This window comes from Tenacibaculum skagerrakense, assembly GCF_004345825.1.
Classification (GTDB): Bacteria; Bacteroidota; Bacteroidia; order Flavobacteriales; family Flavobacteriaceae; genus Polaribacter; species Polaribacter skagerrakensis.
In genome coordinates, this window is sequence record NZ_SLXM01000002.1 from 57,672 (window position 1) to 173,014 (window position 115,343).

114 protein-coding genes, 3 tRNA genes, 1 pseudogene and 1 riboswitch (1 of these 119 only partly in view) are annotated in these 115,343 nt (G+C 31.3%); of the genes and pseudogenes, 74 read left to right on the top strand and 44 right to left on the bottom strand.

What is annotated here, in order from left to right:
* Positions 1-178 precede the first annotated feature (178 nt).
* From rpsH to EV195_RS04590, 18 genes are all read left to right on the top strand, one after another.
* Positions 179-577 carry a 30S ribosomal protein S8 gene (gene rpsH / locus EV195_RS04505; RefSeq protein WP_132793422.1) on the top strand — a complete coding sequence of 133 codons (399 nt, stop codon included), beginning with the start codon at positions 179-181 and terminating at the stop codon, positions 575-577.
* Between the two features lie 15 nt (positions 578-592).
* Entirely contained in the window at positions 593-1,138 is a 546-nt protein-coding gene (gene rplF / locus EV195_RS04510) for a 50S ribosomal protein L6 (RefSeq protein WP_132793424.1), read from the top strand.
* A gap of 11 nt (positions 1,139-1,149) precedes the next feature.
* On the top strand, positions 1,150-1,500 hold the full coding sequence (gene rplR / locus EV195_RS04515) for a 50S ribosomal protein L18 (RefSeq protein ID WP_132793425.1): 351 nt from the start codon (positions 1,150-1,152) through the stop codon (positions 1,498-1,500).
* Between the two features lie 11 nt (positions 1,501-1,511).
* Entirely contained in the window at positions 1,512-2,033 is a 522-nt protein-coding gene (gene rpsE, locus EV195_RS04520; RefSeq protein ID WP_394851308.1) for a 30S ribosomal protein S5, read from the top strand.
* Positions 2,034-2,044: 11 nt separating this feature from the next.
* Positions 2,045-2,227, top strand: coding sequence for a 50S ribosomal protein L30 (gene rpmD / locus EV195_RS04525; protein WP_132793429.1), 183 nt, complete (start codon positions 2,045-2,047; stop codon positions 2,225-2,227).
* 13 nt (positions 2,228-2,240) lie between these two features.
* Positions 2,241-2,690, top strand: coding sequence for a 50S ribosomal protein L15 (gene rplO / locus EV195_RS04530; protein ID WP_132793431.1), 450 nt, complete (start codon positions 2,241-2,243; stop codon positions 2,688-2,690).
* A 10-nt stretch (positions 2,691-2,700) separates the two neighbouring features.
* Complete coding sequence (secY, locus tag EV195_RS04535; protein WP_132793961.1) at positions 2,701-4,023, top strand: preprotein translocase subunit SecY; 1,323 nt, start codon at positions 2,701-2,703, stop codon at positions 4,021-4,023.
* A 1-nt stretch (position 4,024) separates the two neighbouring features.
* Complete coding sequence (gene infA / locus EV195_RS04540; protein ID WP_015482241.1) at positions 4,025-4,240, top strand: translation initiation factor IF-1; 216 nt, start codon at positions 4,025-4,027, stop codon at positions 4,238-4,240.
* An 11-nt stretch (positions 4,241-4,251) separates the two neighbouring features.
* Positions 4,252-4,368: a type B 50S ribosomal protein L36 gene (ykgO, locus tag EV195_RS04545; RefSeq protein ID WP_010181906.1), complete on the top strand. Its 117-nt coding sequence runs from the start codon at positions 4,252-4,254 to the stop codon at positions 4,366-4,368.
* A 2-nt stretch (positions 4,369-4,370) separates the two neighbouring features.
* A complete protein-coding gene (gene rpsM / locus EV195_RS04550; RefSeq protein ID WP_132793433.1) occupies positions 4,371-4,736 on the top strand; it encodes a 30S ribosomal protein S13 in 366 nt (121 codons plus the stop codon).
* A 33-nt stretch (positions 4,737-4,769) separates the two neighbouring features.
* The gene (rpsK, locus tag EV195_RS04555; protein WP_132793435.1) at positions 4,770-5,156 is read left to right on the top strand and encodes a 30S ribosomal protein S11; all 387 of its coding nucleotides are present in this window, start codon (positions 4,770-4,772) and stop codon (positions 5,154-5,156) included.
* Positions 5,157-5,235: 79 nt separating this feature from the next.
* Positions 5,236-5,841 carry a 30S ribosomal protein S4 gene (gene rpsD / locus EV195_RS04560; protein WP_132793437.1) on the top strand — a complete coding sequence of 202 codons (606 nt, stop codon included), beginning with the start codon at positions 5,236-5,238 and terminating at the stop codon, positions 5,839-5,841.
* A gap of 100 nt (positions 5,842-5,941) precedes the next feature.
* A complete protein-coding gene (locus tag EV195_RS04565; protein WP_132793439.1) occupies positions 5,942-6,934 on the top strand; it encodes a DNA-directed RNA polymerase subunit alpha in 993 nt (330 codons plus the stop codon).
* A gap of 76 nt (positions 6,935-7,010) precedes the next feature.
* Positions 7,011-7,508: a 50S ribosomal protein L17 gene (rplQ, locus tag EV195_RS04570; protein WP_132793441.1), complete on the top strand. Its 498-nt coding sequence runs from the start codon at positions 7,011-7,013 to the stop codon at positions 7,506-7,508.
* Between the two features lie 171 nt (positions 7,509-7,679).
* Positions 7,680-8,786 (top strand): glutamine-hydrolyzing carbamoyl-phosphate synthase small subunit, encoded by a 1,107-nt coding sequence (gene carA / locus EV195_RS04575; RefSeq protein ID WP_132793443.1) that lies wholly within the window; start codon positions 7,680-7,682, stop codon positions 8,784-8,786.
* A 100-nt stretch (positions 8,787-8,886) separates the two neighbouring features.
* Positions 8,887-10,176 (top strand): phosphopyruvate hydratase, encoded by a 1,290-nt coding sequence (gene eno / locus EV195_RS04580; RefSeq protein WP_132793445.1) that lies wholly within the window; start codon positions 8,887-8,889, stop codon positions 10,174-10,176.
* 202 nt (positions 10,177-10,378) lie between these two features.
* A complete protein-coding gene (locus tag EV195_RS04585) occupies positions 10,379-11,665 on the top strand; it encodes a citrate synthase (RefSeq protein ID WP_132793447.1) in 1,287 nt (428 codons plus the stop codon).
* Positions 11,666-11,727: 62 nt separating this feature from the next.
* Entirely contained in the window at positions 11,728-12,642 is a 915-nt protein-coding gene (locus EV195_RS04590; protein ID WP_132793448.1) for a dimethylarginine dimethylaminohydrolase family protein, read from the top strand.
* 146 nt (positions 12,643-12,788) lie between these two features.
* Here EV195_RS04590 and EV195_RS04595 read toward each other — a convergent pair whose 3' ends face one another.
* Together EV195_RS04595 and EV195_RS04600 are read right to left on the bottom strand one after the other, a co-directional pair.
* The gene (locus EV195_RS04595; RefSeq protein ID WP_132793450.1) at positions 12,789-13,196 is read right to left on the bottom strand and encodes a hypothetical protein; all 408 of its coding nucleotides are present in this window, start codon (positions 13,194-13,196) and stop codon (positions 12,789-12,791) included.
* A 42-nt stretch (positions 13,197-13,238) separates the two neighbouring features.
* A complete protein-coding gene (locus EV195_RS04600) occupies positions 13,239-13,859 on the bottom strand; it encodes a hypothetical protein (RefSeq protein ID WP_132793452.1) in 621 nt (206 codons plus the stop codon).
* A 164-nt stretch (positions 13,860-14,023) separates the two neighbouring features.
* A riboswitch (TPP riboswitch) is annotated at positions 14,024-14,118 on the top strand.
* A gap of 67 nt (positions 14,119-14,185) precedes the next feature.
* Here EV195_RS04600 and thiS point away from each other — a divergent pair.
* The 9 genes from thiS (at position 14,186) to EV195_RS04645 (ending at position 22,485) form a co-directional block, all read left to right on the top strand.
* Complete coding sequence (gene thiS, locus EV195_RS04605; RefSeq protein ID WP_132793454.1) at positions 14,186-14,389, top strand: sulfur carrier protein ThiS; 204 nt, start codon at positions 14,186-14,188, stop codon at positions 14,387-14,389.
* 101 nt (positions 14,390-14,490) lie between these two features.
* Positions 14,491-16,350 (top strand): phosphomethylpyrimidine synthase ThiC, encoded by a 1,860-nt coding sequence (gene thiC / locus EV195_RS04610; RefSeq protein ID WP_132793456.1) that lies wholly within the window; start codon positions 14,491-14,493, stop codon positions 16,348-16,350.
* A gap of 102 nt (positions 16,351-16,452) precedes the next feature.
* Complete coding sequence (locus EV195_RS04615; RefSeq protein WP_132793458.1) at positions 16,453-17,055, top strand: thiamine phosphate synthase; 603 nt, start codon at positions 16,453-16,455, stop codon at positions 17,053-17,055.
* A 54-nt stretch (positions 17,056-17,109) separates the two neighbouring features.
* Complete coding sequence (locus EV195_RS04620) at positions 17,110-17,859, top strand: hydroxymethylpyrimidine/phosphomethylpyrimidine kinase (RefSeq protein ID WP_132793460.1); 750 nt, start codon at positions 17,110-17,112, stop codon at positions 17,857-17,859.
* A gap of 64 nt (positions 17,860-17,923) precedes the next feature.
* The gene (locus EV195_RS04625) at positions 17,924-18,532 is read left to right on the top strand and encodes a thiamine phosphate synthase (RefSeq protein WP_132793462.1); all 609 of its coding nucleotides are present in this window, start codon (positions 17,924-17,926) and stop codon (positions 18,530-18,532) included.
* 10 nt (positions 18,533-18,542) lie between these two features.
* A complete protein-coding gene (locus tag EV195_RS04630) occupies positions 18,543-19,307 on the top strand; it encodes a thiazole synthase (RefSeq protein ID WP_132793464.1) in 765 nt (254 codons plus the stop codon).
* A 114-nt stretch (positions 19,308-19,421) separates the two neighbouring features.
* On the top strand, positions 19,422-20,540 hold the full coding sequence (gene thiH / locus EV195_RS04635; protein WP_132793465.1) for a 2-iminoacetate synthase ThiH: 1,119 nt from the start codon (positions 19,422-19,424) through the stop codon (positions 20,538-20,540).
* Positions 20,541-20,551: 11 nt separating this feature from the next.
* Positions 20,552-21,433, top strand: coding sequence for an alpha/beta hydrolase (locus tag EV195_RS04640; protein WP_132793467.1), 882 nt, complete (start codon positions 20,552-20,554; stop codon positions 21,431-21,433).
* A complete protein-coding gene (locus EV195_RS04645; protein WP_132793469.1) occupies positions 21,430-22,485 on the top strand; it encodes a ThiF family adenylyltransferase in 1,056 nt (351 codons plus the stop codon). Before EV195_RS04640 ends, EV195_RS04645 begins: the two co-directional genes overlap by 4 nt.
* 10 nt (positions 22,486-22,495) lie before the next feature.
* On the opposite strand, the gene EV195_RS04650 is transcribed toward EV195_RS04645, so the two are convergent.
* Positions 22,496-22,852, bottom strand: coding sequence for a hypothetical protein (locus EV195_RS04650; RefSeq protein WP_132793963.1), 357 nt, complete (start codon positions 22,850-22,852; stop codon positions 22,496-22,498).
* 84 nt (positions 22,853-22,936) lie between these two features.
* Between EV195_RS04650 and ctlX the strand changes: the two genes are divergently transcribed.
* From ctlX to EV195_RS04680, 6 genes are all read left to right on the top strand, one after another.
* A complete protein-coding gene (gene ctlX / locus EV195_RS04655) occupies positions 22,937-23,872 on the top strand; it encodes a citrulline utilization hydrolase CtlX (RefSeq protein ID WP_132793471.1) in 936 nt (311 codons plus the stop codon).
* 170 nt (positions 23,873-24,042) lie between these two features.
* On the top strand, positions 24,043-24,240 hold the full coding sequence (locus tag EV195_RS04660; RefSeq protein WP_132793473.1) for a hypothetical protein: 198 nt from the start codon (positions 24,043-24,045) through the stop codon (positions 24,238-24,240).
* A 12-nt stretch (positions 24,241-24,252) separates the two neighbouring features.
* Positions 24,253-24,945 (top strand): hypothetical protein, encoded by a 693-nt coding sequence (locus EV195_RS04665; protein ID WP_132793475.1) that lies wholly within the window; start codon positions 24,253-24,255, stop codon positions 24,943-24,945.
* Between the two features lie 222 nt (positions 24,946-25,167).
* Positions 25,168-25,476, top strand: coding sequence for a hypothetical protein (locus EV195_RS04670; protein WP_132793477.1), 309 nt, complete (start codon positions 25,168-25,170; stop codon positions 25,474-25,476).
* Between the two features lie 139 nt (positions 25,477-25,615).
* Positions 25,616-25,969, top strand: coding sequence for a hypothetical protein (locus EV195_RS04675; RefSeq protein ID WP_132793479.1), 354 nt, complete (start codon positions 25,616-25,618; stop codon positions 25,967-25,969).
* Positions 25,970-26,118: 149 nt separating this feature from the next.
* Positions 26,119-26,466 carry a hypothetical protein gene (locus EV195_RS04680; RefSeq protein ID WP_132793481.1) on the top strand — a complete coding sequence of 116 codons (348 nt, stop codon included), beginning with the start codon at positions 26,119-26,121 and terminating at the stop codon, positions 26,464-26,466.
* A gap of 45 nt (positions 26,467-26,511) precedes the next feature.
* On the opposite strand, the gene pafA is transcribed toward EV195_RS04680, so the two are convergent.
* Positions 26,512-28,161 carry an alkaline phosphatase PafA gene (gene pafA, locus EV195_RS04685; protein WP_132793483.1) on the bottom strand — a complete coding sequence of 550 codons (1,650 nt, stop codon included), beginning with the start codon at positions 28,159-28,161 and terminating at the stop codon, positions 26,512-26,514.
* Between the two features lie 144 nt (positions 28,162-28,305).
* Here pafA and EV195_RS04690 point away from each other — a divergent pair, with 144 nt between their 5' ends.
* The 4 genes from EV195_RS04690 to EV195_RS04705 all read left to right on the top strand — a co-directional run bounded on the left by EV195_RS04690 (position 28,306) and on the right by EV195_RS04705 (position 30,124).
* Complete coding sequence (locus EV195_RS04690) at positions 28,306-29,046, top strand: MlaE family ABC transporter permease (RefSeq protein WP_132793485.1); 741 nt, start codon at positions 28,306-28,308, stop codon at positions 29,044-29,046.
* 1 nt (position 29,047) lies between these two features.
* Entirely contained in the window at positions 29,048-29,809 is a 762-nt protein-coding gene (locus EV195_RS04695; RefSeq protein ID WP_132793487.1) for an ABC transporter ATP-binding protein, read from the top strand.
* 115 nt (positions 29,810-29,924) lie between these two features.
* Positions 29,925-29,997: transfer RNA gene (locus EV195_RS04700), tRNA-Lys, on the top strand.
* 44 nt (positions 29,998-30,041) lie between these two features.
* Positions 30,042-30,124, top strand: a tRNA-Tyr gene (locus EV195_RS04705).
* Between the two features lie 183 nt (positions 30,125-30,307).
* Here EV195_RS04705 and EV195_RS04710 read toward each other — a convergent pair.
* Positions 30,308-31,510: a sensor histidine kinase gene (locus EV195_RS04710; protein ID WP_243693070.1), complete on the bottom strand. Its 1,203-nt coding sequence runs from the start codon at positions 31,508-31,510 to the stop codon at positions 30,308-30,310.
* A gap of 132 nt (positions 31,511-31,642) precedes the next feature.
* A complete protein-coding gene (locus EV195_RS04715) occupies positions 31,643-32,047 on the bottom strand; it encodes a response regulator (protein ID WP_132793489.1) in 405 nt (134 codons plus the stop codon).
* Between the two features lie 111 nt (positions 32,048-32,158).
* Between EV195_RS04715 and EV195_RS04720 the strand changes: the two genes are divergently transcribed.
* The gene (locus EV195_RS04720; protein WP_243693071.1) at positions 32,159-33,655 is read left to right on the top strand and encodes a DUF389 domain-containing protein; all 1,497 of its coding nucleotides are present in this window, start codon (positions 32,159-32,161) and stop codon (positions 33,653-33,655) included.
* A gap of 37 nt (positions 33,656-33,692) precedes the next feature.
* Here the strand turns inward: EV195_RS04720 and EV195_RS04725 are convergent, their stop codons facing one another.
* The 4 genes from EV195_RS04725 to EV195_RS04740 form a co-directional block, all read right to left on the bottom strand.
* Positions 33,693-34,316 carry a tetratricopeptide repeat protein gene (locus EV195_RS04725; protein WP_132793491.1) on the bottom strand — a complete coding sequence of 208 codons (624 nt, stop codon included), beginning with the start codon at positions 34,314-34,316 and terminating at the stop codon, positions 33,693-33,695.
* 20 nt (positions 34,317-34,336) lie between these two features.
* Positions 34,337-34,759 (bottom strand): DUF2141 domain-containing protein, encoded by a 423-nt coding sequence (locus EV195_RS04730; protein WP_132793493.1) that lies wholly within the window; start codon positions 34,757-34,759, stop codon positions 34,337-34,339.
* 136 nt (positions 34,760-34,895) lie between these two features.
* Complete coding sequence (locus EV195_RS04735; protein WP_132793494.1) at positions 34,896-37,055, bottom strand: TonB-dependent receptor; 2,160 nt, start codon at positions 37,053-37,055, stop codon at positions 34,896-34,898.
* 93 nt (positions 37,056-37,148) lie between these two features.
* Positions 37,149-38,072, bottom strand: coding sequence for an AraC family transcriptional regulator (locus EV195_RS04740; RefSeq protein ID WP_132793495.1), 924 nt, complete (start codon positions 38,070-38,072; stop codon positions 37,149-37,151).
* Positions 38,073-38,143: 71 nt separating this feature from the next.
* Here EV195_RS04740 and pdxH point away from each other — a divergent pair, with 71 nt between their 5' ends.
* From pdxH to EV195_RS04755, 3 genes are read left to right on the top strand one after another with little or no spacing between them, the layout of a single operon-like run.
* Positions 38,144-38,791 carry a pyridoxamine 5'-phosphate oxidase gene (gene pdxH / locus EV195_RS04745; RefSeq protein ID WP_132793497.1) on the top strand — a complete coding sequence of 216 codons (648 nt, stop codon included), beginning with the start codon at positions 38,144-38,146 and terminating at the stop codon, positions 38,789-38,791.
* A 30-nt stretch (positions 38,792-38,821) separates the two neighbouring features.
* The gene (locus EV195_RS04750; protein WP_132793498.1) at positions 38,822-39,310 is read left to right on the top strand and encodes a SixA phosphatase family protein; all 489 of its coding nucleotides are present in this window, start codon (positions 38,822-38,824) and stop codon (positions 39,308-39,310) included.
* A 12-nt stretch (positions 39,311-39,322) separates the two neighbouring features.
* Complete coding sequence (locus tag EV195_RS04755; protein WP_132793500.1) at positions 39,323-40,216, top strand: Ppx/GppA phosphatase family protein; 894 nt, start codon at positions 39,323-39,325, stop codon at positions 40,214-40,216.
* 401 nt (positions 40,217-40,617) lie between these two features.
* Here EV195_RS04755 and EV195_RS04760 read toward each other — a convergent pair.
* Positions 40,618-41,358: pseudogene (locus EV195_RS04760) on the bottom strand (ParA family protein); the annotation flags it as partial.
* A 615-nt stretch (positions 41,359-41,973) separates the two neighbouring features.
* A tRNA-Ser gene (locus tag EV195_RS04765) sits at positions 41,974-42,058 on the bottom strand.
* Between the two features lie 285 nt (positions 42,059-42,343).
* Here EV195_RS04765 and aroC point away from each other — a divergent pair.
* Positions 42,344-43,405 (top strand): chorismate synthase, encoded by a 1,062-nt coding sequence (aroC, locus tag EV195_RS04770; RefSeq protein ID WP_132793503.1) that lies wholly within the window; start codon positions 42,344-42,346, stop codon positions 43,403-43,405.
* 73 nt (positions 43,406-43,478) lie between these two features.
* On the opposite strand, the gene EV195_RS04775 is transcribed toward aroC, so the two are convergent.
* Positions 43,479-44,309, bottom strand: a complete 831-nt coding sequence (locus EV195_RS04775; RefSeq protein ID WP_132793505.1) for a M57 family metalloprotease — start codon at positions 44,307-44,309, stop codon at positions 43,479-43,481.
* 283 nt (positions 44,310-44,592) lie between these two features.
* Here EV195_RS04775 and EV195_RS04780 point away from each other — a divergent pair, with 283 nt between their 5' ends.
* The 5 genes from EV195_RS04780 to EV195_RS04800 all read left to right on the top strand — a co-directional run bounded on the left by EV195_RS04780 (position 44,593) and on the right by EV195_RS04800 (position 52,343).
* A complete protein-coding gene (locus EV195_RS04780) occupies positions 44,593-47,223 on the top strand; it encodes a S8 family peptidase (RefSeq protein WP_165915685.1) in 2,631 nt (876 codons plus the stop codon).
* 88 nt (positions 47,224-47,311) lie between these two features.
* Entirely contained in the window at positions 47,312-48,382 is a 1,071-nt protein-coding gene (locus EV195_RS04785) for a PA0069 family radical SAM protein (RefSeq protein WP_132793508.1), read from the top strand.
* Between the two features lie 378 nt (positions 48,383-48,760).
* Positions 48,761-49,666, top strand: coding sequence for a helix-turn-helix domain-containing protein (locus EV195_RS04790; RefSeq protein ID WP_165915686.1), 906 nt, complete (start codon positions 48,761-48,763; stop codon positions 49,664-49,666).
* 94 nt (positions 49,667-49,760) lie between these two features.
* Positions 49,761-50,132: a nuclear transport factor 2 family protein gene (locus tag EV195_RS04795; protein ID WP_132793511.1), complete on the top strand. Its 372-nt coding sequence runs from the start codon at positions 49,761-49,763 to the stop codon at positions 50,130-50,132.
* Positions 50,133-50,189: 57 nt separating this feature from the next.
* On the top strand, positions 50,190-52,343 hold the full coding sequence (locus tag EV195_RS04800) for a DUF5916 domain-containing protein (protein WP_165915687.1): 2,154 nt from the start codon (positions 50,190-50,192) through the stop codon (positions 52,341-52,343).
* A 63-nt stretch (positions 52,344-52,406) separates the two neighbouring features.
* On the opposite strand, the gene EV195_RS04805 is transcribed toward EV195_RS04800, so the two are convergent.
* The 8 genes from EV195_RS04805 to EV195_RS04840 form a co-directional block, all read right to left on the bottom strand.
* Entirely contained in the window at positions 52,407-54,059 is a 1,653-nt protein-coding gene (locus EV195_RS04805; protein WP_132793514.1) for a pyruvate dehydrogenase complex dihydrolipoamide acetyltransferase, read from the bottom strand.
* A 24-nt stretch (positions 54,060-54,083) separates the two neighbouring features.
* Complete coding sequence (gene pdhA, locus EV195_RS04810) at positions 54,084-55,073, bottom strand: pyruvate dehydrogenase (acetyl-transferring) E1 component subunit alpha (protein ID WP_132793515.1); 990 nt, start codon at positions 55,071-55,073, stop codon at positions 54,084-54,086.
* Positions 55,074-55,188: 115 nt separating this feature from the next.
* Complete coding sequence (locus EV195_RS04815) at positions 55,189-55,860, bottom strand: hypothetical protein (RefSeq protein WP_132793517.1); 672 nt, start codon at positions 55,858-55,860, stop codon at positions 55,189-55,191.
* 63 nt (positions 55,861-55,923) lie between these two features.
* Positions 55,924-56,595: a M15 family metallopeptidase gene (locus tag EV195_RS04820; protein ID WP_132793518.1), complete on the bottom strand. Its 672-nt coding sequence runs from the start codon at positions 56,593-56,595 to the stop codon at positions 55,924-55,926.
* 116 nt (positions 56,596-56,711) lie between these two features.
* Complete coding sequence (locus EV195_RS04825) at positions 56,712-57,242, bottom strand: nuclear transport factor 2 family protein (protein ID WP_132793520.1); 531 nt, start codon at positions 57,240-57,242, stop codon at positions 56,712-56,714.
* A gap of 44 nt (positions 57,243-57,286) precedes the next feature.
* A complete protein-coding gene (locus EV195_RS04830) occupies positions 57,287-59,308 on the bottom strand; it encodes a PspC domain-containing protein (protein ID WP_132793521.1) in 2,022 nt (673 codons plus the stop codon).
* Complete coding sequence (locus tag EV195_RS04835) at positions 59,301-59,645, bottom strand: PadR family transcriptional regulator (protein WP_132793523.1); 345 nt, start codon at positions 59,643-59,645, stop codon at positions 59,301-59,303. The genes EV195_RS04830 and EV195_RS04835 overlap by 8 nt, the downstream gene beginning before the upstream one ends.
* A gap of 14 nt (positions 59,646-59,659) precedes the next feature.
* Positions 59,660-60,094, bottom strand: coding sequence for a DUF4870 domain-containing protein (locus tag EV195_RS04840; RefSeq protein ID WP_132793524.1), 435 nt, complete (start codon positions 60,092-60,094; stop codon positions 59,660-59,662).
* Between the two features lie 165 nt (positions 60,095-60,259).
* On the opposite strand from EV195_RS04840, the gene EV195_RS04845 reads away from it, so the two are divergent.
* Both EV195_RS04845 and EV195_RS04850 read left to right on the top strand, forming a co-directional pair.
* Positions 60,260-60,715, top strand: a complete 456-nt coding sequence (locus EV195_RS04845; protein WP_132793526.1) for a DUF4442 domain-containing protein — start codon at positions 60,260-60,262, stop codon at positions 60,713-60,715.
* 43 nt (positions 60,716-60,758) lie between these two features.
* Positions 60,759-61,568, top strand: a complete 810-nt coding sequence (locus EV195_RS04850; protein WP_132793527.1) for a TIGR00266 family protein — start codon at positions 60,759-60,761, stop codon at positions 61,566-61,568.
* A gap of 77 nt (positions 61,569-61,645) precedes the next feature.
* Here EV195_RS04850 and EV195_RS04855 read toward each other — a convergent pair whose 3' ends face one another.
* Positions 61,646-63,037, bottom strand: a complete 1,392-nt coding sequence (locus tag EV195_RS04855) for a TlpA family protein disulfide reductase (RefSeq protein WP_132793529.1) — start codon at positions 63,035-63,037, stop codon at positions 61,646-61,648.
* Between the two features lie 218 nt (positions 63,038-63,255).
* Here EV195_RS04855 and EV195_RS04860 point away from each other — a divergent pair, with 218 nt between their 5' ends.
* A complete protein-coding gene (locus tag EV195_RS04860) occupies positions 63,256-64,059 on the top strand; it encodes an SDR family oxidoreductase (RefSeq protein WP_132793531.1) in 804 nt (267 codons plus the stop codon).
* Between the two features lie 7 nt (positions 64,060-64,066).
* Here the strand turns inward: EV195_RS04860 and EV195_RS04865 are convergent, their stop codons facing one another.
* On the bottom strand, positions 64,067-64,870 hold the full coding sequence (locus EV195_RS04865) for an HAD family hydrolase (RefSeq protein WP_132793533.1): 804 nt from the start codon (positions 64,868-64,870) through the stop codon (positions 64,067-64,069).
* Positions 64,871-65,238: 368 nt separating this feature from the next.
* Here EV195_RS04865 and fsa point away from each other — a divergent pair, with 368 nt between their 5' ends.
* The 3 genes from fsa (at position 65,239) to EV195_RS04880 (ending at position 68,039) form a co-directional block, all read left to right on the top strand.
* Positions 65,239-65,892 carry a fructose-6-phosphate aldolase gene (fsa, locus tag EV195_RS04870; RefSeq protein ID WP_132793534.1) on the top strand — a complete coding sequence of 218 codons (654 nt, stop codon included), beginning with the start codon at positions 65,239-65,241 and terminating at the stop codon, positions 65,890-65,892.
* A gap of 78 nt (positions 65,893-65,970) precedes the next feature.
* On the top strand, positions 65,971-67,623 hold the full coding sequence (menD, locus tag EV195_RS04875; RefSeq protein ID WP_132793536.1) for a 2-succinyl-5-enolpyruvyl-6-hydroxy-3-cyclohexene-1-carboxylic-acid synthase: 1,653 nt from the start codon (positions 65,971-65,973) through the stop codon (positions 67,621-67,623).
* Between the two features lie 2 nt (positions 67,624-67,625).
* On the top strand, positions 67,626-68,039 hold the full coding sequence (locus tag EV195_RS04880; RefSeq protein ID WP_132793537.1) for a S1 RNA-binding domain-containing protein: 414 nt from the start codon (positions 67,626-67,628) through the stop codon (positions 68,037-68,039).
* An 11-nt stretch (positions 68,040-68,050) separates the two neighbouring features.
* Here EV195_RS04880 and EV195_RS04885 read toward each other — a convergent pair whose 3' ends face one another.
* On the bottom strand, positions 68,051-69,313 hold the full coding sequence (locus EV195_RS04885; protein ID WP_132793539.1) for an alpha/beta hydrolase-fold protein: 1,263 nt from the start codon (positions 69,311-69,313) through the stop codon (positions 68,051-68,053).
* Between the two features lie 92 nt (positions 69,314-69,405).
* On the opposite strand from EV195_RS04885, the gene EV195_RS04890 reads away from it, so the two are divergent.
* The 11 genes from EV195_RS04890 to EV195_RS04940 all read left to right on the top strand — a co-directional run bounded on the left by EV195_RS04890 (position 69,406) and on the right by EV195_RS04940 (position 77,210).
* Entirely contained in the window at positions 69,406-70,245 is an 840-nt protein-coding gene (locus EV195_RS04890) for a 1,4-dihydroxy-2-naphthoyl-CoA synthase (RefSeq protein WP_132793541.1), read from the top strand.
* 49 nt (positions 70,246-70,294) lie between these two features.
* On the top strand, positions 70,295-71,164 hold the full coding sequence (gene purU / locus EV195_RS04895; protein ID WP_132793543.1) for a formyltetrahydrofolate deformylase: 870 nt from the start codon (positions 70,295-70,297) through the stop codon (positions 71,162-71,164).
* A gap of 131 nt (positions 71,165-71,295) precedes the next feature.
* Positions 71,296-71,904, top strand: a complete 609-nt coding sequence (locus EV195_RS04900; protein WP_132793545.1) for a fumarylacetoacetate hydrolase family protein — start codon at positions 71,296-71,298, stop codon at positions 71,902-71,904.
* The gene (locus EV195_RS04905) at positions 71,901-72,227 is read left to right on the top strand and encodes a hypothetical protein (protein ID WP_132793547.1); all 327 of its coding nucleotides are present in this window, start codon (positions 71,901-71,903) and stop codon (positions 72,225-72,227) included. Before EV195_RS04900 ends, EV195_RS04905 begins: the two co-directional genes overlap by 4 nt.
* 11 nt (positions 72,228-72,238) lie before the next feature.
* On the top strand, positions 72,239-72,565 hold the full coding sequence (locus EV195_RS04910; RefSeq protein ID WP_132793549.1) for a hypothetical protein: 327 nt from the start codon (positions 72,239-72,241) through the stop codon (positions 72,563-72,565).
* 3 nt (positions 72,566-72,568) lie between these two features.
* Positions 72,569-73,816, top strand: a complete 1,248-nt coding sequence (locus EV195_RS04915; protein WP_132793551.1) for a competence/damage-inducible protein A — start codon at positions 72,569-72,571, stop codon at positions 73,814-73,816.
* An 82-nt stretch (positions 73,817-73,898) separates the two neighbouring features.
* Positions 73,899-74,138, top strand: a complete 240-nt coding sequence (gene rpmB, locus EV195_RS04920) for a 50S ribosomal protein L28 (protein ID WP_132793553.1) — start codon at positions 73,899-73,901, stop codon at positions 74,136-74,138.
* A 26-nt stretch (positions 74,139-74,164) separates the two neighbouring features.
* Positions 74,165-74,347, top strand: coding sequence for a 50S ribosomal protein L33 (rpmG, locus tag EV195_RS04925; RefSeq protein ID WP_069675060.1), 183 nt, complete (start codon positions 74,165-74,167; stop codon positions 74,345-74,347).
* Positions 74,348-74,374: 27 nt separating this feature from the next.
* Positions 74,375-74,527, top strand: coding sequence for a DUF4295 domain-containing protein (locus tag EV195_RS04930; RefSeq protein ID WP_132793555.1), 153 nt, complete (start codon positions 74,375-74,377; stop codon positions 74,525-74,527).
* 180 nt (positions 74,528-74,707) lie between these two features.
* Positions 74,708-75,661 carry a signal recognition particle-docking protein FtsY gene (ftsY, locus tag EV195_RS04935; RefSeq protein ID WP_132793557.1) on the top strand — a complete coding sequence of 318 codons (954 nt, stop codon included), beginning with the start codon at positions 74,708-74,710 and terminating at the stop codon, positions 75,659-75,661.
* A gap of 37 nt (positions 75,662-75,698) precedes the next feature.
* Positions 75,699-77,210 (top strand): hypothetical protein, encoded by a 1,512-nt coding sequence (locus EV195_RS04940; RefSeq protein WP_132793559.1) that lies wholly within the window; start codon positions 75,699-75,701, stop codon positions 77,208-77,210.
* A 5-nt stretch (positions 77,211-77,215) separates the two neighbouring features.
* Here the strand turns inward: EV195_RS04940 and EV195_RS04945 are convergent, their stop codons facing one another.
* Positions 77,216-78,517, bottom strand: coding sequence for a M48 family metalloprotease (locus EV195_RS04945; RefSeq protein ID WP_132793561.1), 1,302 nt, complete (start codon positions 78,515-78,517; stop codon positions 77,216-77,218).
* A gap of 159 nt (positions 78,518-78,676) precedes the next feature.
* Here EV195_RS04945 and EV195_RS04950 point away from each other — a divergent pair, with 159 nt between their 5' ends.
* The 4 genes from EV195_RS04950 to EV195_RS04965 all read left to right on the top strand — a co-directional run bounded on the left by EV195_RS04950 (position 78,677) and on the right by EV195_RS04965 (position 83,302).
* On the top strand, positions 78,677-80,305 hold the full coding sequence (locus tag EV195_RS04950; protein ID WP_317128209.1) for an amidase family protein: 1,629 nt from the start codon (positions 78,677-78,679) through the stop codon (positions 80,303-80,305).
* 46 nt (positions 80,306-80,351) lie between these two features.
* The gene (gene rimO, locus EV195_RS04955; RefSeq protein ID WP_132793563.1) at positions 80,352-81,704 is read left to right on the top strand and encodes a 30S ribosomal protein S12 methylthiotransferase RimO; all 1,353 of its coding nucleotides are present in this window, start codon (positions 80,352-80,354) and stop codon (positions 81,702-81,704) included.
* Positions 81,705-81,779: 75 nt separating this feature from the next.
* Positions 81,780-82,448, top strand: a complete 669-nt coding sequence (locus EV195_RS04960) for a DUF4386 domain-containing protein (RefSeq protein WP_132793565.1) — start codon at positions 81,780-81,782, stop codon at positions 82,446-82,448.
* A gap of 125 nt (positions 82,449-82,573) precedes the next feature.
* Complete coding sequence (locus EV195_RS04965; protein WP_132793567.1) at positions 82,574-83,302, top strand: Dph6-related ATP pyrophosphatase; 729 nt, start codon at positions 82,574-82,576, stop codon at positions 83,300-83,302.
* Here the strand turns inward: EV195_RS04965 and EV195_RS04970 are convergent, their stop codons facing one another.
* The 8 genes from EV195_RS04970 to EV195_RS05005 all read right to left on the bottom strand — a co-directional run bounded on the left by EV195_RS04970 (position 83,303) and on the right by EV195_RS05005 (position 93,342).
* Positions 83,303-83,872 carry a PAS domain-containing protein gene (locus tag EV195_RS04970; RefSeq protein WP_132793569.1) on the bottom strand — a complete coding sequence of 190 codons (570 nt, stop codon included), beginning with the start codon at positions 83,870-83,872 and terminating at the stop codon, positions 83,303-83,305.
* A 54-nt stretch (positions 83,873-83,926) separates the two neighbouring features.
* Positions 83,927-86,395, bottom strand: a complete 2,469-nt coding sequence (locus tag EV195_RS04975; protein WP_132793570.1) for a M14 metallopeptidase family protein — start codon at positions 86,393-86,395, stop codon at positions 83,927-83,929.
* 46 nt (positions 86,396-86,441) lie between these two features.
* A complete protein-coding gene (locus EV195_RS04980; RefSeq protein WP_132793572.1) occupies positions 86,442-87,203 on the bottom strand; it encodes a TIGR02757 family protein in 762 nt (253 codons plus the stop codon).
* A gap of 3 nt (positions 87,204-87,206) precedes the next feature.
* Entirely contained in the window at positions 87,207-87,758 is a 552-nt protein-coding gene (locus EV195_RS04985; RefSeq protein WP_132793574.1) for a CPBP family intramembrane glutamic endopeptidase, read from the bottom strand.
* A 53-nt stretch (positions 87,759-87,811) separates the two neighbouring features.
* The gene (locus EV195_RS04990) at positions 87,812-89,296 is read right to left on the bottom strand and encodes a S10 family peptidase (RefSeq protein WP_132793575.1); all 1,485 of its coding nucleotides are present in this window, start codon (positions 89,294-89,296) and stop codon (positions 87,812-87,814) included.
* 12 nt (positions 89,297-89,308) lie between these two features.
* Positions 89,309-90,022 (bottom strand): DUF3667 domain-containing protein, encoded by a 714-nt coding sequence (locus tag EV195_RS04995; protein WP_132793577.1) that lies wholly within the window; start codon positions 90,020-90,022, stop codon positions 89,309-89,311.
* 49 nt (positions 90,023-90,071) lie between these two features.
* Complete coding sequence (locus EV195_RS05000; RefSeq protein ID WP_132793579.1) at positions 90,072-90,734, bottom strand: ABC transporter ATP-binding protein; 663 nt, start codon at positions 90,732-90,734, stop codon at positions 90,072-90,074.
* Between the two features lie 106 nt (positions 90,735-90,840).
* The gene (locus tag EV195_RS05005; RefSeq protein WP_132793581.1) at positions 90,841-93,342 is read right to left on the bottom strand and encodes a DUF5916 domain-containing protein; all 2,502 of its coding nucleotides are present in this window, start codon (positions 93,340-93,342) and stop codon (positions 90,841-90,843) included.
* 250 nt (positions 93,343-93,592) lie between these two features.
* On the opposite strand from EV195_RS05005, the gene sucC reads away from it, so the two are divergent.
* A complete protein-coding gene (gene sucC / locus EV195_RS05010; protein WP_132793583.1) occupies positions 93,593-94,789 on the top strand; it encodes an ADP-forming succinate--CoA ligase subunit beta in 1,197 nt (398 codons plus the stop codon).
* 102 nt (positions 94,790-94,891) lie between these two features.
* On the opposite strand, the gene EV195_RS05015 is transcribed toward sucC, so the two are convergent.
* Both EV195_RS05015 and EV195_RS05020 read right to left on the bottom strand, forming a co-directional pair.
* On the bottom strand, positions 94,892-95,104 hold the full coding sequence (locus EV195_RS05015) for a helix-turn-helix domain-containing protein (protein WP_132793585.1): 213 nt from the start codon (positions 95,102-95,104) through the stop codon (positions 94,892-94,894).
* 3 nt (positions 95,105-95,107) lie between these two features.
* Positions 95,108-95,629, bottom strand: coding sequence for a DUF2975 domain-containing protein (locus EV195_RS05020; protein ID WP_132793587.1), 522 nt, complete (start codon positions 95,627-95,629; stop codon positions 95,108-95,110).
* 344 nt (positions 95,630-95,973) lie between these two features.
* Between EV195_RS05020 and EV195_RS05025 the strand changes: the two genes are divergently transcribed.
* Together EV195_RS05025 and EV195_RS05030 are read left to right on the top strand one after the other, a co-directional pair.
* Complete coding sequence (locus EV195_RS05025; protein WP_132793589.1) at positions 95,974-96,315, top strand: hypothetical protein; 342 nt, start codon at positions 95,974-95,976, stop codon at positions 96,313-96,315.
* A gap of 532 nt (positions 96,316-96,847) precedes the next feature.
* A complete protein-coding gene (locus EV195_RS05030; protein WP_132793591.1) occupies positions 96,848-97,192 on the top strand; it encodes a hypothetical protein in 345 nt (114 codons plus the stop codon).
* Positions 97,193-97,258: 66 nt separating this feature from the next.
* Here EV195_RS05030 and uvrB read toward each other — a convergent pair whose 3' ends face one another.
* From uvrB to EV195_RS05065, 7 genes are all read right to left on the bottom strand, one after another.
* Complete coding sequence (uvrB, locus tag EV195_RS05035) at positions 97,259-99,247, bottom strand: excinuclease ABC subunit UvrB (protein WP_132793593.1); 1,989 nt, start codon at positions 99,245-99,247, stop codon at positions 97,259-97,261.
* A gap of 23 nt (positions 99,248-99,270) precedes the next feature.
* Positions 99,271-102,777, bottom strand: coding sequence for a T9SS type B sorting domain-containing protein (locus tag EV195_RS05040; protein WP_132793595.1), 3,507 nt, complete (start codon positions 102,775-102,777; stop codon positions 99,271-99,273).
* A gap of 53 nt (positions 102,778-102,830) precedes the next feature.
* Positions 102,831-105,746: a T9SS type B sorting domain-containing protein gene (locus EV195_RS05045; protein WP_132793597.1), complete on the bottom strand. Its 2,916-nt coding sequence runs from the start codon at positions 105,744-105,746 to the stop codon at positions 102,831-102,833.
* Positions 105,747-105,787: 41 nt separating this feature from the next.
* A complete protein-coding gene (locus EV195_RS05050) occupies positions 105,788-108,871 on the bottom strand; it encodes a choice-of-anchor L domain-containing protein (RefSeq protein ID WP_132793599.1) in 3,084 nt (1,027 codons plus the stop codon).
* A 151-nt stretch (positions 108,872-109,022) separates the two neighbouring features.
* Positions 109,023-109,871 (bottom strand): ABC transporter permease, encoded by an 849-nt coding sequence (locus tag EV195_RS05055; RefSeq protein ID WP_132793601.1) that lies wholly within the window; start codon positions 109,869-109,871, stop codon positions 109,023-109,025.
* A 17-nt stretch (positions 109,872-109,888) separates the two neighbouring features.
* The gene (locus EV195_RS05060; protein WP_132793603.1) at positions 109,889-110,785 is read right to left on the bottom strand and encodes an ABC transporter ATP-binding protein; all 897 of its coding nucleotides are present in this window, start codon (positions 110,783-110,785) and stop codon (positions 109,889-109,891) included.
* A gap of 96 nt (positions 110,786-110,881) precedes the next feature.
* A complete protein-coding gene (locus EV195_RS05065; protein ID WP_132793605.1) occupies positions 110,882-111,382 on the bottom strand; it encodes an IS1096 element passenger TnpR family protein in 501 nt (166 codons plus the stop codon).
* Positions 111,383-111,456: 74 nt separating this feature from the next.
* Between EV195_RS05065 and EV195_RS05070 the strand changes: the two genes are divergently transcribed.
* Genes EV195_RS05070 through EV195_RS05080 form a run of 3 tightly spaced genes read left to right on the top strand, consistent with a single transcriptional unit; the run spans position 111,457 to position 113,776 of the window.
* A complete protein-coding gene (locus EV195_RS05070) occupies positions 111,457-111,876 on the top strand; it encodes a PaaI family thioesterase (protein WP_132793607.1) in 420 nt (139 codons plus the stop codon).
* A gap of 2 nt (positions 111,877-111,878) precedes the next feature.
* Complete coding sequence (locus EV195_RS05075) at positions 111,879-112,724, top strand: alpha/beta fold hydrolase (protein WP_132793609.1); 846 nt, start codon at positions 111,879-111,881, stop codon at positions 112,722-112,724.
* The gene (locus tag EV195_RS05080) at positions 112,721-113,776 is read left to right on the top strand and encodes a chorismate-binding protein (protein WP_207899768.1); all 1,056 of its coding nucleotides are present in this window, start codon (positions 112,721-112,723) and stop codon (positions 113,774-113,776) included. The genes EV195_RS05075 and EV195_RS05080 overlap by 4 nt, the downstream gene beginning before the upstream one ends.
* Positions 113,777-113,854: 78 nt before the next feature.
* Here EV195_RS05080 and EV195_RS05085 read toward each other — a convergent pair whose 3' ends face one another.
* Both EV195_RS05085 and EV195_RS05090 read right to left on the bottom strand, forming a co-directional pair.
* Positions 113,855-114,217, bottom strand: coding sequence for a PUR family DNA/RNA-binding protein (locus EV195_RS05085; protein ID WP_132793611.1), 363 nt, complete (start codon positions 114,215-114,217; stop codon positions 113,855-113,857).
* Between the two features lie 84 nt (positions 114,218-114,301).
* Positions 114,302-115,343, bottom strand: the 3' portion of a protein-coding gene (locus EV195_RS05090; RefSeq protein WP_132793613.1) for an ABC transporter ATP-binding protein. It continues 713 nt past the right edge of the window; the window shows 1,042 of its 1,755 coding nt (coding positions 714-1,755); the start codon falls outside the window, past its right edge; it ends in the stop codon at positions 114,302-114,304.

Consider the following 115,343-nt stretch of genomic DNA (forward strand, 5'->3'; position numbering starts at 1 on the left):
ACGTATATTTGCACACTGTTTTCACAGGGTAAGTTATGCCTTTTTGCTAACAAACATAGAGAAATAGCTGGCTTTAGGGAAAACAAAAATGAGTTTTAACTGGTTTCAGGTTTAGTGGCTACGACAATTCGTAAGTAAAATAGAAGCTGCTAAAAACCAAAACCGCAATTTAATTAATATGTATACAGATCCAATCGCGGATTTTCTTACTCGTGTTAGAAATGCTATTATGGCAGGGCACAGAGTTGTAGAAGTTCCAGCTTCAAAATTGAAGAAGGAGATGACTAAGATTTTGTTTGATCAAGGTTACATTTTAAGTTATCAGTTCATTGAAGATAAAGTTCAAGGAACTATCAAGATAGCTTTAAAGTACGATAAGCAAACAAAAGAACCAGTTATCAGAAAAATTCAAAGAGTATCTACTCCAGGTTTACGTAAGTATGTAGGTGCTAAAGAAATGCCAAGAGTTTTAAACGGTCTTGGTATCGCAATTGTATCAACTTCAAAAGGTGTGATGACTAACAAGAAAGCACGTCAAGAGAATGTTGGTGGAGAGGTATTATGTTACGTTTATTAATAAACATTTTGTAAGATGAGTAGAATAGGTAAAAGCCCAATCACATTACCACAAGGTGTTGAAGTAAAAGTAAACGATAACGTGGTAACAGTAAAAGGTAAGTTAGGAGAGTTAACTCAAGAGTTGTCTTCTGGTATTACTTTAAAGGAAGAGGATGGTACGTTAACTTTAGAAAGACCATCAGATAGTAAAGAACACAAAGCTGCACACGGTTTATACCGAGCTTTAATCAATAACATGGTTGAAGGTGTTAGTAATGGTTATACTAAGGAATTAGAGTTGGTAGGAGTTGGTTATAGAGCATCTAATCAAGGTCAGAAATTAGATTTAGCTTTAGGATTTTCTCATAACATTATATTAGAGTTAGCACCAGAGGTTAAGGTTGAAACAGTATCTGAAAAAGGTAAAAATCCAATCGTAAAGTTAACTTCTCACGATAAGCAATTAGTGGGACAAGTTGCGGCTAAGATTCGTTCTTTCCGTAAGCCTGAGCCATATAAAGGTAAAGGAGTTAAGTTTGTTGGTGAGGTAATTAGAAGAAAAGCAGGTAAATCTGCATAATAATTAGTGTTATGGCATTATCAAAACTTGAAAGAAGACAACGTATAAAGTATAGAATAAGAAAAGTTATTTCTGGTACCGCTGAAAAACCAAGGTTATCAGTTTTTAGAAGTAATAAAGAAATCTATGCTCAAATAATTAATGATGTAGACGGAGTAACAATTGCTGCCGCATCATCAAGAGATAAAGAAATTGCATCTGGTTCTAAAGCAGAAACTGCTGCAGCTGTAGGAAAAGCAATCGCTGAAAAGGCTGTTAAAGCAGGGTTAGAGACTGTTGCTTTTGATCGTAACGGGTATTTATACCATGGACGTGTAAAAGTATTAGCAGACGCTGCAAGAGAGGCTGGTTTAAAATTTTAAGAAATTATATTATGTTAGGATATAAAAACGTAGAAAGAGTAAAACCAAGCGGATTAGAGCTTGTTGACAGATTAGTTGGTGTTCAACGTGTTACTAAAGTTACTAAAGGAGGTAGAGCATTTGGTTTTTCTGCGATCGTAGTAGTAGGTGACGGTAAAGGAGTAGTTGGACATGGATTAGGGAAGTCTAAAGATGTATCATCTGCAATTGCAAAAGCAGTTGAAGATGCAAAGAAGAACTTAGTTCGTATTCCACTTTTAAACGGAACATTACCTCACGAGCAAAAAGGTAAATTCGGTGGAGCAAAGGTGTTTATTAAGCCTGCTTCAAATGGTACCGGGGTTATTGCTGGTGGTGCTGTACGTGCCGTATTAGAGTCTGTAGGAGTACACGACGTATTATCGAAGTCTCAAGGGTCATCTAACCCACACAACGTAGTAAAAGCAACTTTTGATGCATTATTACAATTACGTAGTGCTGAAACTATCGCAAGACAAAGAGGTATTTCATTAGAGAAAGTTTTTAACGGATAAATTTTAAGACGATGAGTAAAATTAGAGTTACACAAGTAAAAAGCCAAATAGGTCGCCTTAAAAATCAAAAAAGAACGTTAGAGGCGTTAGGATTACGTAAAATGAACCAAACTGTAGAGCACGATGCAACACCTACAATTTTGGGTATGGTAAATAAAGTTCAACACTTAGTTTCTGTAGAAGAAATTAAATAAGAAGATAATAAAAATGGGTTTACATAACTTAAAACCAGCAGCTGGATCAACAAAAAGCGGGAAAAGAATTGCTCGTGGAGAAGGATCAGGTCATGGTGGTACCTCTACAAGAGGACATAAAGGAGCTAAATCTCGTTCAGGTTACTCACGTAAAATTGGATTCGAAGGAGGTCAAATGCCACTTCAAAGACGTGTGCCTAAGTTTGGATTTACTAATATCAACCGTAAGGAGTATATTGGTATCAACTTAGATAAATTACAAGAGTTAGTTGATAACGGTAGGATTTCTGATACAGTTACTATGGACGTTTTAGTAGAAAACAAATTAGCACGTAAAAATGAACTTGTAAAGATCTTAGGACGTGGTGAATTGAAAGCTAAATTAAATATAACTGTACACAAATTTACAGCAACAGCAAAAGCTGCTATCGAAGCAGCCGGAGGTGAAGCAGTAACTTTATAAACTGTAAATGATGAATTTTATAAATACTTTAAGAGACATTTTCAAAATAGAAGAGTTAAAAGATAAGTTACTTTTAACGATTGGTTTAATTGCTGTTTATCGTTTTATGTCGGCAGTCCCACTACCTGGGATTGACCCAACGCAATTAGCAGCACTAAAAGATCAAGCCGGAGGTGGACTCTTAGGTTTATTAAATGCATTTACAGGTGGGGCATTTGCTAGAGCATCAGTTATGGCTCTTGGAATTATGCCTTACATTTCTGCATCTATTGTAGTTCAGTTAATGGGAATTGCTATTCCTTATTTACAGAAATTACAAAAAGATGGAGAGAGTGGACGTAAGAAAATTACACAAATTACACGTTGGTTAACTATATTAATCACTTTAGTACAAGGACCAACATACATTACAGCAATTAAAACTCAATTTGGTTTACCAGAATCAGCTTTCTTAGTTGGTGGTGCTACATTTTGGGTTTCATCTATGATTTTACTTACTGCAGGAACTATTTTTGCAATGTGGTTAGGAGAAAGAATTACTGACAAAGGAGTTGGTAATGGTATTTCTTTATTAATTACAGTAGGTATTATCGCTAACTTTCCAGCTGCTTTTTTACAAGAGTTTATCTCTAAGACTACAAACGCTGGAGGTGGTGGAATCATGATGATCTTAATTGAAGTTTTAGTGTGGTTTGTCGTGATATTATTAACTGTGTTACTTGTTACTGCTGTTCGTAAAGTTGCAGTTCAATATGCAAGAAGAACAGCGATAGCAAACATTAAGGATGTTGAAGGTGCTAGACAGTACATTCCATTAAAATTAAATGCAGCAGGTGTAATGCCAATCATTTTTGCTCAAGCAATTATGTTTTTACCTATGACATTAGGTCAAAAGTTTCCTGCATTAGTTAGTTTAACTGATATTAATGGTTTATGGTACAATCTAATTTTTGCAGTGTTGATTATAATTTTTAGTTTTTTCTACACAGCAATTACTATTCCTACTAATAAAATGGCAGAGGATCTTAAAAGAAGTAACGGTTTCATTCCAGGATATAAACCAGGAGAAGAAACTGCTAACCATTTAGATTCTGTTTTATCTAAGATTACTTTCCCAGGATCATTATTTTTAGCTGCGTTATCAATTTTACCAGCTATTATCGTTCAATTTGGAGTTACTCAAAGCTGGGCGTTATTCTACGGAGGTACATCTTTAATCATTATGGTAGGTGTAGCTATTGACACAATTCAACAAATTAATTCATATTTATTAAACAGTCGTTACGACGGTTTAATGAAAACAGGTAACACTAATAGAAAATCATTAAAATAATATGGCTAAACAATCAGCAATTCAACAAGATGGAACTATAACAGAAGCATTATCAAATGCGATGTTTCGTGTAGAATTAGAGAATGGACATATTGTTACGGCTCACATTTCAGGAAAAATGCGTATGCACTATATCAAACTTTTACCTGGAGATAAGGTGAAGTTAGAAATGAGCCCATATGATTTAACTAAAGCAAGAATTACTTACAGATATTAAAAAACACACTGATGAAAGTAAGAGCATCATTAAAGAAAAGAAGTGCCGACTGTAAAATTGTACGCAGAAAAGGCAGATTATATGTTATCAACAAAAAGAATCCTAGATTTAAACAAAGACAAGGTTAGTTATGGCAAGAATCGCAGGTATAGATATTCCAAAGAATAAGAGAGGCGTAATCGCTTTAACATACATCTTTGGTATAGGAAGAAGCAGAGCTAAAGACATTTTAGCGGATGCAAAAATAGACGAGAACACTAAAGTTCAAGATTGGAACGATGATCAAATTGCAGCAATTCGTGAGCAAGTTGGTAAGTACACAATTGAGGGTGAATTACGTTCTGAGGTTCAATTAAACATTAAGCGTTTAATGGATATCGGTTGTCAAAGAGGAATCCGTCACAGACTTGGATTACCTTTAAGAGGACAAAGAACTAAAAACAACTCTCGTACTAGAAAAGGTAAGAGAAAAACTGTAGCTAACAAGAAAAAATAATCGTTAGATTATTTTTACTAATAGTAAAGAATCATGGCAAAATCGAAAGTAGTAAAAAAACGTAAAGTTGTAATCGAGTCTACAGGTGAGGCTCATATCACAGCATCGTTCAATAACATCATCATCTCTTTGACAAATAAAAAAGGAGACGTAATTTCATGGTCTTCTGCCGGTAAAATGGGCTTCAGAGGATCTAAAAAGAACACTCCTTATGCAGCTCAATTAGCTGCTGAAAACTGTGCTTCAGTTGCAAAAGAAGCTGGTTTACGTAAAGTTAAGGTGTATGTTAAAGGACCAGGTAACGGTAGAGAATCTGCAATAAGATCTATCCACAACTCTGGAATCGAGGTAACAGAAATCATTGACGTTACTCCAATTCCACACAATGGATGTCGTCCACCTAAAAGAAGAAGAGTTTAATAATAATTTTCAATCAAGTAAGAATTAGATTGTCGAAGGAGTACGCCTTAATTCACAATCCTTACTTAAATTTATAGAAATGGCAAGATATACAGGACCAAAAACTAAGATTGCTCGTAAATTTGGCGAGGCAATTTTCGGAGAAGATAAAAACTTCGAAAAAAGAAACTACCCTCCAGGACAACACGGAGTTGGTAAGAGAAGAGGAAAGAAATCTGAATATGCTGTTCAGTTAATGGAAAAACAAAAAGCTAAGTATACTTATGGTATTCTTGAGCGTCAATTCCGTAACTTGTTCAAAAAAGCACAAGCTTCAGGTGGTATTACAGGTGAGGTTTTATTACAATTATGTGAATCTCGTTTAGATAATACAGTGTACCGTTTAGGTATTGCTAATTCTCGTAGTGCAGCTCGTCAATTAGTTTCTCACCGTCACATTACTGTAAACGGAGACATCGTTAACATTCCATCATACAGATTAAAAGCTGGGGATGTAATCGCTGTAAGAGAGAAGTCTAAATCGTTAGAAGCAATCGAAAATGCATTAGCTGCTAACAGTAATGTATACGAATGGTTAACATGGAATGCTGAGCAAAAGTCTGGAACTTTTGTAAAGGCACCAGAAAGATTACAAATTCCTGAGAACATTAAGGAGCAGTTAATCGTAGAATTATATTCTAAATAATAAATTAATCACATTGGTATTTAGCCAAAGGGTTTATTTGTTCTTCTTCAAACTTATAAACCGCGCAACTAAATAACAATTAAAACGAAGAAACAACAATATGGCGATTTTAAATTTTCAAAAGCCCGATAAAGTAATTATGATCGAATCTACCGATTTCAAAGGTAAATTCGAGTTCAGACCGTTAGAGCCAGGTTTTGGTTTAACTGTTGGTAATGCTTTACGTAGAGTATTATTATCTTCTTTAGAAGGATTTGCTATTACATCTCTTAGAATTGACGGTGTAGAGCACGAGTTTTCTACTATGACTGGAGTTGTAGAAGATGTTACAGAAATGATCTTAAACTTAAAGCAAGTTCGTTTCAAAAAACAAATCGAAGAATCTGATAGAGAAACTGTAACAATTGCAATATCAGGGCAAGAGCAATTAACTGCTGGAGACTTACAAAAATTCATTTCTGGATTTCAAGTTTTAAATCCAGATTTAGTTATCTGTAATATGGATAAGTCTGTTAAAATTAATGCAGAGATTACCATAGAAAAAGGTAGAGGATTTGTACCAGCTGAAGAAAATAAGAAATCAGGTGCACCATTAGGAACAATTTTTACAGATTCAATCTTTACACCAATCAAAAATGTAAAGTATGCTGTAGAGAACTTCCGTGTTGAGCAAAAAACAGATTACGAAAAGTTAGTTTTTGATATCGATACTGATGGTTCAATTAATCCTAAAGATGCATTAACAGAAGCAGCAAAGATTTTAATCCACCACTTTATGTTATTCTCTGATGAAAGAATTACATTAGAAGCGGATGAAATTGCACAAACTGAATCATACGATGAGGAATCATTACACATGCGTCAGTTATTAAAGACGAAATTAGTTGATATGGATTTATCAGTTCGTGCTTTAAACTGTTTAAAAGCTGCAGAAGTTGACACGTTAGGAGATTTAGTATCTTTTAACAAAGGAGACTTAATGAAGTTCAGAAACTTTGGTAAAAAATCTTTAACTGAATTAGAAGAGTTAGTGAACAATAAAGGCTTAAGCTTCGGAATGGATTTAGCAAAATACAAATTAGATAGAGATTAATAATTAAACAAAAGGGTATCATAATTTGCTCCTCAGGAGTGGGTAGAGCAAGATGATAGTCTAAAACTTAAAGGTCATGAGACACGGTAAAAAAGTAAACCACTTAGGTAGAAAAACAGCACATAGAAAGTCTATGTTAGCTAATATGGCTTGTTCTTTAATCGAGCACAAGCGTATTAACACTACAGAAGCTAAAGCAAAAGCTTTGCGTAAATTTGTAGAGCCGTTAATTACTAAAGCTAAAGCTGAGAATAACACAACTGAAGAGCAAAACATGCACAATCGTCGTGTTGTATTTAGTTACTTACGTAACAAATATGCTGTTACAGAGTTATTCAAAGAGATTTCTGTAAAAGTTGCTGACAGACCAGGTGGATATGTTCGTATTATCAAATTAGGAAATCGTCAAGGTGATAATGCTCCTATGGCAATGGTTGAATTAGTTGATTACAACGAATTATACAACCCTAATGGTAATAAGGCTAAGAAGACTACACGTCGTAGCCGTCGTGGTGGAGCTAAAAAAGCTGAAGCACCTGTAACTGATGTTGAAACTTCACAAGAAGAAGAATAAATGACAGTTTTATAAATAACAAAAAAGGATAAACAATTTAGTTTATCCTTTTTTTTTAAACTATTTTTGACAAATTTTTTAAATCACGATAACTACAATTGAATATCGTTCTTAAGTAATTGATTTGCAATTGTGTTATATGGTAAAATTCAACAAATACACAACAAACTAATGAAATACACAACACGAAAAAAAGCACTAGTTTTACTTGCAGACGGTACAGTTTTTTATGGTAAATCTGTAGGGATTGAAGGTACTGTAACAGGAGAAATTTGCTTCAATACTGGTATGACTGGCTATCAAGAAATTTTTACGGATCCATCTTATTTTGGACAGTTAATGGTGGCTACTAATGCTCATATCGGTAACTACGGAATTAATAATGATGAAGTAGAATCTGAAGGAATAAAAATTTCTGGATTAATTTGTAGAAACTTTAGTTTTGAACACTCTCGTGTTGATTCAGATGGAAACTTAAAAGATTGGTTTGAAAAACACAATTTAGTTGCAATTTCAGATGTTGATACAAGAGCACTTGTTTCTTACATTAGAGAGAATGGAGCAATGAATGCCATTATTTCTACAGAAACAGATAATGTAGCCGATTTAAAGAAGCAATTAGCTGAAGTCCCTAATATGGAAGGTTTAGAGTTGGCTTCTCAGGTTTCTACAAAAGAACCATATTTTGTGGGTAATGAAAATGCAACATTTAAGATAGCGGCGTTAGATATTGGTATTAAAAAGAATATCTTACGAAATCTAGCTAAAAGAGATGCTTATATTAAGGTGTATCCATACAATGCAAAATTCGAAGAGTTAGCATCTTGGAATCCAGATGGCTATTTTATTTCAAATGGACCAGGAGATCCTGAGCCTTTAGTTGAAGCTCAAGATTTAGCGAAAGAAATTATTAAAAGAGATTTACCTTTGTTTGGAATTTGTTTAGGGCATCAAGTTATCGCTTTAGCAAATGGTATTTCTACCTATAAAATGCATAACGGACACAGAGGAATAAATCATCCTGTAAAGAATTTACTTACCGGTAAAGGGGAAATTACTTCTCAAAACCATGGTTTTGCTATTAATAGAGAGGAAACGGAAGCACATGGAGATGTAGAAATTACACACGTGCATTTAAATGACAATACAGTAGCTGGAATAAAAATGAAGAGTAAGAACGTGTTTTCTGTTCAATATCATCCAGAAGCAAGTCCAGGGCCACATGATTCAGAATACTTATTTGATCAGTTTATAGAGAACATAAAATCGACTAAATAAGTTGTTAAAACTGAAAACGATTTCGTAGAAATTATCTAAAAACTTAACTAATAAACTGTAGCATTTGTAAATTAGCTACAATCAAATTAAAAAATAAAAGATGAGTATTATAATTAACATCCATGCACGTCAAATTTTTGATTCAAGAGGAAATCCAACTGTAGAAGTTGATGTTACAACAGAAAATGGAATTTTAGGTAGAGCTGCTGTACCATCAGGAGCTTCAACAGGAGAACATGAAGCTGTTGAGTTACGTGACGGAGGTGATGCTTATATGGGTAAAGGAGTTATAAAAGCAGTTGAAAATGTAAATTCTATCATTGCTCAAGAATTATTAGGAACTTCTGTATTCGAACAAAATTTAATCGATCAAATGATGATCGAGTTGGATGGAACACCAAATAAATCTAAGTTAGGAGCCAATGCAATTTTAGGAGTTTCTTTAGCAGTTGCTAAGGCTGCTGCTAACGAATTAGGAATGCCTTTATATAGATACGTTGGTGGAGTAAGTGCAAATACGTTACCTGTTCCAATGATGAATATCATTAACGGAGGTTCTCATTCAGATGCGCCAATTGCTTTCCAAGAGTTTATGGTTATGCCTGTAAAAGCAGAGAATTTTACACAAGCAATGCAAATGGGTTCTGAGATTTTCCATAACCTAAAAAAAGTATTACACGATAGAAACTTATCTACTGCAGTAGGTGATGAAGGTGGTTTTGCACCAACTTTAGAAGGTACAGAAGATGCATTAGATACAATTGCTTTAGCAGTAAAAAATGCAGGTTATAGTTTAGGTGATGAAATTATGATTGCTTTAGACTGTGCCTCTGCTGAGTTCTATGTGGATGGTAAATATGATTATACCAAATTCGAAGGAGATAAAGGAAAGGTTAGAACAAGTAAAGAGCAAGCTGATTATTTAGCTGAACTTACCGAAAAATATCCTATTATTTCTATTGAAGATGGAATGGATGAAAACGACTGGGAAGGTTGGAAATATTTAACTGAAAAGATTGGAGATAAAGTTCAATTAGTAGGTGACGATTTATTTGTAACTAACGTAGAGCGTTTGTCAAGAGGTATTGAAAATAATACAGCAAATTCTATCTTAATTAAAGTGAATCAAATAGGTACACTTACAGAAACAATTTCAGCTGTAAATATGGCTCACAATGCAGGATATACTTCGGTTATGAGTCACCGTTCTGGTGAAACTGAAGATAATACTATTGCAGATTTAGCTGTAGCATTAAACACAGGGCAAATTAAAACTGGTTCAGCGTCTAGATCAGATCGTATGGCAAAGTATAATCAGCTTTTAAGAATAGAAGAAGAATTAGGAGATATTGGTTATTATCCTAAGAAAAATGCTTTTAAAGTAAAATAATTCTTCAATCAAGATATACAGTAAAAATCCCGGAATTCCGGGATTTTTTTATGGAAGACTTTTTCTGTCAAATATTCATAAATAAACGTAATAGTTTTTTGTAATTTTTTTAATAGAAATCTGTATGACAACATTTTCAAAATGGTTTAAAAAATGGTATCTTCGTGCATCATTTAAATTTTATTAAAAAACAGATATAAGAATGTCAGAAATAGCGAAACTACAAATTGGCGAAAATACATACGAGTTTCCTTTGGTAAAGGGTACTGAGAATGAGGTTGCAATTGATATTAAAACGTTAAGAGATGCTACTGGTGGTGTTACTACTATAGATCCAGGTTTTAAAAATACTGGTTCTTGCCTAAGTTCAATTACGTTTCTAAATGGTGAAGAAGGAGTTTTACGTTATAGAGGATATTCTATCGAAGAGTTAGCTGAGAAGGCAGACTTTTTAGAGGTAGCTTATTTATTAATTTTTGGTGAATTACCAACAAAAGAGCAATTAGATAGATTTTACAATGACATCTTAGATAATGCAATTGTTGATGATGATATTAAAAAAATCATTGATGCGTTCCCTAAAAACGCTCACCCAATGGGAGTTTTATCTTCTTTAACATCGGCATTAACTGCTTTTAACCCTTCTTCTGTAAACGTAGATTCTGAAGAGGATATGTATAGAGCGATAGTTAAAATTATGGGTAAATTCCCTGTTTTAGTAGCTTGGACTTTACGTAAAAAGCAAGGATTCCCATTAGATTATGGTTCTAGAAAACTTGGTTATGTAGAGAATGTATTACACATGATGTTCAAGAAACCTAATCAAGATTACGATCAGAATCCTATTTTAGTAAATGCTTTAGATAAGTTATTAATTTTACATGCAGATCATGAACAAAACTGTTCTACTTCAACAGTAAGAATAGTTGGTTCTTCTCATGCAGGTTTATTTGCTTCGCTTTCTGCTGGTATTTCAGCTCTTTGGGGACCATTACACGGTGGTGCTAACCAAGCGGTATTAGAAATGTTAGAAGCTATTAAAGCAGATGGAGGAGATACAAAAAAATACATGGCGAAAGCTAAAGATAAAGATGATCCTTTCCGTTTAATGGGATTCGGACATAGGGTGTATAAGAATTTTGATCCTCGAGCTAAGATTATCAAGAAAGCGGCTGACGAAGTTTTAAATGATTTAGGAGTAAATGATCCTATTTTAGATATAGCTAAAGGTTTAGAACAAGAAGCTTTAAATGATGATTATTTCGTAAAGAGAAAATTATATCCTAATGTTGATTTCTATTCAGGAATTATATACAGAGCAATGGGAATTCCAGTAGAAATGTTTACAGTTATGTTTGCTTTAGGACGTTTACCAGGTTGGATTGCTCAGTGGAGAGAAATGCGTTTACGCAAAGAACCAATTGGTCGTCCACGTCAAGTATATACAGGAGAAAATTACCGTCCTTTTGTAGATATTAACAAAAGATAAACGAACTTTAAATTATACAATGTCATTCTGAAACAGTATCAGGATGACATTTTTTTTGATATATGTTACAACTTAACGTAAAAAACGAAACTTCAAGACTAAGAGCTGTAGTACTAGGCATAGCTACTAGTAATGGTCCAGTACCAAAAGTAGAAGATTGTTACGATCCTAAAAGTAGACAGCATGTTATAGCGGGAACGTATCCTAAAGAAGAGGATATGGTTATAGAAATGGAAGCTGTCGCCGAGATTTTTAAAAAATATGATGTTAAGGTTTTTAGACCTGAGGTGATAGAAAATTATAATCAAATTTTTTCAAGAGATATAGCTTTTGTTATTGAGGATAAATTGATAAAAGCGAACATACTACCAGATAGAAAAAGAGAGTATGACGCTATACATCATGTAGTAGATCAAATAAATCCTGAAAATGTCATAGAATTACCTAGAGAATGTCATGTTGAAGGAGGAGATGTTATGCCTTGGAACGATTATATTTTTGTTGGAACTTATTCTGGAAGTGATTATTCAGATTATATTACAGCAAGAACCAATACGGATGCTGTTATTGCTTTACAGGAATTATTTCCAGAAAAAACAGTTAAGGCTTTCGAATTAAGGAAATCTAATGATGATCCTAAAGAAAATGCTCTGCATTTAGATTGCTGCTTTCAACCTATCGGAAAGAATATGGCTATCTTACATAAAAATGGTTTTCTGATAGAAAAAGAATATCAATGGCTAGTTGACTTTTTTGGAGAAGAAAATATTTTCGAAATTTCTAAAGAAGAAATGTACAATATGAATAGCAATGTATTTTCTATTTCAGAGGAGGTTATTATTTCTGAAAAAAACTTCACTAGATTAAATACATGGCTTCGAGAAAAAGGTTTTACCGTAGAAGAAGTTCCATATGCTGAAATAGCAAAACAAGAAGGTTTACTTCGTTGTTCTACACTACCATTAATAAGAGATTAAAAGTTGAAAAATAACGCAAAGATTGGTCTCAGGCCTCGCAAATAATTTAAAAAAATTAAACATCCTCTAAGATATAGTAATTAGAGGATGTTTTTTTATAATGTTTTTTAAGAGATAAACAATTTTAGAATGTTAGAAAATAGTGTTTACATCTCTATAGTTTCATTAAACTGCATTATAAATCCGAGCTCTTCACGAAAATTATTAATCCCGTATCTAAAAGCAACTCTTAAGAGTATACCATTACTCATTCTGTCTAGTTTTAACATACCGAAACTACCATGTGTTCCCATCACTGTAAAATCAGTATTTGGTTGACCGTTTTTTTCGGGTATAAGAATAGCAGCCCACTCATTAATTTCAGATAATTCTACTGTACTAGGAACACCATTAGGGTCTTTGGTGAAATCGGTTACAACGGCAATAATATTATCTAACTTATTATTTTTATAGTTTGCTGTGGCTTTAATTTTAATTCCATTGTATGGAGGTTTGTTGTTGTTAACTCTTCTCCAGTCTCCAGAACACCAATAATTTGTAATTGTATTGGTCATTATAGTTTTTATTTTTAGGCTTAACTTTTTTATTTAAAAGGATTATTGATTAATATTCTCCAATACAAAATTGAATGAAGAACTTTTTTTTCCGCTTCCTCCTCCGGTCATTACAATATCTGCACCAGATATACCAAATAAATTGATTACTGTATTTATTTCTGATAGTATTGCTGAGTTTATAATGTCTCCTTCTTCAATTTGAGAAATCAAACCGATATAAATCCTAGGATGAAATTCAAAAAAAGCTTTTTGACCTGGTGATATTCCAGTTTTAACAGCTAAGAGCTTTCCATCTTTATAACAATTTGCATTTACAGCACCTGATGTGAGATTGTTTTGGATTTCTACTTGGTTTTTATCCTTAGTAGGTTCAGATAGCAAATTCAAAACATCTCCAGAATAATCTTTTGTTACACCAAAAGTTTGACCATTAGTAGCCTTATTGAAGTTAGTATAGTTACCATAAGAATCACTAACTGATATTTCGAAATCCACAGGAAACATAAAACTATGATTATCTAATTTATCAAAATTTTTTATGACTTTCCAGGCAACGGCGGTTTCATCGTAATCAGATGCTACATTCTTTTGAAAGATTACAATGTTACTATTGTTAGTGTCATTTGATTTGTTAATAAGATTCAGTTTTATATAATCCATTTTTTTTAGGTATTTAGAATATTGTCGATTATAAAGTTATAAAATTCATAGCTAAGTAATTTTCAAATGTATTGGAAGCAATAAAACAAGACACGAGCGTTTTTATCAACATCAGGAGGGTAATTATAGTGCAATTGATAAAATAAACCCTTATCTTTGATTATATAAAACTTTAGGAGTAGCTAGATAACTAGTTTGAGAAATATCCTTAGAACCTGATTTGGTTAATACCAACGTAGGGAAAAGTCATTTTTAAATGTTTTGTACAATGTAGTACATAATGTTTATACATATTCTTCTAAAGTTTACTTAAAATTTTATTTAAAATGATAACAATACAAGTAAACGACAAAAAACAAACTTTTACAGAAAATCTTACAGTTTATCAACTAATAGAAAAGCTCAATATTCAAACTAATGGAATTGCAGTTGCTGTTAATAATGATGTTGTAAGTAAACCAAATTGGAAACAACGGGAAGTAATGGATCAAGACAATATCTTGATTATTAAATCTACACAAGGAGGGTAAATCATTTAGTCTTCAATCCAAACTTATTTCAAAAATTAAATAATATAAATACGTAAGTATAGTCTTGCGTAGAACCATTTTATATACGAACCTTTAGTAAAATGAAAAAAAAAGATACCGCACCTAAACAAGACGGAATTACAAGAAAACCTTTTCCAAGTTCAAAGAAAATTTACGTTCAAGGAAAGTTGCACCCACAAATTAATGTGGCAATGCGTGAAATTACATTGAATGATACTGTAGATTCAATGACTAAAAAACGAACTCCTAACGAATCAGTTACAGTTTATGACACCTCTGGTCCTTATACTGATCCGAGTAAGGAAATAAATATTCATAATGGATTAGAACGTATTCGAGAACAATGGATTTTAGACAGAGGAAATGTAGAGCAATTAGAACAATTTAGTTCTGAATATTGTAATGAGAGACTAAATGACGAAAGTTTAAATCATTTACGTTTTAATCACTTGAATAAACCTTACAGAGCGAAAAAAGGTAAAAATGTAACTCAACTGCATTACGCAAAAAAGGGAATCATCACTCCAGAAATGGAGTATGTTGCCATTCGCGAAAATCAACGTATCGATGAAATGACACGATTATCAAAGCAACATCCAGGTCAAGATTTTGGAGCAAGTATTCCAGAGAAAATTACTCCAGAGTTTGTAAGAGAAGAAGTAGCTAGAGGTCGAGCGGTAATTCCTTCAAATATTAATCACCCAGAAGCTGAACCTATGATTTTAGGTAGAAATTTTTTGGTGAAAATTAATGCCAATATTGGTAATTCAGCTACAACATCTTCAATAGAAGAAGAAGTTGAAAAAGCTGTTTGGGCTTGTCGTTGGGGAGCCGATAATATTATGGATTTATCTACAGGGAAGAATATTCACGAAACTCGTGAGTGGATTATCCGTAATTCTCCAGTTCCAGTTGGAACGGTCCCTATTTATCAAGCGTTAGAAAAAGTAAACGGAGTTGCAGAAGATTTAACTTGGGAAATATTCAGAGATACGTTAATTGAGCAAGCTGAACAAGGAGTAGATTATTTTACCATTCACGCTGGAGTTCGTTTGGCTTATGTTCCGATGACAGCAAAACGTATCACTGGAATTGTATCAAGAGGAGGTTCAATTATGGCAAAATGGTGTTTAGCGCATCATAAAGAAAGTTTCTTATATACACATTTTGAGGAAATTTGTGAAATTATGAAAGTATATGATGTAGCATTTTCTTTAGGAGATGGATTACGTCCAGGTTGTATTGCAGATGCAAATGACCAAGCACAATTCGCAGAGTTAGAAACTTTAGGAGAATTAACAAAAATAGCATGGAAACACGAAGTTCAATGTTTTATTGAAGGACCAGGACATGTTCCAATGCATATGATTAAAGCAAATATGGATAAACAATTGGAAGCTTGTGGAGAAGCTCCGTTTTATACATTAGGACCTTTAACTACTGATATTGCTCCAGGTTATGATCATATTACTTCTGGAATTGGTGCTGCAATGATTGGATGGTACGGAACAGCAATGTTGTGTTATGTTACACCAAAAGAGCATTTAGGTTTACCAAATAAAGATGATGTAAGAACTGGAGTAGTAACGTATAAGTTAGCAGCTCATGCCGCCGATTTAGCAAAAGGACATCCAGGAGCGCAACATAGAGATGATGCATTAAGTAAAGCTCGTTTTGAATTCCGTTGGGAAGACCAGTTTAATCTAAGTTTAGATCCAGAATTAGCACGAGAATATCACGATGAAACATTACCAGCAGAGGGAGCTAAAATTGCGCATTTCTGCTCTATGTGTGGACCAAAGTTTTGCTCTATGAAAATTACACAAGAAGTAAGAGATTACGCAGCAAAGAAAGAGATGGAAGAAGGGAACGTTTTTGAGGAAGGAATGAAAGAAAAGTCCGAAGAGTTTAAACAAAAAGGCTCTGAAGTTTATTTATAAGAATTGCGAATTGGTAATGATGAAACTATAACTTTAAAGTCTATAAGAAGCCCAAGGAAACTTAATAATTCATAATTTAAAATTCATAACTAATAATCGAATATGCTACTAGTAATCACATCCGAACAAGAATTAGAAAATGAAGTAACGCTTTTAAATCAACTTTTTTCAAAAGGTTTAGAAGTGTTGCATTTAAGAAAGCCTTCTTTTGATATAGAACAATACAGAGCTTTATTAAAAGAAATAAAGTCCGAATTTTATAGTCGAATTATGATTCATGAAAATCATGAGCTGTGTAAAGAATTTAATTTAAAAGGGATTCACCTTCAAGAACAACCTAGAATCGATCTTGAAGATAATCTTAAAAGTTATACTGATTCTTACAAGAGTAAAGGATTTAAAGTAAGCAGTTCGTTTCATGATCCTGAAGTTTTAAATTCAAGTAAAATTGATTTCGATTATCATTTGTTGAGTCCAGTTTTTTCTTCAATCTCAAAAAAAGGATATGAGGGAAAAGGTTTTGATGTAAATCATATTCAGAAGAAAATTATTGGAATGGGAGGAGTAAACGAAACAACAATTCCAGACGTGTTAAAATTAGGATACTACGGAATTGGTGTTTTAGGTGGGGTATGGAATACAGAAAACCCAATAGAAAGTTTTAAAGAAATAAAGCGTCATTACGGGGAGGAAACGACGAAGTAATCTGTTTTTGTGTTAAAAGATTATTTCATTTCATTCGTAATGACTATAGTAAAAATGAAAAAGCGTACTTACATACTCACAATCGCAGGATTAGATCCTTCTAGTGGAGCAGGTTTAACAGCTGATATAAAAACCTTTGAAAATCTAAAATGTTATGGTGTATCTGTTTGTACAGCTACTACCATTCAGAATGATGTTGAGTTTAAAGACTGTTATTGGACTTCAATATTCACAATAAAAGAACAGATTAAAATTCTTTTTGATCGATTTAACATAGATGTGGTGAAGATTGGAATTGTAGAAAACTGGAAAATCTTATTAGAGATTATCGATTATGTTTTGAGTTTTAATCCTACTGCTAAAATAGTTTTAGATCCTGTTTTAAAAGCTTCTTCAGGATATACTTTTCACAAAGATTTCACAGAAGCCGATTTTGAAGAGGTTTTGTCGAAGATTTATTTATTGACGCCAAATTATAGTGAGATTCAAAGTTTATATCCGAATAAATCAGTTGAAGAAACACTATCTCACATACAATCTAAAACAAATGTATTCTTAAAAGGCGGACATAACTCAGAAAGATTGGCAGTAGATTACTTGTATTCAAAAGGAGGTAATAAATTTTCGTTCAATCCAAAGAAAGGAAAGTATCATGAAAAACATGGAAGTGGCTGTGTGTTATCTTCTGCAATCGCAAGTTATATCGCATTAAAATATCCTTTATTGAAATCCTGTTTTAAAGGAAAACGTTATGTGGAAAAAGTATTGAGTTCAAATAAAACAAAATTAGGGTATCATTTTTAAAAGATAAATCACAATGTCAGTTCGAGCGCAGCCGAGAACTCATTAGTAAACAGAAATAAAGTAAATGAATAATATCTATTATATATCTCAAGGAAATTCTCCTAAAGAGCACTTAGAGAATATTAAAAATGTAGTTGAATCTGGTGTAAAGCTTATTCAATTACGAATGAAAAATGTAGCGCAAAAAATATTTCTTGAAACAGCCGTTGAGGCAAAAAAAATATGTGATTCGAATAATGCACAATTGATAATAAATGATAATGTTGAAGTAGCAAAAACAATCAACTCTTATGGTCTTCATATTGGGAAAGAAGATATGAAACCTTTGGATGCTAGAGCTATTTTAAGTGAAGAAACGATAATTGGCGGAACCGCAAACACGCTTGAAGATTGTAGGTTCTTAGCTACTCAGAAGGTAAACTATATTGGTTTAGGTCCTTTTAGATTTACAAACACAAAGAAAAAATTAAGTCCAATTTTAGGGTTAGAAGGATATCAACAGATTATTTCTCAATTACGAAAGGAAGGAATTGAATTACCTGTTTATGCAATTGGAGGAATTACAATGAATGATTTTCAAGAGTTATATACAACTGGAGTTCATGGAATTGCCGTTTCTGGAATTTTATCGAATAAACCGGTGAAAGAAATTAAAGAATTAATAGCTAGTTAAAACGAATACTATGAGTTTACAAATAGCAGATAAAACATTTACATCACGTTTATTTACAGGGACAGGAAAGTTTAGTTCTTCTGAATTAATGCGAGATGCTATATTAGAAAGCGAAAGTGAATTAGTAACTGTTGCTTTAAAAAGAGTAGATGTAGAAAATGAAGATGATGATATATTATCACATTTAAATCATGATCGAATAAATTTACTCCCAAATACTTCTGGAGTTAGAAATGCCAAAGAAGCAGTTTTTGCAGCCGAACTTTCAAGACAAGCATTAGAAACAAATTGGGTGAAATTAGAAATTCACCCTGATCCAAAGTACTTATTACCCGATCCTATTGAAACACTGAAAGCAGCGGAGGAATTAGTAAAGAAAGGTTTTGTTGTGATGCCATATATTCATGCAGATCCAGTATTGTGTAAAAGACTTGAAGAAGTAGGAACGCAATGTGTAATGCCATTAGGAGCTCCAATTGGAAGTAATAAAGGTTTAAAAACATTAGAGTTTCTAGAAATTATTATCGAACAATCGAATGTTCCAGTAATTGTTGATGCAGGAATCGGTGCTCCTTCTCATGCTGCACATGCTATTGAACTAGGTGCCGATGCAGTTTTAGTCAATACTGCAATCGCTGTTTCACAAAATCCAATAGCAATGGCGAAAGCTTTTAAAATGGCAGTGGAAGCTGGTAGAATTGCTTATGAAGCGAAATTAGCTCCTATAAAGAGAAATGCTGAAGCAAGTAGTCCATTAACTTCCTTTTTAAATTAGGTAGCCGTCATTACGAGGATTGTATTAAAACCATTTTATACAAGACGAGGTAATCTTTTCAAATTGATAGATTACTTCATTTTATTCGCAATGACATATTCAAAATAATAACAGATGTCGATAAACAGTAGCTTCAAAAATATATTTGAGCAATACAAATGGGATGAGGTTTTACAAAGTATTTTGTCCAAAACAACTCTTGACGTTAAGCGTGCAATAGCTTCAGAAAAGCGAGATTTTGAAGATTTTAAAGCACTAATTTCTCCAGCAGCAAAACCGTATTTAGAAGAAATGGCTCAGATTAGTAATCAAGTAACAAAGAAGAGGTTTGGTAATACAATTCAAATGTATGCGCCAATGTACTTGAGTAACGAATGTCAGAATATTTGTACGTATTGCGGATTTAGCTTCACAAATAAAATTCCTAGAAGAACACTAACCGATGATGAAATTTTAAAAGAAGTCGAGTTTCTAAAAAAGAAAGGTTATGATCATATTTTATTAGTTACTGGAGAGGCAAACAAAACTGTTGGAGTTGATTATATCAATAATGCTATTCAGTTGATTAAATCACATTTTGCAAACATTACTATTGAGGTTCAACCATTAGATCAAAATGAGTATGAATTATTAAAAGATAATGGATTGTATGCTGTTTTAGTATATCAAGAAACTTATCATAAAGAAGAATACAAAAAACACCACCCAAAAGGTAAAAAGTCAAATTTTGATTATCGTTTGGAAACTCCGGATAGATTGGGCAAAGCAGGAGTTCACAAAATTGGATTAGGAGCCTTGTTTGGTTTGGAAGATTGGAGAGCTGATAGTTTTTTTACAGCTTTACATTTAAAATATCTACAAAAGACATACTGGAAAACGAAGTACTCAATATCTTTTCCAAGATTACGTCCACATTCTGGTGGTTTAGAGCCAAAAGTAGAAATGACAGATTCAGATTTAGTTCAATTGATTTGTGCTTACCGAATGTTTGATGAAGATGTAGAATTATCTATTTCGACAAGAGAAAGTGAAGTGTTTAGAAACCATATTGTACAATTAGGTATCACATCAATTAGTGCAGAATCTAAAACCAATCCCGGAGGATATACCGTAGAGCCACAATCACTAGAGCAATTCCAAATTTCAGATGAACGAAGTACAGAGGAAGTAGCCGAAATGTTAAAAAATCAAGGTTTAGAAGTTGTTTGGAAAGATTGGGAACATTTTAGTTAAATTTGATTTATATGTTAAGAAAGCTTACATTTTTCATTTTAAGAATCATGGGAATAAAAAAAATATTCTCTGAATCTCCTATTAATTATAAAAAGCTAAGAAAATCCGATCTAAAAAAACCACCAAAAAGTTTCTATAAAAAGTTCACCGTTGGAGAGCTAACTGTAGATGAAACTAAAATTTATAAAATTGAAAATAAAAGTGAAAAATCTAAGGAGTTAGTTATTTTTATTCATGGAGGAGCATTTGTTTCTGGGCCAGCTGAACATCATTGGAAGGCAGTAGAGAAAATAGTGAAACACTCAGGAAAAGATGTTTGGTTATTAGATTATCCTAAAGCGCCAGAATTCACAATAGAACAGATTTGTGATAATATAGATTCAGTATTCGAGTTTGCTGTTCAAACTACGGTTTTACCGGAAAACACTATTTTAATTGGTGATTCTGTTGGGGGAAATCTAATAATGTCTCTTACACAACGTCTCATTCAAAAGAAAAAGGAAATACCTGGTAAGTTAGTTTTAATTACGCCGGTTTTCGATGCAAGCTTGACAAATAAGGATATCAAAGTAATCGAATCGAAAGATCCAATGTTAGGAATAAAGGGAGCATTATCTGCGAAAGAGCTTGCAGCAGGAACACTTGATTTAAAAGATCAAATGATTTCTCCGTTATATGGAAGTTTCAAAGGATTTCCAAAAACAGATATTTACATTGGTGAGTATGATATTATGTGTCCAGATGCTAAAATTGGTGCTAATAAAATGAAGAAAGAAGAGGTGGAAGTTCAGGTGATAAATGGCGAAAAAATGCCACATATTTTTCCGCTGTTACCAATTTTACCTGAAGCGAAAATAGCTTTAAACCAAATAATTAATAGTATAAGAGAATAATGCTTACTACTGAGGAGCAAATACAATATAATCGTCATCTTATTTTAGATAAAATAGGAGAAGAAGGCCAGTTAAAACTTAAACGAGCTAAAGTACTAGTTATTGGAGCTGGAGGCTTAGGTTGTCCAATTTTACAATACTTAACGGCTGCTGGTGTTGGAACTCTTGGAGTAATTGATGATGATGTAGTAGATCAGAGTAATTTACAACGTCAAATTTTATATACAATTGATGATGTAGGAGTATCAAAAGCTGAGGCTGCTGTAAAAAGATTGTCAAGATTAAATCCGTTCGTAAAGTTTAATGTTTACAATCAAAAGCTAACGATAAAGAATGCTCTTTTGATATTCGAAAAATATGACATTATTGTGGATGGAAGTGATAATTTTCAAACACGCTATTTGTCTAATGATGCAGCTATCCTTACTAATAAACCGTTAGTATATGGTTCTATTTTTAAATTTGAAGGTCAGTTGAGTGTGTTTAATTTTAATGGAAGTGCAAGTTACCGATGTTTGTATCCAACTCCTCCAAGTCCAGGTTCAATTCCAAATTGTTCTGAAATTGGTGTTGTTGGAGTTTTACCTGGAATCATAGGAAGTCTACAAGCCAATGAAGTACTAAAAATTGTCTGTGGAATAGGTGAGGTTTTAGCAAATAGATTGATGATTTTTGATGTGCTTTCTATGCGTCAAATGATGTTAAATTACAAGCGAACTTCGAATGCTGATATACAAAAGCTAGAAGATAATTATGATTTCTTTTGTGGAATTACTCCAGCAAAAACAGAAATAACCTTAGAAGAACTAAAACAAGGTTTTGAAAAATATAACTTATTAGATGTTCGTGAAGATTGGGAGAGAACTCAACATCATATCGGAGGTCAGCATATTCCTTTAGGACAATTATCTAGTCGATTTTCGGAAATTAATTCAGATAAACCGTTAGTTGTATATTGTAAATCAGGTATGCGAAGCAAAAAAGCTATTGACTTTTTAGAGGAGCAAAAAGTCAACTTTGAATTAATCAATTTAAAAAACGGATTGAACTAAAATAATAGTATTAAGAAACATCACTATTTTCTTTAATTCTAAAACAACGTTCAGTACCTATAAATCTTGGATTACCATATTCTTCAGACCAAAAACCATCAAGAATATCTTTGTTTAAACATCGGTAAACAACTGTACCATTAAAAATTTCTGAGTTTTCTCCTAAATACTGAAAGTTGATAACTAAAATATTGTCTTTAAAAAATCCGGAGCCAACTTGTTCTTGTTCGTTGTGAATTAACCATTTTGCAATAATTCGATTGTCTTCATCCAAACTAAGTGTTAAAACACCTCTGTAATTTACATCACTATCATTTTGATTTGAACCAATTATTGAAAAATCACCTACTAAATCTGCTACTGTCATCATTTAAATTACTTGAAGAAATAATAATTCTTTTTTCGAATTTTTTACATTTACCAAACAGACAAAATAAGTATTTTTGCCCGTATGAAACAAACAACGAACACGATATTAATGATTCGTCCTGTCGGTTTTAGGATGAATGAACAAACAGCTGTTAACAATTACTATCAAAAAGTTTTAGAAAATGTATTGCCAGCAACTGTTAATGCTAAAGCTCAAGAAGAGTTTGATAATTATGTTGAGAAACTGAGAAGTTTTGGTGTAAATGTAATCGTAGTTTCTGATACAATCGAAACCGATACACCTGATTCAATATTTCCTAATAACTGGATTTCTTTCCATGAAAATGGAACCGTTGGATTGTACCCAATGTTTGCTGAAAACAGAAGGTTAGAGAGAAGAGAAGATATTTTTGATATTCTTGAAGAGCAAGGATTTATTATTAATGAAGTAGTTGATTATACTGCTGCTGAAGAAGAAAATATTTTTTTAGAAGGAACTGGAAGCTTATTGTTAGATAGAGAAAATAGAAAGGCTTATTGTGCATTGTCTCCTAGAGCTGATGAAGAGTTATTCATTGAGTTTTGTGAAGATTTTGAGTACACACCAGTTGTTTTTACAGCAAATCAAACTGTAAATGGAGAGCGAAAAGCAATTTATCATACAAATGTTATGATGTGCTTAGCAGAAACATTTGCCGTAATTTGTTTAGCTTCTATTGATGATAAAAAAGAACGAAAGCATGTTGTTAGTAATTTAAAAGAAGACGGAAAAGAGGTAATTGATATTACTGAAGCTCAGGTTAATAATTTTGCAGGAAATATGTTACAAGTTAGAGGTGCTAATGACGAACGATTCCTTGTAATGAGTCAAGCAGCTTATGATTGCTTAACAAAAGATCAAATCAATAAAATAGAGAAGCATTGTAAAATAATATCTAGCTCTTTAGATGTTATCGAAGGATGTGGAGGAGGAAGTGCCAGATGTATGATGGCAGAGGTTTTTCTTCCTAAAGAATAAAATTTAATTGAATCCGTCATTTGACGGATTTTTTTTGACTTCTTTTTAATATGTTAAAATTTTCTTAAAGAAAATTCGTTATCTATTACAAACTATTGTGTTTTAATGTGCTATAAAAGTGACTTTTTAACTGTTATAGTGTCTTATTCATTAACTAAAAAACTTTTTAAATGAAAAAACTATTGATTTTATGTATGGGAGTAATGTTTGTTATTGCTTGTACAGACAAGAAAAAAGATGATAAAAAAACCGAAGAAGCAATCCAAAAAATAGATTCTATCCAAGCAGATGTTGAAAAAGATATCGAAAAATTAGAAAATTCTACTAAAGAAGTAGAAGAAGAATTAAAAGAATTAGATAATATTTAAAAACTAGAAGAAATGAGAAATTTTAAATTTTTATGTTCGCTACTTTTATTAGTAGCTTTTTTGAGTGTACAAGGAGTTCAGGCTCAAGGTAAAGGAAAAGGTTTAGAAAAAAAGGCTGAGAAAGCTGCGAAAAAAGGTAAAGAAAAAACTAAGGATGTTGCAGAAGAAGAGTTAGAGGATGTAAAGGAAAAAGGTAAAGATAAAGCGGATGAAATAAAAGGAAAAGGCAAGGAAAAAGCAGAGGAAATGAAGCAAAAGGGAAAGGATAAAACTAAAGGAGAAGATGACGATGATAAAGAAGATGATGGTGAAGAAAAAAAAGATAAGGAAGTAAAGGATAAAAAAGAGTTTAAAGGAAAAGGAAATGCTTATGGAAGAAATAAAGGAGACATGAGCGGAAAGGAATTTGGTAGATTACGTTCTCAAGAAGCTAAGAACAAACTTAAAGAGCAAGAAGATAGAATTAAGGCAAGTGAAGAAGTTTTGGTTAGAGGAAGAGATAAAGTTAAAGTTGCTGAAGAAAAATTAGAAGAAGATAAAAAAGAGAAAAAAATAACTGATGAAGAGGCATCTAAAAAAGAAGAAGTTATCAAAAAGGCGAAAGATAAATTAGATGAGTTAGATGAAAGAATTAAAGAACAAAAGGAAAAAATTAAAAAAGAAAAAGAAGCTTTAGAAAAAATTTTATTCCCTGAAGATAATTAGTATGTCAGTTACATTCAGAATTAAGGCTTGCTATAGGCAGGCCTTTTTGTTTATAGAATAGTTTTTAAAGGCTTAAAACTCTCAGTTAAGCTTACAAATTTAGCAGATGAACGGCAGAACATATCAATTCAAAGAAATATGAATTTCAAGTGACAAAATCTAAATAGATTTAGTTTAAACTTTTGATCTAACGTTATGCGTAATAAAATTAAATTTATTGTAATGCTTCTTATAATAGCATTGTTGCCAAGCAAAATTATTGCACAAAGTTCTTCAGTTAAAAAAGAAATTTCATCAAAAGAAAAATCCGAAAATAAAGTAGTTTCTACTGAAGAGTCTTCGCCTTACATAATGAATGTAAAGATTAAGAAAACAAAAGAAAATAAAAAGGTAGTTTCTTCAGTGGTTATTGAAGAAAATAAGAAAATAAAAGAAAATACTAGCCCAAAAAGTAACTCGTCTATAGCCTCTAAAAAGAAGAGGTTAAGATTGAGAAAGACTAAAAAAAATAAAAGTAAAGTTACTAAGTAGTAATCGATTGATTTTTAATGTTTAAAAGATCTAAAATGTTTATTCATCGATACATTAAAACCATTCATCGAACTTTACCGATAAAAACAGCAAATAATTAGTTTCTTTGATGTACGATTCAATTAAATCCCCCAAGATTATGAATGCTAGACTTACAATATTAGCATCTTTTTTAACAGTATTCTTAGGCTTTCAGCAAATTACAGCACAAAAGGTAATTGCTAAAAAAGGAAGCGGAATTGAGTACAAAGAAGATAAAAAAGAAATAAACGATTTAAACTCAATAACTGCTCCATCTAATGCAGTCACTATAAATGTGAAAGCTTCAACTAAGGATAAGAAAGAAGCTAAAGATAAAATTACATCTGTAAAGAAAGTTGAGAAATTAATTAAGCAAAAGAAGCTTTTAAGGTTTAGAAACAAAAGAAAAAAAGAAGATACTAAGTGTTTCAAAGAAGCTAAAAAGCCTTGTGATGCTGATAAAAAAGAATAAATTAAAAACTGCCTAGGCAGTTTTTTTATGCGTTGTTGTTTCGTTTAACTTTTTTTAACTTTTTATTTGTAAAGTTTTTCAAAGTACTATGACTTACTAAAGGTAAATACTGCAGTTTACGTAAAGTAGTAACCATTAAATTATAAGTCATGAAACCAATTACTATATTTCTATTTTCATTATTATTAAGTATATATTCTAGTAAGATTAATGCCCAAACTGTAGTTGCTCAAAATAAAGTCGAGTATATAGAAGATAACCCACACGATTTAAATAAAATTAAAGTTCTTCAGCATTCTAAAGTAGAAAAAAAGAAAATGCCTTCTCAAAAGAAGCAAATAGAAAAGATTGTTAAAAATATGATTCTATTAAAAGTGGTAAAGAATAAAAAGCGCTTACGATTTAGGAATAAAAGGAACCAACCAGCAGGTAAATGTTATAGAGAAGGCAGTTGTGATGATCAAAAAATAGAATTGGATAGAAATAAAATACAATAAAAAAAGAGCGATAAAATTCGCTCTTTTTTTATATAATTTCTATTCTTACTTTAAAACTTCATCAATTACTTTTCCAGTAGTAGCATTAGGAAACTCTATTTTTAGCATATTGGCAATAGTTGGAGCTATATCAATGATTTCATATTTTTTGGCTGATGAACCTTTACGAATACTATTACCATAGAAAATCATAGGAATATGTGTATCATAAGAATATCCAGAACCATGCGTAGAACCTTTTTTGGGATAAATAATAGTTGAAGGTTCAGGGATTAATAAAATGTCTCCCGAAAGCTTTTGATTATATCCTTTTTGCAACGAACTTAATATACCGTACTCGAAATAACTGGTTTGCATAGTTTTAGCAGTTACGGCTTTGTAAATTCCTTTAAAATTAATGATTTCCTCCACAATAAAACTTGAAACTTCATCAACTGAAAGCTTTTTGTTCTTAATTTCTTCTTTATTTAAAAATACTTGGAAATTAGAGACGTTTTCAATCAATTTATCAGTTTTGTATTTTTCCTTTGTAATGTCAATTATAAAATCTGTAAGTTTTTTCCCAGGTAAATAATTAGCAGGTATTTTAATTGACTGTAAATAAGCAGGTACTTGAATGGCAGCGTGATCTGCTGTTAAAAATAAGGTGTAACTGTTGCTTCCAATATTTTTATCTAAGTAATTGAAAAGTCGTTCTAAGTCTTTGTCAAGCCTTAAGTAAGTATCTTCAATTTCTTTTGAATCTACACCAAATCTATGACCAACATAATCAGTAGATGAATAACTTAATGTTAAAAAATCAATATATTCACCTTGTCCTAGTTTTTCATTTTCAATAGCTGCAATAGCAAAATCGGTTGTTAAAGAATTTCCCGCAGGAATTTCTTTAATAATACTATAATTATTGTTTTTACTTCTTAACCCAGGAATATCATGAGGAAAAATTGGTTTGTTTTCTCCTTCAAACAACTTTTCATAGTCATTATCATCAGCAATACTTTCAGTATATGTGTTAATATCATACAAAGTTTTCCATGGTTTACTTAAATACTCGTCTGGTTTTTTAAGGTTGTTAAATTTAGTAACCCAGTTTGGTAGAGAGTCCATATAAAAAGAAGAACTAATCCAATTACCAATACTTCCTCCATCAAACCAATAAGCAGCATTGGCTGTATGACCAGCAGGTAAAATAGCAGAACGATCTTTAATTCCTATTCCAATAGTTTTTCCTTGTTTGTTTTGAGCAAGTTGTAATTGGTCTGTAATAGTAGTAGTAAATAATCTTTTAGGCGATTTTTTTCCTCCATCGCTATTATTTCCAACAGTATTATAAGTTGAATCATCTACGCAATAAATCATTTCCTTTTGATATTTATCATACCAGTGATTTCCTATAATTCCATGATTGTCGGGTGTAGTTCCTGTAAAAATAGAGGTATGCCCAACAGCAGTGTACGTTGGAATATAATTATAATGAGCATTCTCCAAAGAAAACCCCTCTTTTAATAACCTTTTAAAACCACCTTCACCATATTTACTGTTAAACCTATACAGGTAGTCATATCGCATTTGATCTACAACAATACCAATTACTAGTTTTGGTTTTGAATTCTTGTCTGTTAATTGATTTGATTTAGGAGTACAGTTAAAAAAAATAACTGATAAAATAAACAATAATTTACTACTTGCTTTCATGGTGAAAATTTAGTCTTCAAAATTAAGTAAAAGCTTTAGACGAAAAGAAAAAAAACTACAGTTGTTAATGATTATTTAATCTTATGAAGCAATGCACAGTAGTAAATATTCTTTTAGTACTTTAGCAAAACAAAAAGAAATAAGATGAATTATATCGAGCATGTCGGTAAGTATTTTATGATGCTTGGTCAAGTGTTTAAAGCACCTCAAAAATTTCGAGTTTTTTGGGAGGCTCTTTTTAGAGAAATAGAACAGTTAGGGATAAAGTCAATTGGTATTATCAGTTTTATTTCATTTTTCATTGGAGGTGTTATAGCACTACAAACAGCACTAAATATTAGTGATCCTTTAATTCCTAAAATGTTAATTGGTTTTGCTACTAAACGTTCAATCATTCTTGAATTTGCGCCAACTTTTTGTTCAATCATATTAGCAGGAAAAGTTGGTTCTTATATAACTTCTAGTATTGGTAGTATGCGAGTGACCGAGCAAATAGATGCTTTAGAAATTATGGGTGTAAACTCTTTAAACTATTTGGTGTTACCAAAAATAATAGCAACCATATTTTTTTATCCTTTTTTAATTATTCTAGGAATGTTCTTAGGAATATTTGGGGGTTGGGTTGCTGGTATTGCTACAGGTATGTTCTTTGAAGCAGATTATATAAAAGGTATTCAATATGATTTTAATTCGTATTTAATTTTTTATGCAATTGTAAAAACAATTGTATTTGCCTTTATTATTGCAACGGTTCCAGCATATCATGGGTATTATGTAAGAGGTGGTTCTTTAGGTGTTGGAAAGGCGAGTACACAATCTGTAGTTTGGACTATTGTTGTTATTGTAATAGCAAATTATTTCTTAACTCAAATGTTATTAACATAGAATGATTAAAGTAAACGATATACATAAGAGTTTTGGTGAAGCTCATGTTTTGAAAGGAATTTCAACTTCTTTTGAAGCTGGAAAAACAAGTTTAATCATCGGTCAGAGTGGTGCTGGAAAAACAGTATTTCTAAAATGTCTATTAGGCTTACATGTTCCAGAAAAAGGAACAATTGAATATAATGGAAAGATCAATACCGAAATGGATATTGAAGAGAAAAGAGATTTTAGACAAGAGTTAGGTATGGTTTTCCAAGGAAGTGCATTGTTTGATTCGTTAAACGTTGAAGAAAATGTAATCTTTCCTTTAAAAATGTTCACTAAAAAAACAAAAGAGGAGATGTTAGACAGGGCTAATTTTGTTTTAAAAAGAGTGAATCTTGAAAATTCTAATAAAAAATTACCTGCTGAGCTTTCAGGAGGAATGCAAAAAAGGGTTGCTATAGCGAGAGCAATTGTGATGAATCCAAAGTATTTATTTTGTGATGAACCAAACTCTGGTCTAGATCCGAGCACCTCTATTTTAATTGATAACCTGATTAAAGAAATTACTGAAGAGTATGAAATTACAACGGTAATTAATACACATGACATGAACTCTGTAATGGAAATAGGGGATAAGATTGTTTTCTTGAAAAATGGATTGAAAGCTTGGGAAGGTAGCAGTAAAGAAATATTTAAAACAGATAATAAAGACGTTGTTGACTTTGTGTATTCTTCTAATTTGTTTAAAAAAGTAAGGCAAGCGTATTTAAATGAGTGATTAAATTACTGATTTTTAGCAAGCTATTTTGTTGAAGTCAAATAAAGTGAAAAATATTGTCAATTTATTTGGTTAAAACGTATAACCTTTCTATATTTGCACTCGCAAAACAAAAGACCGGGTAGCTCAGTTGGTAGAGCATCTCCCTTTTAAGGAGAGGGTCCTGGGTTCGAGCCCCAGCCCGGTCACAAACAAAGCTTCTCGCTTGAGAGGCTTTTTCTTTGAAAACATTGGGGAGATTCCAGAGCGGCCAAATGGGACGGACTGTAACTCCGTTGTCTTACGACTTCGCAGGTTCGAATCCTGCTCTCCCCACTTTTCAATGAAATACAAATTTAATTAGGGGATATAAAAGACGTTTGGCAGGCAGATGATGTAAGTTGGGCGTTTTTTTGTTTTCCACACTTTCTTAAATAATTCCTGTTTTTCAAAAATCATTGATTTTTTAAATTCTAACAGTATGTTATCAGTGTGCAATTAACTTTGTGTATAAGTTTTTTAATTAGGAATAGGTAACGTGAAATGGAAAGTAGCTCCTTCACCCTCAATTGAACTTACCCAAATAGTTCCATCAAATAAGTCAATAATTTTTTTCACAATCGATAGACCAATTCCTGTTGAATTTTGATGATCGTCTAAGGTTTCAAATATTCCAAAGACCTTTTTATGGTATTTTTTTGGAATTCCTTTACCATTATCACTTATTTGAAATTCCCAAAAATCCTTTTTAGTTTCGTAAGTGATACTAACTTCACCATTATCTTTATCAGCATATTTTACAGCATTGCTAATTAAGTTTTGAAATAATTGATGGAGTCTAAACTTATCTCCTTCGGCTATTGGTAATTTCTCTGGAATAATTACTTTGACATTCTCTGGAATATGAATGGTGTCTAATATAATATCTACTACTTCTTGTAAATCAATATCCTTTTTAGGGTGCTCTATTTTATCAATACTAGCATATTTAAGAATACCATTGATAAGATGGTCCATCTTATCAATCTTCTTTAGTAGCAACTCAAAATTTTCTTTTATACTCTCGTCTTCAGAAAGTTCTAGACAATCTTCTTGTAGCCAACTAACCAATGCATTCATGCTTCTTAAAGGAGCTTTTAAATCATGAGAAACAACATGAGCAAAGTCGTTTAGCTCTTGGTTACTTTTCTTTAAGTTTTTTAGTAGAAGTTCTTTTTCCTTTTGAATGGTAAGTCTATCCGTAATATCTCTTAAAACACCTTGAGTAAAAGTAGGTTTTCCTTTTTCATCGTATACAATACTAGGGCTAATTTCTATCCACCTTATTTCTTTGTTCTTATTAAAAACTCGCGCTTTGTAATTTTTAATTGCCCCTTTTTCTAAGAGTCTATAATATGTTTTTTTAGCGAAAGGAACATCTTCGGGTACTAGTAAAGAAATAACATTGAATACTTCGTTTTCAATATCATAACCAAAAAAATCAGCAGCAGCATCATTCATTTTAACAACATTACCGTACAAATCCATAAGTATATAAGGATCTACTATAGTTTGAAACAAACTATGAAGTTGTATTTCTTTTTCGTTAATAACTTTTCGAAGGGTAAGGTTGGCTTTTAGAAGCTCTGAGGTTTTTTCTTCAAGATTCTTCTCAGCTTCGATTCTTGCTTGCTTTTCGCGTTCTAATGCTTTTTCTAGTACTTCTATGTTCTTCGTAATCACGGTTTATAAAATCAAATTTTCAGCGAGATGAATACATCATAATAAAAAGATAATATTCTACGCTTTAGGGATATATCTTAGGGTTTTGTAAATGTAGTAGAAAATAGTTTGAGTAAAAAGTATTGGATGTTATTAATTCAAAAGTTCATTATTGGTCCAATAATCTAACATTGTGGTTATGTTTTTGGTATAATCTTCGAAACGTAGAGGTTTTAAAATATAGCCAGCTATTCCTAATTCATAGCAAGTTTTTAAATCATTATAATTATCAGAACTAGACAATATAACTGTAGGAATAAATTTTAATCTTTTATCTGCCTTAAGGATTTTTAAAAACTCAATGCCATTCATTTTTGGCATGTTTAAATCAAGAAAGATTAAATCAGAAGTAGGATTTTCTAATTTAGAAAGTGCATCTTCACCATTAACAGCTTCTATTACTGTTGGTTTAAAGTTAGTGTTATTGCAAACTCTAGAAAACTTCATTCTTTCTACTTCATCATCATCAATAAACAAAATGTTTAATCTCTTCACCATAAGTTAATCGTTCTGAATTAATACCGGCCGAAAATTATAAAAAATAACCCCTTAACATATTTTAATTATACAATTAGAAGCGGTGTTTAGATTAACGGGCATTATCTATAGATGAACGTTTTTACTGATCTTTTCGTATATTTCGATGCAAAAGCAAATTATTATATGGAAGAAATTAAGAATGAAGAAATAGACAAATCTAAAGAAGCTGTTAAACAAGATGCTAAAGGTTTGTTTCAGAGTATAAAAACGTTCATGAATGAGCTTTTAGACTTTAGGCATGATACTGATCAAGAAGCTACCATTGAAGCGATAAAAAATGATATACCATTTAAAGGAGCTACGGCTTGGATTTTAATTTGCTCTATTTTCGTAGCATCAATAGGGTTAAATGCAAACTCTACTGCAGTAGTAATCGGAGCCATGTTAATTTCACCATTAATGGGACCAATTTTAGGAGTAGGTATGTCTTTAGCAATTAATGATATTGATACACTTAGAAAATCACTAATCAACTTAGCAACGATGATTGTGTTAAGTTTATTAACTGCGTTTTTGTTCTTTTTCTTATTTCCTCTAAGAGAAGCAACTTCAGAATTATTGGGTCGTGTTCAACCTGATATTAGAGATGTATTAATTGCATTTTTTGGTGGATTGGCCTTGATTATTGCACGAACAAAAAAAGGGACTATTGCTTCTGTAATTTTTGGTGTTGCTATTGCTACCGCGTTAATGCCGCCATTATGTACTGCGGGTTATGGTTTAGCAATAGGAAAAATAGATTACTTTTTAGGGGCAATGTATTTGTTTACTATTAATGCTATATTCATTGCGCTTGCTACTTTTATTGTGTTAAAGTTGTTAGGGTTTACAATGATTCGTTATGTGAATTCTAAAAAACGAAAAAGAACTGCACAAATTGCATCAGTTGTAGCATTACTAGTAATGGTTCCTGCTGTAAAAACATTTATCAATGTTTATAAAGACACTGTTATTGAAGCAGATTATAAAAGATTTTTAGCAGATGAGGTAGAGATTAATCAAGATTTATGGTTATTGAGAAAGCGAAAAGATAACAAAGAGAAAAAAATACTATTAAGATTTAATGGAGAAGTACCTGAGGCTGTAGAAACTAATTTGAAAGCTAAAGTAAAGTTGTACAAAAGAATAAGTGATTTTAATGTAGAGGTTTTAGGAAATAAATCAAGAAGTATAGATGATATTTCTGAATCTTTAGAAAGAGCTTACAATAACTTAGATCAAAAAGATTACGTTATCAATGGCTTACAAAAAGAAATAGAAGATTTGAAATCTCAAATTTCAAGTTTAAATATAACTATCGAAAAGGCTGATAAAAATATTATCCCATTTAGTTCGATTGCAAGAGATGCTAAAATACGATTCAGTCAGATTGAAGAAATTCGTTTTTCTAAAATGTTATCTACTAAAGACTTTATAAAAATAGATACCTTACCTCAATTGAGTGTTTTGTTTAATAAGAAGTACGTCGAAGATTTAAAAGAAAGTTCTCTTTTGAAAAAGGAAGAAGAAATAAGAAAATGGCTTCAGAAGGAAATGAAATTAGATACACTTTATCTTAAAAAATAAATAAAACGAAAGCCCGCAATATCTGCGGGCTTTTTTATTAGCTTTTTTTACATTGTTTTAAAACTTGTTGAGCTCTTTCTTTTCCGTACATAGGGTAGAATTTAGGTAATTCTTCTTTGTTAAATAATTCAATTGACTTTTCTACATCTTTACAGTAAGGTTCAATAGATTGGTTAAAGAAGCGAGCAGATCCCATATCCCATTCCGCTTTTCCCAAAACCACTCTTGGGTTTTCTGGAGCTATTTTAAGAGCTTCTGAATAAAGAGCAGCATTCTTTCCTGATAAGGTCATTCCGTATTTTTGACCGTCAAAAGCTATGTAAGCTGTATTCAACAATGCTTGATTAATTATTATTTCCGGATTGTTAGGAGATAAACTTTTAGCAATGTCTAAAAACTCTTGGGCTTTCTTAAGTTTGCTATTTAAAGTAGCTTCGTCTTTAATTCCAAAGCTTCCTAAAATTTCTAACGTAGCAACGTAATAAGGTGGTAGCCATTCTTCAGGTTCAGCTTTAGTGATTCGTTCGAATAATTGACAAGCTTCTGAAGTTTTTTGTTGACCCCATAATTCAAAAGCTTTTGCCATTCCTTGTTCGTATTTCGATTGTGCAACACTATTTGTAGAAATTAATACTACTATTAGCAAGATTATTTTTTTCATGATTTTTTATGATTAGTTGTTTAGTTCATTGTAATTGTTAGCGAAACATCTCCTTTTACTGAAAACTTAGCGTCTTTGTATTTAGGAGGTCCCATAAATCCTTTAGCATCATTTGACATTCCTATGGGTTCTTTTGGGATTCCAAATATTTTAGTATCCATTTTTTTGTTATCGTTTTCATCATGGAATGCAGAGATTGCATATTCTCCTTCTGGAATGTTTTCAAAAACGGCAGTAGCTTTCTTGTCAGTGATTTTTACAATTTCACCTTTAATTGATTTTTTTAAAAAATCAGTCTCTTTATCATAAAGCGCTACATACAAGTTCCCCTTGTCAGATTCCATTCCTTTAAATTCTATAGTAATAGTATGAGTTTCTTGAGCTCTAACTTTATTTACAAAAGTGATTAGGAATAAGCCCGCTAATAAAATGATTCGTTGCATAATTTTTGTTTTTTATTTGTTCAAATATCTATTGTTTTCAATTGATAACCTCAAAATTCTTACCGAATTGTCAATTTTAATAACTGAATTGTATTTGCAAGAGTAAGTGTTCGGTTATCGGTTGTGTGTTTACGAATTAAAGATTGTCTAACTGATTACTTTTGTTGTCATCACTTATCGACCAGAAAAATCCTATAAAGAAAAATTGATCGGCATTTGGTCGTAAGGCTTGGCGTTCAAAAACCCCATTTGAATCAGGAGTGTTTTTATAATTATAACCAAAAACGTTTTGTGTAGCTAGTACATTGTTTACCGAGAAATATAAAATCTTTTGTTGACTAATTAAATAGGCAGCATTTATACTAACTGAGTTGTAATTTTTTGTTTTCTGATTTAAAAAACCAGTTGTGTTTGGGTTAGTGTAACTTCTCCCGGTTGCAAAACGATATGACAGTCCTAACTGTGTTTTCCAAGAATCTACCCAGTATTTTCCTACAACAGATAGATTGTGTTTAGAAGCAAAGTTTGGTGTAGCTTTAGTAGGATAATTTTTATAATCACGTTCTGTGTCTAAGTAAGAATACGATACCCAGTAGTCTAAACTTTTTATGTTTTTACCATCACGCCAGAACAAATCAATTCCTTTTGCATGCCCATCTCCAGTATTGGAAAAATTGGCTAATGGAGAAGCAGTAACATCATCATATTTTACCAAATTATCATATTTTTTATAATAACCTTCAATTCTAAATTGCTGACGATCTTTGGTGTATTGGTAATTAGCAATGTAATGAGTTGCTTTTTCTGAAGTAAGGTTTTCGGCAAATTTTAAGTATTCATTCCTTGGGTTTTGATAAAACTCTCCATAAGCTACCGAAAACTGATCATATTTTCCTGCTTTGTATGCTAAAGAAAGCCTAGGAGAAACAGTAAGTTCATTTGAAAATTCATTATTTTCTAAACGAACACCAACTTTTGTTGCTAATTTTTTTGAGAAAAAAATGTCTGCCTCTGTAAATGCTCCGAAAATGTTATTATCAAAGGTAAAGTTAAACGTATCTGAAGTTGAACTTTGCGTAAAATCTTCATTAAAATCTGTGATAAAATATTCAGCTCCAAAATTTAGTTTTAATCTACTTGAAAAACGCTTCTGAGCTTTAATCTTAAAGTGAGCAGAATTTTCAGCATTATCTACATTGTCATTTTGTAAATTAATATCTGAAGTTTCATTTGTATAACCAACTCCTCCAGAAACTTTCCACCCATTACCTAAACGTTGTTTGTAGGAACCATTAAAATATAAATTGGTGTTTTGTAGGTCAAACTGGAAACCATTATCAAAATTAATATTGTCTTGTAGTACGTCGAAATTAGTATAATTAAAAGCTCCATAAAGTTTTAACAGTCCATCTTCATTTGGTTGATAACGATACACCATTTCTCCACTAGCTCCCTCATAAGGTTTACTCCATTCATTTCTATCTGGAAACGCGTATTGATAGGGCGCTAAATTGATGTATGATGTGTTAATACTGAATGAATTTTTACCCCATATTTGTGTATTTCCAACTCCTACACCTACGGTCATTAATTGAATGTCTGTTTTTTCTTGAGTAGGTTGATCAATAGTATTTAAAGCTAATACACTTGACAATGCTTGTCCGTATTCAGAAGAATATCCTCCAGTCGAAAACGACATCCCTTTGAATAAAAAAGGTGAAAAACGACCTCGAGTTGGAATATTATTTCCTGTTGGCATAAATGGATTGAATACACGAATTCCATCAATAAAAATTTGAGTCTCTTCTGCATCTCCACCACGTACAAATAATCTTCCGTCTTCATCATTTGCTGAGGTTCCTGGTAACGTTTGGAAAGCACCAATTACATCACCTAGAGCACTAGCGGTGGTTACAATGTCAAGAGGTTTTAATGCTACAGCTCTTGCTTTTTCACCTGCATCAAAAGTACCTGCGTTAATAACAACAGCATCTAATGTGTTTACATCTTCTTTTAATTTTACAGATATACTTTTAAAGTTTTCTATGTTGTCAGTTTTCATAAAAGTTTCATACGAAACAAATGAAACGACTAATGTTTGCATGTTTTTTTCAGAAGAGGTGAAAGAAAAATCTCCGTTTTTATCTGAAGAGGTTCCGTCATAAGTTCCTTCAAGATATACGTTTGCTCCCTCAATAGGATTTCCTTTTGAATCAATTACTTTTCCAGAAATACTATGTTGAGAAAAAGAATAAATAGTGCTAATAAATACTAATAAAGTAAATAATGGTTTCATGTTGATTATTGTTTTACGCAACAAAAATGTATCAGATATACTCCCTTTCATAAAAAGAGATACCGAATTGTAAAAAAAATAAGATGAATTGTGTTATTGAACGGGAATGTAAATAGTAAGGTTACATAACTTCTGTGGATGTTCGTTAAAATTGTTGTGATATTCATCAAAAGGATCACGAGAGTCATCTACTTTAAATCCTTTGTCAAAAATCCAAACAAAAATAGCTTCATAAGTCTTTTTAAACTCATCTAAGCCTAAGGTAAATGTTACGCTAATATATTTTCTTGAAGAAATTATTCTAGTATTGATTTCTGAAGTGTTTACTGAACTATTTTCAAGACTAATACAAGCGCTCATTTTTAGTTTAGAAGTCTCAGTAACTTTCGGACTGTCATGATAAACAGAAAGAATTCTACAGTTATCGTTCATTAAACCTTTTGGATAAGCCCATTTAAGTAGTTTGTCGAAAGCAATTCCAACATTTTCAAACGCACCGATATGTGGAACGTAAGCAACAGGAATTTCGTTTACTGTTTTTACCTCAATAGCTGTAGCTTTTTCGTCAATATAATTTACAAGATTTTTCATGTTGTAAATGTATTGCTCTAGGTCTGTATCTATTTTCCCATTCTTGCTTTTCGTTTTACTAATCTTGCTAAATCTGCTGTTGCATTTATGTTTAAATTCCGTAGGACTTACACCATAGAATTTTTTGAAAGTTCTTGAAAAGGTTGAAATAGAAGAAAAACCTGTTATATCGGTGATTTCAGAAATGCTTTTTTCGTTTGCATGAAGTAGAAAGTTGGCAGCTCTTTCTATTTTTTTTCTAGTAACAAAGCTCGTGAAAGTTTCTCCTGTAATAGAGCTAAATATCCTATGAAAATGATAAGGTGAAAGAAACGCTTGTTGTGCAACATTTTCCAATAGTAATTTTGAAGCACTATGTTCTTCAATATATTGAATAGCTTGATGCATTCTAACTGATAAATGGTTGTTTTTTTCATTCATTTTCATAATAACAAATGTATGTGATTTAAAGTGAACTCGTAATTATATCGTATTTTTACATAACAAAAAATATAGGTATGGCGCACGACTTAAGTGATTATAGAAAGTCTTACGAGAAAGATGAATTGTTAGAATACAATTGTCCAGAAAATCCAATTGAGTTATTTAGAGACTGGTTTTTAGAGGCTAATGAATCAGAAATGGTTGATGAGGCTAATGCAATGAGTATTGCTTCAATAGGATTGGATGGTTTTCCAAAAACAAGAGTAGTGTTACTTAAAAAATATACCTACGAAGGATTTATTTTTTATACCAATTATAACTCAGAAAAAGGAAAAGCAATTATGGCAAATAATAAAGTTTGCTTATCTTTTTTTTGGGCAGGTTTAGAGCGACAAATTATTATTAAAGGAGAAGCAGAAAAATTATCAGAGAATTTATCAGATGGTTATTTTGAGTCTAGACCTGATGGAAGCAAATTAGGAGCGTGGGCGTCAAATCAAAGTGAAGTTGTTGATAACAAGCAAGTATTGTTAGATAGTTTACAGGAGTTTGAGGCTAAGTTTAAAGGAAATGAAATTCCAAGACCTGAACACTGGGGAGGGTTTCTTGTAAAACCTATAAGTATAGAGTTTTGGCAAGGTAGGCCGAACAGACTTCATGATAGAATTAGATATACTTTGTTAAAAGATTTTTCGTGGAAGCTTGAACGATTAGCTCCTTAATGCTATATTTGAGAATCTTTTTAAGATTGAATGAAAACAATTTATATAGTTAGACACGCTAAGTCTTCTTGGGATTATCTAAGTGTAAAAGATCATGATAGACCTCTTAAAGAAAGGGGTATTAATGATGCACATCTTATTTCTAAATTTTTGGCCAAAACTATAACTAGGCCAGATGTATTTATTTCAAGCAGTGCGAATAGGGCATTACAAACTGGTATTATTTTTTGTGAGAATTTTGGTTATCCAATGGCAAACCTTAAGATTAGCAAACAATTGTATAGTTTTAGTGATGGTTATTTGATAAAAACAGTTAAAGCTTTAGATGATGGTTTTGACAGTGCTATTATATTTAGTCATGACCATGGAATAAATACGTTTGTAAATAAATTTGGAAGTAAACCAATAGCGCATGTTCCTACTTGCGGAGTAGTAGGCATTCAGTTTAAAGAAAAACATTGGAAAGATATTAAAAAAGGAACAACATCATTAGTTGAGTTTCCGAAGTACCATAAATAAAACCGATTTCATTTGGAAATAAAAAAATACGGAGCCATTGATATTGGTTCTAATGCTGTAAGACTTTTAGTAGCTAACGTAATAGAAGAGAAGGATAAGGAGACTAAATTTAGAAAATCTTCTTTGGTTCGTGTTCCTATTCGATTAGGTGCTGATGCCTTTGTTACAGGTGAAATTTCTGAAAATAATAAAAATCGAATGGTAGAGGCTATGAAAGCGTTTAGTCTACTGATGAAAGTTCATGGAGTAGAAAAATATAAAGCCTGTGCAACTTCTGCTATGAGAGAAGCCTCTAATGGAGAGCAAATAGTAGAAAAAATATTTGAAGAGTCAGGTATTCAAATTGATATTATTGATGGAGCTAAAGAAGCGGCAATTATTTCATCTACCGATTTAAAACATCTCATCAATTCTGACGAGACTTATCTGTATGTAGATGTAGGTGGAGGTAGTACTGAATTTACGTTATTTTCTAGAGGAGAAATTGTGAATTCAAAATCGTTTAAAATAGGTACAGTTCGTCTTATTAATAACACTAAGGAAAAGAACAAAAAGATTTTCTTAAAAGTGCAAAATTGGATTGTTAAAAATACCATGGAGTTTAAAAGAATTTCTTTAATAGGTTCTGGTGGAAACATTAATAAATTGTTTAAAATGTCGGGTCTAGAATTAGGCAGACCTATGTCTTATATTTATTTAAATGCGCAGTTTGAGTTTTTAAAGTCTATGACATACGAAGAACGAATTTCAGAGTTAAGTTTAAATCCTGATAGAGCCGATGTAATCATTCCAGCTACAAAAATATACTTATCAGCAATGAAATGGAGTGGAGCAAGAAGAATTTATGTTCCAAAGATTGGGCTTTCTGATGGTATTGTTAAAAGCTTATATTATAATAGTATATAATTATTACAGATATAAGTTTAAGCCTATACTTAATAAGTTTAACTAAACCACTTTGTTGCGTAATGCGATACGCTACCGTCTTTAAAATAAAGGTATAAGAATTTTTTCTTGAAGAAACTTTTGGTGTTGATTTTATAAATCCACACATTACTTCCTAAACGGTTTTTATAGCAGTTTCCAAGTATCCTTTTTACATAAGCTTTCTGTAAGTTAATAAGGGTGTCAAAGTTTTTAGGAAATGCAATAACCTTTTTTTCAATACTAGAAGTTGTAGAGTGGAGTACTTTTTCAAATAAAGTAAAGTTTTCTACTTCTTCTACTGTGGTTTTAGATAGTAATTTGGTGTTAAAGATGCTTTCTTTATCTTCAGGAATTAGTGGGGTTTCAGATAGTATTGGTTCTTTAGAAATTAGCTCACTTGCTAGTTGTAAATAGCATTTAGCACCATCACAATTTATATCGAACTGTAAAACACTTTGACCATAACCTGGAGCTTGAGTAATCTTTGTATTTCTATTAATGACCGTTTTAAAAACTAAGTCGCCAAAATAGTTACGAACGTAGTTTACAACCTGATTAGAAAGATTCATTCTCTTATCAAACATTGTTAATAAGAACCCTTCAATTCTTAGATTGGGATTTAATTTTTTCTGAGTAAAACGGATAGTTTTTAGAAACTTATGAAGTCCTTCTAAAGCGTAATAATCACACTGTACAGGTATAATAACAGAATTTGAACTCGTTAAAATATCTAAGTTTTTAGCTTTAAAGAAAGGAACGCAATCAATTAATATGTAATCGTATGATTTTTGAATAGATTGTAATGCTTTATGAAATTTGCATTCGCCATTATTCCTTTTAAATAAGTTGAGGTCTTCGATGTAAGGCAACAAATCTACATTAGGCGATTCTGTGCTAATTATATTGTTTCTTATAACAGAGGTGAAATCCATAAACTCTAAAGACGGATTATTCAGTTTCTTTGAGGAAAATCCATATGAAATTGAAGCATTAGCTGAAGGATCTGTATCAATTACCAATACTTTTTTTTCAAGAATTCCTAATGCCGCTGAAAGGTTAACGCAGGTAGTAGTTTTGCCAACGCCTCCTTTTTGATTACAAATGGAGATTACTTTTCCCATTATAAATAAAAATTAAGTACAAGTGTTTTTAGAGAATATTTCACTTAAATATAGTAAAATATTTGAAAATGAGATGGTTTAGGTTGGTTTTTAAAGAAAAGAAAGAATAAATATAAGGAAATTACAGTGATTACGATATTACTAGTAAACTCCATTTTGTTTCATTTTACTCTTCTATAAGATTTAAAAATACTGGTTTTTAATTAATGATATAATTTTCGGTCTTACTTTTTGCTATAGAATTATTATCCGCGTAAATTGTTGGTTTTAAAATAATAATGTGGATATAGCTAATTAAAGTGATAAAAGTAATGCTCTTTCGGCTCTAATGATAAAATATAATATAGAGCATAATATTAATAAAAAAGAAATTACAGAGTTTTATGTTATTTGAATTTTTTAAAAATATCTTCAAATAGTTTATCTATAGAGAATTCATAATCTTTGTCTAAATTACTTTTGGGTAGTTTTTCTTTTTTGTTCTTTTTGTTTAATTTAATTACCCAGATATGGAAAAATATATATAGAACGACACAGATAGCAATTATATATGAATTCATAAATTCATTTTTTATATTCAAACAAAAAAGCTTCAAGTTTCCTTGAAGCTTTTCGCGGTGAAAGAGGGATTCGAACCCCCGGACCTGTTACAGTCAATGGTTTTCAAGACCACCGCATTCGACCACTCTGCCATTTCACCAGTCGACTCACGATTTCTCGTTTGCGGATGCAAATATAAGAACCTTTTTGAATTAAAGAAAAGAAATACACACTTTTTTAAATTGTTTTTTTGGGTTTTTATCAGATTAAGGTTTAATGTGTTTTAAGTCAGTTAGATATGTTTTTGAAGAAGATGAGTTTTTGAAAATCCTACTTTGTCAATTGAAACACTTTTTGCTAAGAAGGCGATTTTTTATAGCTATTAAACGGTAGTTTTTAACGTAATTAGTTAACTTCGTTCTTTTTAAATTTTAAAGTAACATTTATGTTTAATTCTTTCGGAAATATTTTAAAGCTGACTTCTTTTGGAGAATCTCATGGAATAGCAATTGGAGGTGTAATTGATGGTTTTCCTGCTGGCATTGAGATTGATTTTGATGCTGTTCAGAAAGAGTTAGATCGACGTAAGCCTGGGCAATCAAAAATAGTTACACAACGGAAAGAGCCTGATACAGTTGAGTTTTTATCTGGTATTTTCGAAGGTAAATCTACAGGTATGCCAATAGGTTTTGTAATTAGAAATACAAATCAAAAAAGCAAAGATTACAATCATAATACGAACGTTTATCGCCCTTCACACGCCGATTATACATACGATAAAAAGTATGGAATTCGTGATTATAGAGGAGGAGGGAGAACTTCTGCAAGAGAAACTGCAAATTGGGTTGTAGCTGGAGCATTGGCAAAACAGTTGTTGAGTCATATTCAAATAAATGCATTTACATCTTCGGTAGGCGATATTTTTATGAATAAGCCGTATCAAGATTTAGATTTTGCTAAAACTGAAAGTAATATTGTTCGTTGTCCTGATGAGGTTTCAGCAGAAAAAATGATTGCTAAGATTCAAGAAATTAGAAAAGCAGGAGACACTATTGGAGGAACAATTACCTGTGTAGTTCAAAACGTTCCTGTTGGACTAGGTGAGCCTATTTTTCATAAGTTACATGCTGAATTAGGTAAAGCGATGCTTTCAATTAATGCTGTTAAGGGTTTTGAATTTGGAAGTGGTTTTTGTGGAGCTAGAATGAAAGGTTCTGAGCATAATGATATTTTTAATACTGATGGAACTACTAAGTCAAATTTATCAGGTGGTATTCAAGGCGGAATTTCTAATGGAATGGATATTTATTTTAGAGTAGCTTTTAAACCGGTAGCTACTATAATGCAACATCAAGAAACTATTAATTCCGAAGGAGAAGCAACTGAAATAACAGGTAAAGGACGCCACGATCCGTGTGTTGTGCCAAGAGCAGTTCCTATAGTTGAAGCATTAACAGCCTTAGTTTTAGCAGATTTTTGGTTGTTAAACAGAACAAGAAAAGCTTAAAAATAAGTTATATAAATTTAAAAACCCAGATGGTAACATCTGGGTTTTATTATTCTATTAAAAAAGGTAACTCTTAGTAAAGCGTTAACATTGCATTTTTGTCATTGTTATTGAATGTAATTGCTGGTCCACAAGATTGCATAATAGAGTTTGGATCTGAACCAGTTGGAGTTCCTGGAATATAGATTGCACCTACACCAGCACTTCCTTCATTTACATTTTGTCCACAGCTCTCACGAGTTTGGTAATCTGTATGACGGAAACCAATACAGTGACCAATTTCATGAGCCATTGTACCCGCTAATTCGTTTACAGTTGGAGCAATAGATAACTCAAACCATCTACTGTTAATCCCAAAACCTTTTGCAGGATCACCTTTTCTAGTAGGAAAACCAGCAGCTCTACCTAGAGTAATGAAACCTCCACTTTCTAATTCGTAGAATTCTGTTACTTCAATGTTTGCTTTGTTTCTTCCTTTTCCACCGAAGGCTACTCTTTGGAAAGTTAACTGAGAACCTAAGTTATTGTACATGTTAATAGCAACATCTAAAGCGTTAGAACCTAAAGTTCCTAAATCTGGAGAAACACTTACTGTAATTGTTCTAGGTAAACCTGTTACTAAATTAGTAGTTCGATAGTGTTCTGTGTTAGGAATGTTTGATCCTTCTCCTAATTCATCAATTTGAGCAAATGTGAAGAACATGTCTTCAACAGCTACTCCTTCTTCTCCCATAAAAGTAGTAACTTTAGCAGAGGAAGTGTCAAAATAGGCAGCTTGTAATTTAGCAGCAACATCAGGAGATACTTCTTCTTGAACCTGATCTTGATTTTCATCAGAATTACATCCTATAAAAAGGAAAGTTGCAAGTACAAATAGACTTAAAAATAATTTTGTTTTTTTCATTGTATAAGGGCTTTTTGTTTGATTTTAATACAAATATACCTTTTTTGTTAAGTATTTCACAATTAATGTTAAAAAAAATAAGTTTCTTTGCAGTGTAAACATATGTTAAATGAAAATTATCTTCCTTTCTCTTTTTTGTTTTTTTCTATCGTTTAATTTGTTCTCACAAGTGAATTTTACTGATGATATAAAGAGCCTAAATCCACAAAAAAATACTATTGTTTTTTCAAAAAATAAATACTTTTTAATTAGTAAAAAAAATCTTCCAAAGAATGAAAAAAAGGTGAAAATTATCAAAAAATTAACTGATAATTTTCTAATTATCAGGCTTGAGGATGATGAAAATGGAGAAGTGTTTAGTTCTAAATTGTATGAAATCAATGACAATTGGAAATTGTCTAAAAGTATAAAAGGATTGCTGGAAAGTAAGAAGAACCAAGAAGTGCTTATATCAGTAAAAACTACTGATAGAAAGAAGTTTTTATCTGAGCTTATATCTCGAGAGATATCTTGTAAATTGATAAACAGCTATAAGAATACAATCAATATTAAGTTAAACTCATCGGACTTATCAAGAATTAGTGCTTTATCCTCTTGTACTTTTTTAGATGTTGTCAAAATACCAAAACCAGAGACAATACCATTTGAGAAAGTAGATTTAAGTATTAATAATGTATATCTTTTACAACATAACTTTTCTTTGTTAACAGGGGAAAATATCAATGTTTCAGTCAAAGAGTTATTATTTGATGTTGACGACATCGATTTTAGAAATAGAATTAGATCTTACGGTAATGAAGCTAATGATATCACAAATCATGCTACCATTATGGCTTCCATTATTGGAGGAGCTGGAAATAGATCTTCAGACTCCCAAGGGATTGCTTATTTAAGTGGTTTGTCTTCTTCCGATTTTACATCATTACTTCCTGATGAAGATTTGTTTTATAGTACGAACAATGTATTTGTGCAAAATCATTCTTATGGAACAGACATTGAAAGTTTTTACGGTACTCAAGCAAATGCCTACGATCAAAGTGTTATAGAAAATCCTTCATTGTTACATGTTTTTTCTTCGGGAAATGATGGAGAACTAGCTTCAACTGATGGAACTTATCAAGGAATTGATGGTTATGCTAATATGACAGGTAATTTTAAAATGGCTAAAAATGTTTTATTGGTTGGTGGTGTAGATGAAAGTCTTACGGTGAATTCTAGAAGTTCTAAAGGACCAACGTATGATGGCAGAATTAAGCCAGAGTTAGTGGCGCATGGACCAGAAGGAACTTCAGATGCTGCAGCAGTAGTTTCAGGTATAAGCGGTTTATTACAACAGCAATACAAAGCTCAAAACGGAGAGTATCCTAGAGCATCTCTAGTAAAATCATTATTAATTGCTGGTGCGGATGATGTTGGTGAGGAAGGAATAGATTTTAAAAGCGGATATGGAAATGTTAATGCTTACAAAAGTGGTCTTATTTTAGATCGTAATCAATTTATAGTTGATGAGGTAGTCAATTCTCAAACAAAGGATTTTACTATTAACGTTAGTTCACCTCTCAAAGAATTGAAAGTGGCATTAGTTTGGAGTGATATACCTGCAAATGTAGATGATGTTACTGCTTTAGTAAATGATATCGATTTAGAGTTGGTGAAAGATGCTACTACTTGGTTACCTTGGGTTTTAGATGCGAGTCCGGCTTCGAATTCTTTAGAAAGTCCAGCAGTTAGAGGAGAAGACCATATAAATAATACAGAATTAATTACTATTGAGAATCCAGAAATAGGAGCGTATACAGTTAGAGTAACAGGAAATTCAATTACTAGTTCAAAACAAACATTTTCAATCGCATACTATTTTAAAGAGAAAGATCAATTTAAATGGAATTTTCCTACAGCAAGTGATGCATTACAATCAGCACAAACAGAAAGAATTAGTTGGGAAAATAATTTTGATTTTCCTGTTACTGCTATCGAATATTCATTGAATAATGGAAACTGGCAAGCTATAGATGGTACAGCTAATTTAACTTCAAATTTCTTTGAGTGGAATCTTCCTGATAGTAGTGGAGTAATGCAATTAAGAGCTTTAATCAATGGAAATTATTATGTATCAGATACATTTGCGGTTTCTCCAGTTATTGTTCCTAAAGTAGATTATAATTGTAATGAGAGTGTGCAGTTTTCTTGGGATGAGGTAGCAAACGCAACAGCTTATGAAGTTTCGATTCTTGGTGAAAAATATTTAGTTCCGTATCAAAATCAGACGCAATTAACTATTGAAATTCCGAAAACTACTTTGGAACTTCCATTTGTATCAATTACACCAATTTTTAATTCATTAAAAGGAAAACAAGGACAAACAATTGATTACACTTTTCAGGGTGTAAATTGTTATTACAGAAACTTTTTTGCTTTTTTAAATGATAATGATGTTGTGAGTGCTACTTTGAATTTAAGCACGCTAACCAATGTAAATGCAGTGTTTTTTGAAAGAATATCAGAAGGAAATATTACTGTAATAGATGAAATTAATTTGCCCAGTTCAGAATTACTTACCGCAAATGATTCTGATGTTCCAGGAGGAGAAATCCTTTATAGAGCAAGAATTGTTTTGAATAATGGAACTGAGATTTTATCAGATGAAGTGCAGATTGATTTTCCTTTTAACAACTCTTTATCAATATATCCTAATCCAGTAATTAAATCAGAAGGAATGTTTGTTTTTTCTAGAGGGAATAATTTAACAGCTCAAGTTGTTGATACTTCAGGAAGAATTATGTATTCAACTATTTTAAACAAAGTAAGACAAACATTAGCGATTCCCAAGTTGAATTCGGGTTTATACTTTGTTCAGATTTTAAATAAAGGAAATTTACTGGCCGTTAAGAAAGTAATTATTGTCGGAAAATAATAAAGATAACTTATCAATATTAACATTTTTAAGCTCTTTTTTCTCGTAATTTTATAATCCTCCTTTTGTAAAATTATAATTGTTTAAGATGAATTCAGAGTTTATAAATGGTCGTGGCGCCCAGCACAATTCACAGAATAGATTTTTGCAGCATAGCTCTGAAGTTTTAGACGATTTCCTCAATTATTGTGAAGCTGAAAATGAAAAATCAGACAATAATAAAACGTCTTACTTAGAAATATATCCCAAGACAATTTTAAATAAAGTAAACAGTCCAGATATTGGGTTTAATTATTCCATGAATCCATATCAAGGCTGTGAACATGGTTGTATTTATTGTTATGCAAGAAATACGCATGAATACTGGGGGTATTCTGCGGGTTTAGATTTTGAAAGAAAAATATTATACAAAGCTAATGCCGCAGCACTTTTAGAGCAGAAGCTACGAAGTAAAAGTTGGATTCCTGAAAGAATTATGTTTTCTGGTAATACAGACTGTTATCAACCTATAGAACAGAAACTGAATATTACTCGCGAAATGTTAAAAGTATTGCTGAAACTAAAACATCCTGTTGGGATGATTACAAAAAATGCTTTAGTTCTTAGAGATTTAGATATTTTGAAAGAGATGGCTAGCTTAAATTTGGTAAATGTAAGTATTTCAATTACATCACTTTCAGAGCAAACAAGAAGAACTTTAGAGCCTAGAACAGCAAGTATTAAGAAAAGGTTGTTTACTGTTGAAAAGTTAGCAAAAAATGGAATTCCTGTAAACGTAATGATGGCACCAATTATTCCAGCTATTAATAATCATGAAATACTCCCTTTAGTTAAAAAGGTAAGTGAACTAGGAGCTAGTTCGGTAGGTTATACGATAGTTCGTTTGAATGGAGCGGTAGGTGAAATTTTTACAAAATGGGTGCAAAAGACATATCCTGATAGAGCCAACAAGATTTTAAATCAAATTAAAGATTGTCACGGAGGAACGTTAAATGATTCTCGATTTGGAACTAGAATGAGAGGAGAAGGTAAGTTTGTAGAACAAGTAGCAATGCAATTTAAATTGGCTAAGAAATTATATTTAAAAAATAAAAACCTACCAAAATTAGATTATACATTGTTTGACAAGCAACAAACTAATCAAATGAAATTGTTTTGATAACTGTTTTAGTTGATTGCTTTTATAGGTATTAAGAGTGTATTCTTTTCTTTAAAAATGCTAATTCCAGTTATAAATATAATTACTGGAAAATTTTCAAGGTAGTTAAGACTTCTCATGTTGAATGATTTTTTATTTCCTAGATTTTTGGTCGCAAAACTTTATGAATTTTTACATTTAAAACTTAAAAGAGAATTTTATCTTTCTTTATTTTAGTCAAAATTTATAACTCGAAGCATGTCCGATAACCCAGTTTTATTTTTTATATGTGGTCTAGGTGTATTTAATGGTTTTTTAGTTTCCCTATACTTTCTATTATTCAATAGGGTAAAAAGAGTTCAAAACTTTTTATTTGGTTTGTTAATGCTGTTGTTAAGTATGAGGATAGGAAAATCATTATACGTCATATTTACACCCAAAGAAGAAAGAAATATTACACTAATTCAAATAGGATTGTCTGCGTGTTTTTTAATTGGTGCTAGTTTGTTTTACTACCTAAAAGCTTCCATTGAAAATAGAAAGGTTTTTCCCGTAAACTGGAAAATAAGTTTCAGTATTTTATTGTTATTGATAGTTAGTATTGGTATAATTTTTCCATATCAATTTAATAGTTATTTCTGGAACTCTTATTTTGTTTATTTTATTTATTCGGTTTGGGGACTTTATATAATTGCTTCAGCTTGTATTTTAAGAGCTTTATTTAAAAAATTGATTTTCAGTTATAAGCAATGTACTACTTCAGAGTTGTGGCTTTTGGGAGTGTTTGGCGCAAATTTGTTAATATTTATAGCTTACATAATTGGACTTTTCTTTTTTTACTTAGTTGGAACAATTACATTTTCTATCGTATTTTATGTTTTACTGATATTCTTTCTGTCAAAAAAGAATAGAGAAGTTATTTTTCAAGACATCCCTGAAAAATATGCATCAAAAAAGATTGAAGAAGAAGAGGCAAAGAGTTTGTTAAAGAGCTTGGATAAACTTATCGAAGAAAAAAGCTTGTATAAAAATACAAGTATAAAAATTTCAGATATCGCTAAAGAGCTTAAAATAACACCACATAAATTATCACAGCTGCTAAATGATAATATGGGGAAAAGTTTTGCGTCTTTCATGAATTCTTATCGAATTGAAGAAGCTAAGAGAATGTTGAAAGAACATAAAGAATTAACCTTGGAAGCTATCGGTTTTGAAGCTGGATTTTCCTCAAAATCAAATTTTTACGCAACCTTTAAAAAAGAAGTAGGACAAACTCCGTTTCAGTTTCAAAGTCAATTTTTATAGTCTAGTTTTATAATTCAGGACACCTAAATTATAACTTATCATCTTATATACTAACGGTTTTATGAGTTTTGAATCAAATTAAAATTCAAAAAACATGAAACAAACATTAATTACATTCTTACTTGTTGTATCACAAATTGTAGGTGCTCAATCCGAATTTACTGAAATTGAAAAAACGCTGCAAAATTATATTGAAGGTAGTTCTTACAACAAAAGGAATTTGATTAAAAGCGCATTTGCAGATAATGCAACTTTATATTTAACAACTAGAGATGGGTTTAAAAGATTCACACCTACAGAATACGCTAATTTTTTTAAAAACGCTCAAGAAGGTCAATTTAATGGGCGTGTTGGTAAAATCCTTTCCCTAGAAATTATTAGTGATATAGCTATTGCTAAAGTTGAAATTAAAATACCTAAATCAAAGGTAATCTATATTGATTTATTTCTGTTAAAAAAAAGCTAGGTAGTAATTGGAAAATCATAAGTAAAACTGCAACAAAAATTGATGAGAATTGGTAAAATGAAGCAGATACTAAATATAATTTTCACACTAATACCTATTATACTATTTACCCAGGAAGCTGTTATTAATTATAAAGAAGGTGTAATTGATATTGATGGTAAATTAGACGAAGAGGTTTGGAATTTTTTACCGATTCATACAAATTTTTATAATGTATTACCTACTGATGAAGGATTAGCAGAAAATCAAACTGAAGTTAAAATATTTCATAATGGAGAGTTTTTGTATATAGGAGCAATTTATAACGATACTACATCCAAACAACAAGTTAGTACTTTAAAAAGAGATGTTTCTATTGGTATAAGTGATGCTTTTGTAGTGGTTCTGGATACACAAAATCAACAACAAAACGGAAATTTATTTGCTGTAAATACATATGGAACACAAGTTGATGCTTTGGTAGTTCGTAATGAAACAGGTTACGGACTTAATTTTAATTGGAATGCTGTTTGGGAAACTAAAACATCAGTGCAAGGAACTAAAAAGGTCTATGAGATTGCAATTCCTTTTAAAGCTTTAAACTTTACTAAAGAAAATTCAACATTCGGAGTTCAGTTTTATGTTAGAGATATTAAAAACAATTCTTGGACAATTTTAACTGATTTAAGCAGAAATTACGTGACGTTCGATTTACGCTTTACTAAACCTTTTAGCGTTGAAAAAGTACCAGAAGCTGTTCGTTCTCGTTTTGCAGTTTCTCCTTCACTAACAATTGATTATCAAAATACTGGAGAAAATAATAAAGCGACTTTAAAACCTAGTTTAGATGTACAGTATAACCTAACTTCCTCTTTAAAATTAGATGCTACTTTAAACCCAGATTTTTCTCAAATAGATGTAGATCAGCAAGTAACTAACTTATCACGTTTTTCTTTGTTTTTTCCTGAAAGGAGAAATTTCTTTTTAGAAAATGCAGATTTATTTTCAAATTTAGGTACGCCAGATGTAAACCCATTTTACTCTAGGAGAGTTGGTGCAAATAGTAACATTCAGTTTGGAGTAAAATTGTCGGGGAATGTATATCAAAAAACTAGAGTAGGGGTTTTAAATGTTCAAACCGAAAAGGACAATGAAGTTAAAGCTCAAAATTTTTCTGTTTTAGTAGCAGAACAGCAATTATCAAAACAGCTTACTACAACTGCTTTCTTAGTTAATAAGCAGGAAACAGATGGGTTTAGTTTTGTAAATGATTACAACAGAGTTACAGGTATGAATTTAAATTTTAAATCCAATAATAAAAAGTGGATTGGAACTGCCAATTGGGCTATGAGTTTGACGGATAATGTGGTTGGGGATAATCATTTTTTTAATATGGGTTTAGATTATAATGATCGAGGTCTACAAGGAAGTTTTTCAGTAAAAAATGTACAACAGAATTACTTAGTTGAAACAGGTTTTACACCAAGATTATATACCTATGACGCAATTAATGATGAAGTGGTTAGAGAAGGGTATTTTCAAGCAGTGAGTAGTTTGAGGTATACAAAGTTTTATAACAATTCTAAGACCTTGAATTCGATACGCTATTTAAATTATAGTAACAATAGTTATTTTGATGTAAATGGAACTGTAAATCAAATGAGTCATTATTTAAATTCAGCTGTCTTTTTTAAAGATTTATCTTCTGTTTATTATGCTATTAATTATGATGATATCGATTTAAAATACGGTTTTAATATTCTGGGAAATGGAAATGTGTTAACTCCAGGAAACTACGAGAATTGGAATCTAAAAATCGGATATAATTCAGCTAATAATCAACAATTACGTTATCAGGTGAACATTCAAAAAGGAAAATTTTATAATGGCGATAAATTAGCAGGAGGAGCCTATCTTAATTACCAGTTGTTACCATTTGCTAGTTTTGAGTTTTCGCATGATATCAATTCAATAAATTTAAATGAATTAGGAAAAGAAACATTTCACCTAAGTAGGTTTACGGGAGAGGTGTTTTTTAACAATCGATTAAACTGGACTACGTATGTTCAGTATAATAATCAGTTAAATAATTTTAATATTAATAGTAGAATTCAATGGGAATATAAACCTTTAAGCTATTTGTATTTTGTAATAACCGATAATTTCGACAAATACTTTAGTAGAAAAAATTGGGGTGTTGCTTTTAAAATGAATTACCGATTTGATTTTTAAAATAAATGAATAAAAAAACTCGGAGTGAAAGCTCCGAGTTTTTTTTATAATTATTGAATCTAGTTACACCAACATAGTAACTGGATTTTCTATATACGTTTTTAATGTTTGTAAGAATTGAGCTCCTACAGCACCATCAACAGTTCTGTGATCACAAGCTAATGTTAACATCATTGTGTTTCCAACAACTATTTGTCCGTCTTTTACAACAGGTTTTTGAACAATAGCTCCAACTGATAAAATTGCAGAGTTAGGTTGGTTAATAATAGAAGTAAAACTTTCTATTCCAAACATACCTAGGTTAGATACTGTAAAAGTACTTCCTTGCATTTCATCTGGTTTAATCTTCTTGCTTCTAGCTTTACCTGCTAAATCTTTAACAGATGCACCTATTTGAGTTAAGGTCATGGCATCAGTATGCTTTAAAACAGGAACAACTAATCCTTCATCTACAGCTACAGCAACACCAACATGAATATGGCTGTGATATTTTGTAGTATCATCTGTCCATGAAGTATTCACTTGTGGATGCTTTCTCAATGCCATTGCGCAAGCCTTCACTACCATATCGTTAAAAGAAACCTTAACATCTGGTATTGTATTAATTGTTTTACGAGAAGCGATTGCATTATCCATATCTACTTCAATGTTTAAGTAGAAGTGAGGAGCAGAAAATTTAGAATTACCAAGACTTCTTGCAATTGCTTTACGCATTTGTGAATTCTTAACATCTTCAGTTTTTTCTTCACCGGCAATAGCAAAGTTTGTAACAGCCGCTGGAGAGCTAGTAGAAGTTGTTTGTGCAACAGATGTTTCAACTTTAGCAGCAGGAGTATAGTTTTCTACATCTTTTTTAACGATTCTACCATTTTCTCCAGAACCTTTAACATCTGCTAAATTTATTCCTTTGTCGTTAGCTATTTTTTTAGCTAAAGGTGAAGCAAAAATTCTACCACCATTAGTAGTATTAGTAGAAGAATTAGCTACAGTTTCTTGAGAAGCAGAAACAACTTTTTCAGTAGGCTCTGCTTTTGTTGATTTTTTCTCTTCACTGGGTGCAGCAGTAGCTACTCCGCCATTTTTGTGAGCTTCAACAACAGCACTTACATCTGTTCCTTCTTTACCAATAATAGCTAATAAACTATCGACAGGAGCACTTTCTCCTTCGTTGATACCAATATGTAATAAAGTTCCTTCGTAAAAAGATTCAAACTCCATGGTAGCTTTATCGGTTTCGATTTCAGCCAAAATATCTCCTTCTTCAACCTTATCACCAACATTTTTTAACCAAGAAGCTACAGTACCTTCAACCATCGTATCACTCAATCTAGGCATTGTTACAACTTGAACTCCGTCAGGAATAACTACTGATGAATTGTTGTTTGAGTTACTGCTATCTTCTTTTTTAGTTTCTTCTTTTGGAGCTTCAGTTGTTTCTGAAGATGCTGTTTGGTTTAACAAAGCTGAAAAATCTTCACCTTCTTCTCCAATAATTGCTAATAATGTATCAACAGGTGCGCCTTCTCCCTCTTTTACTCCAATATGTAATAAAGTACCTTCGTGGAAAGATTCAAATTCCATTGTGGCTTTATCAGTTTCTATTTCAGCTAAAATATCTCCTTCTTCAACTTTATCACCAACATTTTTTAACCAAGAAGCTACTACTCCTTCTTCCATCGTGTCGCTTAAGCGAGGCATATTAATTACTGTTGCCATGTTTACTTAGTTTTTCGTGGTTTATTATTTGATAAAAGGATAATCTTCTTGTTCGTAAACAACATCGTGTAGAATGTTTAATTCTGGGAAAGGAGATTCTTCTGCGAATTTCTCACATTCTTTCACTAGGTCTTTTACTTCTTTGTTAATGGCCTCGATTTCATCATCTGAAGCGTAATTTTTTTCTTTAATAAGATCTAAAACTTGAGTGATTGGATCAATTTTACGGTACTCTTCAACTTCTTCTTTAGTACGGTAATGTTGTGCATCTGACATAGAGTGACCTCTATATCGGTATGTTTTCATTTCTAAAAATGTAGGTCCTTCACCTTTTCTAGCTCTTTCAATAGCTTCATCAACTGCCTCAGCTACTTTAACTGGATTCATTCCATCTACAGGTCCACAAGGCATTTCATACCCTAATCCTAATTTCCAAATATCTTCGTGGTTGGCTGTTCTTTCTACTGAAGTACCCATTGCGTAACCATTGTTTTCACAAATAAAAATTACAGGTAGTTTCCAGTTCATTGCCATGTTAAATGTTTCATGTAAAGAACCTTGACGAGCAGCTCCATCTCCAAAATAACATAAAGTAACAGCATCACTATCATGGTATTTATCACCAAAAGCAATACCTGCACCTAAAGGAATTTGTCCACCAACAATTCCGTGTCCTCCATAAAAGCGAAACTCTTTAGAAAAAATATGCATTGATCCTCCAAGACCTTGAGAAGTTCCGGTTGCTTTACCGTATAATTCGGCCATAACTCTTTTAGGATCAACACCCATTCCAATTGGTTGCACGTGATTACGATATGCTGTAATCATCTTATCCTTAGTAAGGTCCATTGCATGTAAAGAACCTGCTAATACAGCTTCTTGTCCGTTGTATAAGTGTAAAAATCCTCTTACTTTTTGTTGAATATAAACCGCGGCAAGTTTGTCTTCAAACTTTCTCCAAAAAAGCATATCTCTATACCAATTGATATAAGTTTCTTTAGTGACTTTTTTCATTCTGAATTGTTGTTTGTTTTTTTAATGCTTATTAAAAATGCAAGAACAAAAATAACGGTTTTTTACAGAATAAAAAACGCATTAACTATGATTTATCGTAAACGTTTTCGTGAAGTTATTTATTCTTAGCAACAATTAAGGTTGCTTTTGCTCCTGTAGCCAGATTCCATTCATTAGAAGAAAGTAACATTCCAGCGTCATTATATACTTTAAAAGCGGCAGTGTTTGGTCCAGAAGTTCCTTGGTTTAGCGCTACAATCTTAATTCTATTTACGCCTTCTTCAAGTGGAATATTGAAAGATTGATAGCGTTGTTTTAAGGTTAAATTAGTAACTACAGGTATATCATTTACATAAATAGTTACTCTATCTCCATCAGGATATTGAAAATCTCTACATATAATATTAACACTTTTAGAATCGGTACTTATACTTCCCAAGTCCTGATCTATGACAGGATAATTGTACATGCCATTTATCTTTTGAAAGTTTTTTAAGTAACGTTCTTCTGCAATTTTTGCTTTTGAAAGAATCCCTTTGTTTTTTAAATCTTCTTCCGCCTTTTTTTCTTGTTGTTTCTTTTCAAGTTTTTTATTGGCAGTTTTAAAACCATCGTCATTTCCAAAGTTCAAAGATTTTGGTTTAGTAACTTCTCTAGCAGGAGCTTCAAAGGTACCTATAGTTTTCCCTTTTGCTGAACTGCCTTTAGAGCCGTCTATCTGGCTAAATACAGAGAAACTACTTAAAAGAAGAAGAATCGATAAAGTTTTTAAAGTATGCTGCATCATAATAACTAATATCAACAAATATAGTGCCGTTTGATTTTTTAAGTCGATTTAAAATGTTAATTCTTACTTAATTGGAAAATCAAAATATGTTTTAGGAAAAGGTTCATTATTTAAGGTGAAATGCCACCACTCATTTTTATAAGGCCTAAATCCATTTGCTACCATAACCTTTCTAAGTAAATAACGATTGGCTTTCTGTTGCTTAGTTAAGTTTTTATAGTCAGGATGAGAAATGACACCAAAAAAATCATAAGGACTTCCCATGTCTAATTCTGTATTGGTTGCAATATGAACAATAGTTAAATCAACTGAACTACCTCTAGAATGACCAGACTTAGTTGCAATGTAACCTAATTTGAAGAGGTGCCGTTTGTTTACATCTGGATAGTATTGTTTTTTGGTAAGTGTATCATCAGGAATTCTAGCCCAACGAACAAAATGATTAACGGCAGTTTGGGGTCTATAAGCATCAAACACCTTTAAACTTAACCCTTTTTTTACCAATTCTTTTTGAACTTTAGCTAAAGCAATAGCTGTTTTGGTCGACGTAATCAATACGGGTTCTTCATAACCATCTACAGGAACTCCCATAAAATTGTTGTGTGAACAATATCTTAATTCTTTTTGTATAGAAGGAGCGAAGTCTTTTACATAAGAAAAACCCTTTGGTAGTTCTTGTGAAGTACCAATAATTGATAAACTAAAAGTTATAATGGAAAAAATGTATTTCTTCATGGTTGTAAAAATAAAGAAATGATTTTAAGATTCTTTAATGTATAAAAAAAGCCAAAGCTCATTGAGCTTTGGCTAAGTAAACCAAGTATTAGTCTAGAAGTTAGCTAACTAGTAAACTAATGTTGTACAGGAAGGTGATTGTAACTTAATACAAGTTTCAAATTCCATGAATTATTTTTCAAGATCCATAAGTGTGTAAATAAAGCAGAACCTGTGGGAGTTAGTTTGTTATTTTCTTTAATAAAAAACAAGTGTTTACCTCTTTGAATAGCTCCGTATAGTTTCCCTTCATTCTTTAAAGCATACACTTCTAGAGTTTCATCCACTAACTTACGAATAGGTTTTCTGTTATCATTAGAACAAATATTATTTTTTACTGATTGTATAAATTGTTCTTTAGATGTTTCTCCTGCAACATCGTGGTAAAACTCAAAATCATCATTGATAATATCGTCTAATTTTTCCAGTTCACAACGGTTAAATGTACGTTCAAAAATAATACTATCCTTGCTTTTTAGTACTTTATAAATTTCCGAGTTTTTACTTTCCTGTGCGTTAGAAAATAAAGACGTAAGTAAAGCCCAGAAAAATAATACAATTTTCCAAAATAAATTTCCTTCAAAGAAGAAGTCGGTAAGTGGTTTCATAGTTTTTCAGCGTGTTTTTCAATTAGTTTTTCAATTTTTAGCAGTTACCAAATTTTAAAGGCGAGCGTTTTGTCTTCTTCGTCGTACAATCTTCTAAAACCCTTAGGAATACTATTAAGAGTATTGTTAGAAATACGTAATTCTCCTTTAAAACCGTCGTTACAATCGATATCGAGTAGAATTTTTTCAATTCTATCGTTTTTGTAATTCGACTCAATTATATTGATATCTATATTTCTCTTGTTTTTAAACCAACCAATAAGTTTTTCTAGTTCACTTTTTGTTGTTTTTTTAGAGATTATAAATTCAGCTTTTACATCATTAATTGTACTATCAAATAGAAAAGATACATCAGAATCGTTATCATTGTTATTGTTGTTATCGTTAGTATTGTCTTTGTTTTTATCCCAATCAGATTTCTCTCTTTTGTTGTTTGAATCATCATCATGGTCTTCACAATCCAAACACTCAAACCCCTTTGAAGTCATTTTAAATAAATGATTAGCCATGTTTCGGTCGTAGATATCCTCAGTATTTTCTATGCTATACAAGAACTTTTTAGACGAGTTTTCAAAGTATACTGAAGTTCCTTCAGGAATAAAGACTGTTAGATACACTTCTTCATCTTTCCATAAGTTCTTAAATTCACTTAAGAAGAATGCATCAAAAACAATTTTGTTGTTTTCTATTTTGAATTTATAATTAATTTTTTCAGCGTTCTCTAAAGCATCTTTACGTTTTCTACCTTCAGATTCTTTTCTTATTTCGATATAAGCCTCATTAGTATCACTTTTTGAAACATCTATCTTAACATCGTTAGAATATTTCATCTTTTGATCATTAACATAAACTTCTACAGCATAATCGTGTCTCCTTAGGTTGTGTTGATAATTGATTTCATCATCATTTTCTACACCAATTCTAAGTGGTTGTTCTGGATTGAACAATATTGATTTTTTACTAACTTTTACAGCTCTTTGAGCTTTAGAAGTAGCGAATTCAACTCCAGTAAATCCAATAAACAGTAATGCAACTACCCATACTCCAAACAAAGACAAAGAAGTAGTTGTTGATACTCTCTTTAAATTTGGAGACAGAATACGTAATCCTAAAATAAGTAAGACTAAAATTGGTATAGCAATTAACAGAATAAGTAAAATGCTTAATAACCAATTAGGAAAAATTGAATCATAAAAGAACGGAGGATAGTGTACAAAATCTCCTTCAAAGCCAAGTATTTCTAAACTACTTATAGAAAACATAGCAAATAGTAATGATATTAATGTAATTCCTGCTATGAAAACAAGTAACACTCCTATGAACTTTCCAAATACTTTGAAAAGTGCTGATAATATTTTACCAAGAGTATCTAAAAAATCTTGAAAGCCAGATTTAGTTTGGTTACGTAATTTTTGGTAATCTGCACTTGAGATTTTTTCAGTTATTTCACTAGCTCCGTCTTTTAATTTCGTGGATAGATATTCAAACTCGTTACGAATTTTTTTTTCAATGTTTCCGATATTAACGTCTTCACCTTCCATTTGAAGTTTCTCGGCTGTGGTCTTTGCTTCAGGTAACAAAACCCATAAGATAATATATAGTAAAAGACCAAACCCAGTAGTAACTGCAGTTAAGATAAAGAACAAGCGAACCCATATAGTATCAATGTTAGTATAATGCGCTAATCCAGATGCTACACCTCCTAAGAATTTATCTTCGCTATCTCTAAACAATTTTTTGTTGTTAGATTTAGTTCTTTTATTGTAGTTGTAGTTAGAATTATCTTCATACATTTCTTCACTTTCTATATAATCCTCAGGTTGTCCCATGATGGTAATGATTTCATCGATATCACTTTCATTAACAACTTGGCGAGCATCTGTTATTCTTTCAGATAATAATTCGCTTATACGTGCTTCGATATCAGAGATGATTTCATTTTTACCTTGTGGGTCATCACTTAATGAACGAGCGATGGCGTCTAAGTATCGTTTTAATTTTTGATACGCGTTTTCATCGATATGGAAGAAAAATCCGCCTAAATTTATATTTATTGTCTTATTCATTTGATGTTGATTTTGTACTTGTTACTTGACTTACTGCATTTACTAAATTATTCCATGTTTTATCCAGTTCTTTTAAAAACATGGTTCCGTTTTCTGTTAATACGTAATATTTACGTGGTGGTCCAGAGGTAGATTCTTCCCATCTGTAGGATAATAATCCTGCGTTTTTTAATCGTGTTAATAATGGGTAAATGGTACCTTCAACCACAATCATTTCTGCGCCTTTTAAGGTATCCAGGATTTCTGAAGTATATGCATCACCTTTTTGTAATATTGATAGAATGCAATACTCTAAAACTCCTTTACGCATTTGCGCTTTTGTGTTTTCTATCTTCATTCAGTGTGGTTTTTTTATTTTATAAATTTAAATGTAAATGGGTACTTATATTGTTCACCATTGTTAGCTTTCATTGCAGCAATTATAATTAATGCGATTTTAATTAAGGTAACAACACCCACTATTGAGGCAATTCCAAAAACACCGAATAAATCTCCACTAAATGAAACACTATGTCCAAAGTCTAGATGATCAATTCTATTTAGACCTCTAAATATATCTCCTAAGAAAAAAGTAAAAAATGAAGCACTTAGAATAAAAATATATAAAGAAAAGCTTACGTTAAAATTTACAGCTTCCTTTCCATGCTCATCTAAAAATGTACTTCTATCCTTTTGTGTTTGCCATAAGATTAAGGGAGTGATAATGCTTCCAAAAGGAAAAAAGTATCCTGCAAAAGAAGAGATGTGTATTAAAAAGGCATTGGTGTTTTCGTTATTATTTCTCATGATATAATGATTTATATAATACTTTACATTGCAAATATATATCTAAAAAAAGGTATTATGCAATACATAGTACTAAAATTTAACAATTTTTAACATATAAGAATCTATCAAAAAAACATTGTTTCCCTCAAGAAAAGCTTTAAATTGCCCGTAAATACTAGTATTATGAAGTTTACGCCCTCAAAAATTAATTTTTTCTTATTATTTAAATTACCATCGGCATTTTTTACCGGAATTCGTGTAAAATCAATTTCAGATGATAGAGCAGTTGCTCATGTGAAGTTTAAATGGATAAATCAAAATCCTTTTAAATCGATGTTTTGGGCGGTGCAAGGAATGGCTGCAGAATTTACCACAGGAATATTAGTAATGCAGTCAATAGATAAGTCTGGAAAAAAAATATCGATGCTAGTAACTAATATGGATGCAACTTTTACAAAAAAAGCTATAGGGAAAATACATTTTGAATGTAATCAAGGAGCTGAAATTGATAAAACTATAAAGAAAGCTATTGAAACGGGAGAAGGGCAGACAATTGTATTAACTTCCGAAGGGATTAATGAAGATGGGGTTTCAGTGTCAAAATTTCAATTTGAGTGGAGTTTAAAAGTAAAATCGTAACAAATAAAGATAATCATAGTCTAATCAAATAAAAACTAAAATTATGTTTCTAGAACAAAGAGCAAACGAAATAGATTACCGTATTTACGGTGAGGAAATGCAATATGTAGAAATCGAATTAGATCCTGAAGAAGGTGTGGTGGCAGAGAGTGGTAGTTTTATGATGATGGATAATGATGTAAAGATGAACACTATTTTTGGAGATGGCTCTAACCAAGAGAAAGGCTTGTTAGGAAAAATATTTTCTGCAGGAAAGAGAATCTTAACAGGTGAAAGTTTATTCATGACTGTTTTTACTAACGTGGGAAGAGGGAAGAAAAAAGTTTCATTTGCTTCACCATATCCGGGTAAAATTATTCCAATAGATTTAACTGAATATAGTGGAAAATTTATTTGTCAGAAGGACGCTTTTTTATGTGCTGCAAAAGGAGTATCAATTGGAATTGAGTTTTCTAAAAAACTTGGTAGAGGTTTATTTGGAGGTGAAGGTTTTATTATGCAGAAAATGGAAGGTGATGGATTAGGTTTTATTCATGCAGGTGGTACAATGGCAAAAAAAGTATTACAACCAGGAGAGGTGTTAAAAGTTGATACAGGTTGTATTGTTGGTTTTACACAAGATGTTGATTATGATATTGAGTTTGTTGGAGGCATAAAGAATACCATTTTTGGAGGTGAAGGATTGTTTTTTGCTACTTTAAGAGGACCTGGAACTGTATATATACAATCATTGCCATTTAGTCGATTAGCAGGAAGAGTATTGGCTTCTATTCCAAGAGGAGGAAAAAGTAAAGGAGAAGGAAGTATTTTAGGTGGATTAGGAGATTTACTAGATGGGGACAATAATTTTTAATTTTACTTAAAAGTATACATATAAAACCATAAAAAAAGCTCAGTTGTTAAACTGAGCTTTTGTATTTTTTATTAAAATTAGATATCTAATTCTTCAAAAATGTCTTTTAATTTATCTCCATCACTAGGTCTAGGAGCATTTGCGTTTACAATCTTTCCGTCAGGGTCGATTAATATAAATCTTGGCAATCCTTTGATTAAGTAATTTTTTGTAAAATCAAGTTCACTTTCAGATTTACCAGCAAATAATTGAACACCTGTCATTTCTCTATCAACAATTGTTTGCTTCCATTTTTCTTTTAACTCAGCTTTGTCAACACTAATACTAACAAACTCAATGTTTTTATCATGGTATTGTTGCTCAAGTCTTTTTAATAATGGAATTTCTTTTTTACAGAAACCACACCAAGTAGCCCATACGTCAATGTAGATGTACTTTCCTTTGCCAATTAAGTCATCTAAAGACGTCGTTCCTCCATTATAGTTTTCTAAATCAGTAAACTTAGGAGAAGGCTGACCTTTAGCTGTTAATTTTAACTTGTCATATAATTCTTTAATTTCTGCCTTGTTAGTTTCATTAGTAGAATATCCCATATATTTCTTGTAATATTCTCTAAGGTTTGATGTCGTAGTTATTTGACGAACAGCAGCATCATGAATTAAATCATTTTTAATTAACGTATCAACAACCTCTGTATGAACAGTTTCTAAGTATGTTAAATCAAAATCACCATCTTTTGGCTTTCTCTTGTTGGCCTTCTTATCTAAAAACTCTTTTAATAAAGTTCTGTAAGAATAAGAGTTGATATAATCTTCACTATTATTAAAGTTAATCTCGTTAACTATATTTTTAGGAAAATTATCTGATACTTCAAACTCTTCATCTCCGTATAAAATTCTATGATAAGGCTGGTAGTTGTTAATGTTTCTAGCAAACTCATAGTAAATGTTTCTCTTTTCCTTTTCTAAATAATCAGCAGGTAATTGAGAAGCTTCCGCCAAATCTTCAAGCTCTGACTTGTACTCATCCATTTTGCTTAAAAATTCCTCTTCTGGTAAAGAGAATAATTTGTTTGCATTTCCAAGAATCATTCCGAACTTTTTGTAGCGCTCAGTTAAATAATTGTTAATATTTGCATTAACTCCTTCGAAAACAGGGTCTTCAGTACGTTTTTTGGCGTCAACCATTACTTTTAAGTCCTCAACTGAAGTAAGGTAAACATTAACAGGTCTCTTACCAAAACTCAGTGTGTAATGTCCCGGAACTAAATTTTTTAGAGTATCAGAAAAAGTTTTAGTTTTTCTATCAAACTTTATGTCTTTTTCAAAATTATAACCTATTAAAGTTATATTTCTACTTCTAAAATTCTGGGCTTCACCAGAGATTACAGCATAATCCTTTGGTTTTGGTTTATCACCACAAGCAGTAAATATCAATACACTTACAGCTAACAGAAACAATCTTTTCATGATTTACTATATTTTGGGGTAAAATAAATTATGTTTTAAAGTACCGAAATTAGCTTATTTTTAAAAGACCTCAAAATCTTTAACGAAAAAATTTGGAAAAAAAGCGTTGAATATTGATTTTTGAGCTCTAAAAATTGATTTTTTTGAGTTTTAATCTTTTTGTTGCTTACAATAAACTCATAATTAACCTTGTAAATAATAGTTGAAAACTAATCGAAATGTCTAAAGTAATTTTAATAACAGGAGCTTCTTCTGGAATAGGTAAATCCATCGCTACATATTTATCCGATAAAGAGTTTAAAGTTTATGGAACCAGCAGAACACCAGAGAAAGTCAAAGATGTAAGTTTTTCTATGATTGCTTTAGATGTGTTAAGTGTAACTTCAATTGAAAAAGCTGTTGCTGAAGTGATAGATAGAGAAGGAAGACTAGATGTTCTTATTAACAATGCAGGAAGAGGTTTAATGGGAGCTGTTGAAGATATTCCAATGGATGAATTAAAAGCTGGGTTCGATACTAATTTCTTTGGTCCGATTGAAGTGATTAAAAAAGTTATGCCTTACATGAGAGCTCAAAAAAGTGGCTTGATTATCAATATTACTTCTTTAGCTGCTTATTCTGGATTACCATATAGAAGTGCTTATTCTGCGAGTAAAGGAGCTTTAGAATTGTTAACCGAATCGTTAAGTATGGAGGTGAAAAATTTTGGAGTGAATGTTGCAAGTATTGCACCTGGTAGTTTTGCAACGAGTATTTCTGCAGGAAGATATTACACGCCAGTTTTTGAGGATTCTGCCTACAAAGATGCGTACAGTAAAAATTTACAAGTTTCTGATGATTATGTTGACGAAGGCCTAAATCCTATTGTAATTGCCAAGTTGGTTCATAAAATAATAAATTCTAAAAGCCCTAAATTACATTATAAAATAGGAGCTTTTATGGAGCGTTTTTCAGTAGTTTTAAAAAGAACTTTGCCAAGTAGAGTTTATGAAAAGCTGATAATGAATCACTACAAATTGTAATTGGCTTTTATTGTTTCTCTTGAATTAATTTTTCCAAAATAATCTCAACACCGAATTCGTTGTTACTTTTGGTTGTGTAGTTAGCAACTTCTTTGACGAATGGATGCGCATTTTCCATGGCATACGAAAAGTGAGCTTTTTGTAGCATTTCGATATCGTTATTGTAATCTCCAAAAACCAAAGTTTCTTCTGGAGTAACATTGTATAACTTCTGTATAAGCTCGATAGCATGTCCTTTGTTTGCGTTATTTTCTGAAATGTCAACCCAATGATTTGCTGATACTTTTACTTTGAAATCGCTTTCCAAATGTTTTAAATGAGGATATAAATATTTCTCCGAACTTATTTCATGAAACAAGGCTATTTTGTATATGGGAGACTTTATTTCTTTAGGGGAATTGATTCGTTGGTGATTGTTATAATATTCAGTTAATAGGTGTAAAAGCATTTCTGAATTACTATTTGTGTAGGCTCTATCCTTTGTGCAATACACTGCATTTACATTTTCAATTTCACGTAAAGAATTGTTTATTCTCAGTAAATTATTAGTATCGATGGCGGTTGATAAAAGCATTTCATCATTTCTAATAGCAATTCCACCGTTTTCTGCAACTATCAAAATGTCATTTTTAATTGATGCTAACTTTTCTGAAATACTGTTTAATTGTCGTCCGCTTGCGGCAACAAAAATTATGTTTTGTTTTTTAAGTTCAGTAAATACATCAAAAAAACGTTGACTTACCTCATGATTGGAATTCAATAAAGTTCCATCCATATCTGTAACAACTAGTTTTACATTTGAGAGTTTCATAAAAGAAATTTTATACTGTAAAAGTAATTCTTACGTGTTTAATATCTTAGGTATCTCATGAAGTAATTACTATAACGTTATAGAATGATGTGGCTTTTGTTTTGAAAGTTTGTGTTTGTCTTTTTCTTCTTTAGGGCTACACATAAAACAACTACAAGGTTTGCCTGTTGTTTTAAGTATGTGATTTTCTTCAGCTGTTAGATTGTAATTTTTTAATCGCTTTTTATATTTATAAAAACCTTTTAAACGTCTCTCAAATTTGTTCATAGAAAGTTGAAAAATAAATCGACCTTTTTTCTTGAGTCAAATATAATCTAATTATAAAAACATTAGTTTTGCAAAATAACACAACAGTAAATAAATAATAGATGAAATTTTTTATAGATACAGCCAACTTAGATCAAATTCGTGAAGCACAAGCTTTAGGTATTTTAGACGGAGTAACGACTAATCCTTCCTTAATGGCTAAAGAAGGAATTACAGGAGAAGAAAATATAAAGAATCACTACAAAGCAATTTGTGAAATTGTAGAAGGAGATGTTTCTGCAGAAGTAATTTCTACTGATTTTGAAGGAATGGTGAGAGAAGGTGAGGCGTTAGCTGCTTTACACCCACAAATTGTTGTAAAGTTACCAATGATAGCTGATGGAGTGAAGGCTTGTAAGTATTTTTCAGACAAAGGAATTAAAACAAATGTAACATTAGTTTTTTCTGCTGGTCAAGCATTGTTAGCGGCTAAAGCAGGTGCAACATATGTTTCACCATTTATTGGACGTTTAGATGATATTTCTACTGACGGATTAAACTTAATCGCTGAAATTCGTCAAATCTATGATAATTATATGTTTGATACTGAAATTTTAGCGGCTTCTGTTCGTCATACAATGCATGTAATTGACTGTGCAAAAATCGGAGCAGATGTAATGACAGGTCCTTTATCTGCAATTCAAGGTTTGTTAAAACATCCTTTAACGGATATCGGTTTAGAGAAGTTTTTAGCTGATTATAAAAAAGGGAACTAAAATATAATCAATATAAATACATAAGAAGTCCACACGTATAGTGTGGATTTTCTTTTTTAGTGATATTTTTGCAGACTGATGTATCCAAAAAAACAACTTGCACAATTAGTATTGTCAGCTTGTCAATATTATAATATTGACAAAGTAGTAATTTCTCCAGGTTCTAGAAATGCTCCATTAACAATTGGTTTTTCTAACCTTAAAGAAATTGAAACTTTTAGTATTGTTGATGAAAGAGCAGCCGCTTTTTTTGCATTAGGAATTGCACAACAAACAAAAAGACCAGTCGCTATTGTTTGTACTTCAGGTTCTGCATTGCTGAATTATTATCCTGCTATAGCGGAAGCATTTTACAGTAACATTCCGCTTATTGTTATTTCTGCGGATAGACCAAAATATCTAATCGATGTAGGTGATGGTCAAGCTATTCGTCAGGAAAATGTTTTTGAAAACCATATTTTACATTCTGCTAATTTAATTGAAGATGTAAACGAATTAAATTTCAATAAAAGAGAAGTAGCAAAGGTAATAGAAATTTGCGTTAATCAATCTGGCCCGGTTCATATAAATGTTCCTTTTGATGAACCTATATACAAAACAACAGAGGTTTTAGAATCGTTTGATTTTAAGAGCACAAGTATTCACGAATACAAAAAGGAAATAAATTACCGTGAACTTTCCAAGGTTTGGAATTCTGCTAAGAAAAAACTGGTTTTAGTTGGAGTACATCATAAATGCCCAAAAACGCAAGAACTAATAAATCGTTTAAATGAAGATCCGTCGGTGTTAGTTATGACTGAAACGACTTCAAATCTTCATAATGATAAAAATATCAATTCGATTGATAAATTAATTTCAAAGCTACAAGATTCGGATTTTAAAGAATTACAACCTGAGTTATTAGTTACTTTTGGAGGAATGGTAGTTTCAAAAAGAATCAAACAATTTTTACGAAACTATCAGCCAAAGCATCATTGGCATATTGATAAACAAACAAAAATGGATACTTATTTTTGTTTGTCGGAATTTATAGGAGAGAGTCCTGTTGAGTTTTTCGAAGGTATCCGAGAGTATTTAAAAGACACCGATTCTGATTACCAAAAAAACTGGTTGTTAGAAAAGAAACGAAGAAATGAATGTCATAAGGTTTATCTGGATTCAGCTAGTTATTCTGATTTAAAAGCTGTTGAAAGAATTCTAAAGGTTATTCCTGAAAATTCACAAGTACAAGTAAGTAATAGTTCTCTAATACGTTACATGCAGTTGTTCGATGTAAATCCGAGTTTTAGTGTTTTTTGTAACAGAGGAACTAGTGGTATCGATGGAAGTACGTCTACAGCAATTGGTGCTGCTTATGCTGTTGATCAATCTACTACTTTTTTAACAGGAGACTTAAGCTTTTTTTACGATAGCAATGCTTTGTGGAATTCGTATGTTCCGAAAGACTTTAGAATTATCATCATCAATAATTCAGGAGGTGGAATTTTTAAAATTATTCCTGGGCCAAAGTCAACAAATGCACTTCAGTATTTTGAAACACCGCATCAATTAACAGCAAACCATTTAGCTAAGATGTTTAATTTTGAGTATTTTAGTGTTACATCAACAGAAGAATTGGATGAAAACTTAAAGAGTTTTTACCATAAAAGTGAAAGACCTAGGATTTTAGAAGTCTTTACGCCATCAGAAATTAACGATCAAATTTTAACAGCATATTTTAATAGTTTATAATAATGGAATTTAAAGAAGGAGATAAAGTAGAGTTAATTATAGGAGTACAAACAGCTTTGGGGTACACTGTATTAATTGAAGAGAGTTATGAAGGATTGTTGTATTCAAATGAAGTTTTTACAGAGTTGGAAGAAGGAATGAGAGTCGAGGGTTACATCAAAAAAATAAGAGAAGATGAAAAGATAGATGTTTCTTTAAGGCCTCAAGGCTTTAAAAATGTTATTGATGAAGATGCTGAGAAAATTCTGAACAAATTAAAAGATAAAGGTTATTTATTATTAACAGACAAAAGCTCTCCTGAATCGATTAAATTTCACTTACAGTTAAGTAAAAAAGCATTCAAAAGAGCTATTGGTAATTTATATAAAGAAAAGAAGATTATATTAAAATCTGATAGAATAGAATTGGTTAAGTAGTTATCCAATTCTTATTCATCTTCTTTTTCTTCGTCATCCTCATCAGGATTTTCGTCTTTCTTTTCTTCGTCTTCTAATGGTATATCCTCTAAAGGTTGTTCTTTAGGAGCATTTTTTATAGCATTTTCAATTCTTATGATGTTCTCATAAAATAACTCAGCATTTGAATCAGATAATTCCATTTTACCATATGCTTCCTTGTAATAGAATAATGCTTGTTCATAGTTTTTTCCTAATTCATGATATTTTCCAACATAGTATTCGCCTAAATGAGAGTCAGGGTGCTTAATCATAACAAAGTCTCCAAGAACTCTTAAATAATCACCATCCAATTTGTCAATTACAATACCTTCAATTGCATAAATATCTTCAAAGCGTACATTTAAATTTGTACCATATAAATATTCAATTTCAATGTATTTAGACTCTAGATATTTTATAGCATCTAAAGGTTCTAAATCTTTAATTTTTGTATCAAACTCTTCTTTAGAAATTCTAGGGTATAATTCAAAAATAGTACTAAAAATATCAGTAGGAGCTTTTACAATAGCAGCAGGTTTATTAGGAACTTCCTTGTAATCTTTAAAAGCTAAGTGTAAGTTTTTTAGCTCTAACGATTCTAGTCCTTTTTTTGCTTGTTCAAACAAATCTTTACGTTCTTGTTTTTCAAAAGCATTTGAACTCATATATAAGTAAAACTGATTGTCTAAATCATCTAAACGTTTTAAATTGTAGGTGGTCAATAAACGAATGCTTTGATCGGTTAACATAGGAGAAATACACACATAAGCATTAAAAATAGGTTTTTGTTCTTTCAAAAAATGAAGCAGAAAGTTAGCAGCTTCACCGTCTCCAACAATAGTTAGGTAAGGAGAAGTTTTGTAATTAGCTTCTAAATAAGGGATCAATTCACTTTTGATATAGTTGTAAAACTTCTTACTCTGATCTGTTAAACCACCACTTTTCCCAACAGTAGATACATCCTTATTAATACCAAAATCCACATCTAAACCAACAACAATCTGTTTTGGAGTTAAATCTGCAGCTGCGTAAATTTTAGAGTTTCCCAAATAAATGTCAAATAAATAATCATTATTTAATACGATAGCTACAGGATATTTTCTAATTGTATCCGTATCATGTCCTTGAGGTAAGTACAATTTAATGTCACGGTCTGCATTAAACTGAACAGAGTTTACTTTTTTATTATATATTTTTTGTGCAAAAGCAACCGAATTAATAAGTAAAAAGACTGCTAAAATTAAATTTCTCATCGATAATTGTATGTTTGGGGTTTACCTTATAAAAATGCTAAAGTATAATATACTATTTTTGTTTTTCTAAATAACGATATTTTTTTCAAATTATGATGAATATAGACTGGAAAACTGCAAAAGAGTATACCGACATTACCTATAAGAAGTGTAATGGAGTTGCTAGAATTGCATTTAACAGACCAGATGTGAGAAACGCATTCCGTCCACACACAACAAGTGAATTATTAGATGCTTTTCGAGATGCACATGAAGATACTTCAATAGGAGTCGTTTTATTGTCTGCTGAAGGGCCTTCAACTAAAGACGGAATTTGGAGTTTTTGTTCTGGAGGAGATCAAAAAGCAAGAGGTCATCAAGGATATGTTGGACAAGATGGATATCACAGATTAAATATTCTTGAAGTCCAACGTTTAATCCGTTTCATGCCAAAAGCAGTTATTGCTGTAGTGCCAGGTTGGGCTGTTGGAGGAGGACATAGTTTACATGTTACTTGTGATTTAACTTTAGCAAGTAAAGAGCATGCCATCTTTAAGCAAACTGACGCTGACGTAACTTCTTTTGATGGAGGTTATGGTTCTGCTTATTTGGCAAAAATGGTTGGTCAGAAAAAAGCTAGAGAAATATTTTTCTTAGGTAGAAATTATTCTGCTCAAGAAGCGTATGAAATGGGAATGGTAAATGCTGTGATTCCTCATGATGAATTAGAAGATACCGCATATCAATGGGCACAAGAGATTTTAGCAAAATCACCAACTTCTATTAAAATGTTAAAGTTCGCTATGAATTTAACAGACGATGGAATGGTTGGTCAGCAAGTTTTTGCCGGTGAAGCTACTCGTTTAGCATATATGACTGATGAAGCGAAAGAAGGTAGAGATGCATTCTTAGAGAAAAGAAAACCAAACTTTGATAAAAAATGGATTCCATAGCGAGGAGTCCATTTTGCTATGTGAAAATAGAACACTATTCAAATATCTAATGCAATCACAAATAGTTACATTTTTAATTAAATGCCCTGATCAAAAAGGACTAGTGGCTAAATTTACCACGTTCTTTTATGAACAAGGATTTAATATTTTAAGTTGTCAGCAGTATGTTAATGCGATGGCTGATAGGTATTATATGCGTATCCGATTAGATGCAGCAGAGGCAGAAATTTCCAAGAAAGAATTAGAAGATAAGTTTGAAAAAGTTGCAACCACTTTAAAATGTACTTGGTCTGTTCATTATGGAAAAGAAAAGCAGAATGTTGCCATCATGGTTTCTCATACGAGTCATTGTTTATACGATTTATTAGAAAGACAGCGAGAAGGAACAATAGATTGTAATATTAGTTTGATAATTAGTAATCATAATAAGTTGAAACCAATTGCGGATATGTTTGGAATTCCTTATTATCATTTACCAGTATCTAAAGAAACTAAAATACAACAGGAAGCACAAATTGTAGGGTTGTTAGAAGAGTATACTGTTGATTTAATTGTCATGGCGAGATACATGCAAATCTTATCAGAAGATTTTATCAATAAATATCCGCAAAGAATAATCAATATTCATCACTCTTTTTTACCTGCTTTTCAAGGAGCTAACCCTTACCAAAGAGCTTATGAACGAGGTGTGAAATTAATTGGAGCTACTGCACATTATGCTACTGTAGATTTGGACGAAGGACCAATTATAGAACAAGATGTAGAACGTATTAGTCACGAAAGTACTCCAAAAACATTGAAAGGAATTGGAGCTGATATTGAGCGACTAGTATTAGCAAAGGCTGTCAAATGTCATTTGCAACATCAAATTATTGTTTCAGATAATAGAGCAATAGTTTTTCCTGAGTCGGGAGAATAGCGTGTATGATTAAAGTCAAAAGTATATAGAGAATAGATGAAGTTTTAAGAGTTGTATTATAATACTCTAGAGTATGGTTGTTTTGTTAAATAACTGATAACTCATGACTGATAACTGTTAACTGATTAAAGATGAAAATAATTTGTATTGGGCGTAATTACGCTAAACATATAGAAGAATTAGCAAATGAAAAACCAGAGAATCCAGTAGTGTTCTTAAAACCGGATTCAGCTATATTACCAAAAAAGAACCCATTTTTTATACCGACTTTTTCTGATGATGTTCATTACGAAGTTGAAGTATTGGTAAAAATAAATAAAGTAGGTAAACACATTTCTACAAAGTTTGCTCATAAGTATTATGATACTGTTGGTTTAGGAATTGACTTTACAGCTCGCGATGTTCAAGCAGAGTGTAAAGAAAAAGGACTGCCATGGGAAAAAGCTAAAGCATTTGATGGAAGTGCAATTATTGGAGAGTTTTACCCAAAGGAGGAGTTTGATTTAGAGAATCTTTCTTTTCAGTTGCATAAAAATGGAGAGATTGTGCAAGATGGAAATACAGAAGCAATGCTATGGAAAGTAGATGAATTAGTAAGTTATGTTTCTCAGTTTTTTACGTTAAAAAAAGGAGATATTATTTTTACAGGAACACCAGCAGGAGTGGGTAAAGTTGTGGAGAATGATGTGTTAACGGGTACTATAGAAGGTAGAAAAGCTTTTGAAATAAAAGTAAAATGAATTTAACTTCTGTTTTATTGCTAATTATACTCATAACCATTGGTTGGGCATATCACAGTCTTGCTAAAAGATATAACAGAAGTGTAATTTTATATATGGTATTAGGTGTCGGAACTTTCATTTTTGTAGTTCTTTTAAATGCATTACTATATACTTTTTTTGAGTTTATATCGAATAATGTAGATAAAGCGACTCATCGCTATATAGCATTTTTTCTGGGTATTTTAGTAGCGGTTTTAATTCATTATGCGCTAGAGAAAAAATGGTTAAAAGAAAAAAATATTGAAGCTGAAGAGGCAATAGAAGAAATAGGAAAAGATTAAATAAAAAATACATGTTAGGATTAATACTATTATACGTTATTGGTAAAAAATTTCATGAGCTTGCAGATAATTATGAAAAAAGTAAATGGGGTTATGCTATAATTGGAGTTATAGTTTATTACGTTGGAGCTATAGGTATTGGAATGATATTGCTAATACTCTTAGAATACTTAGGACTAATTAATATTGATGGAATTAATGACGTGGTTCTAAGTTTTATGATAGCACCTTTTGGAATTCTCAGTTGTTATTTATTGTATAGGTTTTTAGAAAAGAAATGGGAAAGAGAAAAACCTAAAGTAGATAGCGATATTGAGCAAATAGGAAATAAAGATTAATTCATGAATGCAGAAATTATAACCATTGGAGATGAAATCTTAATTGGTCAAATAGTGGATACTAATTCACAGTGGATTAGTAAAGAATTAAATAAAATTGGAGTATCAGTATATCAAATAACTTCAATCCAAGACGATAAGCAACATATATTAAATGCATTAAAAGAAGCTGAAAATAGAGTAGATGTGGTAATTATAACGGGAGGTTTAGGGCCAACCAAAGATGATATCACCAAAAAAACTATTGCAGAATATTTTAAAGATGAAGAGATTGTTGAGTATCCGGAGGTGATCGTTAATATTAAAAGACTATTTGAAAAAATCAATCATCCTTTCAATGAGGTTCAAAAATACCAAGCACAGTTACCTTCAAAAGCAACATTATTAATGAACAATTTGGGTACTGCACCAGGAATGTGGTTTAATGAAAATAATACAGTTTTTGTTTCGTTGCCAGGAGTACCTTATGAAATGAGAGGTTTGATGTCAGATGAAGTATTGCCAAGATTACAAGAACAATTTGATTTGCCGTATATACTTCACAAAACAATTCTAACTTACGGTCAAGGTGAAAGTGTTATAGCTGAAAGAATAGAGGGTTTTGAAACTAATTTACCTCACAACATAAAACTAGCATATTTACCTTCTTTTGGAAAAGTAAGATTACGCTTAAGTGCTAAGGGCGATAATCTTGACAATTTAAAAAAGTCCTTAGATAAGCAAGTTAAAAGTTTATCGTCATTAGTTTCCGATATTATAGTAGGTTATGATGAAGAAGGAGCAATAGAAAATCAGGTAGGGAAAGTTTTAGCATCAAAAGGACTTACTATTTGTACAGCAGAAAGTATGACTGGTGGTAAAATTGCATCGACTTTAGTGTCAGTTCCAGGTTCTTCATCATATTTTAAAGGAGGTTTTATAGTATACACTGCAACCTTAAAAGAGCAATTATTAGATGTTCCAATGTCATTAATAGAAAAGTACACTGTTGTGAGCAAAGAAGTAGCAGAGGTAATGGCAATTAATGCAAGAAAAAAAGTTAATACAGATTTTGCTATATCCATAACGGGTAATGCAGGTCCAACAACAGATCATAATAATAAAGATGTAGGGTTGGTTTATATAGGTATTGCTGATGAAAACGGAGTAGAAGTTCATGAGTTTAACTTTGGTCAACCTAGAGAAAAAGTCATTAATAAAACGGTAAACAAAGCCTTAGAATTGATTTTAAGAAAGAATATTAAAAATTAACGTAAATATATTTTGTTTTATTTGGTGAAAAATATGTATATTTGCACCTCGTTTAGAAATAACACCTAAAACTGTCAAGAAGATGTCTAGAGTTTGTGAATTAACAGGAAAAAAAGCGATGGTAGGGAACAATGTATCTCACGCTTTAAATAGAACAAAAAGAAAATTCAACGCTAATTTAATGACTAAGCGTTTTTATATTCCAGAAGAGGATAATTGGATTACTTTAAAAGTATCTGCTTCTGCATTAAAAAATATTAACAAGAAAGGAATTACTGCTGTAATCAAAGAAGCTAGAGCAAACGGCTTTTTAACAAAGTAATTACCACTAGATAAAGTTATATAGAGATGGCAAAAAAAGGAAATAGAGTTCAGGTTATTTTAGAGTGTACTGAGCACAAAGCTTCTGGTCAACCAGGAACTTCTCGTTATATCACTACTAAGAACAAAAAGAATACTCCGGATAGAATGGAAATTAAGAAATTTAATCCAATCTTAAAGAGAATGACAGTTCATAAAGAAATTAAATAATAAGCTACGGCATAAATTTTATATAAAATGGCAAAGAAATCAGTAGCAACGTTACAAACAGGTTCGAAAAGATTAACTAAAGCTATCAAAATGGTTAAGTCTCCAAAGTCTGGTGCTTACACTTTTGTTGAGGCTATTATGGACCCAGAGAACGTGAATGACTTTTTAGCAAAAAAGTAATTCTTGTAAACAGTTTAAAGAAAAGCTACTTTCATTCGTGAAAGTAGCTTTTTTTATATGTCAAAATACTGTAATTTTGAAAGTTAAAGTCTATTACCATTGTTTTAGTGACATTTTGACCGAGAGATTTCACTTGGTATGATTTTTAACACCTAACTAACCAGATATTAATTGCTGATTATGAGTTTTTTTAAAAAAATATTTTCCAAAGAGAAAAAAGAAACCTTAGATAAAGGATTAGAAAAATCTAAAGACAGTTTTTTTTCGAAATTATCTAAAGCTGTTGCCGGAAAGTCTAAAGTTGATGATGATGTTTTAGATAATTTGGAAGAGGTTTTAGTTTCTTCAGATGTTGGAGTAAATACTACGTTAAAAATTATAGATAGAATTGAAGAACGAGTTTCTCGTGATAAATATTTAGGTACTGATGAATTAAATCAAATTCTTAGAGAAGAAATTGCTGGATTGTTGTCAGAAACTAATTTAGGCGATGAAACTGATTTTACAATTCCTAAGAATAAAAAGCCTTATGTATTAATGGTTGTTGGAGTTAATGGTGTAGGAAAAACTACAACTATAGGAAAATTGGCTTCTCAATTTAAGAAAAAAGGGTTAAAAGTTGTGTTAGGTGCTGCTGATACATTTAGAGCGGCTGCAATTGATCAGTTACAAGTTTGGGCAGATAGAGTAGACGTGCCAATCGTACGTCAAGAAATGGGATCAGATCCTGCTTCAGTAGCTTTTGATACGTTACAATCAGGAGTGAACCAAGATGCAGATGTTATTATTATCGATACAGCAGGTCGTTTACATAATAAAGTAAACTTAATGAATGAGCTTTCTAAAATTAAGAGAGTAATGCAAAAAGTTGTAGGAGACGCTCCACATGATGTGTTATTAGTTTTGGATGGATCTACCGGTCAAAATGCTTTTGAACAAGCTAAACAGTTTACAAAAGCTACCGAAGTAACTTCTTTAGCGGTTACTAAGTTAGACGGTACTGCAAAAGGTGGGGTTGTAATTGGAATTTCAGATCAGTTTCAAATTCCTGTGAGATATATTGGAGTTGGAGAAGGTATTGATGATTTACAGGTTTTTAATAAATATGAATTTGTAGATAGTTTTTTTAAATAATAATTATAAAGTTGATTAATTATAAAATTCAATTGCTATGAGAAAAATAATATTTCTATTGACTTTACTTTTTATTGTATTTAAAGTTCATAGTAATGAGCTTAGTATATGTGATGATAAAAAGGATTTGTCTGATTTAGCTCCAATATTTAATCAAGATGGTACACTATATGGTTATTTTTCTATTGAGTATTTAGAAAAAGTTAATCGCAAGTACACAAGATATGAGTATTCAATTTTAGATACAAATCTTAATCAAGTTATAAAGGGAAATTTTCTAGAGCGAGAATATAAAAAATTAACTAGTTTACTTTCATTGGTTAGTAAAGTAGATGATAGACTAATTATAAGAACAAGGAGAATAAACTTTAGGTCATATGTTCTCGGTTACGACAAACAAATGAAAGCTTTTAATACTTATAGAAGTTTAAATTTGTCTAATAATAAAATATCCGATCCATTTTATTTTGACCATAATAAGAATATTGTAATAGGAGAGAGACCAACAAAAGGGCTAAATGATATTTTAAAAAAGTCGCTATTAATTGAAGATTTGATACCTATACAAAGTGGTTATATTACCAAAGAAAGATTCATTGATGATGAAACTAAAGATATTCAACCTCATGTAATTAGGAAGTATAATTTAAAGAATGAGCTCGTTTGGAAGTATACTGTTAATATTACACGTAGTAAAGGAGATTATTTTGATGAGCTAATAAATAGTTCAAACGTTTTGTTTTCTTTTAACAATAGAGATAATAACACAAATACCATTTTTAGTTTAGATCCTGAAACAGGTAAGGAGCTTTTTAAATATGAAGTAGAAAATGCTAATTCTAAAGCCAATCATACTTTTACAATTGCTGAACAAAATGATAAATTAGTAGTAGTAGGAAAAATGAGTACTTATCATTTTAAAGGGTATGATGATGATAAATCTTTAGGGCTTTTTAGAATAGTTTTTGAAAAGAACGGAAAAATAGTAAGTAAAAAGTATGCATTCTGGAATCAAGCAAAAAACTTTATAAAAATTGATAAATATGGACACACATTAGATGGGTTTAAATTAGCTTATAAAAAAGTTTTTAGGTTCGATGATGGTTCAATTTCTATTTTAACAGAAAAACAAAAAGCAGAAAAGTTAGTCATCGGAGGAAAAGAGTTTAAAACATCCAGTTATCAAACTGCAGAATTTGTTTTATTAAATTTTAATAAAGATTTTAGAATTCAGAGTATTGATGTTGTAAATAAAAATTTGTCTTTTTTGTCAAGGTCTGACTATTTATTTTCTCAAAAGGTTAGAAAGAAAAACGGTGTTGTTTTCTTTTATAAAGATCAAAAACCTGGAGAAAAAGATCAAAAAGAGTGGGTTTTAGGAATTGTAACTGTAGTAAATGGAAAGTTGTCAAATCACGAACAAATCCCAATTTCATCAGAAGATTATTTTATACAGCCATACATCGCAAAAGAAGGTTATATTCTTTTTAGGGAATATAATAAAGATAAAAATTACGATGAGGTAAGATTAGAAAAATTAAATATCTAGATTTTTTATTCTTCTTGCTTTGATAAGTAGTAGTCAGAGATATGTTTAAACTCTTCTAGTTTTAAGTTCCATAAAAAATTAAGAAAAAAAAGATAGCTTTTATCTTGGTTATTAGGTTCTAATCTATCTACATGTCTGTTGAATCTATATTTTTTCTTGGCTTCATAAAGTTTTAAAAAGTTTTTTCCCAGCCATTTTTTATGTATGCTGTTGTTTGAATCATTACAAAGTTTCAAAAAAGTACCATAAGCACTTAAACCATATAGTTCTGAGTTATATAGACTAGGTACAATTTGATTTATAGAAAGCTTTTTTAAAAATGTAAAATTACTTGTAGGCTTATTGTATTGTGAAGTAGATTCTAAACCTGGGAATATATTTCGAATTAATTGTATTCTTTCTTGTAATTCTGGGTGGGTTTTGATAGAATCGTAATTAAACTTTTCTTTATTTAAGTAATTATACTCATTTTCATCATCTACTTTAATCCAATTATCTTTAAAAGGTTGATTAGGTAAATTGAAAATTTCTTTATACTTATTTTTGTTTATTGTGATTTCAGGAGAAGTTTCAAATTCATGTAACACTTCTAATGCTCTTAAGTATTCATGTTCTTTAAATTTTGCTTTTTTATATAAGATATAACCGATAGAATCTGCAGAAATCTCAAGCTTTCTTAATTTCTTTCCATCCTTGTACAATGTTTCCTTTAGTAGGTTTTGTAATTCAGTATGAACATTATATTTCTTTCGCAGTAGCTTAAGAGCTACTTTTTTCTTTTCTCTGATTGTCTTTGGTTGAACGTCGTGAAGTATTGTTTTTTCTGAGTGTTTTAGAACTTGATGTCCAAATTCATGACATAAGACAGCAGCTAATTGATCTCCATTTTCTAGATAACTAAAAAGTCCAATGTTCATTATAATGATACCTTTACCTACAGTTACTGCATTTGGAGAGTTTTCTTTGGTAATTAAAATTTTGATATTATTGCTTAATTTGTTTTCTTCAATTATTTTCGTTTTAATTGAATCAATATAAAAAGTGAATCTTTTATCTAATGTGAATTCTTTGTTTTCTAAAGCACTTATAAATTCATTATATAAATTAGTGTACACAATATCTAATTCATTTCTTACCTTTTTTTTATAATTCTGTTTGAACTCTTTTTTAAGATTATCTAAATCTGATTTTAAATTGAGAACAATTTTTTTTCGTGTCTCATAGTTTGCAGTATCAAGTTCAAAACTTGTTTGTGAGGAGATATATATTGAAGAGAAAAATAAAATATAAAGGAAGAATCTTTTCATGCGTGTCTAATTCTAATTTTTTGCTCAGCAATATACTGCTTTTTTTAAGAGAAAGAACATCATTTTACTATGTTGATCCAATGGGGAAATAGCATTATTTAAACGAATTTTTTTATTTATATCTTTGATAATCAATCAATCTTTAAAAACTATAGTATTTTGAATAAACTTATTACTATTCTGTTTGTGCTTTTTTTAATGAGTTGTGAATCAGAAAAAAAAGAAGTTGTCCAATTTAAAAAGTACGATGAAACTGCTGAATTAGCTACACAACAAGAGCATCAAAATCCACGTATGAAGTTTAAATTACTTCAGGCTAAAGTATTGGATATGAATCAAGTGTTCAAACCTTTTGAAAAGGAGTTGTCTGAATTTTCAGAGGAAGAGTACACTTCAATAAAACCTTTAGTAATTGAACAGCCTATCCCATCAATTCAACAATCTATAAAAGAAGGTAAACTGAATTATGAAAAGTTAACATTATTTTACCTCTATAGAATTCGAAAATTTGAAAGTGATTCAACTAAATATATAAATGCCATTATCAGTTTGAATCCGAATGTAATCAATGAAGCTAGAGAAAAGGATAAAGTAGCAAAAGAAAACACTATTTCTAATGAGTCAATTTTTGGAATGCCAATTCTTTTGAAAGATAACATCAATACTTCAGGAATGAATACAACAGCGGGTGCTGAAGTTTTGAGAAGTAATAATCCAAGAGATGCTTTCATTGTTGAAAAGTTAAAAGAAAATGGAGCGTTAATTTTAGGGAAAGTAAATCTTAGTGAATGGGCTTATTATTTTTGTTCTGGCTGTCCGTTAGGTTACAGTGCAGTAGGTGGACAAACATTTAATCCTTATGGGAGAAAAGTGTTTGAAACCGGAGGCTCTAGCTCAGGAAGTGGAGTTGCTACAGCTGCAAATTATGCAGTTGCTACTATTGGAACAGAAACGGCTGGGTCGATAACTTCACCTTCCAGTTTAAATTCCGTTGTTGGTTTAAAACCAACAATTGGTTTGTTGAGTAGAAGTGGAGTTGTACCAATATCAAGTACTTTAGACACGCCTGGACCAATGACTAAAAATGTTGTAGATAATTTTATACTTTTTAAAGCAATGTTAGGCGTTGATAAAAATGACACAAAGTCACAAGAGATAGTAATAGTACCAGATGATTTAACGGTTGCTGACTTTAAAGATAAAAGGATTGGTGTGTTAACTCCATTGCTAACAGATTCAATTTACAAGCGTACTGTTGATATGCTTCGAGAAATAGGAAATATTGTTGAAATAAGCCCAGAGCAAACAAGCTTACAAGGTTTTTTAACCTTGCTTAATATCGATATGAAACATGATTTACCGAAATATTTAAAAGGTAAAAATTTAGAAGTTTCTTCTGTAAGAGATATTGTGAACTATAATAAAAAAGACTCTTTGTTAAGAGCACCTTATGGTCAGCAATTGTTTGAGGGCATTGTAAAAGATACAACTACACTTGCTCAATTAGAAGTTATTAAAGAACGCTTAAAGAAGGAAGGAATAGAGTTTTTTAAAGCGTTTGAAGAAGAGAATTTAGATGTTATTCTTTCTATAAACAATTATCATGCGGCATATTCAGCTGTGGCGGAATATCCGAATTTAACCGTTCCAATGGGATATAAAGAATCTGGAGAACCTATAAGCTTGACTTTCATTGGTAAACCTAAATCAGAATTTGATTTGTTATCATTAGGGTTATTCTTTGAAAAATTAACTCATGTTAGAAAATTACCTAAAGGCTATGAGTAATTTATGGTAAATAAATCATAATTTTGCACTCCTTAAATTCAGATAGATGCGAACAAAATCTACAAAGCAGAATAAGATTAATGTTGTTACTCTTGGATGTTCAAAAAACGTTTACGATAGTGAAGTTTTAATGGGACAGCTAAAAGCAAATGGAAAAAATGTAGTACATGAAGATCCAGAAGATGATGGAAACATTGTGGTTATTAACACTTGTGGTTTCATTGGTAAAGCTAAGGAAGAAAGTGTAGATACTATTTTGCATTATGCTCAACGAAAAGAGGCTGGAGAAGTAGATAAAGTATTTGTAACAGGGTGTTTGAGTGAGCGTTATAAACCAGATTTAGAAGCTGAAATTACCAATGTAGATCAGTATTTTGGAACACACGATCTTCCAAATTTATTAAAGGTTTTAGAAGCTGATTATAAACACGAACTGATTGGCGAGCGTTTAACAACAACTCCACAACATTATGCATATTTAAAAATTGCAGAAGGATGTGATCGACCATGTTCATTCTGTGCAATTCCTTTAATGAGAGGAAAGCATAAATCTACTCCAATTGAAGAGTTGGTGATAGAAGCGACTAAGCTTGCTGAATCTGGAATTAAAGAGATTATGCTAATTGCTCAAGATTTAACCTATTACGGTTTAGATATATACAAGAAACGAGCTTTAGCAGATTTATTAAAAGAGTTGGTTAAGGTTGAAGGTATTGAGTGGATTCGTTTACATTATGCATTTCCAACTGGATTTCCAATGGATGTGTTAGATGTAATGCGTGAGGAACCTAAGGTTTGTAATTATCTAGATATTCCTTTACAACATATTAACACAGAGATTTTAAAGTCGATGAAACGTGGTACTACTCACGAAAAAACCACTGATTTGATTAAAAAATTCAGAGAGTATGTTCCGAATATGGCTATTCGCACAACTTTAATTGTTGGATATCCAGGTGAAACAGAAGAGCAATTTCAAGAGTTAAAAGATTGGGTAGAAGAAATGCGTTTCGAGCGTTTAGGAGCATTTGAATATTCTCATGAAGAAAATACAGGAGCTTATGTTTTAGAAGACGACGTTCCTGATGATGTAAAGTTCCGTCGTGTAAATGAAATTATGGAAATTCAAAGTCAGATTTCATGGGAGCTTAATCAAGAGAAGATTGGTAAAACGTTCCGTTGTTTATTTGATAGAAAAGATGGTGAGTACTATTATGGAAGAACTGAATTTGATTCACCAGATGTTGATAATGATGTAATTGTTGATGCTAGAGAGCATTATATTAAGTTAGGTGAATTTATTGATATTGAAATTTTTGATGCTGGCGATTTCGATTTACATGGGGTTCCAACGGTAAAACAAGAACGTCCGATTCCATTAAATAAAAAAAAGAAATAAATAGTTTACTATTGTTTGTATTGTAACAATTTGATTTCTAGTTCGTCTTCTGATTAATTAATCAAATTATCAACTATGAAATCTAATCAAAAAACCGCAAGAATTGTTGGTGTGTTATTCCTTTTTATTTTTTTTATAGGAGTAACTGTTTATCAAGTTTTGCAAGCACCATTATTATCTGATGATGTTTTAAAAGAAACAGCAACTCATCAAAATCAACTAATAAGTTCTACTTTGTTAAATATGCTAAGTGGAATTTTATCCATTAGTATAGCAGTATTGCTATTTCCAGTTTTTAAAGTAAATAGCACCAACTTAGCTAGACTTTATTTTGCATTTACTTTGTTAAATTTTATAGCAATTGTTATTGATAATGGAAGTGTGTTTTCATTATTAGAGCTTAGTAAAGTTTCTAGTGATATTAAAAATATTGAGACCTTAAATGCTCTTCAAAAAATATTCTCTGAGAAACACTGGTGGACACATTACTTTTCATTATTAACTTCTTGTTTTCCCGTTTTTGTATTATACTATACATTGTTTGTCGCTAAACTAGTTCCAAAATTAATTTCACTAATTGGAATAATAGCTTCAATACTGATGTTTGTTGAAATGTTGTCTTCTATTTTTGGACACGGTATAAGTATGAACCTAATGTTACCAATGGCGTTTATTCAATTATTATTGCCAATTTGGTTAATTATTAAAGGATTTAAAGAAAATATTATTATTAACAATCATTAAATTTTATAAGGTCTATATTGTCCAATAATAACTTGAAGGAATTATATCTTACTTAAAAAGTAATACGACAAGAAAAAGTTATATAAAGGGATCACACTTGTTGTGGTCTTTTTTATTTTTACAATATGAAAAAAGCCTTTTTTAATTGGAGTTCAGGAAAAGACTCTGCTTTAGCATTGTATAAAATAATAGAGCAAAAAGAATATACTATAGAAACATTATTAACTAATGTAAATGAGGATTTTGCTCGAATTTCAATGCACGGTTTACGAGAAGAATTGTTGGATAAACAGGTTGAAAGTTTAGATTTACCTCTTGAGAAATTATATTTTCCAGCACAAGTAACGATGGATTTATATAGCGAGAAAATGCGTGAAAAGCTTTCTTCTTTTAAATCAAAAGGAATGAAGTATTCTGTTTTTGGGGATATTTTTTTGGAAGACCTTAAAAACTATCGTGATAAGAAACTTGCCGAAGTAAATTTAGAAGGTGTTTATCCACTTTGGAAAAAAGATACAAAAGAGGTGATTCATGAATTCATAGATTTAGGTTTTAAGGCGATTACTGTTTGTGTAAATGCTAAACTGTTAGGGAAGGAATTTGTTGGTAGAATTATTGATAAAGATTTTATCAATGATTTACCTGATAATGTTGATGTTTGTGGAGAAAATGGTGAATTTCACACTTTTGTTTTTGACGGACCTATTTTTAAAAACCCTGTTGATTTTGAGATAGGGGAAAAGGTTTTAAAATCGTACACATTAAATGATGATGATGACCAAAATTGTCATTCTAATACTTCAGAAAAAGTAAAAGCGTACGATACTAGTTTTTGGTACTGTGATTTAATGTAATTAAGCTATCTGTCTTTCTAAAGCAAGAAAGTGTGTTGTTTTGTTATTATTCTTTAAAGGAAATACATGCAATTCACATTTATAAGAAGTATTATCCTTTCTATGATTAATGATAATTTCTTTGAAAGGTTTATTTTCTTTTAACTTTTCTTTGATGCGTATTCTTATTTCCTCAGAAGTTTCTTTTCCTTGTAAAAAACTTGGAGATTTATGTAATGCATACTCTTTAGAATAGCCTGTCATTTTAGAAAAACCATCATTCACCCACAAAATATTTCTGTTTAAATCGGTAAGAATAAGAGCTTCAAAAGAATTTTTTAAGAGAATAGTTTCTATATCTTCGTTCCAGTTTTTGTTTTCAGCATACCTTTTTAGTAATTCTAAATCATTTTGAATAGTCGATCTTTTTACAACAGCTTCTAAGTTTTGAATATGTAAATCAAAACTTAACATGTTAACATGTAATGTATCGTCCTCGACTAAGGAACTTTTAATTTCTTTATAGTCATCTACAGATAAAGAGTTGATGAAAATATCTAAACTCTTCATTCTATTCAATGTGGGTTTCATCTTTGTTTAATTTTGGGCATTTAAAAATAAACAAAAGAAATAGAAAGACAAGGATTACTTTACCATAAACAAAGAATTTGCAAAGAATAACTTACCATTATCCCAAAAACCACGAAATAAAGGGTTGTCTACTAAATAAATAATAGCGCCATTTCCTATTTCTTCAGTTCCGAATATTAATGAGTTTTGTTGCTTTTCCAATGTTTTACTACCGGCAAAACCTGAAATTACTGAATTATCATCAAGTGTTACTATGTTGTTTCCAGATTTTAAGAAGTCATAAGTATTTGTACCTAACTTTAAAGTAAAGTATTCGTTAGAATACCCAAAGCCTAGAGGGTGCGTATTGTCTACTTGTGTTTTAAAAATAGCACCAGTAATTAATTCTTTAATCTGTTCTCTTTCAGTTTCAGCATAAACCTTCTTTTCAATAGCCGCTTTAGAGCTGTCTTTTTTCTTTTTTAGTTGCTTAGTCGTTAAACTAAAATCTTTGCTTTTTGCAAAAACTTGGTTAGCATTTCCTATTGAAATTACTTTACCACCTTGACTAATCCAAGATTTTAAAGCCTTGAGTTTTTCGTTATTGAGTATTGAAGTATAATTTCCACTTGGTAAAATAATAACATCAAATTTTGAAAGCAGTTTAGTAGATAAGTCAGAGGTTTGTATTGCACTGTAGGTATAATTCAAATCTTGTTCTAGAAAATAGCGAACTTCTCCATAGCTCAACGTAGAAATTCCTTTTCCACCCAAAACCGCAATGTTAGAGTTTTTGATTTCAGTTACGCTGTAAGACCCAAGATCAGGACCTTTTGTTGATAATCCTGTGGTAATATGATTATTTACTTTATGATGTTTTTTACTAATCTCATATATTAAAGTATCAAAATTTTGAATATGTTTATTGTCTCCTTGTCTAACGATTAAAGAACCTGGTAGTAATTTTTGATCGCTATTTTCAATTGTTTTTGAAGTAGTTCTAACACGAATTTTATGCTGTAATAAGTCAGTTAAAAGAGCGGCATCTGTAATGTGATTCCAATCAAAAACATATGCATACACTTGTTTTTTTATAGTAGGAACAGAAATATTTTCTTCTTTACTGATGGTAGCTACAGCTTTTTTTGTAGCTACAGCATCTAATCCGTACGCATATGGCAAAGACCAAGAAGTAATATCGTAAGTTAAAGAATCTTTAATTACTGTTTTAGGTTCAAATAACACTTCAACTAATTTCCCTTTTGGTTGATTTGTAGAAATGCTAAGATTGTTTTGAGCTAGGTTAATTTTTCCGTTTGAATTTTTTCTATAGATAAATCCTTTAACTTCTTTATCAGTTGTTGTACTGTATTTAATTTCATGACGGTCTAGAAGTTTTTTTAAAGCGTTAATTTTATCTGAATTTCCTTGAAGCACATACGATTGGTATTTGTAATCGTTGTTGCTAAAGTATTTTTTAAACTCATTATTTAATTTTGTAGCCTCTTTTGAAGCTACTTCTACAGTAGACAATCCAGTAGTAGTATGATGTAGTAATCTGTCTTTTAACGTTATAGTGTCTCCTTCATCTGTTTTAATTCCTAAACCAGCTTTCCCATGGCCAGCTTGTTCATAAGTCATACCAATAGCTCCATTAAAAGTAGGGTAGGTATCACCATAACTTGGATATAAAAGATCAAAGCTTTCTTTTGTAAAATACAACCAACCGTTTTCATCGAAATAACGAGCGTGATTTTTTCCAATTTCATTTTGAAAATCTCTTTGAAATTCAGTAATTATTTCATGGAAAGGCTCGGCAGCAGGAGCAAAATAATATGGATTATTATAGTATTGTTCATGGAAATCTACATGAATATGTGGCATCCATTTATTGTATAATTTAATGCGTTGTTGCGATTCTATTTGAGTTGTCCAAGCCCAATCTCTATTCAAATCAAATAAATAATGATTAGGTCTACCTTGTATCCAAGGTTCATTATGTTCTAAGGCTAAAGGATTCGTATTTGTTTTATTATTTGAAACCTGATTGAACCAGTTTACATAACGATCTCTTCCATCTGGGTTTATACACGGATCAATAATAATGATTACATTATCTAACCAAGCTTTTTTTTCGGTTAATAACTTGTAAGCTGTTAGCATAGCAGCTTCTGTAGAAGACGCTTCATTTCCATGTACGTTATAACTTAACCATACAATAGCCTTGTCAGTTAATGCATTAGTATTATCTAAATTAGCATTTGTTAGATGTTGTTTTCTAATGCTTTCAATATTGTTAATATTGTTTTTACTAGATATGTAGGCAACTTGTAATTTTCTGCGCTCATACGTTTGTCCATACTTTTCAAGTGTGATGTTTTCTGAATTTTCAGCTAAGTGTTTAAAATAATCAACTACTTGATGATGCCTGGTAAATTGAGAACCTAAAGGATATTCTAAAAATTCAGAAGGCGATTGAATTTTTTGAGAAAAAACACTAAAAAGACTTAAAAATAAAGTAGCTACTATAATTTGAAATCGCATGAAACTTAAATTTGATTGTTAATCAAATGTAAGCAATTAATTTCAGCTAAAACTTCTCAAAAACACCTAAACCAAAAAGAGCAAAATCGTATTTTACAGGATCTTTTTTATCAAACTCTCTTAAGGTTTTATCTAGCTCTTGAATAGCTTTCCAATCGTTTTGTTTTCTTTTAAGAATACCGAGTTTTCTTGCAATATTTCCCGTGTGAACATCTAAAGGACAATGAAGATAAGCTGGATTATGCGATTTCCATATTCCAAAATCAACCCCTTTTTTTGCATCGCGAACCATCCAACGTAAAAACATATTAATACGTTTAGCTGCCGAACCTTTTACAGGGTCGGAAATATGTTTTTCTGTTCTTTGTAAATGTGGGATTTCGAAAAATATTTTCTTGAAATTATGAATCGCTAGTTGATAATTATCCGATGCTTTGTTTTGTAGAACAGTTTCTAAACCATCGTGATTTTGATAGATGTTTTTAAGTGATTTGACAAAGAATTTAAAATCTTCAGCATTAAAAGTACGATGCACAAAGCCTTCAAATTTAGCTAAATCATCTTCTGTATGATTCATAACAAAATCGAATGGGGAATTACCCATTAAATCCATCATTCGAGTCGCATTATTGATAATCATTTTGCGATTTCCCCAAGCTATAATTGCCGATAAAAAAGCTGCAATTTCAACATCTTCTTTTCTAGTAAATTGATGAGGAATTTGTATAGGATCGCTCTCTGTAAAATCACTATTTTCATACAAAGCGGCTTTCTCGTCCAGAAATTCTTTTAGTTCGTTTTTCTTCACTTTTTAAAATAAATCACTTCCGAAGCTAATTAAAATGAAGAAAGCATTATACGTGGCATGTAAAAGAATGCTCCAAGCTAAACCAAATTTAACTCGGATAAAACCTAGATAACCTCCTAAAATAGTTTGGGGAAGCACTAAAATTGGAGCTAATAATAACACATTAGTTGTAATAGTAAAGTTGGTAATGTGTACTAATCCAAATAAAATGGCAAACACATAAAAAGCTGGTTTAAAATAGTTTTTGTTATAAAAAAGTGTAAGTGGAGCTCTAAAAATTAATTCTTCTAAAACTGGAGCTAATATGACAGCTAAAAAGAATATAAAAATTTTAGGATATTGCTCCATTAACTCTTCCATTGCATGTTGGTTCATGTCAACTAAACCAGAAGACTCAATTAACCCAAAAACAGGCATGATAATAGCGCTGGTAATAATACTGATGATTAATAAGTGAAAAAATTTCTTAAGTCTATAATTTGTGTTAGTATTTTCATCTTTTACTAATACTGGATTTTTCAAATAGGCGATTAACTCGCTAAACGTTTCTTTCATAAAAAATATTTGAATATAGGTAGTTAATTTCCTTAAAACGTTACATAGAACTTTTAATATTTAGCTGGACCTACATTTTTGGCTGTTTTAAGAATAAACTCACGAAGATCTTGGTTTGCTTTTTGTAAGTCTTCTTTTCTAAGATACATCATATGTCCACTTCGATAACCTTTAAAATTCATACGGCTTTTTAATTTTCCGCTAGGATCTATTTTACCCATAGTATATTTTGCAGCACTATATGTTGTAGCGCCATCATAATAACCAGATTGCACTAGTAAATGTAAATAAGGGTTTTGAGCCATAGCTTTGCGAAGATTTTCTCTTGAATTATCATTTGAAAAATCCCATGGATGAACTGGACCAAACATATTGTATTTCACATCAGTTTTAAAATGAAGTATATTTTGAGTGTAATAATTTATTGCAGGAGTAAAAGAGTGTAACCATGAAACTAATTCTGGACTGTAATCAGGACTGTCACCAGTTTCTCTTCTGTCTAAACCTAAATATCTACTATCTAATCTACCAATAGTTTTTCCTTGGGTATCTCTTAGCAACTCTTTCCAGAAATAAGCTTTAGGAAGCTCAAGATTATGTTGCAAAATAACTTCTTTTTTTACACCAGAATAATACGCCATTTTCGTGGCAATTTCATTTTTTTCAGTATCCTCAATATAACCACCTTTTGCAAGAGCAGGTAATAATTTATTGATAGCAAAATCTTCAGCTTCAGGTAAAATTTCTAGTAAATCTTTCTGTTGTAATCCGCTTGAAAGTTGTTTATGATACCAAGCTGCTGCAGTGTAGTACGGAAAGTTAATAGCATAATCCTCAGAGCTATCCGTTCGTAATAATTTATAATCCGCAGGAGAAACCATAATAACTCCGTTTAAATACATCCATTGGTTACTTTGTAATTCATAAGCTAATTGCATTACACGGGTACCACCATAGCTTTCACCAATAATATATTTAGGAGCTTTCCATTTATTGTTTCGTGTAATAAACGTATTTAACCAACCAGCTAAATATTTAGCATCTGCATTTACACCAAAAAAATATTTCTTGTCAACTTTTTCATCTTTAGCAACAACAGGTCTTGAATAACCAGTATTAACAGGGTTTATAAAAACAATATCAGCAACATCTAAAATAGAATAAGGATTATCTTTAATACCATAAGGTTGAATTGGATTTCCTTCATCATCAATTTGTAATGTTTTCGGTCCCGTATATGCAATATGCATCCAAACTGAAGCGGAGCCTGGGCCTCCATTAAAAGACATAACAATTGGGCGTTCTTCTGATTTTGGAACATCAGTTCTGTAATAATATGTATAAAATAATGAAGCTTTAACAGTACCGTTTTCATCAAAAACAGGTTGTGTTCCTGTTTGCGCTTTATACGTTATTTTTTTACCATTTATGATAGCTGAATATGAAGTTACAATGGTTGTATCAGTAGGTATTCTTTTGTCTTGCGCATATATATTAATTTCAAGTAAAAGAATAGTTAGTAAGATGAACTTTTTCATGGTTATACTGATTTAGTTGAGTTTTAATAATCCAATGATGGTGATAATTAAGAGTAACATTATTAAAAATAAAAAAATGATAGTTAATGATTTTAATAATGAATCCCATTTGTTCTTAGCATCATAGAATACTCTATGAATATACCATAAAAGTCCTAAATATATAAATGGATTAAATAATATTGAAAATCTAAAAATAAGAAACGATAGCAATCCAATTATTAAAGTGACATGTCCTAGAACAAATGAGTTAATAGTAATATGTTCCGCAAAATTATGTTGCTTAAAAAAAAGTTTTGTCAATATAGAAAGTGGAACCACACTAAAAATCCAAAAGAATTTTAAATAATCTTTTATAAATCTACCTGCGCTAGAACCAATTTTGTACGACGTTTGATCTTTTATCATATTTACTTGTTCTTCACTGACTATATTATTTGCTTTTAATAAAGATTCAACTACTAAATAGACTGATATTGAAATTACAAGAAATGAAATAGGGTTAAAAATACCTTTTCTTTTGCCTCTAAGGTACTTTTCAATGGTTGCTTTAGGTTTAAGAGTTAGGTTTTTTAAGTTATACAAAAAACCTTTATCCATATTGGTAATTGTAGCAAAGGTAGTTTCTACTGTGGATGAAAAAGTAATTTTAGGCGTACCTGTTTTTTCACCACAGTTAGGGCAAAACTTTTCACTATGCTCATAATTACATGAAATACAAATCATTTCTATCTCTTTTTTAAATAAAAAATACTTAAAAGTTATAAAAGTATTGTCATTCTACAATAACTCCGTCTTTCATTTCTAGTGTTCTATCTGCCATATTTGCTAAATCTTTATTGTGGGTAACCAACACAAATGTTTGACCGAATTCATCTCTTAGCTTAAAAAATAATTCGTGTAAGTTTTTTGCTGATTTAGAATCTAAATTTCCAGAAGGTTCGTCTGCAAAGATTACAGAAGGATTATTAATTAAAGCTCTAGCAACAGCTACACGTTGTTGTTCTCCACCCGATAATTCATTAGGTTTATGATTAATTCTGTGAGATAAACCTAAAAAATCTAATAATTCTTTAGCTCTTTTTTCTGCTTCTGGTTTATTTCTTTTGGCAATAAATGCTGGAATACATACATTTTCAATTGCTGTAAATTCAGGTAATAATTGATGAAATTGAAAAATAAAACCAATATGTTGATTTCTAAAAGCTGAAATTTCTTTGTCTTTCAATCCTTTAATTACAGTGTTGTTAATGGAAAGTTCATAAGAAATATCATCTTCGGGCTTATCTAAGGTACCTAGTATTTGTAATAAAGTAGTTTTTCCAGCTCCAGATGGACCAACAATAGCTACAATTTCTCCTTTTTTAATATGTAAGTCAACACCTTTTAAAACTTCAACTTCTCCGTAGTGTTTGTGTATGTTTTTGCCAATAATCATAGTCAAGATTCAGTAGTACGAATGTAAAAAAAAGAAATCAGACAAGTGTAACTTATCTGATTTCTATTATTGTATCATTTCCCTTTAAAGGAAAAAAGTAACGAGTTTAAAACAATACGTTTTTTATATCATTGTAATCGATGAAATACACTACCCGTAATGAAAAGGTGTGAGTCATTGATTCATCAAATAAACGATCTATATTATCAGTAAAACTTATGTCGGCCGGAGCAAAAGTAGCACTCGGATTAATAGAGTTCCTGTAAAAGGCAATTAATTGACTTCCAGGAGCAAACTGCCAAAAGTAGTTAAGGTCTAAATTCCAGCTATTAAAGTTTCTGTCATAATCTCCAGTAAATGTAGTAGGTACTAATTGACCATTAGTTTTATCAAGACTTAGTAGTTGATCTTTATAAGGGACTTTACTCCAGTTGTGCCTGAATGAAAGAGATAAAGAAGAATTAGTATTAAAACTATATTTCCCTGAAACAGTATTTTCATAGGTTGTTCTATCTCTTTCTCCGAAAATAATATCATCATTATTACTATCAACGTATCCTAAGTCATTATCAGTTTGATTGAATATAAAAGAGTAATTCAAAGAAAATTGATCATTAAAACGATAGCGTGGTCCAATTCTAAAACCGTATGAATTTTTTGGAATTCCTTTAAAAAATGTATAAAACCAATTATAATCTAAAGCTAGTTTCTTTCTATAATCAGTAGAAGCCCAATGATTAATATTTAATCGCACTGGTCTTTCAAAGAAAATACCTGAAGTACTTCCTTGTCTAGGTTCAAAAAAGTCTTTTGATTTTGTTCTATAATTCACATTCCCTCCAAAGCTGAAACGATTTCTTGTATTAGCCCAAAAAGAAACACCAGTATTTGTATTTGTATAAACCCCTGATTTATGTAAAAAATTCACATTATACCACCAGTTAACACCAAAGTCATTGAAAATACCAACAGGTTTTAATTGACGATATCCTGTAAAACCATAAATAGCTTGTTCATTATTACTGAACAAAATTCCCATATCATTTGGATTGAAATCTTTATTTTCAAAATTATATCCAATTTCCCATCGCCAACTTCCTGATTGTTTTCCAATACTGGTATCAAAGCTATATCCTGGCGTAGTTTCATTTGGATCATCACTAATATGAGTTGCTCTAAAACTTCCATCAATATTGTAGTTACTAGATTTATCTTCTAAATGCCATAAAAGCCCGGTAGCATTGGCGTCTCTAAACCTACCATCTCTTGTAACATTAGTGTTAATTAAAGTAACAGAAGAGTTCTGGTTGAACTGCTTATCTAGAACCATAATATTATAATTTGCAAAAGGTTCTGTAGTTACTTTATATTGGTTTTTAGCGGTAACAATATCTGCTCCAACTTGAGTTTGTTCGGTTCGTTCAACAGTTGCTTGAGTTTCTTCGGTAATCGCATTAAAGAAACCAATTCCTAAACCATCTTTTGTTCTACCCGATATTTTTATGGCATTTAGCATTTGAACTTTTGTAGGATAATCAACTATTTCTTCATTGATTTTTTTCCCATTTACAAAATCATCGTCGTTTTGTAAGTTTCCATTCACATCAAATTGATCTGTGGGATAACCTCCAATTCTTCTTGAATAGAATAAACGTCCTTTAGAAAATAACTCAGTTCCTTCAGTAAAAAACTGGCGTTGTTCGGTAAACTGTTGTTCAAAAGGTCCAAGGTTTAATTGAACATCATCAAATCCAACCTGACTAAAATCGGGTATTAAAGTAGCATCAAGCGTAAAGTTTTCAGAAAGACCATACTTAACATCCATTCCAACACTCCAATCCGCAATTGTGTGATTTCCTTCTGTGGTGGTTATTACCGAAGCATATGGATAAAGATTTAAACGAGTAGGAGGAGAGATGTTTCTGAAATTTTCTATCAATCCATCATATTGTGTCCACCTCCCTACTGTATTATCTATGTGATTCCATGTGTATCGAGTATTGATATTTCTAGCTTCTCGATGAAAATTCATTCCCCAAGACTGTACATCGTTATTAGCAAATCGTAAAGCACGATACGGAATTTTTATTTCAACAGCCCAACCAAAATCTGTAATTTTAAAATCGCTATCCCAAACAGCACTCCAATTGTAGTCTTCATTATTTCCGTTAGAAACCTTAGAGTCTATTTGAATACCAGATGCTGTAACAATAAACATTACTGGATTTTGTCCATCATCTATAGGATTAATCAATACCATGAAGAAATCAGAATTACCAAAGTTATCTCGATTTGTAAATTCAGCAGGTATTTTAGAAGGCTCTGGATCTAGCATTTTAGCAGAAATGTATACTGCGTTATCGTCATAAACCAATTTAACTTCAGTTTTATAATCAGCTAATTCAGCAACACCGTTATCAGGTCTAAACTGTACGAAATTATTAGCAACTGGAGCATTTTTCCATGACTCATCATTTAAATCACCATCAATTTTAGGAGGTGTTGTGATTCTTGTAGCAGGTAATCTTTTTCTATTTTGATTAACTTGTCCTTGCGCGAATAATAAACTTAAAGAGGAGAATAGCAGGAATAGACGATAGTTTTTCATTGAATTTTTTAATTTGTAATCTGATAGTCTTTCATATTACAATAGTAGACATGTTTATATACCTAGAATTGTAAATTCTTGTTAATTACTTTAAAGACCTGTTAAAATTTGGAGTGTTACATTTCAAAGCAGTTTAATTTCTTAAAAAATCGTTAAAAAATAGTAATAGATGATAATTTTTTAATGTGATAAATCGGCTTTAGTTTAGATTGAATTTGTATTTTTGTTCGACTTTAAAAATTCATATCGAATGAACTTACACGAATATCAAGGTAAAGAAATATTAAGTAGTTTTGGCGTTCGCACACAACGTGGTATCGTTGCTAGCACTCCAGAAGAAGCAGTTGAAGCAGCAAAAAAGTTAACTGAAGAAACAGGAACAGGTTGGCATGTAATTAAAGCTCAAATTCACGCAGGTGGTCGTGGAAAAGGTGGTGGAGTTAAGTTAGCAAAAAACTTAGACGAGGTAAAAAGCATTTCAAATGATATAATTGGAATGATGTTAATTACTCCTCAAACTCCAGCAGAGGGTAAATTAGTTAACCAAGTTTTAGTAGCAGAAGATGTTTACTATCCAGGAGACAGTGAGCCAAATGAATTTTATATGTCTGTTTTATTGAACCGTTCTACAGGTAGAAATATGATTATGTATTCGACTGAAGGAGGTATGGACATTGAAACTGTTGCGGAAGAAACTCCACATTTAATCTTTACTGAAGAGATTGATCCAACTTTAGGTTTATTACCTTTTCAAGCTCGTAAAATTGCTTTTAACTTAGGTTTAAGTGGTAGTGCGTTAAAAGAGATGGTAAAATTCGTAACTGCATTATATACAGCTTATGTAAAGTCAGATTCGGCTTTATTTGAAATTAACCCAGTATTAAAAACATCTGATGATAAAATTTTAGCGGTAGATGCTAAAGTAACCTTAGATGACAATGCTTTATATCGTCACAAAGATTATGCAGAAATGCGTGATGAGCGTGAAGAAAATCCAATTGAGGTTGAAGCTAAAGCAGCAGGTTTAAACTATGTTGATTTAGATGGTAACGTAGGATGTATGGTAAACGGAGCTGGATTAGCAATGGGAACTATGGATTTAATTAAACAAGCTGGTGGAGATCCTGCAAACTTTTTAGATGTAGGTGGAACTGCTGATGCTAAACGTGTTGAAACTGCTTTTGGAATTATTTTAAAAGATCCTAATGTAAAAGCTATTTTAGTGAACATCTTCGGAGGTATCGTTCGTTGTGATCGTGTAGCTCAAGGTGTTGTTGATGCTTATAAAAACATGGGAGATAAAATTAATGTTCCAATCATTTGTCGTTTACAAGGAACGAATGCTAAAGAAGCAAAAGAATTAATCGATAATAGTGGAATGCAAATTATTTCAGCTACTGAATTCCAAGAAGCAGCTGATAAAGTAGGTGAGGTATTAAAAGCATAATAATCACCTATGTAAATTAATTCTTAAGTAAATATATAAACCCTACTTTTTTAAAAGTAGGGTTTTTTTATATCATCTTTTAAAAAGATAAGTGCATAGCTTTTAACTTTTATCTTCTTGAAATTCTAGGATATCACCAGGTTGACATTCTAAAGCTTGGCAAATAGCATTTAATGTGCTAAACCTTATAGCTTTTGCCTTTCCAGTTTTTAAAATTGACAAGTTTGATAATGTTAAGCCTACTTGTTCAGAAAGTTCATTTAATGACATTTTTCTCTTGGCCATCATTACATCTAAATTAACAACTATCGCCATATTTTAAATCGTTAAATCGTTTTCTGATTGAATTTCTAAACCACGTTTGTAGAATAAACTAATAATAAAAATTATTCCAGCCATAAAGAATAGTTCTTCGGCAGACCAATTGAAATTAATAAGTATATTTTGTTGTTTTAACCATTTACAAAAGGCTGTTCCTATAACTGCTATAAAACCTGATAATAAAGTAGCATAGCTAATCTTATGTATTAAATTAGCAATTGACTCATTGAAAGGTGTATTTTCGTTGAATTTGTAAAATAGTTTGATAACTAAATAAAAAATCAAAGCTTTCATAATAATTGCTATTAATAATAAAACTACTAAAGTTATATAGTAATTAGAGCTGAAATTGTACAAATTTGATAGATCAAGACCTAAATATATATTTTTGGTAGCCTCTTGATTTATGAAAATACTTACAATAAATGAAATAAGAATTGCACCGGTTTTGATACATAATCCAATAAAAATTATCCAAGAAAGAACTTTCATTAATTTTAAAATTTGACTTGTTTTCATGTTTTAGTTATTAAGTTATATATCAAATATCAATATAAATTTATTGAAAAACAATAAAAAATTAATTTTTTTCAATTAATATTATTTTTAACCAACTCTCGTATAGCTTTTATAGAACAACTGGATATTATCTAATAGTTGAGTGTGTTTCCTGTTTTATTGTAGTTATTAAATATTTTTTAGGGCTATAACATTTTATAAACCTAATATTAACCATTGTTTTTATTTTTAGTAAGTATCTCATAACATCACTAAAATTGATTTGAAATACATTTGTAACGGTTTGCAAACCAATATAATAATCAAAAAAACTAAAATTATTTAACCCTCGAAAAACAAACACTATGAAATCAATCAAATTAGTATTAGTAATTGTATCAGTTATGCTAAGCACTATTGCTTTAGCAAACACAAACCCAACTGAAGACAAAGTAAAAATGACTGTTATTTCTAAAGAAATAGCAAAGTTATTAGAGAACCCAAGTTTTGCTCTAGAGAGAAACGCTTCTGTGACTGTTAAGTTTACAGTGAACAAGAAAAATGAGATTGTTGTTTTATCTGTAGAATCAGAAAATAATGAAGATACTATAGCGGAATACATTAAAACGAGATTAAATTACAAGAGATTAACTAATAACATCAAATCAGAGGTATATACTTTACCTATTAAAATGGTTTCTCTATAATTTTAAATCTCTTTTTAAAAAATTTAAACTCACTTTTTAGTGAGTTTTTTTGTTGAAATATATTTATCAATTACCTGAATTGACGTTTTTATCTTGAATTTTAAACTTCAATTGGTAGTGTTTATTGAAGAATAATCATCAAAACACTAATTCTAAAACGTTTTCGATAATTTAATGTGTTAAATAAATGTTTCAAAAATGTAAATTTAATGTAAATTATCATTTTTGTTTTTTCTAAGAAAATAAGTTGTTTTGTTAAAAAAGAGCATCAAACTTTAGTTTATTGGAAATTTTACTTCTTTTTTTTTAATGGATTAATAATTGTTGATTTTTCATCTTTTTTTTTAATCAAATTTTGAAGTTTACTATTGCGTTTTCGTTAGTAATGACGGGGTTTTTTATTAATTTTTAGATAACGTACAAGTTCCAAATCACTTGTAATTTTACATCGTCTTGCAAGACTATTAGGATCATTATAAACGAAAGTTGTTTAAAATAAATAGTAACATATAAACAATAAAAAACGATCACTATGAAATCAATTAAAATTTTATTAGTAGCTGCATTTATCGTGTTTAGTAACACGGTTTCAGCAAATGAGAAGACCCCAGGAGATGATAAGGTAAAAGTTTCTGTAATATCAAAGCAGATTCAAAGATTATTAGAAAATCCAAGCTTTCCAGTAGAGCAGAACTTTATGGTTAAGATTAAGCTAACTGTGAATAATGAAAATGAAATAGTAGTATTATCTGTTGATACAAAAGGAGATAAAGAAACAATCGGAGCCTTTGTAAAATCAAGATTAAACTATAAAAAATTAGCCAATAAAATGGAAAAGAAGGTATATATAGTGCCTGTTAAAATGATTTCTTTATAAAAAGGATTAGAAAGTGTAAAACGAAAAACACACCCAATTTGGGTGTGTTTTTTATTTTTTAATAATCTACAATTGTTTTTTAAGTACATCTATTTCGTCTCTAAATTGAGCAGCAGCCATAAAATCAAGACTTTTTGCGGCTTCTTCCATTTGCTTACGCTTATCTCTGATACGTTTTTCAATTTCTGATTTAGGTAAGAATTCTAAATCTTGCTCAGCAGCTTTTTGTATTGCATTGTCATAGTGATAAGATGCAATATTGTTTTTCGCTAACGTATTGTCAATTTTTTTATTGATTTGCTTCGGAGTAATATTAAATTGAGTATTGTAGTTGATTTGTTTTTCTCTCCTTCTAGAAGTTTCATCAATAGTTAATTGCATGCTATTGGTAATTTTATCAGCATACATAATAGCTTTTCCATTCAAGTTTCTAGCTGCTCTACCTACAGTTTGAGTTAATGATCTATGTGAACGAAGAAAGCCTTCTTTATCAGCATCTAAAATAGCAACCAAAGAAACTTCTGGTAAATCTAAACCTTCTCTCAATAAATTTACTCCGATAAGCACGTCAAATAAACCTTTTCGTAAATCTTGCATGATTTCCACGCGTTCAAGTGTGTCAACATCAGAGTGAATATACCTACAACGAACTTGAATTCTTGTCAAATATTTTGCTAATTCTTCAGCCATTCTTTTTGTCAAGGTAGTAACTAAAGTACGTTCATCTTTTTCAACACGAATTTGAATTTCTTCAATTAAATCATCAATCTGATTTAAACTTGGACGAACTTCAATTTCTGGATCTAATAATCCAGTCGGACGAATAACTTGTTCAACAAAAATACCTTCTGTTTTTTGCAGTTCATAATCTGCAGGAGTTGCAGAAACGTAAATTACTTGATTTTGTAAGGCTTCAAATTCTTCAAATTTTAAAGGTCTGTTATCCATAGCAGCAGGAAGTCGAAAACCGTACTCTACTAAGTTTTCCTTTCTACTTCTATCTCCTCCATACATGGCATGAACTTGCGGAACGGTAACGTGACTTTCATCAATGACCATCAAATAATCATCAGGAAAATAATCTAATAAGCAGAATGGACGCGTTCCAGCTTCTCGACCGTCTAAATAACGAGAGTAATTTTCAATTCCTGAACAATAGCCTAATTCACGAATCATTTCTAGGTCAAATTCTGTGCGCTCTTTTAGTCTTTTAGACTCTAAATGTTTTCCAATTTCAGAAAAGTAATCGCATTGTTTTACTAAATCGTCTTGGATTTGATGAATTGCATTTTGAAGAATATCAGGAGAAGTAACAAATAGGTTTGCTGGATAAATATTTAGTTGATCAAATTCTTCAATAATTTGATTGCTTTCTAAATCAAAAGATTCAATTTCTTCTATTTCGTCACCAAAAAAGTGAACTTTATAACCGTTTTCACCATAAGAAGGATAAATGGTCACAACATCTCCTTTTACTTTAAAAGTTCCACTTTTAATCTCAACTTCAGTTCTGGAATATAAACTAGTTACTAGTTGATGTAGGAATTTAGTTCTAGAAATTTGTTGTCCAGTTTCAATTTGAATTACATTCTTTTTAAACTCGATTGGATTTCCAATACCATATAAACAAGAAACTGAAGCAACTACTAAAACATCTCTTCTTCCTGATAATAGAGAAGAGGAAGTGCTAATTCTTAAGCGTTCAATTTCATCATTGATAGATAAATCTTTTTCAATATAAGTTCCGGTAACAGGAATGTAAGCTTCAGGTTGATAGTAATCATAATACGAAACAAAATACTCTACCGCATTGTTTGGAAAAAATTGTTTGAACTCTGAATACAACTGAGCCGCTAACGTTTTATTATGAGCCAATACTAAAGTTGGTCTATTAACTTCTGCTACTACATTTGCAACACTAAATGTTTTACCTGAGCCTGTAACACCTAATAGTGTTTGGTACTTTTCACCGTTTACAATTCCATCGGAAAGTTGTTGAATTGCTTGAGGTTGATCACCGGTAGGTTGAAAATCTGAAACTAATTGAAAATCCATTATACAAAAATAAGGATACTTATTTACTTTCTAAGTAGAGAGAAATGTCCTTTTCTGTTAATTTTATTTCCGTTTCTATCAGTTAATTCGATATTGAACCAGTAGTCGTTTGAAGGTAATACTTTTCCATTGTATAACCCATCCCAACCTTGTCCGTCAATAGCGATTTCAGTAATAGGATTTCCGTATCTGTCAAAAATATGAATGCTACTTTGAGGATAAAAAGTTGTGCTAGCACCTTTCACTACCCAAATATCATTTACACCATCATTATTAGGCGTGAAATATTTCGGGAATTCAAGTACCGATACTTCTAGTTCAGCCACACCACAACCATTTTTGTCTCTTACCAAAATGGTATACACACCACCATTTAAGCTCTCAAACATTGGAGTATCTTGAAAATCTCTGATAATATTATTGCTTTCATCTTGCAAAGCAAATTCATAATCACCAATACCTAGGTTGTTGTTGCTGTTATCAATTGTGATGGAGTTATTAGTAGAATCATCAATAATAGTAACATCATCTTCGGTTAAAGTTGCTATGATAGATTCGCTTACAATGATTCTTCTAGTTCTTGTACAATTTGTGGTTGTATTAATTGCTGTTACTTCATAGGTTCCGCCTTGTGTAATGTCAAGGGTTTCACTTGTTGAAGAAGTGTCGATAACACCATTACGTCTCCATTCATAAGTATAAGTTCCATCAGGCATTTCAGCTTCAATAAAAGAAGGACTGTTTAAACACACTATTTGAGGTGTAGTTATCTCGAATTCAGGAAGTGGTAAAACTCTAATGAAAAACTCACCTAAACCAGTACAATCGTTATTGATTCTATTAATAATTTTCACAAAAATAGATTGCTGAGTAGATGCAGGAATATTGGTATTTCTATAATTAGCAGGATCAGGAATTTGATTGATTACCGCATCTCTGTCAGCTTCAGTTTCAAAGAATAACACATCTAAATCGTTTCTAATAGTAGGGTCGAATAATGATTTAATATCATCAATAGCAGGACTGATATCGAAATTAGCAATTCCGTCTCTATCATCGTTGTTGATAGTATCATTTCCATCAGCATCTAAGAAATCATCACAGGTAGTAAATTCTTCATTATAAGCCACATCACCAGCAAAAGAAATGGTGATGTCCAATCTAGAAATTCTAAAACATCCTTGGTTAGAAATCGTTCTTACCCAAACAGAATCACCATCAGAAGCAGAGTGAGAAACAGGATCAGCAATTTGTGCAGTATCCGCAATGGCATCAGCTTGTGTAGGATAGTATTGGAAAGTTTCGTTAGTATGGTTATTAGAAATAGATATTTCAGCTTGTGTTAAGTTGATATTGGTTGTGAGATCACTATCTGTATCACATTGATTAATCTGTGCCGGGTTGTTAGCAATCACAGGTAGCGGATTAACTACAAGTCTGAAAGGCATAAAAGCAGTGGCAGGATCAGAAGCAGTAAAACAATTGGTGTTAGCTACATTTTCAATTCTTACATAAATAGTTTGCTCGTTAATTGTAGCATTTCTGTAAGGATTGTTTTTGTCAATTGCATTAGTAGCATTGTCTGTTTGTGCACCCGACAAAGTTGTATGATAAGAAACATTAAATAGAGTAGGATCCAATCCGCCTAAAACTTCACTATCTTTGGTTGATAATAGAAAGTCATTATAAAAACCATCGGTATCGCCTCCATTAGCAACATCATCACAGACTTCGTAATCTGTAGGTTGGCTAGGACTTGGGAGTGCGGTAATTGATAACGTAAACTGAGTTATAGCATAACAAGCATTTGGAGCATCTTTGTTTTGAACTCTTACAAAAATATCTTGATTATTAGGAAAAGGCGTAGCATTCGTATAAGGATTATTCAATGCACTTGGAACACTATTATTATCAGCATCTGATTGGTTTAAAAAGTAATAAACTTCAAACTGATTTGGGTCTAAGCTACCTAGAACAATCGGGTTAATATCATTTTGAAAGTCAAACGAATGAAATCCGTCTCCATCTGTATCACAAAAGTTAATATCACTAACGGGAGAAGCACTAGCAGGTTCAAAAATTCCAATATTGAAAGAGCCTTCTAAATTGGTTGCATTGTTACAATCATCAATCAAGGTAATTACTAAAGAGTACGTTCCGCTATTACTGGTGTTTAAGTTATTTAGCGTAAGAGTAGGCTGGGTAGAAACTACAGAACTTGAAATGCCATCGTCAAAAGTCCATTCGTATTGAATATTGGTTCCTGTAATAGCTTCTGAAGAAATCTCTACTGATTCACCAATACAATATTGAATGTTTTGATTATTTAAAATTTCATTGGTAGCAACATCTCTTATTTCAACAGGTAGTAATAATGAAGAAATAAAAGGAGGCAATCCTTGTGCAGTTCGTCTACCATTTAAGAAAATAGCATCGTTAATATAGTTTACATTGTTAGCATCATCATTCGGATTATCAATTACATCTAAAAAATTACTATTTGGTACAGAAGCATAAATTTTACCATCTGGTCCTAGTTGTAATCCGCCTCTAAATCCTTGTTTTGAATTTATCAAACTTCTAGTAGAAGGAATATTGGTATTCGTTAAATCAAATTGATATACTGAATTAGTTCCATTGTAAGTAGAAACATACAATTTATTAGATTGTTGAGAGAAAGCTACACCATAAGGAGATTCGTTTTCGTTTTCCCCAATTAATGTTATAGGATTAGGAGAAACTATACCGGTTTGATTATCAAAATTAAATAATTGTGCGCTACCAATAATATTTTGTTGACCAGCTCTATAGTCAGCAAAAGCAATATATTGTCCGTTTGGTGAAACTTGTAAATATCCTCTCTTATCTGTGGTTGAAAAGTTTACCGGACTAACTACAACACCTGCAACATCAACTCCATTAACATCTACTTTAAAAGAATAAAAATCACCTTGAGCAAAAGAAATAACCCAAAAAGTATCACATTCATTTCCTTTAACGGCAGTTACCTTTTCAGACCAAATTGTACTGATATCTAAAGTGCTGAAAGGATCTACAGCTAAATTTACCGGTCCATCTACAATTTCACCCAACCCACCATTTCTAGACATATCTATAGTATAGAAATTAAATCCAGGGTTACTAGTAATTCCATTTGGAACAAAATTGGTACCAACTGTAAAGAGATAATAAATTGTGTCAGACCCGGGTCTAGGTATAATCATACCTGATTGCGTACTTGATGGATTTCCTCCTAAATTGTCGGCAGGTGAACCATCTGTAAATGTCATTAAAACATGGTTTTTATTAAAAATTCTTATTCCGTCTGAATAAAATAAGAGGTTTCCATCTTTATCAGAAAACGAAGAACAACCTTCATCGGTATTAAGTTGTCCATCGGTCAGTGGAGTAGGAGGAGTTGTAGAAAAATCAAGTCCAGCATTTTGACCAAAGTACCAAATATTTGCTTGTTTTTGAGCAAAAATTGTGACAGTAAAAAAATAGACAGTTATTAGAATTAGTTTCTTCATTTTAATCAAAAATTAAAATGCTAAATTAACTATTCTATTTCTAAATGAGTAGTTTACTTTCTAAGTAGAGAGAAATGCCCTTTTCTAGTAATTTTATTTCCGTTTCTATCAGTTAATTCGATATTGAACCAGTAGTCGTTTGAAGGTAATACTTTTCCATTGTATAACCCATCCCAACCTTGTCCGTCAATAGCGATTTCAGTAATAGGATTTCCGTATCTGTCAAAAATATGAATGCTACTTTGAGGATAAAAAGTTGTGCTAGCACCTTTTACTACCCAAACATCATTTACACCGTCATTATTAGGTGTGAAATATTTCGGGAATTCAAGTACCGAGACTTCCAGTTCAGCCACTCCACAACCATTTTTGTCTCTTACCAAAATGGTATACACACCACCATTTAAGTTCTCAAACATAGGAGTATCTTGAAAATCTCTGATAATATTATTGCTTTCATCTTGCAAAGCAAATTCATAATCACCTATACCTAGGTTATTGTTGTTATTGCCAATGGTGATTGAGTTGTTAGTAGAATCATCAATAATAGTAACATCATCTTCGGTTAAAGTTGCTATGATAGATTCGCTTACAATGATTCTTCTAGTTCTTGTACAATTTGTGGTTGTATTAATTGCTGTTACTTCATAAGTTCCGCCTTGTGTAATGTCTAAAGTTTCACTTGTTGAAGAAGTGTCGATAACACCATTACGCCTCCATTCATAAGTATAAGTTCCATCAGGCATTTCAGCTTCAATAAAAGAAGGACTGTTTAAACACACTATTTGAGGCGTAGTTATCTCGAATTCAGGAAGTGGTAATACTCTAATGAAAAACTCACCTAAACCAGTACAATCGTTATTGATTCTATTAATAATTTTCACAAAAATAGATTGCTGAGTAGATGCAGGAATATTGGTGTTTCTATAATTAGCAGGATCAGGAATTTGGTTAATAACCGCATCTCTGTCAGCTTCAGTTTCAAAGAATAACACATCTAAATCGTTTCTAATAGTAGGGTCGAATAATGATTTAATATCATCAATAGCAGGACTGATATCGAAATTAGCAATTCCGTCTCTATCATCGTTGTTGATAGTATCATTTCCATCAGCATCTAAGAAATCATCACAGGTAGTAAATTCTTCATTATAAGCCACATCACCAGCAAAAGAAATGGTGATGTCCAATCTAGAAATTCTAAAACATCCTTGGTTAGAAATCGTTCTTACCCAAACAGAATCACCATCAGAAGCAGAGTGAGAAACAGGATCAGCAATTTGTGCAGTATCCGCAATGGCATCAGCTTGTGTAGGATAGTATTGGAAAGTTTCGTTAGTATGATTATTAGAAATAGATATTTCTGCTTGTGTTAAGTTTATATTGGTTGTAAGATCACTATCTGTATCACATTGATTAATCTGTGCTGGATTGTTAGCAATTACAGGAAGTGGATGAATGACTAATCGAAATGGTATAAAAGCGGTAGCAGGATCGGAAGCAACGAAACAATTGGTGTTAGCTACATTTTCAATTCTTACATAAATAGTTTGCTCATTAATTGTAGCATTTCTATAAGGGTTGTTTTTGTCAATTGCATCAGTACTATTATCCGTTTGAGCTCCTGATAAGGTTGTGTGATATGATACATTGAATAGCGTAGGGTCTAGTCCTCCTAAAACTTCACTATCTTTGGTTGATAATATAAAGTCATTATAAAAACCATCGGTATCGCCTCCATTAGGAACATCGTCACATACAATAATATCGGTTGGTTGACTAGGAGCTGGTAAAGCTGAAACGCTTAGGTTAAATTGAGTTGTATCATAACAAGCTTCTGGAGCAAGAGTATTGTGTATTCTTACATATATTGTTTGATTGCTATTAGGTGTAGGGTTTGTATAAGGACTAGTTATTGCATTGGGAACATTATTGTTATCTGCATCAGCTTGACTTAAAAAGTAGTTTATTTCAAATAAATTAGGATCCTGAGAACCTAAAATTTGTGGAGTAACATCATTTTCAAGATCAAAAGTGTTAAACCCATCCATATCTGCATCACAAAAATTTATATCAGTAGGAGTGTTTGCAATAGGAATAGGGTAGTAAGTAATAGTTACATCATCCGAAGTTGTATTACCAGTATCGTCTGTAATTATCACTCGATAAATACCAGATTGATCATTATTAATGGTAAGTATAGCATTTGTTTCTCCTGAAATTGTAGTGAAACCAGAGCCTGTATCAATTTGCCACTCATAAGAAGTAGCAGTTCCGGTTACTGGTGTTCCATCTAGTGTTATAGGAGTTCCGTTACAAACGGATTGGTCTGGGCCAAGTTCACCAACAATAATAGAACAGTCGGTTGCTCCTGCACCAGACGTTCCAAAATTAGTTTGCTCTAATTTTATTTGCCCCGGAATATTCTCAAAATTGGTAATTAATAAAATATAAAACTCACCAGCTTGAGCATTGTTAATTGTAAAAGTTTCAATAGAAGTCCCATCGTAACTACAATCAACGATATTAGTATTATCGTCGTTATTGATGTAGTAGTCCGGTAAAGCTGTATTATTTGGACAAGTAATTGAATTTCCAGCATTGTCTAAACAATTGTTTGCTAAGTTCGTACAATTTGAATCTGGCGAAGAAAATGGTCCCCAAGCAACAAAATCCACATCAATAGGAGAGCCGGACGGATTTCCGCTAGTATCAAAATTTGAAGATTGGATAATTCTAAAGTTTAAATCACCACTACTTTGCACTCTAATAAAAAACCAAGCTGGATTAGGAGTAGTTATCAAACAACCAATTTGTCCAGAACCAGGAATATTAGTTACATTATTAAATATTTTAACTCCAGCATTATCTGAACACATTGGTTCTGCCATATCACAAGTAGTAGCACCATCTTGAGCGTTTATATAAACACTTAATAAGCAGAAAAAAGTCAGAATAATCCTTTTCATAGTCTTGAGTTATATTACTGCTAAATTAAAAAAAATACTTTTTACTTTCTAAGTAGAGAGAAATGTCCTTTTCTGTTAATTTTATTTCCGTTTCTATCAGTTAATTCAATGTTGAACCAGTAGTCGTTTGAAGGTAATACTTTTCCATTGTATAACCCATCCCAACCTTGTCCGTCAATAGCGATTTCAGTTATTGGGTTTCCGTATCTGTCAAAAATATGAATGCTACTTTGAGGATAAAAAGTTGTACTTGCACCTTTTACTACCCAAACATCATTTACACCGTCATTATTAGGCGTGAAATATTTTGGGAATTCAAGTACCGAGACCTCCAGTTCGGTAACTCCACAACCGTTTTTGTCTCTTACCAAAATGGTGTACACACCACCGTTTAAGTTCTCAAACATAGGAGTATCTTGAAAATCTCTGATAATGGTATTATTACTTTCATCTTGTAGTGCAAATTCGTAATCACCAATACCTAGGTTATTGTTACTATTATCAATGGTGATTGAGTTATTAGTAGAATCATCAATAATAGTAACATCATCTTCGGTTAAAGTTGCTATGATAGATTCGTTTACAATGATTCTTCTAGTTCTTGTACAATTTGTGGTTGTATTAATTGCTGTTACTTCATAAGTTCCGCCTTGTGTAATGTCTAAAGTTTCACTTGTTGAAGAAGTGTCGATAACACCATTACGCCTCCATTCATAAGTATAAGTTCCATCAGGCATTTCAGCTTCAATAAAAGAAGGACTGTTTAAACACACTATTTGAGGCGTAGTTATCTCGAATTCTGGAAGAGGTAATACTCTAATGAAAAACTCACCTAAACCAGTACAATCGTTATTGATTCTATTAATAATTTTCACAAAAATAGATTGCTGAGTAGATGCAGGAATATTCGTGTTTCTATAATTAGCAGGATCAGGAATTTGGTTAATAACCGCATCTCTGTCTGCCGCAGTTTCAAAGAATAACACATCTAAATCGTTTCTAATAGTAGGGTCGAATAATAATTTAATATCATCAATAGCAGGACTGATATCGAAATTAGCAATTCCGTCTCTATCATCGTTGTTGATAGTATCATTTCCATCAGCATCTAAGAAATCATCACAGGTAGTAAATTCTTCATTATAAGCTACATCTCCAGCAAAAGAAATAGTAATATCTAATCTAGAGATTCTAAAACATCCTTCACTAGAAATTGTTCTTACCCAAACAGAATCACCATTAGTTGCAGTATGAGAAACAGGATCAGTAATTTGTGCAGTATCTGCAATGGCATCAGCCTGTGTTGGGTAGTATTGGAAAGTTTCGTTAGTATGGTTATTCGAAATAGATATTTCTGCTTGTGTTAAGTTGATATTGGTTATAAGATCACTATCTGTATCACATTGATTAATTTGTGCTGGATTGTTAGCAATGACAGGTAATGGATGAATGATTAATCGAAATGGCATAAAAGCGGTAGCAGGTTCAGAAACCGTAAAACAATTGGTGTTAGCTACATTTTCAATTCTTACATAAATAGTTTGCTCATTAATTGTAGCATTTCTATAAGGATTGTTTTTGTCAATTGCATCAGTACTATTATCCGTTTGAGCTCCTGATAAGGTTGTGTGATATGATACATTGAATAGCGTAGGGTCTAGTCCTCCTAAAACTTCACTATCTTTGGTTGATAATATAAAGTCATTATAAAAACCATCGGTATCGCCTCCATTAGCAACATCATCACAGACTTCGTAATCTGATGCGGTTTGACCAACAGGGTTATCAAAATTCAATACTCTAAAAGTCCCATCTGTAAAACAGTTATTAGCATTTCTATTTCTTTTTCTTACATAAATAGTTTCATTGTCACTCGGACTAATAAAGGCTGTAGGTGTAGTTATTTGATTAAAATAACTTGGATCACTAAAAAATAAAACTTCAAAATTAGCTGGATCTTGTCCGTTCAATATATCGTTCGTGCGTAATGTTAAATCAAACGTGTTGCTTTCACAATTAGATAAATCTGAAATAGGAGGAATCGCAGTTGCTGGTTCAGAAAATTCTAGAACAATGTCATCACTATCTGTACAGCCAGCATCATTAATCTCACAAGTGTAAGTTCCGTTTCCTAAATTTGCTAAGTAAGTCTGACTAGTTTCACCAGGTATCTCAACACCATCTTTATACCATTTATAAGAAGTAGCCGTAACATTTGCTGTTAGTAAAGTACTGTCTCCACAAACTGAGTTGTCTCCTGCTATTGTTAAATCATTACCTAGATTTAATCCTAAATTAAAACTTCCTTTTTCCAGAAAAACGGCAGTGTCAAAAACTTGATCGCTAAAATCAGCCACAACGAGTTTTATGTGATATGTTACGTTTGGAATTACATCTGCTTGTGCTGTTAATACAACAGTTCTACCAGCAAAACCAGTTTCACTTATATCAGAACCAGCAAAAAAACTTTCGTTTTGAGCGGAACACTGAACTCCACCAGCACCATCTGGGATTTCAGCATGTACGTTAGTTACACTAACTGGAGTTGTTGTTCCAGGTACCACAGCAATATTAGTATAGTTAGTTTCGGTACTTTGCCTTAATAAAAAAGCAAAACTATCCGCAAAACTACAAGGAAAAGCTCCTTGATATTCTTGAGAAGCCATTAAATATCTAAAACTAATCCTGGTAGATTTAGGAACAAAATCAAACTCTATAACGGCTGCGTCAGAAATTTGACCAGTTGGCACACCAAGAGTGTTAGCGAGATCTGCATCAGAATTTCCAGTAGTTGCAGTACTCAGAGTTCCTCCTACTGCATTAGCTTGAATTCTACTTGCAATACCAGAAGTTAAAACTATCCCTTCTTCAAAAGGAAAAGAACTTCCTGCTTGGCGTTTAAAAAAACCGTAGTTTTTAAAAGGTTGTTCAGTTGGTGTTCCACTTACTTGAGAAGTTACATTAGAAACAGTATTACAAGATCCTGTAATTAAAACGTCTGAAATTAATTGTTCAGGAGAAAAACTTGATTCTGGTTCTGCGTTATTATTAACATCTACTTGAGCATTTATACCTACAATACTTGTAAAAAATATAACTAGAAGAGTAGCTTTTATTTTGTTCATATAATTGATTAAAAGGCTGGCAATTTACTAAAAAAAACGCCGATAAAGGCGTTGTGTATTAGTATTAACATCTAATAATAAAACAATTATACAACGTAAAACCCTACCCGTAAATTAGATTAAAGTTGTACTAAATGATTATAGGTGTTTTTTATAAATCTCTTTTCTTTAATAATTTATATGAAAGAACAATGAATATGGCCGTCCAAATCAAAACGATAATAACATCAAAAACATGAACAGAATAATCCGCAACAAATTCTTCTCCAATTTGTTTTGCTACAGATTTTACAGCTCCTAAACGAGTAAACGGTTCTTTTATGAGGTTTGCCATTGCTTCTAGAGGAAAGAACTGCATGATTTTAGCAACTTCAGCTCCAGCAGCCATTTTTAAATCTCTAAAAGTCCAATACAAGTATCCTTTAAACATACTTTCAATAATAAGCCATACAATCATAGCAGCTACCGCAAAGGCAGATCTTTTAATTAAAATACCTAAGAACAAACCGAAAGAAAAGAACCCTACAAGCTTTATGAAAAATGCAATAAAGTATTCCAAACCTGAAAAAATGATAGATAATTCATTGAAATCAGAGTAGATAAGTCCTAATATTAAGGATACAACAAATACAAACAATGTTGAAATTGCAGCAAAGACAATTACTGTATAAAACTTAGAAAGGATGAATTCTTTTTTGCTTAAACCGTCAATTAAGTTTTGTTTTAATGTTTTGTAACTGTACTCGTTAGCCATCATGGATACAATAACCAAGAGTAAGAAAAACTTAAACATAGCCGCAATAAATGTGTTAAAATGCCAGATGTATGGAAAGTTAAATATTCCTTGTTCTGCAAGATGAAACTTAACAGGTCCAATGTCAAATTTTATAGCGGCTATTAATGCGATAGAAGTTAATAAACCAAAATATATGATAGATAAAACCTTACTGGCTCTATTGTGTTTTAATTTGTGAAATTCAATATTTAAAAGACGTAACATAGTGGTAGTTTTTTTGATTAGTTATTTGTTAAGTTTAAGAACTGTTCTTCTAAACTAGGTTTACGCATAACTAAGTGAGAAACAATAATTCCTTTTTCGAATAGGTATTTGTTGATTTCTGATGCAGTAGTTTCATTTTCAAGTCTAGCTACAATTAAATCATCTTCTACATTAACAGTTGCGATATCATAATAGTTTTTCAATGTTTTCACTAAAAGATCTTGATCACCATCTGTTTTTACTTCAATAATTCCGTTAGAAGCTACCATGTTCTCAACTCTACCACTGTAAAGTTTTAATCCGTTTCTAATTACAACTACATGTGAACAAACTTTTTCAACTTCATCTAAAAGGTGAGAAGCTAATAATATGGTTGTTCCATTTTTAGCAATTTCTTTTATTATTTGTCTAATTTCATGAATACCTTGAGGGTCTAATCCATTAGTAGGTTCATCTAAAATTAAAATCTCTGGATTGTTTAGTAGTGCAGAAGCAATAGCAAGACGCTGTTTCATTCCTAAAGAATAGGTTTTAAACTTGCTATTTCTTCTTTCGTAAAGATTAACTGTTTTAAGTTTTTCTTCAATATTGGTGTATGGCACTCCTTTGATTTTACAGATAAGTTCAAGGTTTTGAACTGCTGTCATATAAGGATAAAAGTTTGGGCGTTCAATAATTGCTCCAACTCTTTTTAGTGCATTATGTGTAGACATGGTTCCGCCAAACCAAGAAAATTCTCCAGCAGTTTTGTTTACAACATTTAAGATAATTCCTAAAGTAGTAGATTTTCCACTTCCGTTAGGACCTAAAATTCCATAAACATTTCCTTTCTCAATATCAAATGAAAGATTTTTTACAGCGTGAATACGACCATATTTTTTGTCGAGATTCTTAATAGATAAAATGGTATCCAATAGTATAAAGTTTTGTCAGTTTTCTATTCGACGAACAAGATACCAAAATGTTACGGGATATTATAAAGTGTATTAGATTAACTTGAGTATAAAGGCTTAATAATTATCTAAATCTAAGCTGTCTAAGTCTTCGAAGTCATTGAACATATCTTCGTCTTCATCTTCAAAGTCACTAAGGATATCATCCGATTCAAAAACCTTTTCAGGAGCTTTGTTAGGAACCTCTCCAATACTCAAAATAGTAGTTGTGTCCTGATTTTTTTCATCAGAAACTTCAATTAACTCAACATAAAAAGTCCACATTTGAAGGAAATCATAAACATAGATTAGTTTATCATTTTTCTTTTCAAGTATTTCTTTAGTGATACAAGAGGCCATTGATAATTCTTCTCCAGCTTCAGCCATATTGAATAAAGGTATTTCTAATCCTTGATTCCATTCACTATCACTTTTATAGAAAGAAGCCATTTCACCTCCATCAAATCCAAAAGCTTTAGCAATCTCAAAATGTAATTTTTCTAGAGATAAATTTTCATCAAACGCAATGGTTCTTATTACATCTTCATCAACATCTAAAATAGCACGAACTTTATACATTTCTTAATTTTTAATAGACTACAAAAATACGTATTTTTACTCCTTATTTAAGTTTTTGAACATTTTATTCCTAAATGAAGAAAGAAGAAATTTTAAAGCAACTTAATTCCTATAATACCAACACTTTAATGGAAACTCTTGAAATTGAGTTTGTGGATGTAGGTGAAGATTACGTTACAGCAAAAATGCCTGTAAACTCTAAAGTTCATCAACCATATGGTATTTTGCACGGAGGAGCTACTGCAGCTTTGGCTGAAACTGTAGGGAGTTTAGCTTCTGCATATTTTTTAAAGTCAAAAGATAAAATAGTTAAAGGAATAGAGTTAAGCATCAATCATTTAAAAAGTAAAAAAGAAGGTGTTGTTTATGGAACCGCAAGACCAATTCATAGAGGTAGAACTACACATTTATGGGAGATAAAAATTGTTGATGAAGAAGACAATCTTATTTCTATCTGTAAGTTAACAAACATAGTTCTTGATAAAAATAAGTAGTAGTGTTTAAAAAAATAGTCAAGATCGTTTCTATAATAATTTTAGTTTTAATTGTATCGCTATATATTGTATTTACAGTTTTTACTTCGCCAAAGTCAGATGAGCAAGTATTAGAAGCGTATGAGAACAGTTATGTAAAACCTATTTTGACTAAAGAGAAGTTTAAGGAATTTACGTATAGAAAAATAGAAATAAAAAAAGACACCTCACTCTCAACGTTGGTTTTTGTACATGGAACCATTGGGTCATTAAATGATTTTTCTAAATATCTTTCAGATAGTTTACTACAGCATAAGTTCAATATGATTGCTTACGATAGGATTGGCTACAATTATAAAGATGAAAATCCAGTTCAAGAAAGTATTGCTTTTGAAAGAGAAATGTTGTTGGATATAATTAAAGATTTAAACAAAGATAAAGTAGTACTTGTTGGTTATTCTTATGGAGGTCCTATTGCATTATCGGTTAAAGAAAAAGTAAAGAAGATAATTCTATTAGCACCGGCGGTTCATAGCAAAGTTGAACCAATGCCTTGGATGCTTAATTTTTACAAATGGAAATTGACGAGATGGTTAGTTCCAAAAGTATGGAAGCAAGCTTCTAAAGAAAAATTGTCGCATCGTGAAGATTTGAAAAAATTTGAAAAAGAATGGAGTAATACTCCGAATAAAGTTGTTAGTATTCACGGAACTAGCGATTGGATTGTGCCGTATGAAAATTCAAAACTACTTCAAGAGCAATTTGATTCCAATCAATTTCAATTAGTTGATTTAGAAAAAGGAAATCATGGTTTGGTATGGTCAAATTTTGATTTTATTAAAGAACAATTATTAAAGCACGCAGATTGAAAATTTTAGAGAATATAGAAAGTGCACTTTCTAAAGATTTGCCATTTGTTATTTACAAAACTCCGAATTCAGATTTTTTACAGGCTTTTTTTCAGGAAGATGTAGGTGTGCATTACAGTCAAGATTATTCTGAGTCAGGTTTTATTTTTGCTCCTTTTGATAGTGAGAACAAAGCTATTTTGTTTCCAGAGAAAAATTCAATTATACAGCAAGAGAGAATAACTTTCGACGTTAATTTTCAAGATACTCAAAAGGTTTTAGAAAATAAAAGTCAAAAGGAGTTTCATGTAGGTTTAGTGAGTAAAGCTGTTGATGCTATAAAAGACAATCAGTTTTTAAAATTAGTCATGTCTAGAGCTGAAGAGGTGCTTTTGGAAGATGGTTTTTCGGAAATTGCTACGTTTAAAAAGTTGGTGCAAAAATATCCAACTGCTTTTGTGTATTTCTGGTATCATCCTAAAATAGGAAAATGGATGGGAGCTACACCAGAAACATTAGTAGCAACTAAGAACAAGGATTACAGAACAATGTCTTTAGCAGGTACTCAAGTGTATCAAGAAAATATCAGTCCTTCTTGGTCATCAAAAGAAGTTGAAGAGCAGTATATAGTTACGGATTTTATAAAAAGTAAATTAGAGTCAATTAGTGAAGAATTATCAATTTCCGAATTAGAAACTATTAGAATAGGAGGGTTGTTACACTTGAGAACTATGGTGAAAGGGGAAATGAAGAATACAGTTTCTGATATAATTAATGTCTTACATCCAACACCAGCTGTTTGTGGTTTGCCAAAAGAAAGTGCTAAACAGTTTATTCTAGAAAAAGAAGGGTATAATCGTCAGTTTTACACTGGTTTTTTAGGAGAACTTAACCTTAACACAAATACAGAAACTATAGAGTCTAATTTGTTTGTTAATTTAAGATGTATGCAATTACATGCTAATTTTACAGCGAAAATTTATGTAGGAGGAGGAATTACCAAGGATAGTGTTCCTGAAAAAGAATGGTTAGAAACTGTTCAAAAGTCAGGAGCTATGAAAAGTGTTCTATAAAAGAAAAACCACCAATAAGATGTTAAACAACTTATTAAGTGGCTTTTACTTTGTGTAAATTGAATTTGAATTAAAATTTTATATATCGTCGAAAGAAACGTCTGTAAAGCTTTCTGTAGTTTGCTCTACAAATCCATTTTCATCTTGTTTCTTAAAGTCTTTTTGATGACGTTCGCTAATAACTTCGCTTCCTTTATTATCAATGATAAAATCTGTTGCTTTGTTTAGCATTTCTTTGAAGTCAACAAAGTCTTCTTTGTAAAGATAAATTTTATGTTTTTGATAGTGGAAAGATCCATCATCGTGAGTAAACTTTTTGCTTTCGGTTACTGTTAAGTAGTAATCATCTGCTTTTGTAGATCTAACGTCAAAAAAATATGTTCTTCTTCCAGCTCTTAATACTTGTGAAAAGATTTCTTCTTGTTCTACTCTCTCGCTCATAATTCGAAGTCTTAAAAAATCGTAGTTTATTTAATTTTTACGTAAACAAATCTAACAAAATATTTTACTTGTACACATAAAACTCTAAATTTCTTTTTCTAGGAGTTGTTGGTCATATAAATTTTTATAGGTGCCGTTTTGTGTTATTAATTGATTGTGAGTTCCTTGTTCTATAATTTTTCCGTCTTCTAAAATGATAATCTTATCTGCATTTTTTGCGGAAGAGACTCTGTGGCTAATGATAAAAGTTGTTTTGTTTTTAGAAACCCTTTCTAAATTTGATAATATCTTTTCTTCGGTCTCAGTATCTACAGCCGATAAACAATCATCAAAAATTAAAATTCTAGGATCTTTAATAATGGCTCTAGCAATCGATGTTCTTTGTTTTTGTCCACCAGATAAAGTAACACCTCTTTCTCCTAATATTGTTTTGTATCCGTTTGCAAAATCTATAATATTTTCATGGATTACAGCATTTTTTGCAGCGGTAATTATTTCTTCTTCAGTAGCGTCTTTTTTTCCAAACTTTATATTGTTTTCAATAGTATCTGAAAATAAAAATGGATCTTGAGGAACAAAACCTATTTGATCTCTTACATCATCTAAATGAAATTCTTTAATAGGCTTATCATCTATTAATACAGTTCCTTCAGTAGTATCATACATTCTAGCAATCATATTCACAATAGATGATTTTCCGCTTCCGGTTTTACCCATAATAGCTAAAGTTTCTCCTTCTTCTACAGTGAAGCTTATGTTTTTTAACGCTGTAATATTGGTATCATCATAAGTTAACAACACGTTGTTAAACGTTACTTTTCCTTTTATTTGGGTTCTTTCTGTTGCTGTATTTCTTATTTCAGGAACTTGTTCTAAAAACTCATTAATTCTCGTTTGAGATGCTTCTGCTTGTTGAATAATCGATGTTACCCAACCTACAATGGCTACTGGCCAAGTTAATATATTAACGTATAAAATAAATTCAGCAATTACACCAATTTGAATTTCACCAGCGATGTATTGTTTACCACCTATATATAACACTAAGATGTTGCTAATACCAATTAGTAAAATCATTAAAGGGAAAAATAAGGCTTGTACTTTTGATAGCTCTATATTTTTTTCT

What these genes read in the sequence shown, in the direction of transcription:
- rpsH (WP_132793422.1), top strand. Translation starts at nt 179, where the DNA reads ATGTATACAGATCCAATCGCGGATTTTCTTACTCGTGTTAGAAATGCT.
- rplF (WP_132793424.1), top strand. Translation starts at nt 593, where the DNA reads ATGAGTAGAATAGGTAAAAGCCCAATCACATTACCACAAGGTGTTGAA.
- rplR (WP_132793425.1), top strand. Translation starts at nt 1,150, where the DNA reads ATGGCATTATCAAAACTTGAAAGAAGACAACGTATAAAGTATAGAATA.
- rpsE (WP_394851308.1), top strand. Translation starts at nt 1,512, where the DNA reads ATGTTAGGATATAAAAACGTAGAAAGAGTAAAACCAAGCGGATTAGAG.
- rpmD (WP_132793429.1), top strand. Translation starts at nt 2,045, where the DNA reads ATGAGTAAAATTAGAGTTACACAAGTAAAAAGCCAAATAGGTCGCCTT.
- rplO (WP_132793431.1), top strand. Translation starts at nt 2,241, where the DNA reads ATGGGTTTACATAACTTAAAACCAGCAGCTGGATCAACAAAAAGCGGG.
- secY (WP_132793961.1), top strand. Translation starts at nt 2,701, where the DNA reads ATGAATTTTATAAATACTTTAAGAGACATTTTCAAAATAGAAGAGTTA.
- infA (WP_015482241.1), top strand. Translation starts at nt 4,025, where the DNA reads ATGGCTAAACAATCAGCAATTCAACAAGATGGAACTATAACAGAAGCA.
- ykgO (WP_010181906.1), top strand. Translation starts at nt 4,252, where the DNA reads ATGAAAGTAAGAGCATCATTAAAGAAAAGAAGTGCCGACTGTAAAATT.
- rpsM (WP_132793433.1), top strand. Translation starts at nt 4,371, where the DNA reads ATGGCAAGAATCGCAGGTATAGATATTCCAAAGAATAAGAGAGGCGTA.
- rpsK (WP_132793435.1), top strand. Translation starts at nt 4,770, where the DNA reads ATGGCAAAATCGAAAGTAGTAAAAAAACGTAAAGTTGTAATCGAGTCT.
- rpsD (WP_132793437.1), top strand. Translation starts at nt 5,236, where the DNA reads ATGGCAAGATATACAGGACCAAAAACTAAGATTGCTCGTAAATTTGGC.
- EV195_RS04565 (WP_132793439.1), top strand. Translation starts at nt 5,942, where the DNA reads ATGGCGATTTTAAATTTTCAAAAGCCCGATAAAGTAATTATGATCGAA.
- rplQ (WP_132793441.1), top strand. Translation starts at nt 7,011, where the DNA reads ATGAGACACGGTAAAAAAGTAAACCACTTAGGTAGAAAAACAGCACAT.
- carA (WP_132793443.1), top strand. Translation starts at nt 7,680, where the DNA reads ATGAAATACACAACACGAAAAAAAGCACTAGTTTTACTTGCAGACGGT.
- eno (WP_132793445.1), top strand. Translation starts at nt 8,887, where the DNA reads ATGAGTATTATAATTAACATCCATGCACGTCAAATTTTTGATTCAAGA.
- EV195_RS04585 (WP_132793447.1), top strand. Translation starts at nt 10,379, where the DNA reads ATGTCAGAAATAGCGAAACTACAAATTGGCGAAAATACATACGAGTTT.
- EV195_RS04590 (WP_132793448.1), top strand. Translation starts at nt 11,728, where the DNA reads ATGTTACAACTTAACGTAAAAAACGAAACTTCAAGACTAAGAGCTGTA.
- EV195_RS04595 (WP_132793450.1), bottom strand. Translation starts at nt 13,196, where the DNA reads ATGACCAATACAATTACAAATTATTGGTGTTCTGGAGACTGGAGAAGA.
- EV195_RS04600 (WP_132793452.1), bottom strand. Translation starts at nt 13,859, where the DNA reads ATGGATTATATAAAACTGAATCTTATTAACAAATCAAATGACACTAAC.
- thiS (WP_132793454.1), top strand. Translation starts at nt 14,186, where the DNA reads ATGATAACAATACAAGTAAACGACAAAAAACAAACTTTTACAGAAAAT.
- thiC (WP_132793456.1), top strand. Translation starts at nt 14,491, where the DNA reads ATGAAAAAAAAAGATACCGCACCTAAACAAGACGGAATTACAAGAAAA.
- EV195_RS04615 (WP_132793458.1), top strand. Translation starts at nt 16,453, where the DNA reads ATGCTACTAGTAATCACATCCGAACAAGAATTAGAAAATGAAGTAACG.
- EV195_RS04620 (WP_132793460.1), top strand. Translation starts at nt 17,110, where the DNA reads ATGAAAAAGCGTACTTACATACTCACAATCGCAGGATTAGATCCTTCT.
- EV195_RS04625 (WP_132793462.1), top strand. Translation starts at nt 17,924, where the DNA reads ATGAATAATATCTATTATATATCTCAAGGAAATTCTCCTAAAGAGCAC.
- EV195_RS04630 (WP_132793464.1), top strand. Translation starts at nt 18,543, where the DNA reads ATGAGTTTACAAATAGCAGATAAAACATTTACATCACGTTTATTTACA.
- thiH (WP_132793465.1), top strand. Translation starts at nt 19,422, where the DNA reads ATGTCGATAAACAGTAGCTTCAAAAATATATTTGAGCAATACAAATGG.
- EV195_RS04640 (WP_132793467.1), top strand. Translation starts at nt 20,552, where the DNA reads ATGTTAAGAAAGCTTACATTTTTCATTTTAAGAATCATGGGAATAAAA.
- EV195_RS04650 (WP_132793963.1), bottom strand. Translation starts at nt 22,852, where the DNA reads ATGACAGTAGCAGATTTAGTAGGTGATTTTTCAATAATTGGTTCAAAT.
- ctlX (WP_132793471.1), top strand. Translation starts at nt 22,937, where the DNA reads ATGAAACAAACAACGAACACGATATTAATGATTCGTCCTGTCGGTTTT.
- EV195_RS04660 (WP_132793473.1), top strand. Translation starts at nt 24,043, where the DNA reads ATGAAAAAACTATTGATTTTATGTATGGGAGTAATGTTTGTTATTGCT.
- EV195_RS04665 (WP_132793475.1), top strand. Translation starts at nt 24,253, where the DNA reads ATGAGAAATTTTAAATTTTTATGTTCGCTACTTTTATTAGTAGCTTTT.
- EV195_RS04670 (WP_132793477.1), top strand. Translation starts at nt 25,168, where the DNA reads ATGCTTCTTATAATAGCATTGTTGCCAAGCAAAATTATTGCACAAAGT.
- EV195_RS04675 (WP_132793479.1), top strand. Translation starts at nt 25,616, where the DNA reads ATGAATGCTAGACTTACAATATTAGCATCTTTTTTAACAGTATTCTTA.
- EV195_RS04680 (WP_132793481.1), top strand. Translation starts at nt 26,119, where the DNA reads ATGAAACCAATTACTATATTTCTATTTTCATTATTATTAAGTATATAT.
- pafA (WP_132793483.1), bottom strand. Translation starts at nt 28,161, where the DNA reads ATGAAAGCAAGTAGTAAATTATTGTTTATTTTATCAGTTATTTTTTTT.
- EV195_RS04690 (WP_132793485.1), top strand. Translation starts at nt 28,306, where the DNA reads ATGAATTATATCGAGCATGTCGGTAAGTATTTTATGATGCTTGGTCAA.
- EV195_RS04695 (WP_132793487.1), top strand. Translation starts at nt 29,048, where the DNA reads ATGATTAAAGTAAACGATATACATAAGAGTTTTGGTGAAGCTCATGTT.
- EV195_RS04715 (WP_132793489.1), bottom strand. Translation starts at nt 32,047, where the DNA reads ATGGTGAAGAGATTAAACATTTTGTTTATTGATGATGATGAAGTAGAA.
- EV195_RS04720 (WP_243693071.1), top strand. Translation starts at nt 32,159, where the DNA reads ATGAACGTTTTTACTGATCTTTTCGTATATTTCGATGCAAAAGCAAAT.
- EV195_RS04725 (WP_132793491.1), bottom strand. Translation starts at nt 34,316, where the DNA reads ATGAAAAAAATAATCTTGCTAATAGTAGTATTAATTTCTACAAATAGT.
- EV195_RS04730 (WP_132793493.1), bottom strand. Translation starts at nt 34,759, where the DNA reads ATGCAACGAATCATTTTATTAGCGGGCTTATTCCTAATCACTTTTGTA.
- EV195_RS04735 (WP_132793494.1), bottom strand. Translation starts at nt 37,055, where the DNA reads ATGAAACCATTATTTACTTTATTAGTATTTATTAGCACTATTTATTCT.
- EV195_RS04740 (WP_132793495.1), bottom strand. Translation starts at nt 38,072, where the DNA reads ATGAAAATGAATGAAAAAAACAACCATTTATCAGTTAGAATGCATCAA.
- pdxH (WP_132793497.1), top strand. Translation starts at nt 38,144, where the DNA reads ATGGCGCACGACTTAAGTGATTATAGAAAGTCTTACGAGAAAGATGAA.
- EV195_RS04750 (WP_132793498.1), top strand. Translation starts at nt 38,822, where the DNA reads ATGAAAACAATTTATATAGTTAGACACGCTAAGTCTTCTTGGGATTAT.
- aroC (WP_132793503.1), top strand. Translation starts at nt 42,344, where the DNA reads ATGTTTAATTCTTTCGGAAATATTTTAAAGCTGACTTCTTTTGGAGAA.
- EV195_RS04775 (WP_132793505.1), bottom strand. Translation starts at nt 44,309, where the DNA reads ATGAAAAAAACAAAATTATTTTTAAGTCTATTTGTACTTGCAACTTTC.
- EV195_RS04785 (WP_132793508.1), top strand. Translation starts at nt 47,312, where the DNA reads ATGAATTCAGAGTTTATAAATGGTCGTGGCGCCCAGCACAATTCACAG.
- EV195_RS04790 (WP_165915686.1), top strand. Translation starts at nt 48,761, where the DNA reads ATGAGGATAGGAAAATCATTATACGTCATATTTACACCCAAAGAAGAA.
- EV195_RS04795 (WP_132793511.1), top strand. Translation starts at nt 49,761, where the DNA reads ATGAAACAAACATTAATTACATTCTTACTTGTTGTATCACAAATTGTA.
- EV195_RS04800 (WP_165915687.1), top strand. Translation starts at nt 50,190, where the DNA reads ATGAAGCAGATACTAAATATAATTTTCACACTAATACCTATTATACTA.
- EV195_RS04805 (WP_132793514.1), bottom strand. Translation starts at nt 54,059, where the DNA reads ATGGCAACAGTAATTAATATGCCTCGCTTAAGCGACACGATGGAAGAA.
- pdhA (WP_132793515.1), bottom strand. Translation starts at nt 55,073, where the DNA reads ATGAAAAAAGTCACTAAAGAAACTTATATCAATTGGTATAGAGATATG.
- EV195_RS04815 (WP_132793517.1), bottom strand. Translation starts at nt 55,860, where the DNA reads ATGATGCAGCATACTTTAAAAACTTTATCGATTCTTCTTCTTTTAAGT.
- EV195_RS04820 (WP_132793518.1), bottom strand. Translation starts at nt 56,595, where the DNA reads ATGAAGAAATACATTTTTTCCATTATAACTTTTAGTTTATCAATTATT.
- EV195_RS04825 (WP_132793520.1), bottom strand. Translation starts at nt 57,242, where the DNA reads ATGAAACCACTTACCGACTTCTTCTTTGAAGGAAATTTATTTTGGAAA.
- EV195_RS04830 (WP_132793521.1), bottom strand. Translation starts at nt 59,308, where the DNA reads ATGAATAAGACAATAAATATAAATTTAGGCGGATTTTTCTTCCATATC.
- EV195_RS04835 (WP_132793523.1), bottom strand. Translation starts at nt 59,645, where the DNA reads ATGAAGATAGAAAACACAAAAGCGCAAATGCGTAAAGGAGTTTTAGAG.
- EV195_RS04840 (WP_132793524.1), bottom strand. Translation starts at nt 60,094, where the DNA reads ATGAGAAATAATAACGAAAACACCAATGCCTTTTTAATACACATCTCT.
- EV195_RS04845 (WP_132793526.1), top strand. Translation starts at nt 60,260, where the DNA reads ATGAAGTTTACGCCCTCAAAAATTAATTTTTTCTTATTATTTAAATTA.
- EV195_RS04850 (WP_132793527.1), top strand. Translation starts at nt 60,759, where the DNA reads ATGTTTCTAGAACAAAGAGCAAACGAAATAGATTACCGTATTTACGGT.
- EV195_RS04855 (WP_132793529.1), bottom strand. Translation starts at nt 63,037, where the DNA reads ATGAAAAGATTGTTTCTGTTAGCTGTAAGTGTATTGATATTTACTGCT.
- EV195_RS04860 (WP_132793531.1), top strand. Translation starts at nt 63,256, where the DNA reads ATGTCTAAAGTAATTTTAATAACAGGAGCTTCTTCTGGAATAGGTAAA.
- EV195_RS04865 (WP_132793533.1), bottom strand. Translation starts at nt 64,870, where the DNA reads ATGAAACTCTCAAATGTAAAACTAGTTGTTACAGATATGGATGGAACT.
- fsa (WP_132793534.1), top strand. Translation starts at nt 65,239, where the DNA reads ATGAAATTTTTTATAGATACAGCCAACTTAGATCAAATTCGTGAAGCA.
- menD (WP_132793536.1), top strand. Translation starts at nt 65,971, where the DNA reads ATGTATCCAAAAAAACAACTTGCACAATTAGTATTGTCAGCTTGTCAA.
- EV195_RS04880 (WP_132793537.1), top strand. Translation starts at nt 67,626, where the DNA reads ATGGAATTTAAAGAAGGAGATAAAGTAGAGTTAATTATAGGAGTACAA.
- EV195_RS04885 (WP_132793539.1), bottom strand. Translation starts at nt 69,313, where the DNA reads ATGAGAAATTTAATTTTAGCAGTCTTTTTACTTATTAATTCGGTTGCT.
- EV195_RS04890 (WP_132793541.1), top strand. Translation starts at nt 69,406, where the DNA reads ATGATGAATATAGACTGGAAAACTGCAAAAGAGTATACCGACATTACC.
- purU (WP_132793543.1), top strand. Translation starts at nt 70,295, where the DNA reads ATGCAATCACAAATAGTTACATTTTTAATTAAATGCCCTGATCAAAAA.
- EV195_RS04900 (WP_132793545.1), top strand. Translation starts at nt 71,296, where the DNA reads ATGAAAATAATTTGTATTGGGCGTAATTACGCTAAACATATAGAAGAA.
- EV195_RS04905 (WP_132793547.1), top strand. Translation starts at nt 71,901, where the DNA reads ATGAATTTAACTTCTGTTTTATTGCTAATTATACTCATAACCATTGGT.
- EV195_RS04910 (WP_132793549.1), top strand. Translation starts at nt 72,239, where the DNA reads ATGTTAGGATTAATACTATTATACGTTATTGGTAAAAAATTTCATGAG.
- EV195_RS04915 (WP_132793551.1), top strand. Translation starts at nt 72,569, where the DNA reads ATGAATGCAGAAATTATAACCATTGGAGATGAAATCTTAATTGGTCAA.
- rpmB (WP_132793553.1), top strand. Translation starts at nt 73,899, where the DNA reads ATGTCTAGAGTTTGTGAATTAACAGGAAAAAAAGCGATGGTAGGGAAC.
- rpmG (WP_069675060.1), top strand. Translation starts at nt 74,165, where the DNA reads ATGGCAAAAAAAGGAAATAGAGTTCAGGTTATTTTAGAGTGTACTGAG.
- EV195_RS04930 (WP_132793555.1), top strand. Translation starts at nt 74,375, where the DNA reads ATGGCAAAGAAATCAGTAGCAACGTTACAAACAGGTTCGAAAAGATTA.
- ftsY (WP_132793557.1), top strand. Translation starts at nt 74,708, where the DNA reads ATGAGTTTTTTTAAAAAAATATTTTCCAAAGAGAAAAAAGAAACCTTA.
- EV195_RS04940 (WP_132793559.1), top strand. Translation starts at nt 75,699, where the DNA reads ATGAGAAAAATAATATTTCTATTGACTTTACTTTTTATTGTATTTAAA.
- EV195_RS04945 (WP_132793561.1), bottom strand. Translation starts at nt 78,517, where the DNA reads ATGAAAAGATTCTTCCTTTATATTTTATTTTTCTCTTCAATATATATC.
- rimO (WP_132793563.1), top strand. Translation starts at nt 80,352, where the DNA reads ATGCGAACAAAATCTACAAAGCAGAATAAGATTAATGTTGTTACTCTT.
- EV195_RS04960 (WP_132793565.1), top strand. Translation starts at nt 81,780, where the DNA reads ATGAAATCTAATCAAAAAACCGCAAGAATTGTTGGTGTGTTATTCCTT.
- EV195_RS04965 (WP_132793567.1), top strand. Translation starts at nt 82,574, where the DNA reads ATGAAAAAAGCCTTTTTTAATTGGAGTTCAGGAAAAGACTCTGCTTTA.
- EV195_RS04970 (WP_132793569.1), bottom strand. Translation starts at nt 83,872, where the DNA reads ATGAAACCCACATTGAATAGAATGAAGAGTTTAGATATTTTCATCAAC.
- EV195_RS04975 (WP_132793570.1), bottom strand. Translation starts at nt 86,395, where the DNA reads ATGCGATTTCAAATTATAGTAGCTACTTTATTTTTAAGTCTTTTTAGT.
- EV195_RS04985 (WP_132793574.1), bottom strand. Translation starts at nt 87,758, where the DNA reads ATGAAAGAAACGTTTAGCGAGTTAATCGCCTATTTGAAAAATCCAGTA.
- EV195_RS04990 (WP_132793575.1), bottom strand. Translation starts at nt 89,296, where the DNA reads ATGAAAAAGTTCATCTTACTAACTATTCTTTTACTTGAAATTAATATA.
- EV195_RS04995 (WP_132793577.1), bottom strand. Translation starts at nt 90,022, where the DNA reads ATGATTTGTATTTCATGTAATTATGAGCATAGTGAAAAGTTTTGCCCT.
- EV195_RS05000 (WP_132793579.1), bottom strand. Translation starts at nt 90,734, where the DNA reads ATGATTATTGGCAAAAACATACACAAACACTACGGAGAAGTTGAAGTT.
- EV195_RS05005 (WP_132793581.1), bottom strand. Translation starts at nt 93,342, where the DNA reads ATGAAAAACTATCGTCTATTCCTGCTATTCTCCTCTTTAAGTTTATTA.
- sucC (WP_132793583.1), top strand. Translation starts at nt 93,593, where the DNA reads ATGAACTTACACGAATATCAAGGTAAAGAAATATTAAGTAGTTTTGGC.
- EV195_RS05015 (WP_132793585.1), bottom strand. Translation starts at nt 95,104, where the DNA reads ATGGCGATAGTTGTTAATTTAGATGTAATGATGGCCAAGAGAAAAATG.
- EV195_RS05020 (WP_132793587.1), bottom strand. Translation starts at nt 95,629, where the DNA reads ATGAAAACAAGTCAAATTTTAAAATTAATGAAAGTTCTTTCTTGGATA.
- EV195_RS05025 (WP_132793589.1), top strand. Translation starts at nt 95,974, where the DNA reads ATGAAATCAATCAAATTAGTATTAGTAATTGTATCAGTTATGCTAAGC.
- EV195_RS05030 (WP_132793591.1), top strand. Translation starts at nt 96,848, where the DNA reads ATGAAATCAATTAAAATTTTATTAGTAGCTGCATTTATCGTGTTTAGT.
- uvrB (WP_132793593.1), bottom strand. Translation starts at nt 99,247, where the DNA reads ATGGATTTTCAATTAGTTTCAGATTTTCAACCTACCGGTGATCAACCT.
- EV195_RS05040 (WP_132793595.1), bottom strand. Translation starts at nt 102,777, where the DNA reads ATGAAGAAACTAATTCTAATAACTGTCTATTTTTTTACTGTCACAATT.
- EV195_RS05045 (WP_132793597.1), bottom strand. Translation starts at nt 105,746, where the DNA reads ATGAAAAGGATTATTCTGACTTTTTTCTGCTTATTAAGTGTTTATATA.
- EV195_RS05050 (WP_132793599.1), bottom strand. Translation starts at nt 108,871, where the DNA reads ATGAACAAAATAAAAGCTACTCTTCTAGTTATATTTTTTACAAGTATT.
- EV195_RS05055 (WP_132793601.1), bottom strand. Translation starts at nt 109,871, where the DNA reads ATGTTACGTCTTTTAAATATTGAATTTCACAAATTAAAACACAATAGA.
- EV195_RS05065 (WP_132793605.1), bottom strand. Translation starts at nt 111,382, where the DNA reads ATGTATAAAGTTCGTGCTATTTTAGATGTTGATGAAGATGTAATAAGA.
- EV195_RS05070 (WP_132793607.1), top strand. Translation starts at nt 111,457, where the DNA reads ATGAAGAAAGAAGAAATTTTAAAGCAACTTAATTCCTATAATACCAAC.
- EV195_RS05085 (WP_132793611.1), bottom strand. Translation starts at nt 114,217, where the DNA reads ATGAGCGAGAGAGTAGAACAAGAAGAAATCTTTTCACAAGTATTAAGA.